Origin of the sequence: Novosphingobium sp. 63-713, assembly GCF_001898925.1 — a bacterium.
GTDB lineage: Bacteria > Pseudomonadota > Alphaproteobacteria > Sphingomonadales > Sphingomonadaceae > Novosphingobium.
In genome coordinates this window covers 343,574-457,222 of the sequence record NZ_MKVS01000008.1, presented here as the reverse complement: position 1 = coordinate 457,222, position 113,649 = coordinate 343,574, and the positions used below count along the sequence as shown (strand labels likewise).

Sequence of the window (113,649 nt, the reverse complement as noted above, 5' to 3'; positions counted from 1 at the left end):
GCCCGATGTGGTGGTCTGCGGCTCGGACTATCTGGCGCAGGGCCTGATTGTCGAGGCGCAGGCGGCGGGGCTGCGCGTGCCTGATCAATTGGCGGTGATGGGCTTTGGCAATTCGGCGCTGGCGGGGGCGATGCGGCCCACGATCACCACGGTGGACATTGACGGATCGCGCATTGCCCGCGAGGCGATTGCCGCCATCCGCCACCATGCCACCGGTGCGCCTCCGCTGGCGCGCAGCATCGATGTCGGCTTCCGCCTGATCGAGCGGGAAAGCGCCTAAATTTCCGCGAATTGCAGCTCGATCTTCACCCCATTGGGGTCGAGCAGATTGAGCTGCGTCACCTCGCGTCCCTGAAGGCGCGCCTCGCGAAATTCCACGCCCTGCGCGGTCAAATGCGCGCGCCATTGCGCCAGTCCGGTGCAGGAAAGCGCGAAATGATCGAGGCGGCTTTTGACGCCAATATCGGCCACCACCTCATCCCCGGTCGGCCCGTTCACATGGATCATAGGCACGCCATCGGCATAGAGCCACAGGTTTTGCGGCCGCCCATGGACCGAACCTGCCGGGCCGCGCTTCATGCCAAGGCAATCCTCGTAAAAACGCAGAGTTTCCTCGAACAGAGGCGTGCGGATGTTGATATGGTCGATTTTCAAAATCCGCATCGCCATCATGTCCTTATACTTTAATCGCCGTCTTAGTCGCGCGGCCGCGACAGGCGGGGAGGCTGGGCCGAGGCGGCAGGCTTATGCGCGGCCAGCCAGGTCTGTCCAGCCACATTGAGCTTCACCGTCTCCACCTTGTCGCCAAACCAGACCAGCGTGTCATTCTTCGCGCTCCACGGTTTCCACGGCATGGCGGGCGTATCGGGCGATCCGGTATTGGCCAGCGCCAGCAGCGCCTCCATCATCTGTTTCGACAGGGTGCGGTCCCATTCGGTCCACTGGCGGGTGGGGCGTTGCCAGTTATAGGCGTCCTGCGTGCCGAACCAATAGGGGATGTCGGCGGTGTGATAGGCGCCCACGGTTGCCGTGTCCTGATCGGCCAGTTTGACGCCCGGAATATAGGGATGGCGGCGGGCATATTCGTCGATAAAGACATTGACGCCCTGAGCCGCTGTATCGACCGCACAGCCACGGGCCGAGGCGGCCAGATTGGCATCCTGCGCGGCGCGGCGGGCGGCGCTGCGCACATCGGCGTCGGTCTTGGCCGGATAGAGTTTCAGGAAAGCCGGGGCATCGGCGCCAAACAGCTTTTGCGCGCCCGCCTGATAGTCGGCCACGGTTTTGGCGCCCGTGATCGCGTCAAAACCAAAGGCCATGTCATCCTCGTTGAAGGAGGCGATCATCGGCACCTTGGCGAAATTGCCGCCGGCCACAGCATCGGCGGCCTGTTGGGGCAGGACGCGGCCATCGACGATCGGCCCATTGATCCGCACGCCCGACACCGACAGGCCCAGTTGCGATTCCGATTGCGTGGCCAGAATGCGATCCGCCGCCATGGCGCGCATCTCGCTCAGGCTTTTCGCGCCCAGCTTTTCCTGAAACGCCAGACCGATCTTTTCCGCATCCGCCAACGTGGGTTTCGCCCCGCGCAGGTTGCAGCCAGACGACATGACCGCCGCCCGGAACAGCCCCCGCGCTGCGGGCGCCAGCACCTGCGCCGCCACCGATCCTGCGCCCGCCGACTGACCCATGATGACCACCTTGTCCGGGTCGCCGCCGAATTTGGCGATATTGTCGCGCACCCATTGCAGGGCAAGCGTCTGATCCATCAGGCCATAATTGCCCGATGCGCCGCCCTGTTCCTTGGTCAGTTCGGGGTGGGCCAGAAAGCCCAATGCGCCCACGCGATAGTTGAAATTGACGAAGACTGCGCCCGCCTTGGCCATGGCCTCGCCATCATAATTGGCCATGCCGGACGAGCCGATGGTAAAGCCGCCGCCATAGATGAAGACGACCACCGGGCGTTTTTCGCCCGCCTTGGCATTGGTCCACAGGTTGAGCGTCAGGCAGTCCTCGCCGGTCGCTTCCTCGCCGAAATAATGGTTGATGTCATGCGGGCGCAGCACCTGAATGCAAGCCGGACCCTTGCGGTCGGCGTTGAAAATGCCGGTCCAGTGCGATGGCTTGGGCGGCGCCCAGCGCAGATCGCCGGTGGGCGCCTGCGCAAAGGGCACGCCCAGATAAGCGTGCACGCCCGAGGCCAGCGCGGTGCCCGCCACGCGGCCGCTGCTGGTTTCCACCGGGTCCGAGGCGATGGGCTGCATCGACCTGTCGGCGGCCTGCAAGGCGGCGGCGCCTGATGCAATCGCTATCATGCTTGCAGCAAAAGCAATGCCCTTCATCACATTCTCTCCTCATTGGGGAAGGCCGCGCCCGCTTCAGACGAGCGGGTCGCGGTATTTGGCCTGTGCATTGAGGCGGATCGAGGCGTTGACAGCGCCGTAGCCGTCATAGCCCCGCCGCTCGACCACCTCGAAAAACACGCGCTTGGCCACGGCGCGGGTGTAGAACTGGAAATATTCGGCCTCTCCGTCGCGGTCATAGAGGATGTTCAACCGCTCCATCCGCGCGAGGAGTTCGGGATCGAGGGCGTATTTTGCCTCCAGATCCTCGTAATAGTTGGGGCCGATATCCAGCATCGGCAGGCCCGCATCGGCGGCGCTCTGGGCGGCGGCAAACACATCGTCGCAGGCAAAGGCAATATGCTGCACGCCCGCGCCGAAATAGGCCTGAATGAAGCGCGAGGAGAGGGATTGCACCGCCATCGAGCCGTTGAGCGTAAAGCGCAAAGCCCCATCGGCTGTTTCGACCGCTTGGCTATAGACCAGCCCCATCGGGTCGGCGATCTCAAGCTGGGGCGTCTTTTTCACATCCAGCAGCGCGTGATAGTAGAGCAGCCAGCTGAGCATTTCCTCATATTGCATCGTCTGGGCAATATGATCGACGCGGGTCAGCACAGGCTTGGCAGGGGCGGGTTCGACAGCGCGGGGGAATTCATCGGCCCACATTGCATCGCGCGTCTCGGCGTCCACCAGATAGAGCAGGCTGCCCCCCACGCCGCGCAGGGAGGGGATTTCCCATTCCTCCGGCCCCACAGGCTGGGCAAAGCGGGGAATGTCCAAAGCCTGCGCCCGGTCCAGCGCCGCTTGCTGATCCGGCACCGCCAGACCGATCGCGCAGACCGATCCGCCGTGAACCATATCGAAACTATGCGCCAGACCTTCCGGTTCGGAATTGACGACAAGGTTGATCTGCCCTTGCGCCCAGCGGGTCACGTCCTTGCTGCGATGCTGGCCCACCGGGGCAAAGCCCAGAGCGCGGAACACGCGGGCGAAATCTTCGGCTTCCTCATGGCTGGCGGCAAATTCGATGAATTCCACGCCCTTGGGCGCAATGCGCGGCGGCATGGGCGAGGGGCGTTTGAGCAGGCGCGCCGCCTGATCCTCCAGCAGGCGCAGCGAGCGATGCCCGTCGCGGGCCACCTGATGCGCGCTGCCTGCGCGGAAGCGGTCGTTGAAAATCTCAAGGCTCCACCAACCGTCATAGCCGGTGCGCGCAATCGCGGCGGCCCATTCGGCCAGCGGAAAGTCGCCTTGCCCCGGCATACAGCGGAAATGGCGCGACCAGTTGAGATAATCCATGTCCAGCATCGGCGCATCGGCCACCTGCACGATGAACAGCTTTTCGGGCCGGATGTCGCCGATGCTGGCCGAGGGAATGCGCCGGGCCAGCGAATGGAACCCGTCCAGCACAAGACCGATGGCCGGGTGATCGACATCGCGAACCAGCGCCCAACTGTCGCGGTGATCAGCCACATGGCGCCCCCACGCCAGCGCCTCATAACCCACGCGCTTGCCATGGGCGGCGGCCATCTCGCCCAGTTCGTGGAGATCGTCGAGCATCCGCTGGCGGTCATCCATCGCGTGGGGTGAACAATTGGAACAGAGCAGCACCAGATCGGTGCCCAATTGCTCCATCACTTCAAACTTGCGCTTCATCCGCTCAAACGCGCGGGCGCGCATATCGTCGGGCAGGCCCTCCAGATCGCGGAAGGGCTGGAACATCGTGCATTCCACCCCCAGTTCGCGCATCAACGCGCCGATTTCCCGCGCGCTTTCGGGAGCCGAGAGCAGATCGTTCTCGAAAATCTCCGCCCCGCCATAGCCCGCCTCGGCAATCGCGCGCAGCTTGTCGGAGAGAGCCCCGCTGATCGAGACAGTGGCGATAGAAGTCTTGAATGTCATCGCCTTGCCTCCCTCAATTCGCGTCTTGCTCAAATTTGGAGAAACTGTCCCACATCCTTTGCCGGTCGGGGGTCAGGCCGGTGAAGATGCGGAAGGCATCCACCGCCTGACCCACCGCCATGCCCCGCCCGGTCATGGTGCGACACCCGAGGGCCTTTGCCGTTTTCAGCAATTGTGTTTCGAGCGGGAAATAGATGATTTCGGAAACCCAGTGGTGGGGCTGAAGCGCCTCGGCCACGATGGGCATACCGGGGAATTTGGCCATGCCGATGGGGGTGGCGTTGACGATCCCATCCACGCCGGCGGCGGCCTGCGCCGCATCGGGAGCCACGCTGGCGCGCCCCTCGCCATAGGCGGCGGTCAATTGCGCGCGCAGGGCCTCGGCCCGCGCTGGATCGGTATCGGTCAGCACCAGATGCGCCACGCCATTGAGGGAGAGCAGCGCATGAGCTGTAGCCGACCCCGCCCCGCCGCAGCCCAGTTGCAGCACGCGGTCGAGTTTTTCACCGCCCATCCTGTCGCCAAAGGCATGGGCAAAGCCGGTGACATCGGTGTTATAGCCAATCCGCCGCCCATCGCGAAACGCCACCGTGTTGACCGCGCCGATCGCGGCGGCCTGGGGCGAGAGTTCATCGAGCAACGGCACCACGGCCTGTTTGAAGGGGAAGGTCACATTGACCCCGGCAAAGCCGACCCGCTGCACCGCATCGAGCGCGGCGCCCAGTTCGCCATCGGCCCATCCGCGGTCGGAAAAATCCAGCAGGGAATAGACCATATGCAGGCCCTGCGCCTGCGCTTCGCATTCCTGCATCCAGGGCGTGCGGCTTTCCAGAATGCCACGCCCCAGAAGCCCGGCCAGCACCCGTCCCTTGCCAATGCCCACGACCGGGGAAGAATGCAGGGAAGGGGCAGGCTGTGTCATTGTATTTCCTATCAAAAAGACCCGCCCCGGAAAGGATCCGGGGCGGGGCAGGGGAGGATCAGAATTTGGTCCGCAGACCGATATTGATAACGCGGCCCAGCGGGTTGGCGTTGAGGCCGTCATAGCCGACCGCGCCGTTGACGGTGTAGGTGTTCACAAAAGGCGGCGCCTGATCGAGCAGGTTGTTCACGTCCAGATAGAACTGCGCTTCCTTGACAACGCTCAGGTTCTTGAACGTATAGGCAAGGTGCAGATCGACCGTGGTGAAGGGCTTCACATAGTCGCCGCCGCCGGTGGGCACGCCATTGGTGCGCACAATCGGGTTGACCACCGAGGAGCCCCAATAGGTGTAGCTGCCCAGATAATTGACAAAGACATCGGCGCTGAGCGGACCCTTGTCATAGCCGATATTGGCGCGGCCTTCCATCTTCACGCTGGGGAAGGTGGTGTTGAAGCCCGAGGTGCCCAGCACGCTGAACTTGGTGCCGTTGGTGCCGAAATACTGCTCGAACTGCAGCTTGCGGGTAAAGGCGGCGCCGATGTTGAAGCGGCCGACCGGCGTGTCGAAGCGGTAATTGGCCGAAACGTCCAGACCCGCCACGTTCAGGTTGAGCGCGTTCTGCTGCTGGAAGTTATAGCTGTAATAAACCGGGTTGGTGATGACGCCGGTCTGGGGCAGGCCAGCGCCCAGCGCCACGATCTGGGCCGTGGTGGCGCCGGTGGGATAGAGTTGCAGCAGATAGGACAGATCCGCCGAACCCAGCGCCAGCGGGGCCTGAGGTGCGGTGATGCCGCCGCGAAGCTGGTTCTTCCAATAGGTCACGCTGATGCGCAGACCCGGCACCTGAACCGGGGTGAGGTCAACGCCAACGCTCCATGCCGTGCCCTTTTGCGGCTGGAGCTTGCCATTGCCGCCCGTCACCAGCACGCCATTGGTGCTGCTGCCGAGGGTGCAGGCCGTGGCCGAGCAGGTCACGCCCGGAACCGAGGTGATCGAGGGGAAGCTGGCGATGGAGATCGTGGGCGAACCGCCCGGAATGCCGCTGGGCACGATGCCCGAATAGCCCGATTCGCCGGTCAGGCCGGTTCCGTTCGACCCGATCGAGGTCAGCGCCGGGGCCACAAAGCTCTTGGCCCAGTTGGCGCGGAACTTGATGCCGCGAACCGGTTCGAAATTCATCGCCAGCTTGGGGTTGGTCGTGCTGCCGAAGTCGCTGTAATGGTCGTAACGGCCCGAGATGTTCAGATCGAGCAGCTTGATGAAGCTGTCCTTGATGATCGGCACATACAGTTCGCCATAGGCCGATTGGACATTGCGGTTGTAATGGGTGTTGAACGCCTGCGAAGCCTGGCTGGCAATGCCCAGATTGTTGGCGCGGATGTTGTACTGATCCATCTCATAGCCCATCAACTCGCCGCCGACGGCGATCTTGGCCGGGCCTGCGGGCAGATCGAACAGATCGCCGGAGACTTTTAGATAGGCATTGCGCATGAGCTGGCGCGCATATTGGAACTGGCGGTTGTCGATCAGCGCAGCCTTGGTGGCCGCCGACGTGCCATTGGCCCACAGGTCGATGGCATTGGCCGTTGTCAGCGCCTGCGACACCGATTGCGACACGCCGTTGATCGCGGCCGAAGTGAAGCCGTTGAGCGCGAGGTTGAAGACCGAGGCATTAAGCTGGCCAACGTTCACCTGCGTCGAGCTGTCCGAGCCATAGACGCCGCCCAGATTGATCTGCCACTTGGGGGAGAGGTCATAGATGGCATCGGCGCGGATCGAGATGTCCTCGGCCGTGCCGGTGATCGTGGCGCCGGGGCCGAACATGCCGTCCGCGTTCCAGTTCGCCGTCATGGTCGAGCCGCTGTAGAACGGATTGATCGAGCGACCTGCGGGCAGCGTGCCGGTGAAGGCGGTGCCATAGACGGTGCCGCTGGCGCTGCCGCGCGTCACGTTCTGGAGATTGCGGCGGTTCGAATAGATGAAGTCGGCATAAAGATGCAGTTTCTCGCCCACGTCCTTGGTGATCTGGGCATAGACGTTATGGCGCTTTTCCGAGGGCAGCAGATCCCACGATTTCACCGGATCGCAACCTGTGGCCGTGGTCACGTCATTGCAGCGGGTGGGCGTGAAATTGGTGCCGCCGCGGCTGCGCAGATCAGCGCTGCTGGCATAGCCGCGCGAGGAGGCGGCAAGATTCGAACGGTCGGAATAATTGTACGAAACTAGCACGCTGCCCGTGTCATAGGTCTGACCCCAGAGCAGACCGGCGGTCAGCGAATTGTAACCGCTGGCAAAGCCCTTCTGCACATTGGCTTCAAAACCATTGACCTTCTTGCGGGTGATGAAGTTGATGACACCCGCCACCGCGTCCGAACCGTAAACCGAGGATGCGCCGTCGGCCAGCACCTCGACCCGCTCCAGCGCCATCGGGGCCAGAATGTTGGGGTCGGCCAGCACGTGGTTGATGCCGCTGGTGGGCAGGCGGTGGCCGTTGATCAACACCAGCGTCGAGTTCGAGGCCGAAGCGCCAAGGCCGTGGATGGTGGGCGCATTGGTGCCCGAACCGTCAGCCGAACCGAAGGCGCCTTGCCCGGCGCTCTGCAGACCGACGACCGAGGGGACGGTTTTCAGCACCTGCTGCACGGTCTGGGCGCCCGTCGCCTCCAGATCGGTGCGGGTCACGGTGACAAGGTTCGAGCCGACCGGGGCCACGCCCTTGATGCTCGATCCGGTAACGATGATTTCGGCGTCGGGCTTGGCTTCCTGGGCATAGGCCGAATGGGCACAGGCCAGAGCCACGGCAAGCACCGAGCTTTGCGCGATGAAACGCATCTTGAATTGCATGATTGTCCCCTCCCAAGGGCGTTGTCACTTGTTTATGAACTAACTGGTACATACATGAAGGGCGGGCGTCAATAGGTCTGCGCACCCGCCCTTTCGACCTCAATCGATTTTTACCCGCTCCACCGGGCCAAGCACGATCAGATAGGCCAGCGTGCCGATGATCCCCAGCGCGCCGATATAGGCCAGCGCGGCATAAAAGCTGCCCGTGGCGCCCACGGCAAAGCCGACCACCAGCGGGGTGATGATGCCAGCCAGATTGGTGAAAAAGTTGAACAGGCCCGCCGTCAGCCCCATCATCTCCTTGGGCGCGACATCGGACAAAAGCGTCCAGCCAAGCCCGGCCAGGCCCTGACCGAAGAAGGCCAGACTCATGACGGCGATGACGGCATTGTTGCTGTCCATATAATTGGCCGAAACCATGCTGGCGCAAAGCAGCAGGCCCGCGATGATCGGCACCTTGCGGCCAATCGTGGGCGAGCCAGTGGCGCGAATCAGCCAGTCGGAAAACACCCCGCCCAGCATCACCCCCGCCGCCGCCGCGATATAGGGCAGCGAGACCAGCCAGCCCGACTTGATGAAGGTCATGCCGCGTTCCTCGGCCAGATAGGACGGGAACCATGTCAGGAAGAAAACGAGGGTGGAATTGGAGCAGAACTGGCCGATCGAGGCGCCCGCGATCTGGCGCGTGGTGACCAGGCGGCGGACATTGGCCCAACTGAAAGCGATGGGAGCGGTGCCGCCGGAAAAGCCGCCGCCAGCGGCGATCAGGTCGATTTCGGCCTGATTGGCATTGCTGTCCTGCGGCTCGCGATAGAGGCGGTGGAACAGGATGGCAAAGGCGATGCCCAGCGCGCCCACCACGAAAAACAGCGAGCGCCAGCCATAATGGGCCAACATCCAGCCCAGCACCGGGATCAGCAGGCCAAGCCCGATATATTCGCCCACGGTATAAACGCCCGTCGCCTTGGCGCGCTCATTCTGGGGAAACCATGTCGAGAGGACGCGGCTGTTGGCGGGGAAGCAGGGCGCCTCGGCCAGACCCAGTGCGAGGCGGGCGGAAACAAGGCCCGCCACGCCCGTCGCCAACCCGTGCAGCGCCGTCATCGCCGACCACAGGCCCAGCGAGAGCGCATAAGTCAGCCGCGTGCCGAGGCGGTCCAGCACATAGCCGCCCGGAATCTGCGCCAGCGCATAGGTCCATGAGAAAGCGGAGAAAATCAGGCCCATCACCTCGGGCGTGATATGCAGTTCCTTGACCAGTTCCGGCTTTGCCACGCCCATCACCGAACGGTCGAGATAGTTGATCAGGGTCGCCGTGGAGATCAGCGCAAGGACGGTAAGGCGCTTGGTCGTCGGCTTCATTGCGCGCGCTCCCGCGCCCACATCACATGGCGCACGCCAAGCGGGTATCCATTAACGCCAAGGCCCGAGATGATGCCGGTCACCACCTGCGTCATGATCGAGTGGCTGCGCCATTCGGCCTCGCGGCGGTGGATGTTGCTGATGTGGACTTCGACCACCGGGCAATCGACCATTTTGAGCGCATCAAGGATCGGATAGGCGGCATAGGTGAAGGCGGCGGGGTTGAAGACGATGCCCGCATGGCCCTTGCGCGCGGCCTGGATCCAATCAACCGCTTCATGTTCCGCATTGGTTTGTCGAAAGTCGATTCGATAGTCGGTTCCGGCCACTTCGGCCTCACACATCGCCTGCACATCGGCCAGCGTTTCATGGCCATAGATATGCGGCTCGCGCTCGCCCAGCAAATTGAGGTTGGGCCCGTTGAGGACCAGAATCGTGCCACCCATGGCATGTCTCTCCCTTGTTTGGCCCCGGCATAATCGAAAGCGCTTGCCTTGGGAAGAATTATGTACGAACCAGTTCATAAATCAAAAGTGGGAGAATGTGATGCGATGGGGATTCGCCGGAATCGCGACTGCGCTCTTGTCAGGTGTCGCCTTTGCCCAAGCGCCGGGCGACTGGGCCACCTATGGCCATGACAAGGGCGGGCAGCGCCACTCGCCGCTAAAGGAGATTACCCCGGCCAATGCGGGCAATCTGGCCCCGGCATGGACCTATCACATGCGCCCGGCCACGCCCGCGACCACCACGGACGCCAATGCGGATGCGCAGCGCCGCGCGGAGGGCCTGCCTGATATGACCGCAGGCGGCGCTCCCGCTGGCCCCCGCGCCCGCCGCAGCCGTTTTGCCGGGTCCGAGGTCACGCCGCTGGTGGTGAACGGGCGGATGTTCGTGTCCACACCCTATGGCCGCGTGGTGGCGCTCAATCCTGATACGGGCGCGGAAATCTGGGCCACGACTATTCCCGGCCCCGGCCAACCGAGCTTGCGCGGCGTTGAATATTGGGCGGGCGATGCGCAAACGCCCCCGCGCATCGTGTTCGGCACGCGCGATGGCCGCCTGATCGCGCTGGACGCGGCGACCGGAGCCTTTGCGGAAGGGTTTGGCGAGCATGGCGTGGTCGAAATGAAAACGCCCGAGATCCTGGGCGGCAATGACGCCCGCTTCTACGGCATGACCAGCCCGCCCATCGTCTATGGCAACCTGATTATCACTGGCAGCGCGGTGCAGGAATTCCCGGCCAAGGGCGCGGCGGGCGATGTTCGCGCTTGGGACGCGCGCGATGGCCATCTGGTCTGGACCTTCCATTCCGTGCCGCGCAAGGGCGAGAAGGGTTATGACACATGGGCGCCGGGCAGCGCGGAAGGGCGCAGCGGGGTCAATGCATGGGGTTTCCTCAGCCTCGATGAGAAGCGCGGCATTGTGTACATGCCCTTTGGCGCGCCCACGTTTGACCGCTATGGCGGGGATCGGGCAGGGGACAATCTGTTCGGCACCTCGCTGGTGGCTGCCGATGCCAGGACAGGCAAATATCTTTGGCATTTTCAGGTGGTTCATCATGACATCTGGGATGGCGACCTGGAAGCCGCGCCCCTGCTGTTCGACGCCACGGTCAAGGGCAAAACGGTCCCCGCCGTCGCGGTGATCTCGAAATCCGCCCTGCTTTTCGTGCTGAACCGCGAGACGGGCAAGCCGATCTTCCCCATCGCCGAGCGCAAGGTTCCGGGCAGCGATGTGCCGGGCGAAAAACCATCGCCCACTCAGCCGTTCCCGCTGGTTACCCCGGCGCTGGGGCGCACCAGCTTTTCGATCAAGAATGACATCACCGACCTGACGCCGGAATTGCACGATACATGTGCCAAATGGATTGCCGACAATCAGATGGTCGAGGGACCGATCTATACGCCCGTCCATCTGGACAAGGTGACGATCAGCTTCCCCGGCCTGCTGGGCGGGGGCAATTGGGGCGGGGCCACCTATGACCCGGCGCAACGCCTGCTGGTGGTCAACACGCATGATCTGGGGCAGGCGACCAAACTGGTGCCGTCCAAGGGGCCCCTGCCGTTTGAGCGGGGCCAGCCTTCGGGTCGGTTTCGTCCCGACAATTCCCGCCTGCTGTGTCAGAAGGGGCCGTGGGGACGGTTGTGGGGCGTCGATATGACGACTGGCAAGATCCGCTGGCAGGTGCCTTTGGGCATTTCCGACGAGGCGCCAGAGGGCAAAAAACTGACCGGGCGGCCCAATATGGGCGGGGCCATCACCACGGCGGGCGGGCTGACCTTTGTGGGGGCGACCGATGATAACCGCTTCCGCGCCTTTGCCACGGCGACGGGCAAGATGGTGTGGGAGGTGAAGCTGGACGCTGCCGCCCATGCCACGCCCATGACCTATGCGGGCAAGGATGGGCGGCAATATGTGGCCATCGCGGCCACGGGGGGCACCTTCCTCGACAGCCCGCTGACATCGGACACGATCACTGCCTTTGCCCTTCCCGGAAAAGATTCTGGGCCAAAGAAGGATGCCGGACAATGAAAATCGCGCTTCGTATTGCCGCCTGCGCCGGTCTGGCGCTGATGCTTTCCGGCCAAACTCCGCCGCCTGCCGCGCCCAATGGCCCGCCGCGCACCCCGCCGCCCGGCTATCAGGATGTCTATGCGGGCAAGAAGCGCCTGCTGGTGATCGCCGATCTTTCGACCGGCAACCAGAGTGCGCATATGGCCGTCAGCCATGCCGTCTCCGTGATCGAGCAAATTGGGCGCGAGAGCGGGGCCTATGTCACCTTCATCCGCACCGACATGGACTGGATCACCAAGGGCGAGACCTGGGGCAAGTTCGACTATGCCAAGGGGGGGCCGAAACAGGCGAGGGGCAAGAACCTCGACTATTTCGACGCCGTGCTGTTCTACACCAACGGCGACACCACCCTCTCGCCCCAGCAGAAGCAGGACCTGCTCGATTACGTGGCCAAGGACGGCAAGGGCTTCATCGGCATCCACACTGCCACGGCGACGGCCACCAACTGGCCTGAATATGGCGAGATGCTGGGCGGGGTTTTCGATAACCACCCATGGATGATTTCCGACGCGAAGATCATCGTTGAGCGGCCCGGATTCCCCGCGATGAAGGCGTTGAAAACCGGCATGGTGCTGAAGGACGAGCATTACCAGATGCTGCCCAATCCCTATTCGCGCGACAAGGTGGATGTGCTGGCCCGCATCGACACGTCCAGCGTCAACATGGCCGCGCCCATGGTTCACCGCAAGGATGGCGATTTTCCGGTGGCGTGGATCAAATCCTATGGGCAGGGCCGCGTGTTCTATTCCGGCCTTGGGCATACGGACGCCAGTTGGGACGATCCGCGCATCCGCACGATGGTTTTGGAGGCGGTGAAGTGGGCGGTGAATGGGGGGGAGAAGCCGGTGCCGCATGGGATGAAGTGAGCGGGGGGGATTTATGCCTCCGGCGGGCAAAGGGCGGGGGCCCTTTGCAATCCCGTTAATGGGGTGGCGCAGGGGGCGCGGCGTTACGTTTGTGTGCCATGAATGAAAGCCTGCGGCGCTATTTGACGGCGCCGCAGGCTTTGAAAATTCCGAGGCCGCGTCCGACACCCATCGGCCGAACTCGTGGCGCAACATAGGCAGTCATGGGAGCGCGAGGGACGAGTCCCTCGCATTTAACCCTTACTTCCCCACCCCATAATTCTTCGCCAGATAGGCCACGATTACATCATAATCGGCGTCCGACACCTTGGCCCCCTTGCCGATCATCTGATCGACCACCTCGGCCCATTTGTCGGCGTCATAGCGCTTGCCGGCGACGATGGCGGGCGGGTGGCATGCGGCGCAGGCGGTCTGCACGGCGGCCTGTCCTTCGCCAGCGGGAAAGGAGGGCGCGGTATCCTGCGCCCTCAGTCCGCCTGCCAGCAGCGCGGCCATAATCGGCAGCGCCATCCATACAGGCTTCATTTCGCCGGACTCTTCTTGTCGAGGCGGGCGTGGAGGAAGTCGAACGTGGCGTTCATCGCGCGCAGGGTTGCCTCGCGGGTCTGCTCGGGGGTCTTGCCGATGAAGCTGTGATCGACGCCATCGATATAGATGCTTTCCACCGGCACGCCCGCAGCCTTCAGCTTCTCCTCGGCCAGATGCGATTGGGCGACGGGGACGGTCTTGTCCTCGACGCCGTGGATCAGCAGGAAGGGCGGGTCTTTGGCGTCGATATAGGTGTTGGGGCTGGCGGCGGCGAATTTTTCCGCCGTGCAGGGGCCATCGCAGCCCAGCAGTTTGCCCGCCGCGCCATCCTGTCCGCCGGGGCGGCCAGCGGAAAGTGCGGCGAAATCGAACACGCCGTACCAGATCGCGGCGGCCTGCACGCATTCGCTGCCCGGCGCGGCTTTGGTGCCGGGGGCGTCAAGCGAGGCGTCACCGCAGCTCAGCGCCGTCAGCGCCGAGAGGTGGCCGCCCGCCGATCCGCCCCAGATGCCGGTGCGGGTGGGGTCGATGCCAAAACGGGTCGCATTGCCCTTCAGGAAGCGCAGCGCCGCGCGGGCGTCCTGAACCTGTGCGGGGAAGGGCGCTTCGGCGGCGAGGCGATATTCGAGGCTGGCCACCACAAAGCCTTCGCCCGCCAGACGTGCCAGCGCGGCGGGAAAATCGGCCAGCGCCCCCGAATGGCGCGTATGCCCTGCCACCCAGCCGCCGCCGTGAATATAGAGCACCAGCGGCTTGGGCCCGACACTCTTGGGCGGCATATAGATATCGACGATCATCGGGCGATAGCCGGGGATGGTGGAATAGGTGACATCGGCAAGGCTGGTCACGCCGCCCGGCCACCCGGTGACATGCACCGGATAGTGATCCTCCAGCACCGGCTGGGCCGCCACGGGGAACACGCGCGGGGCGGGCTTGGCAGCCCCGGCATGCGCCGCGCCGGGCAGCGCCATGGCCAGCGCCAGGGTAAGAAGATATTTGCTCATGAGGCCCTCTCAGACTGTGTTATGTGAACCAGATAGTACACATCAGTCGCAAGGGCGCAACGGGGCGCGTGGCGCAAATTGTATCAGGCGTGGAAAACCCTGCTTATCCGACCTTCACCCAGCGCAGGACGCAATCGATGATCTGCACCCGGCGCCGCGCTTTTTGCGCGGATTCAGCAAAATCGACGCCGAAGTTTTGGCGGAAAGTGTACCGGTTGGATACGTTGTAGAAGGAGAGGGCCGAAATCGTCATATGCAGATCGACCGGATCGATCCCATCGCGAAACACGCCCTGATCTACGCCCTTCTTCAAAATCGCGCCCAGCGCGGCGATCACCGTGCGGTTGCGTTCGCGCATGCCGGGGATCTGGGCGATATGTTCGCCCTTGTGGACGTTTTCGTTCATGACCAGACGCACGAAATCGGGATGTTCGAAGTGATAGTCGAAATTGTGCCCGATGATCGCGCGCAAAGCCTGTTCAGGCGAGAGATCCTCAAACCGCGCCGCCTGTTCCTGATTACGGATCGTTTCATAGGCGCGTTGCAGCACGGCCTGATACAGCCCGTCCTTGCTGCCGAAATGGTAATAGATCATCCGCTTGGAGGTCTGCGTCTTTTCCGCGATCTCGTCGATCCGCGCGCCCGCCAGCCCTTTTTCGGAAAATTCGTGGCCCGCAACTTCGAGAATGTCTTCGCGCGTGCGCAGCGCGGTCAACTGGCGCTTGGAAAGACCCGTATTTTCCGATTGAGCCGTGCTGTCTTGCGTCACCTTGCCTGCAACTCCCGCGGGTCAGAGCGATCCCATGCCTGAACCATGATCGGCCTAGCCCAAGCGTTACCGCTTGTCATCCCCGTCGGGGTGGCAGGCGCCGGGCGGATGTGCCACAAGGGGGCATACTCTAGTCAGAAAGCCCGGTTAATTCATGGAAAATAGCTCGTCCTTGCTGCACGATGGTTTTCTGCTGCTTGGTTTTGCCATGGTATTTGTGCTGGTGTTCCGGCGGCTGGGATTGGGGGCCACGCTGGGCTATCTGCTGGCCGGCGCGGTGGTCGGGCCGCATGTGCTGGGCCTTGTGGGCGAGGCAGAGCAGAAGATGGGCTTTGCCGAACTGGGCATCACGCTGCTGCTGTTTCTGGTCGGGCTGGAATTGAACCCGGCGCGTTTGTGGAAGATGCGGCGCGATATTCTGGGGCTGGGCGCGATACAGGTGGTGGCCTGCGGCGCGGCGCTGGCGGGCTTTATCTATGTGGCCACGATGCTTTCGCCCACGGCGGCGCTGGCGCTGGGGATGCCGTTGGCGCTGTCGTCCACCGCGCAGGTCCTGCCGATGCTTCAGGCGGCGGGCCGTCTGCGCACCCCCTTTGGCGAGCGCACCTTTGCCATCCTGCTGTTTCAGGACCTCTCGATTATCCCGATGATCACCATCATCGCCACGATGAGCCGCAATCCGGCCGATGCCAATGGGCCTCCGGGCTGGCAATTGGGGCTGTATACGGTGCTGGCGATTGCGGGGCTGATCCTTGCCGGGCGCTATCTCATCCGTCCGCTGTTCCGCCTGATCGGCAATCTGGGCGAGCGGGAAATGTTCATCGTGGCAGCGCTGTTCACGGTGATGGCCAGCGCGGCGGTGATGGAACTGCTGGGGCTTTCCACGGCGCTGGGGGCGTTTATCGCGGGCGTGATGCTGGCGGATTCGCCCTATCGGCATGAACTGGAGGCCGATGTCGAGCCTTTCCGCTCGATCCTGCTCGGCCTGTTCTTCCTGGCGGTGGGCATGATGCTCGACCTGCACACCATTGCCGAAAGGCCGTTTTTCGTCATCGGTATGGCGCTGGGTCTGGTGGCCATTAAAACGCTGGCGATCTTTGCCATCGGCAAGATGTTCGGCATGAAGTGGCGCGGCGCTCTGGCGCTGGGCCTGTTGCTCAGCCAGGGCGGCGAATTCGGCTTCGTGCTGTTTACGCAGGCCCAACATGCACTGTTGATCGCGCCAGAGGCAGCCAGCCTGTTCGGCGCGATTGTCACCGTCTCGATGGCCACCACGCCTTTCCTGATGAAGGCCACCAAGCGGATGCGCGAAGAGCCCGCCATGGCGCAGGGCGAGCGCGCCGGGCCGGAAAATGCGGACCGCGCCGCCGCCATCGTCGTGGGCTATGGCCGCTTTGGCCAAAGTGTGGCCCAGATGCTGAACGCCAGCGACATATCGGTGACCATGATCGACACCGATATCGAAATGATCGACATCGCCAGCAGCTTTGGCGCCAAGGTCTATTTCGGCGACGGCACACGGCTCGACCTCCTGCGTCTGGCCGGGGCCGAGGATGCCAGCATGATCCTGTTCTGCATGGATGGCGACCAGCTTTCGGCCGATGCGGTCGAGGCCGTCCATCACGCTTTCCCCGAGGCCAGTCTCTATGTGCGCGCCTATGACCGGCGCGCGGTGATCCGGCTGAAGAAATCGCCCGCCTCGCGGATCGTGCGCGAGGTGATGGAATCAGCGGTCAAGATGGCGCGCCTTGCGCTGGAGGACAGCGGGGTAAGCATCGAGGCGATTAACCGCGCCGAGGAAGTGTACCGCGCCAATGACCGCGAGCGGTTAAAGATCCAAATCGAGGCGGGCGACGTGCGCGCCGCGCGCGGCATGATGATCGTGCGGCCATCGGGCGAGGAGTAAGCCGAACCATCGATGCGTTTATGCAATCCTTTATGTAAGGGATAATGATAGCGCTTGCATAAATGGGCTGTGCGCCATATCGATGGACGCCATGAAACAGACTCGCGCCGATTTTGATCCTGCCGCCCCCGAAGATTTTGACAGCGCCCATGCCGAATACGCCCGCCTGCGCGCGCAATGCCCGGTGGCCCATGCCACGGAACTGGGCGGTTTTTGGGCGCTGACCAAATATGAGGATGTAAAGCGGGCGGCGTCTGATTATGCCGCCTTCACCACGACGGTGCAGAATGTGGTGCCCAAGGTGGCCTTTACCGGGCGGCGGCCTCCGCTCCATCTCGATCCGCCCGAACACACGCCCTATCGCAAGGCGCTTAACCCCTTGCTTTCGCGCGAGAGATCCGAGGCGCTTGAGCCGCGCGCACGCGAATTGACCCGCGCTGCGCTGGCCCCCCTGGTGGCGCGGGGCGGGGGCGATATCTGCATCGAGTTTTCCTCGCATTTGCCGGTGCAGATCTTTGGCGAATGGATGCGGATGCCAGGCGAATGGCTCGAAACGCTCCACCGGCAGGGGCGCGAATTCGTGCTGGCGGTGCATTTGAACGATCCCGACAAGATGAAGGAAACCAGCCTGCGCCTCTATGACATGGCGCGCGCATTGATCGCCATCCGCCGCGAACATCCCGAAGATCCGGCGCTCGATCCCACCACTGCCCTGCTGGAGGCGCGGCATGAGGGGCAGGGATTGCCCGATGAACTGATCGTGGGGTCGGTGCGGCAAATTCTGTTGGTGGGCATTGTCGCGCCGCTGGTGATGGTGGGCAATATGGCGGTGCATCTGTGCCGCGACCGCGCGTTGCAGGACCAGTTGCGCGCGAACCCCGACCAGATCCCGGCGGCGGTTGAGGAGTTCCTGCGCCTCTATACCCCTTATCGCGGCTTTGCCCGGACGGCGGTGCAGGACATTGAAATTCGAGGTGAAAAGATCTGCGCGGGCGAGGCGGTGGCCTTGCTCTACGGCTCGGCCAACCGCGATGAGGAGGTGTTTCCCGATGGCGACCGGTTCATCCTCAACCGCCCCAACATTGCCGAGCATCTCGCCTTTGGCCGCGGGCCGCACAATTGTCCGGGGCTGCATCTGGGACGGATGGAATTGAAGGTTGCGCTGGAGGAAATCCTTGCCGCCACTCCCAACGGTTTCGAACTGGCGGGCGAGATCGCGATGAGCCGCTGGCCCGAAATCGGCGCGCTGTCGGTGCCGCTGCGCTTCCTCTAAACGCGGCGCAGCAGGACCGAGAGATTGTTGGCGGGCATGGGCAGAACCGTCTCGACCCGCAGCCCGTGCCGGGCCGCGCAAGCGCTGACATCCTCCAGATCGCGCAGGCCCCATTCCGGATTGCGCGCCCGCAGATCCGCATCAAACGCCGCATTGCTGGGCTCCAGCGCCACCCCCGCGCGGCGATAGGGACCATAGAGATAGAGCAATCCGCCCGAAGGCAATATCGCCCCCGCGCCGCGCATCAACCCCTGCGTGGCGGCCCATGGGCTGATATGGATCATGTTGATGCACAGGATCGCATCGGCTTGCATTATCGGCCATTCCCCCGCCGCATCCAGCGCCAGCGGCGGCGCAACATTGTCCAGCCCCTCCGCCGCCGTCCATGCCGCAATCGAGGCGCAGGCATCGGGCGAGGGATCAGAGGGCTGCCAATGCAAATCGGGCAGGGCGCGGGCAAAATGCACGATATGCTCGCCCGACCCGCTGGCCAGTTCCAGCACCACGCCCGATCGCGGCAGCGCATCGCGCAGCACGTTGAGGATCGGATCGCGATTGCGCGCGGCGGCAGGCGCGATACGGCGCAGGTCTTGGCTGGTCATGCGCCCTGATTAGACGGCGCGCATTGCGCCTGCCAAGCCCTTATGCCCGCTGCATCAGCCATTCCCTGTCAATCGCATCGCATGGGCCTCGCGATACAGGTCATCGCGGAAATCGGGATGGGCGATGGCGATGAGAGCCTGCGCACGCTCGGCCAGCGTTTTGCCCTTCATATCGGCCACGCCATATTCCGTGATCACCAGATGCGTATCATTGCGCCCTGTTGTTACCGGTCCCGACAGGCGCGGGGTGATGCGCGAGATCGTGCCGCCCGCTGCTGTGGAATGGCATGCGATGATCGATTTGCCCCCCGCCGACATATAGGCGCCGCGCACGAAATCGACCTGGCCCCCGGTGCCGGAAAATTGCCGCCCGGCCACGAATTCGGAATTGCATGCGCCGTGGAAATCGACCTGCGTGGTGGCATTGACCGAGACGACGCGATCATTGCGGGCGATCACGGCGGGGTTGTTGACATATTCGACCGGGAAAGCCTGCGCGGCGGGATTGTCGTCGATGAAATCATAAAGCGCCCGGTCGCCCAGCGCGAAGGTGAAGATGGTGGCGCCGGTATGGGTCTGCTTGGCCGAATTGTCGGCCACGCCCCGGCGCACCAGTTCGGCAAGACCGGGGGTTATCAGCTCGGTATGGATGCCAAGGCGGCGATGGTGGTGCAGCCCCGCACAGACCGCATCGGGCAGCGCGCCGATCCCCATCTGCAAACACGCGCCATCGTCGACCAGCCCCGCAATGATCTCGCCAATGCGGATATCGACCGGAGACAGAGGCGCAGGCGGCACTTCGACCAGCGGCGCGTCATTTTCCAGCAGCGCGGCCACATCCGACAAAGGCACGCGGCAATCGCCCCGCACGCGCGGCATATGGCGGTTCACCTCAAAGACGATCCTCGCCCCCGGCTTGCGCGCCACGGCCAGCGCATAATCGGTGTTGGTGCCAAGGCTGAAGAACCCCTCGTCATCCATGGGCGAGACGGTGGCGATCAGCGTATCGACGCCGACATGTTCGACCATGGAGCGCGGGATCTGGCTGAAATGGGATGGGATGTAATCGACCAGGAACTCATCGCCCCCGCGCCCTTTATCCAGCATGCGTTCGACGCCGCTGTGGAAATAGCTCATCGGGATCAGGCGGTCGGTCAGTTGCGGGTCAAAGATGGTGCGCCCGGCAATCGCGGTGCAGAGCATATAGTAAAAGCGTATGTCGCGCGCCGTGCCCGCCCGCGCTCGATCGGCCAGAGCATGCAGCAATAGCGGCGGCGCCCCTGCGCCCAAGGACAGCGCAACCCGCGCCCCGTCGGGGATCATCGCGGCGGCCATGGCCGGGGTGGTCAGGCGGGCGCGATATTGCGCATTCAGATCCATCATCACCGTCTCATCCTCTTGCGCCCCGGTTCGGCGGGGTCTGCATCACAGACTAGAGACAGAGGCGCGCTCGGCCAAGGGCTGCGATGGGGCGATCATACCCGACCATCGGATTATTGGGATTTGCGTCGCCATAGAATAATCTTGCAATTGTTTGCCTGTGGCCCGAGAAGGCCCGATCCTTCGCCAGAAAGCGCCCATCAGGCATGAGCAGAATTCGCAATATCAAGGAACTGGCCGATCTGGCCGGAGTGTCGACAGGTACGGTTTCGCGCGCGCTGGCAGTCTCGACCCTGATCAGCCTCAAGACGCGCGAACGGATTCAGGCGCTGGCCAAGGAGCATGGATTTCGGCCCAATCTGCTGGCGCGCAATTTGCGGATTCAGCGTACGAACACCATCGGCGTGCTGATCCCGCTGGGCCATGAAACAGCCCAGCATCTGACCGATCCTTTCTTCATCACCATGCTGGGCCTGCTGGCCGACAAGCTGACCGAGCGCGGCTATGACCTGCTGCTCAGCCGCGTGATCCCCACCGACAGCGCGTGGCTGGACCGGATTGCCACCTCGGGGCGCGTCGATGGCTTGATCGTGATCGGGCAGTCGGATCAGGCCGCCACGATTGACGCGGTGGCCAAGGATTACCGGCCGCTGGTGGTCTGGGGCGGCTATGATGCCGATCAGGTGCATTGCAGCGTGGGCAGCGACAACCGCAAGGGCGGCGATCTGGCGGCCAGCCATCTGATCGCGCAGGGTTGCCGCAAGATCGCCTTTTTCGGCGATCCCAAAACGCGCGAGATCGAGCAGCGTCTGCAGGGCGTGCGCGATGCTCTGGCCCGCGCCGGTATGGGCGAGCCGCATATTGAGCCCGCGCATCTGACCGATGATGAATTCGGGCCGGAAATTGCCGGTTTTCTGGGGCAGGCCGCCGATGGACCAATCGGCATCGTGGCAGCCTCGGATGTGATCGCGCTCAAGACCTTGCGGGCGATGGCGGTGATGGGCCTGTCGGCGCCGAATGATGTGCGTGTGATGGGCTATGACGGGCTGACCATCGGCGAGCACACCGTGCCGCAGCTCTCCACGATCTGTCAGGATCTGGTGCGCGGCGCCGAGCATCTGGTGGATATGCTCGTGCGCCGCATCGCGGGCGAGGACACGCAAAGCGTGGTGATGGAACCGGAACTGGTCCTGCGCGCATCAGCCTGAGTTAAATACCCAGCGCCACCGCCAAAGCGCCCAAGAGGCCCGAATTGTCACCCAGCGCGGGGGCGACGATCACCTCGGCCGGATTGCCCACGAAATAGCCCGCGCCGCTTTGCGCGGCCATGGTGCGGACTTTGTCCAGCAGGCCGGGCGTGGCCGTGACCCCGCCGCCCATGACGATGCGGGCCGGATCCATGATCGCCTGAAACGTGACGGCGGCCTGCGCCAGATACCATGCGATGATGTCCGCGCCCGGATGGCCCTCGGGCAATTCGGAGAGCGAGACGCCCCAGCGCGCGATGATCGCCGGGCCGCAGGCCAGACCTTCGAGGCAATCGCCGTGGAACGGGCAATGCCCGGCAAAATCCACATCCTGAGGATGACGGGGCATACGGATATGCCCCATTTCCGGGTGCGACAGGCCATGCAGCAGCCGCCCATCGGAAACAAAACCGCCGCCAACGCCCGTGCCGATGGTCAGATAAAGCAGCGAACCGGCCGCCTTCCCCGCGCCCCAGCGCGCCTCGGCCAGAGCCGCGCCGTTCACATCCGTTTCCAGCCCCACGCGGCAGCCAAACGCGCGCGCAAACGGCCCGGTCAGGTCCGCACCGCTCCAATGCGGCTTGGGCGTGCGGGTGACATGGCCCCATGTGGGCGAGGCGCGGTTGAGGTCCAGCGGTCCAAAGCTGGCGATGCCGATGGCCTCGGGCTTGAGGCCTTGCTCGCGAAACCAGCCGATGGTGGCGCCCAGCGTTTCCTCGGGCGTGGTGGTGGGGATGCGGTGGCGGGCATAGATCGTGCCCTCTTCATCGGCGATGCCCGCTACGAATTTGGTGCCGCCCGCCTCGATCAGGCCATATTGCGCCATCTTATGCCCCCTTTACCCCAGCCTGATCTATCCATGCCCGATCGCCATCCAGCGCGATGCGGAATGTGGGTGCAGGCGTACCGCCAAAATGGGCGCGCCGCCATGCCGGATCGTCCACTTTCGTTTGCGCGGTGCAGGCGGGATAGTCGATAAAGCCCCAGACATCGAGATCGGCATCCACCCACCAGCTATAGGTCTGGAACGGCGCTTCATCGGGATTGGCCGCGACTAGGCCGGTGCCGTTGAGCGGACGCCAAGGCCCCAGCACATTCTCGGCCACCGCGCCATAGACGCCATTGGGGCCGGAGGGGCCATCGGGGGCAAAGACCTTACGCTGGGTGGACCAGAACAGGTAATAATGCCCGCCGCGGTGGATGAGGAGCGGGCGCTCCTGCTCATTGTTCAGCCCATCGGCGCTCAGGATCGGGGGCAGGATTTCCCAGTCGGTCAGCGCCTCATTGGTGGCCTGCGCAATGCCGATGCAGCCGTTGAAGGCATGGGTCGATAGTTGGAGCGAGCCGGTAAAGACGATATAGGTCGCCCCATCCTTGGGATCGCGGAAATGGGCCGGATCGCGGAAACCCTTGATGAAGCCCGGCGCGCCCTCGCGCTGGTTGACCAGCGTGTAATTCACGTTGTCGGCAATGATATTCTCATGCGGGGGGCTCCATCCGGTGATGGTGAAATCATCGGTGTTGAGCTTTCCTTTGGTCTGAAACAGGCGCTGGGCAAAAGAGCGGGTTTCCTCGCCCGGATAGCCCGCGACCGTGTAGAACAGAGTGACTTCTGCGCTTTCCGGATGCCACAGCGCGCTGCCTGCCCATTCGCGGCTGCCGGGGTTGAACCCGTCGGGCAGAGCATGGCCATGGTCGCGCCAAGTGCCATCGGCCGCATGGGTCATGAGGCGGATGCGCACGATGTCATGGCGCGCCTCCGGATCGGGCAGGGCGGGGGCGCACAGCACGAACCACAGGCTGGCCCCGTCAAACAGGGTCGTGCTGCCATCGGCATTCTGCAGCGGCCAGAGATCCCACAGGTCAATGCCGGGCAGGATGGGGTGAACATCGGCCGGATCGATCAGCGGAATGGTATTTTGCGCGGACGGAACAATCGCGCTGACATGCTGCGCGCGCCACGTGGAAATCGAGGGGGGAACGCTGGGCTGCGTCACGGTCATTCTCTCCCGGTATATCTGGCCATTTCGGGCTTGTAGGTGATGATTGCTGAATAGGCAATCGTTTGCATTCTTATGCACGAGGCTTGGATCAGCGCGCGGTCAATTCATAGACCAGCACTTCCTCGCCCTTCATCGGGGGCAGGGGCAGACCCATCCGGGCCAGCCACGCACCGTCCATGTCGACCGCCGCCGTGCCATCGCGCGTCAACCGATAGCGCCGTGCAGGATCGACCATGTCGAGGCGCAGATGCGGTTGATGGCGCATGGTGGTCGGCGCGGTGCGGGTGACGATCAGCAGCAGCTGGTCCTCATCGCCATGTGCCTGCCAGACCACGCTGTCGCCCGCTTCGCCCTGCCACAAGCGGCCATGGTGCAGGCGGTCGCGCAGGGCTTTGTAGCGGGCGATGGTGGCGGCCAGATCGTCCGTTTCGGCCTGGGTCAGTTTGCGCAGGTCAAGCTCGACCCCGAAATGGCCGGGCAGGGCGACGCCCGCGCGGAAGGGCATCGACTGCATCCGCCCCGTTGAATGGGCCGGGCAGGCGCCGACATGGCTGCCCATCACCTCGGGCGGCATGAATTGCAGAAAGCCGCGCTGGATCGAGACGCGGCTGATTGCGTCGATACAGTCGCTTGTCCAGAAACGATGCGTATGGGCGATCACGCCCGCATCGATCCGCCCGCCGCCGCCCGCGCAGCTTTCGATTTCCACATCGGGGAAGGCCGCGCGCAGGCGCGCCATCAGCTCATAGGTTCCAAGCACTTGGGCGCGGAACTTCGCGCTGTTTCCGGCATGGGTCAGGTCGCGGTTGTGATCCCATTTCAGATAGGAAATCGGCAATTTGCGCAAATGCTGCGCCACCGCATCAAACAGATAGTCGCGCACCTGCGGCAGGCTCATATCCAGCACGAGTTGGTTGCGCGCGCCCAGCAAGGGGCGGCCCGCGATATGCAGCGCCCAATCGGGATGGGCACGGTAAAGATCGCTGTCGGGGTTGATCATTTCGGGTTCGACCCAGAGGCCGAATTCCATGCCCAGATCGACCACATGGCGCGCCAGAGGCATCAGCCCATCGGGATATTTGTGTGCATCGACCACCCAGTCGCCCAGCGAAGAGGTGTCATCATCGCGCCCCTTAAACCAGCCGTCGTCCAGCACATAGCGCTCGATCCCCACGCGCGCGGCGGCATCCGCCAGTTCTTTCAGCGCATCGAGATCATGGTCGAAATAAAAGCCTTCCCACGTGTTGAGATGGACCGGACGGGGCTTCATCACACCATCGGGCCATGTCATCCGCGTTCGGATCGCGCGGTGAAAGGCCCATGACACGCCATTGGCCCCTTCGCCTGAAACGCTGGCGAGGATCTCGGGCGTGGTCACGCTCTGGCCGGGCGCGAGGCGCATTTCGCCCGGCGCCAGCGCCTCGCCCATGGTCCATTGATGGCGGCCGTCGTCCAGCCACTCGATGGATTGGATGTGGTTGCCGCTCCACGCCAGTTGTGCGCCATAGGCCGCGCCATCCGCGCAGGAAACGATCGCGCCGGGGAAGCAATCATGGCTGGTCAGGCCACGCCGGTTCTCGCGCCGCCACTGGCTGCGGGTCAGCGCATCGTCGATGGCGACAAATTCGCTGTTATGCCGCCCGCCATAGGATCGCACGCGGTCCGCATCGGCGGGCAGGGGCAGATTGCCCGAGGCCAGAAAGCCGACCTCCAGCACGTCATCGCCCGCATTGGTCAGCGTGGTGGAGAGCGTGAGCGTGTCCGTCGCCGGATCGAGGCGGGCGGTGATGGCCACGGCGATCCGCGCCACATTGTCCGCCATGTGGAAGATCACGCCATCGGCGATCTTTTCCACGCGCATTGCGGTGATCGCCTGCGCCCAATCCTGTCCGGCGCGGCTGGCCACCAGGGCGCTTGGCCCGAACCAGCCCATGCCCATGGTGGGAAAGATCGACAGCGGCTGGTCGAAATGCAGCGAGAAGCTGGGTTCGGGCCGCGTATCACGCAGGGGGGCGGGCGGCACCACGCCATCGGGCAGGCGCGGGCCCCAATAGCGCCAGAGCGCCGCCTCATCGGGCCGCACTTCCCAGATGGCCGTGCAGGCGGGCGAATGGAGCGTGACGAATTCAGGCGGCACGGCGATTGTCCTCGGGAACGTCACGGACGCGGATCATGGTCAGGCCCGCGCAGAACAGGAGAAGGGCGGCAAAGCTGATCGCATGGCGCGGATCGGCGTTCAGCACATGGCGATAGATCCAGCCGAAGGTCAGCCCGTTGATGAGCATGGGCAATACGATCATCATATTGAAAATGCCCATGTAAACCCCGGTCCTTTCGGCCGGGATGGCGCGGGCCAGAATGACATAGGGGTTGCCCATGATGCTGGCCCAGCCAAGGCCGAGGCCCAGCGCCGGGATCATCAGCGCAAGGTGGCTGCCCAATTCAGGCATGGCCAGCGTGGTGAAAATGGCCGGGGCATGGGCCGATCCCGGGCCGACGCCGGGCAGCATCAGCAAGGACAGCGCGCAAAGCATCAGCGCCACCATATGCATCCGCGATGCGCCAAACCGCCGCGCCAGAGGCACCATGGCAAAGGCCGCGCCAAAACCGATCAGATTATAGAAGGCCCCCAGTTGCTGGGTGGTCAGCACCGCATCGCGGAACAGGGCGCTGGTCTTGTCCGCCGTACCAAAGGCCGAGCGGCCGATGGAAAGCGCGGCATAGGACCAGTAAATCGAAAAACCATACCATTGAAACAGGCTCATCCACGCCATTTGCCGCATCGCGCGGGGCATTTCGACGATGGCCTGAACGATCTCGCGCAGGGCGGCCCCGGCGGTCTTTTCACTGGCCGCGATGCGTTCGCGTTCGTCGGGTGTGGTGGGCAATTCGGGCACGCGCAGCACCGACCACAGGATCGTGCAGATCGACAGGACCGCGCCGATCAGGAAGGAAATATGCGTGATCGTGGGGATATTATGCGCATCCACCGCATTGCGATCCACCCCGAACCAATAGACCAGGATCGAAGGGCTGAGAAAGGCCATGCATTGCGCAAGGCCGGTAAAGGCGCTCTGGCTGAGAAAGCCGATCTCATGCTGATCGGCGTTCAGCCGGTCGGAGACATAGGCGCGATATGGCTCCATTGTGGTGTTATTTCCTGCATCCAGCAGCCACAGCAGGCTGGCCGCCATCAGCAGGCTGGAGGAATGCGGCATCAGGAACAGGCCAAGGCTGCACAGGATCGCGCCGATCAGGAAATAGGGCGTGCGGCGGCCAAAGCGCGAGTCGGTCCGGTCGCTCATCGCGCCTACCAAAGGCTGGATCAGCAGCCCCGTCATCGGCCCTGCCAGCTGCAGGATCGGCAGGCTGGCCTCATCGGCGCCCAGCCACGAATAGATCGGCACCATATTGCCCTGCTGCAGGCCAAAGCTGAATTGCAGCCCGAGAAAACCCAGGTTCATTTCAACAATGCGCAGCAGCGACAGATGGGGCTTTCGGGCGTCTGTGCGGGCCGGGTGAGCAACCAGATCGGCGGGGGCGGCGTGGGCCATGGGCATCCTTTCCTGACGCCCTCTTCGTGGGGCTGACTCGTTCTTGCTCCATTGGCTTAGCCTGTGTCACGAGGAAGTGCAACAATCGTTTGCATAGATTTGTCGCACTTTCCGATTCGCGGGCTGTTTTATGTGTCGGTGGGGTGGAGCCAGAGCTCTGTCGGGCTGGGCGATCTGATCCTGTCCGGAGGGATTAGTGCCTAACCCGCAGCTTGCCTTGTCGTAACTTTAACGCGCGCGCGTGAGGGTGTAAAACCATGTTTCAAATCGATCCCGGATGATGAGGGCCGGGGTTGGTGTAGCCGATTTGCCACAGGAAAGGAAAAGTCAGAACCACAAATGCACTCGATTGCAAAACCTATTGCAACCGATTGTTTTGGGGTTTAGAGGGATTTTTTATGAGCTGCCCGGAAGAACCCGGGGGCGTTCCATACCTCTTGGGGGAGGATCAGATCATGAAATCAGTTTTCAAGTCGTGCGTATCGTTTGCCGCGTTGAGTCTGGCCAGCCTTTCGGCCCCTGCCATGGCGGCGGATGCCGCATCGGGCGACAAGCCGGATGACTCGCAGGCCATCGTCGTTACCGCTTCCAGCGCGGGCAAGACTGCGCAGAACAGTTCGATCTCGGTCTCGCAGCTCAGCCAGGAAGCGATCACCAATTTCACCCCGCGTTCGCAGGCCGAAGTGCTGCGCTCCATTCCCGGTCTGAATGTGCAGGATACTGCCGGTCCGGGCGGCAATGCCAACATCGGCGTGCGCGGCATTCCGGTTTCCACCGGCGGTTCGGAATATGTCGGCCTTCAGGAAGATGGCCTGCCGGTTGTGCTGTTTGGCGACATGCAGTTCGGCAACAATGACTATTGGGTCCGCTTTGACAACAATGTGGACCGCGTGGAAGCGGTGCGCGGCGGCAGCGCTTCGACCTTCTCCAGCCAGGCGCCGGGCGCGGTCATCAACTATGTGTCCAAGACCGGCACCAAGGAAGGCGGCGAAATCGGCCTTTCCACCGCGCTCAACTATCGCGAATTCCGTCTCGATTTCGATTATGGCGGCAAGATCAGCGACACCGTGCGCTATCACCTTGGTGGCTATGTGGTCGATGGCAACGGGCCGACCCATCTGCCCTACACCGCCAGCAAGGGCTATCAGATCAAGGGCAACATCACCAAGGACATCGCTGACGGCAAGGGCTATATCCGCCTGAACTTCAAGCGCCTTGATGATCAGGAGCCGACCTTCACCTCGATGCCCGCACTGGCCACGCTGTCGGGCAATACGATCACCGGCTTCTCGCCATTGCCCGGTGTGGACGCTCGCCAATATGCTTCCACCGGCATTTATAACCGCAATTTCAATGTCCTGGCGGCCAATGGCTCGCTCCAGAATGTCCAGATGCAGGGCATCCATCCCGTCTCCACGGCGGTGGGCGGAGAGTTTCACTATGAATTCTCGCCCCTCTTCACGCTGGATGAAAAGATCCGCTGGACCGATATGAGCGGCACGTTCAGCAACCAGTGGACCGGCGAAATGGCCACCAGCAGCCTGCTGGGTCAGACCATCGGCGGCGTGAACGGCACAGCGGATGCGCGCACGATCGGCGCGATCAAATATGCCGCCGGTCCGCTGGCCGGACAGGCTTACACCGGTGCTTTCCTGTCGAACAGCGCGCAGGCCTATGTCAACATGAAGGATGTAGGCAGCCTGGCCAGCGATCTGACGCTCAAGAGCAAGTTTGATGTGAAGGGCGCCAAGGTCAATATCCGCGCGGGCTGGTTCCATATGCGCCAGAACATCTCGATGGATTGGCGCATCAATAACGCGACCCAGACGCTGAACAGCAATGGCAATCCGGTGCCGCTCAACCTTTACACCGCCGCTGGCGCCCAGCTTACCGCCAATGGCGTGACGGGCTATAACAACCAGTGGGGCGGCTGCTGCGGCGGGCGCAGCTATGATGTGGCTTACACCGACGATGCGCTCTACCTCGAAGGCGAAACCGATATTGGCCGCCTGAACCTCTCGGCCTCCTATCGCCGCGATATGCTTCAGGCTGACGGCGTGTCCTATGGCACCACGCAGACCGGCACGATCACGGTTACCGATGCTTTGGGCAGCGCCACCCTGCCGACCTGGAACACCTCCTCGGTGGTGGCGGACCGGTTGAACTACACGAAGAGCTATTCCAGCTGGTCGCTGGGCGCGCTCTACAAGCTGACCGACAACACCAATGTCTTCGTCCGCGCCAGCAGCGGCGGCCGCTTCAATGCCGACCGCATGCTCTATGGCGGCAACAGCTTCACCGCCGATGGCAAGCTGACGGCGGGCGGCGACCACCTCGCGGTCAACACCGTGACGCAGCAGGAAGTGGGCGTGAAGCACAACGGCAGCATCGGCGGCGCGCGCTATCACGTGGAAGCGACCTATTACCGCGCGCAGGTGAAGGAATCGAACTACGATTTCACCGCCATCAGCCGTGGGCAGAACCCGTTCACCGACACGATCTATCACTCCAGCGGCGTCGAGCTTTCGGGCAATGTCCGCTACGGCGATTTCGCGATGAACGGCTATGTGGTCTATACCGACAGCAAGGACACCAAGACCAATCTGACCCCGATGGCCATGCCCAAGTGGACCTTCCTGGTCTCGCCCAGCTATGACATGGGCAAGGCGGCGATTGGTGTAAGCGTTTCGGGCCAGTCCGATTTTTCGATCGGCACGATCACGGCGCCCGGCTCGGTCTTTGCCAATGGCTATGTCAAGGTTCGCCCGATGGACAATGTGGAAGTTGGCTTCAACGTCAACAACCTGTTCAACACGCTGGGCTATCGCGCCAACAATGGCAGCCTTCAGGCACGCGGCGCCGGCGGGTTGACGGCCAATCAGGCGATCTTCGACAATTCGGCCATGCTGGGCCGCACGATGACCGCCTCGGTGAAGTACAAGTTCTGATCTGACCGGCCATAACAGGCCGCAGCAAGAGAAACGGGGAGGCGGGCACGGAAGGACACTTCCGGCCCGCCTTCTTTTTGGTCTAGAACAGAGAAACAAGGGAGAAGACGATGGGCGATTCCGATCGGAAAATCCGCAGGATTCTGGTGGTGGGCGGCGGCTCGGCGGGCTGGATGGCGGCCGCGATGCTGGCCAATGCGCTCAGGCAAAATTGCGCGATCACGCTGATCGAAAGCGAGGAGATCGGCACCATCGGCGTCGGCGAGGCGACCATCCCGCCCATCCGCATCTTCAACGAAACGCTGGGCATCGACGAGCGCGAGTTCATGGCCGCCACCAAGGGCAGCTTTAAACTGGGCATCGAATTTGTCGGCTGGGGGCGTGAGGACAGCCGCTATTTCCACCCCTTTGGCCCGCATGGCCGCAATTTCGACATGGTGCCGCTGCATCAATATTGGCTGAAAGCGCGGATGGCGGGGGATGACACGCCGCTCGATGATTATTCGATGGCCTGGCATATCGCGCGCGCCGGGCGCTTTTCCCACCCTTCGCCCGATCAGCGCAGCGTGCTCTCCACCTTTGAATATGCCTATCATTTCGATGCGGGCCTCTACGCCCGCTTCTTGCGCGCCTATGCCGAAAAGCGCGGTGTTACGCGGATCGAGGGCAAGATTGCCGATGTCGGGCTGAACGGCGAAACCGGCTATGTGCGCGATGTGACGATGGCGGATGGGCGCGTCATCGAGGCTGACCTCTTCATCGACTGCTCCGGCTTTCGCGGGCTGCTGATCGAGGGAGCGCTCAAGACCGGCTATGAGGACTGGTCGCACTGGCTGCCCTGTGATCGCGCGGTGGCGATGCCCTGCGCCCATCCCAAGGCCGATCCCAACCCCACGCCTTATACCCGCTCCACCGCGCGCGAGGCGGGCTGGCAATGGCGGATTCCGCTGCAACATCGTATCGGCAACGGCTATGTCTATTGCAGCGACTTTATGGAGGATGACCGCGCCGCCGAGTTGCTGAGCCAGCGCCTCGATGGCGAGGCTTTGGGCGATCCGCGCCATGTTCGTTTCACCGCAGGCCGCCGCCGCCAGCATTGGAACAAGAATGTCATCGCGGTGGGCCTCTCCTCGGGTTTCCTCGAACCGCTGGAATCGACCTCGATCCATCTGATACAGGCCAATATTTCCAAGATCCTCGCGCTGTTCCCCGACAAGGATTTCGATCCCGCCACCCGCGATGAATTCAACCGCATTGCCCATGGCGAGATGGAGCGCATCCGCGATTTCATCATCCTGCATTACAAGCTGACCCAGCGGCAGGACAGCGAGTTGTGGCGCTATGTTTCGGCCATGGATATTCCCGATACGCTGGCGCTGAAGATCGAGCATTTCCGCCGCCATGGCCGCTTGATCGCGCGCGAGCTTGATCTGTTTGCGCCGCCCTCGTGGCTGGCGGTGCATGTGGGGCAGGGGAATATCCCGGAGGGCCTCGACCCGCTGATCGACTATCGCGGCATCGATGCGCGCGACTGGCTGGGCAAATTGCGCGGCGCGATGGCGGCCGAGGCGGCGCGTATGCCGATGCATGGCGCGGTTCTGGCCCAGCATTGCGCGATGTCATGAGTTCGATCGCGATCCAGTGGCGGGATCGCGCCCGCGTGCTGCGCTCGATGCAGCGCATGATCGAGGCCGACGAGGCCATGGCGCAGGCCCATGCGCTGGCGCCCGATGATCGGTTGATCGCCTTTCTTCACGCGCAATCGCGCTATGAACTGGGCTACCCTGCTGCGGATCTGTTTGCGCAGGTCTGCCGCCTGTGGCCCGACAATCCCGACGCCCTGCGCAATCAGGCCATGGCGCTGGCCGGCGAGGGGGATGTTGGCGGGGCGGTCGATCTGCTCTCCGCTGCGCTGGGGCAAGATCCGCAATGGCTGGATGGGCATCGCGTGCTGGCATCGCTGCGCTGGGTGGCGGGTGATGCGCAGGATTTCGATGCTTCCTATGCTGCGGCCGCGCGCGCGCATCCCCGCGCGCAGGGTCTGTGGTTGGGCTGGTTTTCCGCCGTGGCGCAGCACCGTGACTGGCCCCGCGCCTGCGCCATTCTGGACGAGGCCGAGCGCCATCTGGGCCAGACCAAGCCCCTGACCGAGGCGCGCCTGTTCATCGCCAGTGAAAGCGGGAATGGGGCTGAAACCGCGCGCCTGCTGGCCGCCACATCGGCGTGGGACGATCCCTTTATCCAGATCGCCCGCATCCGCGCTGCCCTGCGGGCGGGTGATCCTGCGCGCGCGCTCTCCATCGCCCTGCCTTTGGCGCAGGCCGCTCCCGGATCGCCGCTGGCGGGGCAGGCGTGGCCCTATGTCTCGACCTGCTGGCGCCTGCTGGATGATCCGCGCAGGTGCTGGCTCGATGACGATTTTGTGCGCAGCATGGACGTGGGACTGGGCGAGGGCGACCTGAATGAGCTGGGCGAATGCCTGCGTGCGCTGCATGTCGCGCAATTGCCCTATCCCGAACAATCGGTGCGTGGCGGCACGCAGACCGACCGCTCTGTCCTGCTGCGCCATGAGCCGATCCTGCAACGCGTCCGCGAGGCATTGATGGCGGCGGTGAAGGATTATGTCGCGGCTTTGCCCGCGCCCGATCCCACGCATCCCTTGCTTTCGCGCCCGCGCCATGACCTGCGGATCAGCGGCAGTTGGTCGGTGCGCCTGACGGGCGGGGGATACAACATCCCCCATTCACATCCAATGGGCTGGATCAGCAGCGCCTTCTACGTCAGCCTGCCCGAGGACGACGCGCCCGCGCCCGCCGGTCATTTCCACTATGGCGCGCCGCCGCCCGAACTCGGCCTCGACCTGGCGCCTTATGCCACGATTGCCCCCCGGCGGGGCCATCTGGTGCTGTTCCCTTCCACCCTGTGGCATGGCACGGTGCCGACCACCTCAGGGGAGCGCCTCAATATCGCTTTTGATATTGTGCCTGTTCAAGCCTGAAAGGCAAAGTGATAGCGCTGGCTGCGGCGCTCTCCGGCGGGCAGGATATCCTGCGGCCCCCATTCGCCCCGGCCAAAGCTGTTGGGTGCGTGGCTGACCGGTTCGACGCAGAAGAAATCATGGTCGCCGGGGCAATAGAGGTGAAAGCCCGCGCCGGGGCCGGACAGGGTGACGGTCATTTCCGGCCCGGCAATCACGATCTGCGGATCGGGTGCGACAAAGAAATTGTCCAGCCCCTCCAGCGCCTCGATCCCGACCGGAGCGCCGGAAAACAAGCCCGATTCCTGCGGACAAACGGCAAGACCGGTGGGATCATTGAACCACATCACCTCGGCGCTGGCCGTCACAGTGCTTTCCAGTGAACGCGGGAAATAGGGGTGGAGGCCAAAGCCTGCGGCCATGGCTTCGCTCTCATGCCGGTTCTCGATGGTGAGTTCGACCCACAACCCATTTTCCTCCAGCGTAAAGGCCTGCCACGCGGCATAGGGCCAGGGCCAGTCGCCGGCGGCCTCATCCAGCCGCAACGTGGCATGGTCGGTCCCGGCCTGTTCCACGCGCCACGCCCGCTGCCAGCCATTGCCGTGGATCGCATGGGGGGCGCCCAGAGGATCCACCGCAATCGCATGATCCGCCCCGTTCAGCGCCATCCGCCCATGCGCGATCCGGTTGGCAAAGGGCACCAGCGGAAAACACGCCATATCGAGCAGATTGTCCCCCGCCGCGCGACGCAGCACCGGCACCCCGCCGCAATCGAGCGCCCGGATCGAGCCGCCCAGCGCGGGCGCGATCTGGCAAATGGCATCGCCCTTGGCGAGATGGATCAGCGTGTCATCGGTCATGGGCGGGTTCTAGCCGGATGCCGGGAAAAGAGAAGAGCTGTGCAAACGGATGGAATGGCAAATTATGCTCCGTTGCCGTTGAATGAATTTCATGATGAATGCTATAGGCCAAGCCGTTAATATCGCCCCATGCGATAATGGGCCAAGCACCCCCGCCAAGGCCCTTAACTTGCCGAGATTTCAGGAAAAATCATGATCGAATTGACCATCAACGGCCAAAAACGCCGAGTCGATGCCGAGAGCGACACGCCCTTGCTCTGGGTCCTGCGCGATGATCTGGGGATGACGGGCACCAAATATGGTTGCGGCGTGGCGCAATGCGGCGCCTGCTCGGTGCTGGTCGATGGTTCGGTGATGCGTTCCTGCGTCACGCCGGTCGAGGCCGTGGCGGGCCGCAAGGTGACCACGATCGAGGCGATGGAAAAGGACCCCGTGGGCGCGAAGGTCGTTGAGGCATGGGTCAAGCATCAGGTGCCCCAATGCGGCTATTGCCAGTCGGGACAGGTGATGGCGGCGACCTCTTTGCTCAAGCAGAACGCCAAGCCGAGCGATGCCGATGTCGAGGCCGCGATGGTCAACCTGTGCCGCTGCGGCACCTATAACGCCATCAAGGCGGCGGTGCGCGACGTGGCCGGATTGGAGAAGAAGGCATGAACCTGCCGTTTCAAACGCCGGTGAATGATCCGGTCAATGTCTCGCGGCGCGGCTTTATTGCGGGCGCCGGCGTGGGCGCGCTGGTGCTGGGCTTTGGTGTGCCGATGGGCGCGGCGCGGGCGCAAGGGGCCGCCAAGGTGGTGCCGGGCACGCGGGTCCCGGCCTTTCTGGCGATCCGGCCTGACAACACCATCCTGTTTCAAAGCCCGTTTGCCGAGGGCGGGCAGGGCGTGTGGACCGCGATGGCCCAGATCGTGGGCGAGGAACTGGACGCCGATCCGGCCAGTTTCACTGTCGAAAACGCGCCTCCCGGCCCCGATTATCAGGTCGTCTTTGGCCAGATGCGGATTACCGGCGGGTCTTTCTCGGTGCGCAGTTCCTATGCGACGATGCGCAAGCTGGGCGCGACGGCGCGGGCCATGCTGGTGCAGGCCGCCGCGCAGAAGATGGGCGTTCCGGCGGGCGAGCTGACTACCGAGCCGGGCCGCGTGATCCATAAGGCCAGCGGCAAGGCGATGACCTATGGCGAGTTGGCGCCCGCTGCGCTCGATATGCCCGCACCCGCCAATGTGGCGCTGAAGGATCCCAAGGACTTTCGCTGGATCGGCAAGCGTCAGGCGCGGATCGACGTCCGCGCCAAATCGACCGGCAAGGCGCAATTCTCCATCGACATGAAGGTCGACGGGATGCTGCACGCTGCGGTTCAGCATGCGCCGCGTCTGGGTCAAACGGTGGGCAAGATCCGCAATGAGGCCGAGGTGAAGGCGATGAAGGGCGTGCATTCGGTGCACGTCCTGCCCGGCGCGGTGGCCGTGGTGGCCGAGCGTTTCTGGCACGCGCGCCGCGCGGTGGAGGCGGCGCAGGTCGATTGGGCCGAGGCAAGCGGCGAGACCTATCGCCCGATGCCCGCCGATTTCTCGACCGAGGCTTTCGCGCAATACCTCGCCAATTATCAGGGCAAGGAAGAGGTTGCCGAAACCGCAGGCGACATGGCCGCCAGATTTGCCGGGGCGGCCAGCACGGTGACCGCCACCTATCACAGCCAGTTCGTCAACCATGCCCAGCTTGAGCCGCCCTCGGCGCTGGCGCGGTATAATGTCGATGGCACGCTGGACATGTGGTTCCCCAATCAGGCGCCCGAAATGTTCCTGGCCGAGGTGGTCAAGGCCTCGGGTCTGGCGGCGGACAAGATCAACATCCATTCGCCGCTGCTGGGCGGGTTCTTTGGCCGCCATTTCATCTATCCCCATGGCACGCCCTGGCCGCAGGCTCTGGAACTGGCCAAGCGGGTGGGGCGTCCGGTCAAGCTGATCTGGACGCGTGAGGAGGAATTCCTGCGTGATCCGCTGCGCCCGATGGCGGCGGTGCGGTTTCGCGGCGCGCTGGATGCCAAGGGCATGCCGGTGGCCATCGAGGCGATCAGCGTTACCGAAGGTCCGACCGAGGGCATTGCCGACAAGCGCGCGGCCAAGCTGGACGATGCCGCTCTGGAAGGGCTGACCGGCAAGAAATATGCCTTGCCCGCCAAGCGCATCGCGCAGGTTTTCGTGAAAAGCCCGACCACGCTGGCCTATTGGCGCTCGGTGGGCAATTCGATGAACGATTTCTTCTATGAGACGTTCCTTGACGAACTGGCCGACAAGGGCGGGCAGGACCCCTATGCGCTGCGTCTGAAACTGCTGGAGGGCAATGCGCGGCTGACCAATCTGATCAAGGCGGCGGTCGATCTGTCGGGCGGTTGGAAGGCTGGACCTTTCACCGCGCCCGATGGCAGCAAGCGCGCGCGCGGCATAGCCATGGCCTCGCCCTTTGGCACCGAAACCGCCGCGATTGCCGAGGTCTCCATCGCCGATGGCCAGATCAAGGTCCACGATGTCTGGCAGGCGATTGATCCGGGCAGCATCGTCAACCCCGCGATCATCGAGGCGCAGGTCAATTCCGCCGTGGCGCTGGGCCTGTCCGAAGTGCTGATCGAGGAGGCCGTGTATAAGGACGGCCTGCGCGCGGCGCGCAATTTCGACGGCTATCCTATTCTGACGCCCGACCGTATGCCGCGCGTGCATGTGCGGATCGTGGAAAGCGGCGCGCCGATGGGCGGGATTGGCGAACCGGGCCTGCCCGCGGTGCCGCCTGCGGTGGCCAATGCGGTGTCGCGGCTGGTGGGCAAGCGCCTGCGCAAGATGCCGCTGGCCGGGTTTGCGTGATGGAACGGGGCGGCGGGGTAAAACCCGCCGCTTCCTTTATGCGGCGCCCATTGGATCCATCGTGCCCGCCGCCGCAATGCACCAGATCACGCCCAGCGCGAGCAGCGTTTCGAGCGTAACACTGCGCCGCAGCGCGGCCAGAGCGCGATGCCGCGCGCGCGGATCTATGGCCCGCTCAAGAGCAGGCACCAGATGGAACCGGTTATGCCCGGCCAGCAGGAACATCGCGCCAAACAGGCCCAGCTTGGTCAGCAGCAACCGGCCATAGGGCGTTGCCGCCATCACGCCCCATTGCCCCGGCGGGGCCAGAAACAGCAGATTGTCAAAGCCGCTGAGCACCAGCACGCCCACCAGCACCGTGCCGATCAGCGCAAATCCGCCCAATTGCCGCCCCAGCCGGGCCAGCGCCGTGCGATCATCGGCCCCGCTGCTCCACACCAGCGCGGTAAACAGCAGCAGCGCGCCCAGCCATGTCAGGCCCGCCCACAAATGCGCCATATCGCCGCCCAGCCGGACCAATGAGGCAAAACCCATCGAGGCCGCCGCGTGGCCGCCCCAAGCCAGACAGGCCGTTGCCAGCCCGCCCAGCACCGCGACCGCCAGCAAAGGCGTATTGCGCCGCCGCCACAGGATCACCCCCAGAGCCAGCGTCAGAAACAGCCCGCGCGCGATCGCCGCCCAGCCCAAGGCCGTGTCGGTCAGCATTGTCGAGACCATCTCGGTATCGAGATCAGCAACCGTGCTGGCCGCCATGCGGGCCAGGATGAAGGCAAATTCGCCAGCCCCCAGCGCCAGCCCCAGAACGCAGCCCAGCCCCAGCACCCGCCGTCCCCAAGGCGAAGCGACACGCTGGCCCAGCAGGCGGGCCGTCAGAGCAGCACCAAACACCAGCCCCAGATCCATGAACTGAAGCCAGCGCAGCCAGACCAGCGTTTCGCCCATCACTTGACGGTAAAGTTCAGCTTGCCCGCGACGCGATGCGTGTCGGTCGAAACCACATGCCAGTTGGCCTCATAGGTGCCGGCGGGCAGCGCGCGGGGCAGCTTGGCCACCAGCGTCACCTTGTCGGCGGCAAGGGCGGTTTTAACGCCGGTCATCTTCATCGGTTCGTGATTGGCCATGCCCGGCATGCCCGTCATCACCACATCCATGCCCGACATCGCGGCCATCAGCGGCTCGCTGAACGTGATCGAAACCTGCGTCACCTTGGCGGCGGCGGTCGAACCTTCGGCCGGGTTGGCGGAAACGATCTTGGGATGGGCCAGCGCGGGTGCGGCAAAACCGGCAACCGCAACACAGGCGGCCAGAGTGGAGGCGAGAATATGGCGCATCGGATCGAACTCCCCGGATAGGAACTGGTAAAGGCTTTTGCCCGATCCTGTCATACGATCATCGGGCGCAGGAGTGAAAGGGCATTTCGGCCTTGCGGCGCGCAACACTATGCCGTTTCGCCGCGCCGCTTTGGCATCCATGGTCTGGCATCGTATTCACGCCGCCTCCATTTGACCCGGCCCGCCCACCACCCTATCCCCGCAACAGATCCGGCTAGGGTTTCCCGACCGGGCCACAGGGGAGAAGAACGCAGTCAGGCGGCCATGGCCGCCCGGCACGCATGCCCATGGCCTGCAATGGAGCCTGCACCGCGCAACAAAGGCTCGTTCATGGAAACCACTTTCCCTTCGCTGGTGAATGCCCACCGCCTGTCGGCCTTGCAGATCACGCTGTTTGCGGTCTGTTTTCTGGTGGCTGCGCTCGATGGTTTCGATGTCGCGCTGATGGGCTTTCTGGCGCCTGCGATTCGGCAAGGGCTGCATCAGGCGCCGCCTGAATTGGCCTCGGTGTTCGGCGCGGGACAGTTCGGCTCGGTGGCGGGCGCGCTGATTATCGGGCCGTTGGCCGACCGGTTCGGGCGCAAGCGGATGATGGTGGCCTCGACCCTGTGGTTTGCGGTGATGACGATCATTTCGTCCTATGCGCCTGATCTGGCCTCGCTGTCCTTGTGGCGGTTTCTGACCGGCTTTGGCCTCGGCGGGGCGCTGCCCTGCGCCACCGCGCTCACCTCGGAATATTGCCCGGATGGCAAGAAGGCCAGCCTGACCACCGCGATGTTCTGCGGCTTTACCTTTGGCTCGGCGGTGGGCGGTTTCATCACGGCATGGGCCGAGCCGTTGGTGGGATGGCGGATGGTTATCATGGGGGCGGGGGTGGCGCCCTTGCTGCTGGTGCCGGTGGCGTGGATGCTGGTGCCTGAATCGGTGGATTATCTGCAGCGCAGCGGCGGCAATGCCCGCGCGCTGGACCGCATCGCCCGACGCATCGCGGGGGTTGAGGGCTGGTCGGCCCATGCTATCGCACAGCCGCGCGCGCAAGGATCGATCCTGAGCGACCTGTTTCGCTCGCGCCCGGCCTGGGGCATTGTGCTGCTGTGGGTCACGTCCTTCATCACCCTGTCCATCGTCTATCTGCTGACCAGCTGGATGCCCTTGCTGCTGACCGCGCAGGGCTTTTCGATGAAGCAGGCTTCGCTGGCCACCGCGATGTTTCAGGTGGGCGGGACCATCGGGGCGGTGGTGCTGGGCCTGTTGATGGACCGTTTCCGGCCCAGCCGGGTGCTGGCGGTGGCCTTTGCGCTGGTGGGGGTGTTTGTCGTGCTGATCGGGCGGGTTCCGGCGCAGAACGCTGTGCTGCCCGTGCTGATCTTTATGGCGGGGGCCACGGTTTCGGGCGGACAGGTCGGGCTGATGGCCTATGCCGCCGGGTGGTATCCGGCCCGCGTGCGCGCCACCGGGGTCAGCTGGACCAATGCCTGCGGGCGGATCGGTTCAATTGCGGGCAGTCTGGCGGGCGGGGCCTTGCTGGGGCTGGGGCTGGGCTATTCCTCGATCCTGATGCTGCTGGCGATCCCGGCGCTGTTTGCGGCGCTTGCCATCGGGATGCAGGGGCGCGCGGCCTAACGCGCGCCCCTATCATTCAGGCTTCCTCGCGCCGCATCTGCATCAGGCGGCGGCGCGCCCGGATCGCGGCGGCGTCCGATGGCAGGATGACCGGGCGCAGCGCCCAGAAATCCTGATCGCCCATCGCTTCCTGCTGGGCGCGGATCATCGGCTCATCCTCCTCCAGAAAGACCCGGCGCGCCATTTGCGCGGCTTCCTCGCCATGGTCGCGGGTGAAGAAATAATGCGTCTCGCGCGCGCTCTTGGGGGTCAGGATATGCGGGTTGGCCATGGGCGGCACCACCGGCGCGCGGGTTTCCGAATGCACCACGCCGATCATCAGCGCCAGCGAGGCCGGAGCGTGCCAGCGCATATGCAGCCATTGATCGACCCGTGCGTCCCCCACCATAGGCACGGCCCATTCGGGCGGGCGCGAACCGTTCATGTCCCACTTGTTCCACACCGCGCCGGTGTCGTCGCTCTCAGCCGTCTGTTCGCCAAATTCGAACAGCGCGCCATTCACGCCGAAGGTCTCGGTGTGCAGAAATTCAGCATGGCTGAGGTCGAGCAGATTGTCCGCGATCAGCTCGTAATTCACATCCATTAGCAGATGGTCGCGCGCATCGCGGGCATCGTCGATGAAGGAGAAATCGGGGATCGTGGCGGGATCGGCCCGCTCCGCCTCGCCGGGCCAGAACCACAAGGCCCCGTGGCGCTCGACCAGCGGACGGGTGGCCACGCGCGCCTCGGGCGGGAGCGCCTTGCCAAAGGGGTTGAAGATGCAGGTGCCATCCATGCCATAGGTCAGCCCGTGATAGCCGCAGGCTACCCCATCGCCCACGCGCCGCCCCCGGCTGAGCGGGACGAAGCGGTGGGAGCAGCGGTCGGCCATCATCACCCAGGCGCCATCGCTCGATTGCAGGATCAGCCATGGTTCGTCCAGCAAGGTGCGGGCGAGGAAGCCGTCGGCAGGCACCTCGGCGGCCCATGCGGCCATATACCATGCGTTGCGGACATAAGACTGGGCGGCCATTGCAATTCTCCTCTCCAAACGAGGGAGCGGGCCATGCCTGTTGTCTTTGATCGCTGCATGCCCGCACCCACGCGCGGGACTTTCCCGCATTAAGCTGTGGGGCCTGCAGCATGACGCCATGGGCGCCTTCCCAGACCGGTTTGCACCGGCCACCAGGCTGTGCCCGCAGAACGGGCATGGACGGGATAAATTGGAACGGAGATTTGAGTCAAGAATCATTCGTGGATCGAAAGGCGCTCCAGCAATTTCTCGCCCTGCGGCCCCATCACATCGGCCAGCGTATAGCGCTCCAGCACGGCAAAGAAGGCGTCGAGCGCCAGATCGAGCGGGCCGGGCAACTGGCACGCGCCCGCCAGTTTGCAGGTGCCGCAGCCGACCAGATCGATCTCGCCCTCGGTATGGCGGATCAGGCGGCCGATGTTGATTTCCGCCGCCGGGCGGGCCAGCCGCAGCCCCCCGTTGCGCCCGCGCAGCGCCTGAACATAGCCATGCGCGGCCAGATCGCTGACCACCTTCATCAGGTGATTTTGCGAGATGTCATAGGCCTTTGCCACTTCGCCGATCGAGCACAGGCGATCGGGATGCGTGGCCAGATAGAGCATCACGCGCACAGCATAATCAGAGAAGCGGGTCAGGCGCATAAGGGTTCATCCTAAAGATGCATTTCACTTGCATGATATATTTCACCCCCATATATAGCATCCAAGATGCATGATTTGGAGTCGTTCCATGACCTCCCCCGCAAACCGCCCGGATCCGGTGCCAACGCCCGCGCTTGACGATGTCGCGCTGGCCGGTCTGGTCGATGCCTTTTACGCTCGCGTGCGCGCCGACCCGGAACTGGGCGCGATGTTCAACGGGGCGATCTCGCCCGAGGACTGGCCTGCGCACCTTGGCCGCATGGCGCAATTCTGGTCCTCGGTGATGCTGGGCAGCGGGGCCTATCACGGCAATCCCGTGGCCGCCCATATGCGCCATCGCGCGGAGATGAACCCCGCCATGTTCGCCCGCTGGCTGACCCTGTGGGAGGATACCGCGCGCCAGTGCCTCAGCCCCCAGGACGCGCTGGCCATACAGACCAAGGCCCGCCGCATTGCCGAGAGCCTGCAACTGGCGCTCTTCTTCCGTCTGCCCCGTTCTCAAAACGCTGCCTGAAACCCCCAAAAGGAGCCTGTAATGACCCCCGAACAGACCGCCATCATCAAGGCCACCGTTCCCATTCTTGAAACCGGCGGCGAGGCGCTGACCACCCATTTCTACCGCATCATGCTGTCCGAATATGACGAGGTGCGCCCGCTGTTCAATCAGGCGCATCAGGCCCATGGCACCCAGCCGCGCGCGCTGGCCAATGCGGTGCTGCAATATGCCCGCCATATCGACAATCTGGGGGCGCTGGGCGCGCTTCCGGCTCAGATCATCCAAAAGCATGTCGCGCTGCAGATCCTGCCCGAACATTACCCCATCGTCGGCACCTGCCTGCTGCGCGCGATCCGCGAAGTGCTGGGTGAGGAAATCGCCACGGATGCGGTGATTGACGCATGGGGCGCGGCCTATTGGCAATTGGCCAACATCCTGATCGGGGCTGAGGGCGCCGAATATGACCGCCTTGCGCAGGCTCCGGGCGGGTGGCGCGGGGCGCGGCCCTTCCGCGTGGCGCGCAAGCAGGTGGAGAGCGCCGAGATCGTCTCCTTCTATCTCGAACCCGTCGATGGCGGCCCGGTGGTTGATTATCAACCGGGCCAATATCTGGGCCTGCGGCTGACCATCGACGGGCAGGAATTGCGCCGTAACTATTCGCTCTCGCAAAAATCCGATGGCCGCACCCTGCGCATCAGTGTCAAGCGCGAACCGGGCGGCGTGGCCTCGAACCATCTGCACGATCATGTGGGGCAGGGCGATGTGCTGGACGTGTTCCCCCCGGCGGGCGAATTCGTGCTGGCATCGAGCGAGGTTCCGTTGGCGCTGATCTCGGGCGGCATCGGCGTGACGCCCACGCTGGCCATGGCGCAGGCCGCGCTGGAGGAAGGCAAGCGCGACGTGACTTTCATTCACTATGCCCGCAATGGCGATGTCCATGCCTTTGGCGATGTGATCGACGGCTGGGCGCGCAACTATCCGCGCTTTACCGCGCATATCGTCTATGAACAGGGCGGGCATGAGGATGGCCCCTCGGGCCGCCCTTCGGTCGAGCAATTGCAGGCATGGGTGCCGGTTGAGGCCGATGCCTATTTCCTCGGCCCCAAGCCTTTCATGGGCTTTGTAAACCGTACGCTGGCGCAGATCGGCCTGCCCGAAACCCGCCGCCATTTCGAATTCTTTGGCCCGGCCGAAGCGCTCGATTGATCCCTATAGGCTCCCGCCCGGCAGATAGCGGTTGGGCGGGACGCCAAGGCGGCGTTTGAACATGGTGGTAAAGGCCGCCGCGCTGTCATAGCCCAGATCGAAGGCGATGCCCGTCACGGCCTCACCTTGCGCCAGACGGGGCAGGGCGATCAGCACGCAGGCCTGTTGCCGCCATTCGCCAAAACTGAGGCCCGTTTCCCGACGAAAGGCGCGGGTGAAGGCGCGCCGCCCCATGCCCAGATCCGCACTCCACTGGTCTATGCTGTCACGCGGGGTGGGTTGTTCCAGAAAGGCCTGACACTTGGCCGCCAGCGCGGGCGTCTGGGGAAAGGGCACCGCCAGCGGCACCGTGGGCGCCAGCGCCAGTTCGGCCAGCAACAGCGCCATCAGCTTGCCGTCGCGCCCGTCGCGGTCATATTCGGGCGCAATCTCGCAGGCCGCCTCCAGCAGGCTGCGCAAGAGGGGCGAGACCTGAATGACCTTGGTTTCCCCGCCCAGCGAGCCTTGCACCCCCGGTTCGACCAGAACGCTGCGCGTGCTGACCGCGCCGACCATGCGCACGGCGTGGGGGCATCCCCCCGGCGTCCACACTGCGCGTTCGGGCGGGGCCACCCATGCGCCCTGCGGCGTGGAAAGCACCACCACGCCCCGCGCCGCATAGAGCAATTGCCCGCGCCGATGCTGATGCCAGTCCAGTTCAAAGGCGGGCGGATATTCATTGCCGACGCCGATGATGGGCCGGTCGATATGGTCCACCGCTTCGGGATTATTCCAAGGCATGCCTGTCCCAATCGCGAAAAGGAAAGACCCATACAGGAATGCGGGCCAAGGCGCGAGGCGCTATAGCGCTCGGGCAACACAATTGGATATGAACGATGCACGGGACCAAAAACACGGCCGCCCAAACCACCGCCTACGGCATCATCGCCGCGATCAGCGCCTGCCATCTTATCAACGATATGCTGCAATCGCTGCTGCCCGCGATCTATCCCAATCTGAAGGACGAGCTTGGCCTGTCCTTTGCCCAGATCGGCCTTATCACGCTGGCCTATCAGATTACCGCCTCGATTCTTCAGCCGCTGATCGGCCTTTATGCCGATAAACGCCCCACGCCGCTGGCGCTGCCGGGCGGCACGTTATTCACGCTGGCGGGGCTGCTGGTGCTGTCGGTGGCGCACAGTTACGGGCTGCTGCTGGTGGGCGCGTCTTTGCTGGGCATGGGATCATCGGTGTTTCACCCCGAAAGCTCGCGCGTGGCGCGTATGGCGGCGGGGCAACGGCATGGGCTGGCCCAGTCGATGTTTCAGGTGGGCGGCAATGCCGGTTCCGCGCTGGGGCCGCTGGCCGCCGCGATTGTCGTCGTGCGCTGGGGACAGACCAGTCTGGCGGCCTTTGCCTTGCTGGCGCTGCTGTCCTGCGCAATCCTTTGGAATGTCGGGCAATGGTATCGCCATCACGGTCTGGCCCGCCTTTCGGCCGGTAGTGGTGCGCGCAAATCGGCCGAACCCCTGCCGCGCGGGCGTGTGCTGGGCGGCATTGCGGTGCTGCTGGCGCTGATCTTCTCGAAATATGTCTATCTGGCCAGCCTGACGAGCTATTTCACCTTTTACCTGATCCACCGTTTCGGCGTCTCGGTCGAGGTGGCGCAGCTCCACCTGTTCGTCTTTCTGGGCGCGGTGGCCGTGGGCACGATTGCGGGCGGGCCGCTGGGTGATCGGTTTGGACGCAAATATGTGATCTGGTTCTCGATCCTTGGCGCGCTGCCTTTCACGCTGCTGCTGCCTCATGCCAGCCTGTTCTGGACCGGGCCGCTGACGGTGGCCATCGGCCTGATCCTGGCCTCGGCCTTTCCCGCCATTGTCGTGTTTGCCCAGGATCTGGTGCCTGGCAAGATCGGCATGATCTCGGGTCTGTTCTTCGGCTTTTCCTTTGGCATGGGCGGGCTGGGCGCGGCTGTCCTTGGCGAGGTGGCCGACCGTGCGGGGATCGAGACGGTCTATGCGATCTGTGCTTTCCTGCCCGCAATCGGCCTGTTGGCGGTGTTCCTGCCCAATCCGAAAAGGGGCTGATCAGGCCGCCTGGCATCCGCCATGCCAACGGGCCGCCCTCAGGCCATCATCGGCTCGATGATTGTTTCGGACAAGGCGGCGCCCTTGTGCCGCAGAAACAGGCGGAATTCCGGCTGGGTGATCGCGGCGGGGCGCATGTCCAGCGTCACGCGCCACCGCCGCGCCATCCCCACCACCGGATAAGCGGCCTGCGCCACCACGGCGGCTGGGGGCAGATTGGTCACTGCCTCCACCCCGCTCGACCGGTCCAGCCCGGCCAGATTGTCACCTTCGAAATCAAACACCAGTTTGCGCGTGTCCTGCCGCGCCTCAGAGCCCGGTATGCCGCCCGCGCCGTTCCATTGATCGACCAGATGGGCCCCCGCGCCCGCCGAGGGATCATGCGATATCCAGTGCAGCCGATAGCGCCATTCATGATAGCCGCCCGCCCGCATCGGCGCATCGCTGACCCAAAAGGCGGCGATATTGTCGGTGGTTTCGGAATCGGTGGGAAATTCATAGAGCATCACCGCGCCCGGCCCCCAATCGCCCAAGGGCTCCACCCAGAGATTGGGGCGGCGATCATAAAAGGCGCCATCGTCCTGATAATCGGCGAAACGGCGGTCGCGCTGCATCAGGCCAAAGCCGCGCGGATCGGTGGTGGCAAAGGCGTTGGTGCGCGCATGGCGCGGGTTGCGCAGGGGGCGCCAGAGATGCTCGCCATTGGCCGCGACAATCGCCAGACCGTCTGAATCATGGATTTCGGGCCGCCAGTCCGTCGCGCGCGTGGCGCCATTCTGGTCATACCAGAACATGCTGGAGGCTGGCGCAATGCCCAGCCGCCTTATGTCGCGGCGCATGGCAAAGGCGGCGGTCACATCCTGTATCACCCCGTCCGGCCCGTTGGTGCTGTCGATCCGCATCGCGCCCGACAGGCTGGGACCGTCGATCAGAGCATGGATGCGGACATGGGCATCGCCTGCGGTCTCGATCCAGAACTCGGTGAAGCGTGGAAATTCCTCGCCGCCCTCCAGCGCCGTATCGACCGCGACGCCTCTTGCGGAGATGCCATACTGGTTCTGCGCCCCGGCGCTGCGGAAATAGGAGGCGCCCACAAAGGACAGCCAATCGCCATCGGCGCGGGCGTTGAGCACGCGGAAACCAGCCGGGGCCGCATCGCGCCCTCCGGCAAACAACCCTTGGCCGGAGAGCAGGCGGCGCGCCTGGCCGCCCTGAATGAAGTTGAGCCGGACCGGCACAGGCGCATAGCGGCTGACCGGCAGCAGGCGCACCGTTCCGCCCAGCGCCGTGGCGGGCCCGTAAGTGAGCCTGCCCGCGGCATCATAGTCGATCCCATGCGCGCCGGGCGCGTCACGCTCCGCCTCATAGGGCTTGGCCGCCAGCATCCTTGCGCGCTCGATCAGCGCCTCCCACGAAAAGCTCTGGGGCGGGCCAAAGCGTGGGCTGCCTTGGCCGCCGGCGGCCGCCCCCTGCATCAGCGCAAGGAACGGGAGCCCGAGAATACCGCCGCAAACGCCTCGGCGTGAACAGACGGTGGATGCGTTTTGTAGGATCATGGGGGCAAACTCGCGCTGTTCCGCTGTACGGCGGATTTACGCGAATAGAATGTGACGGGCGCCCAAGATGTTCCGGGGCGAACGGACCGGGTGAGGCGATGAACCGTGCCTTGCAGGGGGAAAGGGGCAGGGTTTTACGATTTCGGCCCGGCCCATCCTTTGGCGATTTCGCGGTTTTCATCCTCGGTTGACAGGGGCTCGCCCGCGATCATGCCATCGACCTGCGCCATGAGCGAGGGCGGAACAGGCGACCCCGCCAGACGATATTCGCTCTGCCGATGGGCCATCTCCTGCTGCACGGTGCTTTGCACGCGCCATTGGCCCGATTGGCGGCAGGCCAGCCCGGCGGTGCCTCCGGCCATCGAGAAGATGCGGCAAATGCCATCCTGCGTGCGAAAGCTCAGGCGGATCGTCACCGGCGAATTGTCGGCCTGCGCGCTCACTTGCCGCGACAAGGCCGAATCCAGCCCGCCCGACGCCATCAATTGCCCCTTCTCGACCCGCAGAATTGTCCCGGAAGGCGAGCCGTTCCACCCGCCGATCATTACCCCCAGCGCGAGCGAGGCCGCCATGGCCGCCACCGGCCAGAAACGATAAGGCGCCTGAAACTTTCGCGCAGGCGGCAAGGGCTGGGCGGCATCCGTCGGCGCCTCCAGCAACCGGTGAATGCGCGCCAGATCATCCTCGCCCGGCGCCGGACCCCACGCCTCGATCAGGCCGGCGCGCAGGGCCGTGTGTTCGGCCACCAGCGCCTGCAATTCGGGGCGTGCCTCCAGCATGGCCTCGAAGGCCCGATTTTCCTCTTCTCCCATTTCCCGGTCGACATAGCGCACAACCAGTTCGTTCACATCGCCCAGCATCATGATGCCTCCTGCGCCTTGAGGGTCTGGAGCAGGCCCGAGCGCGCACGCGCCAGACGGCTGGTAAAAGCGCTCACCGAAATGTCGAGAAACTCGGCCGCCTCGCAATAGGACAGATCGCCCATCACCACGAGCTGGATCGGAAGCCGATGATCCTCGGGCATGGTTTCCAGCACCTGACGCACCCGCGCCAGTTCGACGCGGCGCTCGCTGGCGGTCACGGCGTCTCCTTCATCGGAAGGGTCATTGTCATCGGGCAGGGGCGTCACGATCCTTTGCCAACGCCGCCGTTTGCGCATTTCATCGATCCAGAGGTTTTTCATGATCCGCAACATCCAATAACCCAGCCGGTCGGAACCAGGGGCCCCGGCCTCGTGGCTCAATGCTTTTTCCACCGCCGCCTGAAGCAGATCGAGCGAGTCGGCCTCATGCTGGGTCAAGGCCCAGGCCACCCGTCGCAATTTCGGCAATAGAGCGGCAATTCCTCGGCGTAACTCGTCCAATTTTCATCCCCTTGTGAAAGAGACGCTTGGGGTCGGACGTTTCTTTCCGGTAGACGCGCGCCAGGCGCAAAAATTTTCGCGATGCGCAGGAAGATGGAAAATGGACCCTATCCGATGATGGCTAGTATTGTCGACAAGGCGGCTTGCGGCAGGCGCGGCGCGGTGCGGCTGTTGGCGGCCGCGCTGGTCTGCTCTGTCGCCCTGACTCCGGCGGCGATGGCGCAAGGGCATGGCGGCATGGGTATGGGTATGGGTATGGGGATGCATCCCTTTCCCAACCTGCCCGATGTGGCGCATGGGCCTCCGGCGGATCTGGGCCTGCTGCGCGGGGGCGAGGCGGCGGCGCAGGCTATCGCCAATGAGGCGCGCAGCCAGCGCCTGTCCAGCGGCCGGGTTGAAGAGGCTCGCAAAATCGCCAAGGCACGCCCGGATGTGTTTGAAACCGACCGCAACGGCGCGCTGGCCGTTCGGGCCGAGATCCTGGCCTACAACATCCCCGCCTCGCGCCTTGAGGCGATCCGCAAGGCCGGTTTCACCATCCTGCGCGAGAACCGGCTGGACGGGCTGGATCTGGCCATGCTGGTCCTGACCAAGCCGGATGAGAACACACCGCGCGCCATCAGGCGATTGCGCCAGATCGCGCCGGAGGGAACATTCGACCAAAACCATGTCTTCTTCCCATCGGGCCGCCGCCCCGGACCGGCCCTGTCGCCCCAGCCTTTTCAATCCGCCGGAGAGCAGGCGGCCGGTATGATCGACACCGGTGTGGCGCGCAGCGTGACCGGCCTGCGGCAGGTGGAGGTTCTGGAAAAACCCTTCGCCGGACCATCGCCCACACCGGCCGATCATGGCACCTCGGTCGCCGCCCTCATGCTTCAGGCATCGCGTGATGCGCAGGGGCGGATGCCGCTCAAAAAGCTCTATGTGGCCGATGTCTATGGCACATCGCCCACTGGCGGTTCGGCCGAATTGCTGGTGCGCGGTTTGAACTGGATGGCGCGCGAACAGGTGCCGGTGGTCAATGTCAGCATGGTCGGGCCGCCCAATGCGATGGTGGAGGCCGCCATTCGCGTCATGGTGGGGCGCGGCTATCTGATCGTGGCCCCGGTGGGCAATGACGGACCGCAGGCCCGCCCGCTCTTTCCGGCTTCCTATCCGGGCGTCGTGGCCGTTTCGGCGGTCGATATGCAGGACCGGCTGCTGCCCGAGGCCAGCCATGTGCCGCGCGTCGATTTCGTGGCCAAAGGGATCGCTTCGGCGCCCGATGCCGCCGGGCGGATCGATATGGTGCGCGGCACATCCTTTGCCGCGCCCATCATCAGCGGGCGACTGTCGGCCGCTCTGCCCCGCCCGGATCCGGCGCTGGCCCATCGCGCCTTGGCCGCTTTGGCCGCCTCTGCCCGTCATCCCCATGGCCGCGCGGCCGGTTACGGCAAGGGGATCATCGACACGCCCTGAGCCGCCTCGTTTTGAAAAAAATTTTCCGCCCGCTGAAAGAAGCCACACCCTCCGCGCGTCTTCCCCTTCGACACGGTTAAACCATCACAGTCGAAATAGGTGGGACATGAGGACATTGAAACTGGCGGCCGCACTGGGCTGCATCGGCATGGCGGCATCGGTGCATACAGGGGCCCATGCCGGGGCCGCCGATCCGCAAACGGGTGTGAAATCATCGGCGGCCTTGCCTGCGCAGGACAGCGAGGCCTTGCCTGCGCCGCATTTTGAACTGGCCACCGGGGTTGACTATTCGGCGGGCCATTACGGCGCGGCCGCCGACACGACGGTTTGGAGCATTCCGATAGACGCCAAGGCGCAACTGGGCCGCCTGCGGCTTCAGGCCAGCCTGCCCTATGAATTCATCAACGGGCCGGGCCAGATGGTGGGCGGCGTGATCGTCTCCTCGCCCTCCGCCACGGCCACCACCGGCCGCTCTGGGCTGGGCGATCTGGCGCTGACGGGGGCCTATATGGTGGTGCGGGAAAGAGGGATCTTGCCCTCGCTCGAGCTGGGCGGGAGCGTCAAACTGCCCACCGCGCCCACCTATATCGGCACCGGCAAGACCGATTACACCCTGACCGCGAACCTTTACAAAACGCTGGTTCCGGGGGTGATGCTGTTTGGTTCGGTGGGCTATTCCTGGCTGGGCAGCCCGGCCCTCTATCAGCTTCAGAATGGGATCATGGCCTCGGCGGGGTTGAATTTCCGCCCCTCGGCCAGAGCGAATTACGGGCTCAGCCTTGCCTATCGCGATCCGGTCGTCGCGGGCCTGCCGGGACAGGCCATCGCTTCACCTTACATGACCTATCGGATCGGGCGCGGGCTGGGGATCACCGCCTATGCCATGGGCGGGCTCAACCGGGCCAGTCCGCGCGTGGGCGCGGGGCTGCGGTTGAGCCTGATGCGCTGACAGGGGGAAGCAAGGGGGCAGTCACGAAACCATCGTTCAAGGAGTTCGACATGCGATACAATCCTGTTGCCATGAGCACCGCCATGCTGGCCCTGTTGGCCGCGCCATCGGCCTTTGCCGCGCCGCCCGCCAATGTGCCGCACGGCCCGCCCGCCTTTGTCACCATGGGGCCGCCCAGCGTGGCCACGGCCCATATTCCGCAAGGCGTTCCGGCGGCGGCCGGTTTGCCTGCGGCGGCGTCTGCGGGTGTTCATGCCGGTGTCGCCGCCAATGCCAATGGTGCCGCCTCGATGGACAGGGCCGCCGCCATGCTGGGCAAGCTGAATGCGGCCCATGCATCGGATACGGCGCTGGCGCATGCCTCGTCCAAATCGGTCGTGGGGGCGCTGGCGCTCTATAAATCCTCGACCATCAGCGCGCGCGCTTCCATCACCAGCTATTCCAGCGCGATTGCGGCGGACAAGGCCAATATCTCGGCGGATCAGCTCGCGCTGACCAATGCTCAGGCAGCGTTGAGCGCTGTGCAAAGCGCCTCGCCGCAAAATGCCGCCGCCATCGCCACCGCGCAGGCCAATCTGACCGCCGCCCAGAACCAACTGGCCGCCGATCAGACAAGGCTGGCCTCCGATCAGGCGGGCCTTGCCGCCGCGCGGCAATCATTGCTGGCGGCTCAAACGCAACTGGCGACCTCGACCCATACCACATTGAATGCGTCGGTGATCGGTCGGTTGAACAAGCTGCTGGGCCTGTAAGGCATCGGCCCTTTTGATCCTGCCCCGGCCGGGTTTGCCCTGGCCGGGGCAGGCCGTTTCACGGTTCCTTGGGAAACCGGGCGGCCAGATGGTCGATCAGCGCCCGCACCGCCGGGGGCAGCCCCCGCCGCGTGGTGAACACCAGATGGACGATGCCGCGATGCGCGCGCCATGGCGGCAACAGGCGCACCAGCCGACCATCGCCCAATGCTTCGGCGCAGACGTGATCGGGCAGCAGCGCCACCCCCAGATCCGCAATGGCGGCGGCGCGCACGGCGGCAAAATCGCTGCATGTCATGCGCGGTTCGTGGCGCAGATGGTGGGTGGCGCCATCGCCGCGCTCCAGATGCCAGTCCACCTCGCCGATCTCGTCGCCGGTGCCCAGCGTCGGTTGCCCGGCCAGCGCGGCAATATCGCCGCCGATGCGACCGGCCATTTGCGGGCTGCCCACCAGAATGCGCGAGGAATGGCCCAGCGAGCGCATCGTCAGGGCCGCATCGCTGGTCAGCGCCACACGCACGCGCAGCGCCAGATCGATGCGCTCCTCGATCAGATCGACCGCGCGGTCGGTCGCCAGCAACTGCAGCCGCACCTTGGGATAGCGCGCCAGAAAGGTGGTGATCAGCGGATGGACCACCTCGACCAGGCCGGTGGGGCAACTGAAGCGCACCCGGCCATGCGGCTCGGCCTGCGCCTCGGCCACGGCCGCTTCGGCCCGCTCGGCCTCCTCCAGCATGGCGCGGCAGCGTTCATAGAAACTCTGCCCCACCTCGGTCACGCGAAAGCGGCGGCTGGACCGTTCGATCAGCCGCACGCCCAGCCGCGTTTCCAGCCCGGCGATGCGGCGGCTCAGTTTCGACTTGGGCTCGCGCAGGGCGCGCCCGGCCGGGGCAAAGCCGCCATGGGCCACCACGGCGGCAAAATAGGCATAGTCATTGAGGTCGGCGCGCATCATCGTTCCTTTGATGGAACGACAAGTATCATTTTTGCCGACTACAGCCAAGATCGTTCCGGGTGCATCTCCTCTTTCACCGGTACGAAGGGTGCCGCACCAAGCAACAGGAGAATGAACCATGGCACAGGATTTCAACAACAAGGTGGTGGTGGTCACCGGCGGCACCTCGGGCATCGGTCTGGCCACGGCCAAGGCGTTTGCCGATGCGGGGGCCTCGGTCTTCATCACCGGCCGCCGTCAGGAAGCGCTGGACGCGGCGGTCAAGGCGATCGGTGGCCGGGTGACGGGCGTGCGCGGCGACATGGCCGACCTGAACGACATCGACCGCCTGTATGATGCCGTCCAGCAGCAGCATGGCCAGATCGACGCCCTGTTCGCCAATGCGGGCGGCGGCGAATTTGCCCCGCTGGGCGCGATCAGCGAGGAGCATTACGCCAGCACGTTCGACACCAACGTCAAAGGCGTGCTCTTCACCGTGCAAAAGGCGCTGCCGCTGCTGCGCGATGGGGCCTCGGTGGTGCTGACCGCCTCGACCGTCAGCATTTCGGGCAATCCGGCTTTCAGCGTCTATGCAGCCAGCAAGGCGGCGGTGCGCAGCTTTGCCCGCAACTGGATCCTTGATCTGAAAGACCGCCGCATCCGCGTCAACGCCATCAGCCCCGGCGTGACCGACACGCCCGGCGTCACCCATCTGTTTGGCGAGAATGCTGAGGGAACCAAGGACTATCTGGCCAGTTTGGTTCCGGCCGGGCGCGTTGCCCAACCCGAGGAGATCGCCAAAGCCGTCTTGTTCCTTGCCTCGGACGATGCAAGCTATATCAATGGCATCGAACTCTTCGTCGATGGCGGACAGGTACAGATCTGAACCCGTGACCAAAGGCCCGCATCCCGATGAACGGGCAAGGGGATGCGGGCAGCCCGATTTCGCCCCCCAACAAGGAGCATTCCATGACGATCACCCCCCGTTACACGACCAGCGCCACAGCCACCGGCGGCCGCGACGGCAAGGCCGCAACCGATGACGGCAGCTTTTCCGTGACGCTGGCCGTGCCCAAGGAAATGGGCGGCAATGGACAGGGCAACAATCCCGAACAGCTTTTCGCTTCGGGCTATGCGGCCTGTTTTCTGGGCGCGATGAAATTTGCCGCCTCGCAGGACAAGGCCCTGCCGCGCGTTCCCGCCGATGCCAGCGTCCGGGCCACGGTGGGGATCGGCCCGCGCGATGACAAAGGCTTTGGCCTGACGGTCGAACTGGCGGTGTCCTTGCCCGGGGTCGATCGCGCGGCGGGTGAGGCGCTGATTGCCGAGGCGGACACGATCTGTCCCTACAGCCATGCCACGCGCGGCAATATCAGCGTCAGTCTGAAACTGGCCTGACACGTTTCGAGCATTTTTCAGGGGCGCGAAGGGTATCCTTTGCGCCCCTGATGCGTTGTGGTTCCTGAAAACCGGCGATGCTTTTGCGCAATCAGTTAAATGTTGAACGTCCAGCCTGAACCAAAGCCGCCATGGTTGCGATCAGATGGTCAGCCGCGCGCGCTCTCTCCCTTTGCCCGGCCAAGGCGGTAAAGGCGGAAAACTGGCTGCCGACGAAAAGGTGGGGGCCGGAATAGGCCATGCTCCATCCCGGAAATACCCTAACTTCCTGCACGCTTTCCCTAACAATATCGAGGCGCTCATGCCGCGGATCGCGGCGGATTCTCTTGAACAGAGCGTCAATTTCATCGCCCGGCCCTTCAAGAAATTGGGCAAAATACAGCTCTGTGAACATTAACGCGCCGGTTATATTGACCTTTGCATTGAAGTGTCGGGATAGTTTAACGATTTCTTCAACTCGCCACCCTTGCTCGGGAAGCGATAAGGTGCTCTTGCTTACATAAAGAAGAGATCTCAGCATGGAGCTTTTATAGCTGTGGATCGTTTTTGGGGGTAGTCCGACATTCGGTATGAGTATCGTAGGGAACAAGGCCGGTGCTTGCCCCGCTGCTGAATAAACTGAATCAGCTGGAACCGCTTGGACAGGAAGATCAGGATGCTTTTCTGGCTCTTCCTTTCAGAGTGAAAGAGGTGGAAGCTGGCCAGATCATCCTTGATGAAGGAAAGCATTCGACGGGCTGCATAGGCCTGCTCGCGGGCTTTACCTATCGCCACCGCACGCTTCGCAACGGCGCGCGCCAGATCATTTCCGTCCATGTCCCCGGTGACTTCCCCGATTTGCAAAGCGGGCTGCTGGGCACGGCGATCCATACGTTGCAGATGCTGACGCCCGGCAGGCTGGCGCTGTTTCGCGCCGATGATCTCCAGCGCCTTGTTTCCGAACGACCGGCGATACGCGATGCGCTCTGGCGAGAAACCCTGATCGATACGTCGATCTGCGGAGAATGGGTTGCCAATGTCGGGCGCCGGGATGCGCGCGGTCGCATTGCCCATCTGCTTTGCGAATTTGCCATGCGGCTGCGCTCGGCAGGATTGCTGGAGGGCGATTCCTATGAATTGCCCATGACGCAGGATCAGATCGCCGATGCGACCGGATTGACCGCTGTCCATGTCAACCGCACCCTGCAGGAAATGCGGCGAACCGGCCTGATCCATACCGAACGGCGCATGGTCAAGGTCAATGACTGGGACCGGTTGGCCGCGCTTGGCGATTTCAACCCGCAATATCTTCATCTTGAGGCCGTCCGGAACTGAACCGGCCTGTCTGGCCGACGGGGGTAATTTCCCTGCGCCGGTCATGGAACTTCGCCGGTTTGCCGCGCTTTCATGAACACAGGCGCATGGATCCCCAGGGCGCTGATCGGGTGTCCCATGATCGCGACTGGAAATACGGGCGGTGAAGCGTTGGTGCAGGCTGCGCCGCTGCCGCTGGCCATTCTTGAACACAATATCTATCGCGGCCCCAGTCTCCACGCCGACCGGCCGATGATCCGCATCAAGCTCGATCTGGGCGCCTTGCAGGAATGGCCCACCGACCGTCTGCCCGGCTTTGCCGACCGCCTTTTGGCGCTGTTGCCGGGGCTGGCGCGGCATGGTTGCTGTTATGGTCGCCCGCTGGGGTTTGTCGAAAGGCTGCGCGCCGGAACATGGCTGGGCCATGTGATCGAACATGTCGCGCTCGAACTTCAGGTCATGGCCGGATACCGGACCAGCAGGGGCAAGACCCGGTCGGTTTTGCGGCACCCGGGCTGTTACAATGTCCTTTATGCCTATGAGGATGAAGGATGCGGTCTGGCGGCCGGTTCCTATGCGATCCAGATCGCCGCCGCGCTGCTTCCTCCGGATCTGCGCTCTGTGATCGGGCTTGACCGGCTGGGTGTGGCGGTCGAGGAGGATCCGCTCGATATTGCGCGGATCAGGGCGCAATTGCGCAGGCATTGCAAAAGGGTGCCGCTTGGCCCCACCACCCGCGCGCTGGTCGATGCGGCAAAGCGGCGACGCATCCCGGTCCAACGCCTCGACAATCAAAGTCTGATCCAGTTTGGCCATGGCCGCCGCCAGAAGCGTATCCGGGCCAGCATCACCGGCGAGACATCGCTGCTGGGCGCCGAGATCGCGGGCAACAAGCAACTGACGCGCGAATTGCTGGCGCTGGCCGGACTGCCGGTGCCGCGCGGCGGCGTCGCGGGCAACAGCGCCGAGGCCCGTTTGCTGGCCCGGCGCCTGGGCTGGCCGGTGGTGGTCAAGCCGCTGGACGGCAATCACGGGCGGGGCGTGACAACCTGCGTCACCACCCCGGAGATGCTAGAGGATGCCTTTGCGCTGGCCGCGAGGCGAGGCCGCCGGGTTGTTGTCGAACAGCATCTGCCCGGATCGGACCACCGCATTCTGGTGGTCGCCGGAAAAATCGTCGCCGTGGCGCAGCGGCAGCCGCCTCATGTCACGGGCGATGGATGCCATTCGATCCGCGATCTTGTGGCGATCGTGAATGCCGATCCGGCGCGGGGCCAGGGCCATGAAAACATGCTGACCCGCATCACCTGTGATGACACGGTGGCGATGGTTCTGGCGCGCGCGTGCATGGATCTCGACAGCGTGCCCCCGGCGGGGCAGAGCGTTATGCTGCGCGATACGGCCAATCTGTCCTCGGGCGGCACGGCGACGGACCGCACGGGCGAGATCCATCCCTTCAACGCCTCGATCGCGCTTCAGGCCGCTGCCATGGTGGGGCTGGACGTCTGCGGCATAGACTTTCTGTGCCCCGACATCGCCCGGCCGATCCATGAAACCGGGGGCGGCATTGTCGAGGTCAATGCCGCGCCGGGCTTGCGCATGCATCTGGCGCCCACACAGGGCGAAAGCCGCGATGTGGCCGGGCCGATCATCGACGCGCTCTTTCCCGGCGGCGCCATGGCGCGCATCCCCATTGTGGCCATCACCGGCACGAACGGCAAATCGACCACCGTGCGCATGGTGGGCCGGATCCTGCGGCGCGCCGGACATAATGTGGGCATGACCACCACCAGCGGCCTGTATCATAACGAGCATCTGATGAAGCCCTATGACGCCACCGGACCGAAAAGCGCGCGCGCGGTTCTGGCCAATCCGCTGGTGGATGTGGCGGTGCTGGAAACGGCGCGGGGCGGCATTCTGCGCGAAGGGCTGGGGTTTGACCGCTGCGATGTGGGCGCGGTGCTGAATGTGGCCGAGGATCATCTGGGGCTGAAAGGCATCGATACGCTCGAACAGATGGCCGATCTCAAGGCCGTGGTGCCGCGCGCGGTCCATCGCCATGGCCATGTGGTGCTCAATGCCGATGATCCGATGTGCCGCCGCATGGCCGCCCGCGCCGGGGGTGAGGTCGTCTGGTTCTCGATGTGCGAGGGGGGCGCCATGCCGGGTCCGGTGAAGGACCATGTGGCCGATGGCGGCATGGCGGCGCTGCGCGATGGCGAGGATCTGGTGCTTTACCGCGACGGGCGGCGCACTGTGCTGATCCGCGCGGCCGACATACCCGCGACCCACGGCGGAACGGTGCATTTCAACATCGCCAATGCGCTGGCCGCCGCCGCCATATGCAGCGCGCGCGGGGTGCCGCCCGCGCTGATCCGCGATGGTCTGGCCTCCTTCGCCAGTTCGTTTGAGGACAATCCGGGCAGGCTCAATATCCATGACGCCCATGGCATCCGCTTTCTGGTCGATTACGCGCATAATCCGGCGGGCCTGCGCGCGCTGGGTGATGTGATTGCCCATATGCGGGGCGGTCATACGCGGGTGCTGGGCATGGTGAGCATTCCGGGCGACCGGCGCGACAGCGATATTGCCGAGATGGGCCGGTTGGCCGCCGGTCTGTTCGACGAGGTGGTTTTTCGCGAGACACCCGACGGGCGCGGCCGGGCGCGGGGCGAGATCAACGCCATCATGACGGCGGGCGCGCTGGAGGCGGGCATGGACCCTTGCCGGGTGCGGCGGGTGCTGGATGAAGACATTGCCGCGCAAAGGCTGATCGCCATGGTGCGGCCGGGCGATCTGGTGGTTCTGCTGCCCACCTCGATCACGGCGGTGTGGGAACAGGTGCTGGCCTATCGCCCGAACATGGCCGCCGCGCTGGCGCCGTCATGAACTGGGCGGTGATTGTTCATGGCGGGGCGCGAACCATTGCCCCGGCGATGCAGGCGCGCAACCGGGCCGGATGCGCCGCGGCCGCGGGCTTGGGCGCGGCGTGTCTGGCCGCGGGCGCATCGGCGGTCGAGGCGGCGGCCGCCGCGATTGCCGCGCTGGAGGACAATCCGGCGTTCAATGCGGGCTATGGCTCGGTTTTGACCAGCGCGGGCACGGTGGAAATGGATGCCGCGCTGATGGATGGGCAGACGCTGGATGTGGGGGCGGTGGCCTGCGTGAGCCGGTTGCGCCATCCCATTCGCGCGGCCGGAGCGCTGTTGCGCGCGGGCCCCGTGTTTCTGTGCGGACAGGGCGCGGAGGATTTCGCGGTCGAGGCCGGTATGGCCCTTTGTCCGCCCGAGGCGATGATCGCGCCGGAGCGGGCGGCGGGGCAAGGGCATGATACGGTGGGCGCGGTGGCCATCGATGCCCGAGGCCATATTGCGGGGGGCACATCGACCGGCGGCCTGTCGGGCAAGCGGCCCGGCAGGATCGGGGATTCGCCGCTGCCGGGATGCGGATTGCTGGCCGACGATGCGCTGGGCGGGGTGGCGCTCTCGGGCGAGGGCGAGGCGATGATCCGGGTCACGCTGGCCGCGCATATCCTGCAGGGATTGGCCGACATGGGGGCGATGGAGGCAGCGTGCCTGCTGCCCGCGCGGATGGCGCGGGTGGGCGGCGAGGCGGGGGCGATTGTCATCGACAGTTTCGGGGCGCTTGGTCTGGCGCATAACAGCCGCCATTTCGCCGTTGGGCTGCAGACCGCAGACATGGCTGGCCCCATCGGCCTGATCGACGCCGGAGAATGGGAGGCGCAAGGCCATGGCCGATGAACCCGGCCCCTTGATCATCATCGGCGGGCATGAGGACAAGGAGGGCGACAAGCTCATCCTGCGCGAGGTGGCCGAGCGGGTCGGGTCGCGCCGACTGGTTCTGGCCACGGTGGCCAGCCGCGAGCCGGAGGGCTATTTCGAGACCTATTCCCGAGCCTTTGCCGATCTTGGCCTGCATGATCTGGTCGAACTCTATCTGCACGAAAGGGCCGAGACACTGGACGCCCATGTTGCGGACATCTTTGCCGGAGCGGGCGGCGTGTTTTTCACCGGCGGCGATCAGTTGCGCATATCCTCACAGATCGGCGACACGCCCGTCGAGCATCTGGTGCGCGACATGCACCGGCGCGGCGGCGTGGTGGCGGGCACGTCGGCGGGCGCCTCGGTAATGAGCGAGACGATGCTGGTGCGCGGGGCGAACCGGGAATCGCACAGGATCGGCGATCTGCATATGGCGCCGGGGCTGGGGCTGGTGCGCGATATCATCATCGACCAGCATTTTGCCGAGCGCGGGCGCATCGGGCGGCTGCTGGGCGCGGTGGCGCAAAATCCGCGCGTGCTGGGGCTGGGCATTGACGAGGATACGGCGATGGTGCTGACTGGCAACCGGTTTCGGGTGATCGGATCGGGGGCGATCTATGCGATTGACGGCGCGGGCGTCACCCATTCCAATATTGCCGAGGCCAGCCCGGAAAAGACACTGTCCATGCATGAGGTGCGCCTGCATGTGCTGAGCGGGGGCGATTGTTTCGATCTGGAAACGCGCCAGCCCGCTCTGCCTCCCTGTTAGGCGGCCCTGCCGGGCGTCGGCATCAGGCGTTTTGCCGCCACAGGTGATCGCGATAACGCTCGAAACAGCGCGCGCCGCACAGCAGCCGCATCAGCGCACCTTCGGCCATGGCGGTGGCGCGGCGCGGATCTTCCTCGACCAAGGGGCGCATCGCCTCGCGGTTCCAGTCCTCGCTGTGCTTGACGTCCAGCACGGCGTGGAGGTCGAAATAATGGCGCTCCTTGCCGCTCAGGCCCAGACGCCGCAGCCCCTGCGCCACCAGCGCCGAGCGCCCCGGCGCGGTCAGTTCGATCACCCCCAGCGCGCCCACCGAATGCCACGCGAAATGGCGGTTGGTGGCCATGCCGGTCATCGCATTGGCCAGTGCCAGACTTTCCCAGACCGTGTTTTCGATGGAGGGATCGACGCGCAAGGTGCGCACCAGTTCATCCAGCATCGGCCCATGCATCCCCTTGGCATTGCCGCGTCCCATTTCGTCCCAGTAATTGCGCGCCAATTCGAGTTTGGCGGCCACCGGCAGCTTGACCTGGGTAAAGGCGACCAGATCGTCGAAACCGGCTTCCCCGGCCGCTTCCTGTTCAAAGAACCACCGCATCTGCTCAAAGGTCGCGTGCTGAGCCAGCCATGGGAAAAGCGGGTCGCCTTGCCCCGGCCCGGTCAGGCAAAGATCCTCGAACCATGCGACAAAGCCATCGGCGGTGCGGGGCGCATGGGATGCCCGTTCGGCAACCGCGCCGCGCAATTCTTCGAGGAAACCCGTTTCCATGAGCCGGAAATGGCGCTCCTGCTCGAAATGGTCGTCCCAGTCGCCGATGGGGAACTGGGGGCTGAGCCGGCGGCGGTTCCAGCGGGCAAGATCCTGCTGAAACGGCGCCGTATAGCATGGCTGGGCCTTGGGCGGGGGCAAGATGGTCATGGTCTGCATGATGATGAAACGGCGCCGTTATGGCGATGTTCCGCGCGCGGAGAGGGCCTTGCCCTCAACCCATGTTAGGACTTTTGGGCAAGGCCAGCACCGCGCCGATGGCGGCAATGCGTTCGACATGACGGTAAAGGGGGCGGTCCAGTTCTTCGCCAAACACATCGGGGTCGATTTCGCGGTAATGCATGGTGCAGCCATGCTCGCGCGCCAGCCTTTCCAGCGCCGCGCGCATCCGGTCCTCGCCCGCGACAATCGCGCTGCCGCTGTAGAGATACAATTGCCCGCCCGGCCGCAATCGGGGCAGCGCGCGGCGGGTGATTTCCACGCTGATCTGTGCGCCATGCCATTGGCCCCCGTCGCGATAGGCGCGTTTTTCATCGTCGGCCATATAGGGCGGATTGGCGATGATGCGGTCCACCATGCCCGCGATGGGATCCAGATAGGCCCCCAGCGCCATGTCGCAGGACAGACCCGCCGCATGGGCATTGACCTGCGCCAGCATCAGCGCCTGCGGATTGATGTCGGTCATCGTGATCCGCAGTTCGGGGAAGGCCCGCGCCGCCGCAATGGCCCCTGCGCCCGCCCCGGTGCCGATATCGACCAGACTTTCGCCCGGCCGGGGCGGATGGCGCGTCATCTCGCCCAGCACGAAATCGACAAAGCGATAGCTGTCCGGACCAAAGAACACCGCGTCGGCCGAGGATGTGGGATAGGCCGAATGCAGCAGCAGATCCTTGCCAAGGCTGGAAACGCGATAGCGCGACCGAAAACGGCCATCGGGCAGGCTGTCGAGAGCCTGCGCGGTCTGGAGAAGGGCCAGAACAGGTGAAGGCAGCACTTCCGGCTCGAAAGGCAGGCTCCAGCCCAGCACATCGCGCAGGTTCAGCGCCTGTTGCCCGGACCTGTTGGCCAGCACGCGGCTGTGGGTCGCCGGGGTCGGGGTGATGAAGCGATAGTGCTGCGCCTTGAGGCAGGCAAGCAGCTCCACGAGTGCTTCGTCCCGAACCCCGTCGGCGGCGGAAAATGCGCTGGCTGGTGAAAAGATCGACATAAAAGCCCAACGTTCGGCCGGGCAAATAGTGCCATCAGGAGGAGAGTGTTTCCCCGTCGAAAGACATGTCGATCACCAGACGGTCGGGCTGCCAGTCGCGATGGATGGCGGCATTGAGCACACGCGTCGCCATGGTTTCAAGACGGGTGCCGAAACCTTTGGTCAGGGGCGCCGAGAGCGGGGCGGGCAGCCCTGTTTCGGCCCAGATCAGCCGGACCCTGGGCCCGATGATCGCCATTTCGATCCGCAACAGGCCCTCAACGGACCGCAGCGCTCCGTATTTGGCCGAATTGGTGGCCAGTTCATGCAGCAGCAGCGCGATGGAGGGCAGGCTGCGTGGACCGATCATGGCATGGGTGCCGCGGATTTCTATGCGTTGGTTTGACCGACTCTCAAAAGGCTTGAGGATGGTCTCGAGCAGATCGCGCAGCGAGATGGTGCCGGTGCGATGATCTTCCTGAGGCAGACGGGCGCTGGCCTCATGGGCCTGCGCCAGGGCGACAAGGCGCGATTGCAGATCGGCGGCAAAACCATCGATCGTCTCGGCCTCGCGCCTGCACAGCGCCACCAGTCCGTTGGCCAGCATGAAGAGGTTCTTGATGCGATGGTTCATTTCATGAAGGATCAGTTGCCGCTGTTCGGCCATCCGGCGCGACTGGGTGATGTCGCGCGCCACTTTTGACGCCCCTATCAACCGGCCCGTCGCATCGCGGACCGGCGAAATGGTCAGGGAAACGTCGATCAGGCTGCCATCCTTGCGCTTGCGCACTGTTTCGAAATGGCGGGTCATGATGCCCGCCTTTATGTTGGCGATGATGGCGTCTTCTTCGTGCCGGCGATCCTCGGGAATGATCAGCGTGATCGGCTGGCCGATCGCCTCTTGCGGACTATAGCCGAAGAGCTTTTGCGCGCCGCCGTTCCAACTGAGAATTTTGCCCTCGAGGCTCTTGCTGACAATGGCGTCCTCGGATCCCTCGATGATTGCGGCAAGCCATGCACTTGGTTCAAGACTGGTGTGGGGAAGGGTATTCATGTGGTGGTATGACGCCCCTTGCAACATCTGCGCTGGATCCGGGCCATCTTCCTGCGAATTTGGCTGATCGCGGGGCGAATATGAAAAGGGCGGCGCACCATTTCAAGACAGATGAAACACTGCGCTTGCGGGCGTCCTGAATGGATTTTGACGGGTGGCGAGATTTTTTGGATTTTTAGGATATTGAAATAAATAGATTAAATTTAAGGATTTCGCGCAGGCCGCAAGATTTCATCCCGCTTCCGCATGGAAGTTTCTAACATGGGTTAGGACGATTTCAGCAACAATGCGCAACATATCGCCTTGCCGCAAAGATCTGCGCGATCCGCCGCAAGGGCGGCCGTCAATGATCGGCCGGTTTGGCGACCCTGTGCGCTGAGAGATAGCGCTGCACGACCGCAGGCAGCGTCTTTTCCAGAAACTCGACCATCGCCAGTTCCTCCTGCAGCGTTTCCTGCAGCAGCGGTATCGCATCGGGAAAACCGCCTTCCCGCGCCATTTCGATCAGCGCACGATAACTGGCCACCTCGAAATTCTCGAAGGCGAAATTGGCCAGACTGTTCTTGAGAACCTTGTCCGGCGCCAGCATCGTGGCCAAGGCTGCCAGATTGCCGCTCAACGACATGGCCATATCCTTGAAGGTGCTGGCGCTCTCATCCAGACTGGCCAGAATGATGTCGAGCCGCTCGATCTGGCGCTCGGTCTCGCCGCGATGGCTGCGCAACCGCGCCTGAACATCGAGATATTCGGCAAGGTGCTGGATCTGACGGTCCATCAGTGCCAGCGCCTCGTGCTCCATGGCATGGGCATCGCGCAGGCCTGCGAGAAAGATTTCGCGGATGCTGGGGGTTTTGGTCAAAGCCTGTCTCCTGATCGTCGGGTTCGACAAGGAAAGCAGGCGAGGGGACCGCTGTTCCCCCCAAAGGCCCCGCGGCCTAATGCAGGTTAGCATCATCGCGGCATGACAGCCGGCTCCGGCCGGAACTTCCCCCCGGTTTGTCGTTTCCCGGCCGAACCTTACGGGCCGCAAACCATTATGTCTGTGAACAGGGGAGCGGTCTTTCCCCGGCAGCATAAGAGCGTAGGGATGTTGAAAATTTCCAGTGTCTTATCCAGTCGCGCCCGCAGGCTGGCCGGTTTTGCGCTGATGGGCCTTGCCGGGGCTCCCCTGTCTGCCGCCACCATCAGCGGGGCGGGGGATAATCTGCCGGTCCTTCTGGACGCCCAGCGCGATCTTGAGAGAATATGGGCCCTTTTCGAACGCCAGATCACCCAGCCGTTCAGAACCGCCTTTGGCCTGCCCACTTTGCTGGTGGCGGTGGGGATGGCGCTGCTGCTGGCCTGGCCCCTGCGGATACGCATGCTGCATCGCCTTGCCTTCTGGCTGCGGAGCCTGTCGCTGGATCTGAGAGTGGCCATTGGCCTCAAGGCCGTGGCGACGGTCTTTGTCACCACCATGCTGTTCTATCTGGCCGAGGAGATCGGTTTCGGCGGGCTCGATCTGGCTCTGCCGCTCTTGCCGGAAAGCGAGGTGATGGTGACCGCGCTTTCCATGGGGATCGGGGTGGCCGGTCTGGGCCTTGGGGTCGGGCGCGCGCTGGAATCGCCGGAGGACCCGGCGTGGCGCCCTGTGGATTGTGGCGTGTCTTTGGGCGAATATCCGCTGGCGGCGGGCATCATGCTGGGCGCCACCAATGTCATCGACCAGACCGCCCGCCTGATCCATGCCAACAACAGCAGTTGGACGATCGCGCAGGGGGTGATCGCCATCATCGAAACCATGATCATCGGCCATTTTCTTCTGTCGATTGCCCATGCCCGCGAACCGCGCGAAGAGGAGAAGGCAGGTCCCGGCAAAAACCCTGCAGGCCCTGCGGTCTTTGGGGCAACGGCGCTGTTGTGGGTCATTCTGGCTGTGGGCGCGGGGGCGTTTCTGGCCGGGCATATCCGGCTTTCCATGCTGATTCTTCAGGAATTGCTCTGGGCCGGTCTGGTGCTGACCATGGCCTGGCTGGTGACGGGGTTTATCGACGCCGCGCTGGCGCAATGGTCTGACAGTATGCGCTCGGGCAAAGCGGTGGTGACGGCGCGCAGTATGCGCGCCAAACAGCTTGCCTTGCTGGCCAGCGCCGCCTTCACCGTCCTTGTCTGGCTGTTTGCGATCGGGCTGGTTGCCGCGCCGCTGCATGGCGACAATGCCGTGGTGGTCGAGCAGATCAGGCCGCTGCCCTTGCTCAATTCGCTGCGCTCGCTCGATCTTTCGCCGCGCAGTCTGAGCATGGCGCTGTTTGTCCTGATTGCGGGCATAGCCTTGACGCGGGTGTTTCGGCGATGGCTGGAAACCCGGTTCCTGCCCTCCACCTCGCTTGATATCGGGGTGCGCACATCGCTGGTGACCGGGCTGACCTATGTCGGCACGCTGATCGCCTTGCTCGGCGCCACCAATATGCTGGGGCTGCAACTGGAAAAGGTCACGCTGATTGCCAGCGCCCTGTCGGTCGGGGTAGGTTTCGGCCTTCAGTCGATCATCCAGAATTTCGTGTCGGGCGTGATCCTGTTGATCGAGAGGCCGGTCAAGCCGGGCGACTGGGTTTCGGTATCGGGCGCGGAAGGCACCATCCGCAGGATCCGTGTGCGCGCCACCGAATTGGCCACCGCCGACGGAGGTATCGCGATTGTGCCCAATTCCTCCTTCATCTCCTCCAATGTCGCCAATCGCGCCGACACGCTGATGTCCAGCCGTCTCGACCTGACGCTGACGGTTTCGGGAGGCCAGAGCGTGGCTGCGGCGCGCGATGTGGTGCTTGAACTGGTCAGGGGCTTCATGTCCCTGCGCGATCAGCCCGCGCCGCAGATCTATCTCAAGACTTTGGGCGAGGCGGAATGGGTTTTTGATCTGGTCGCCTATGCGAAGCCGGGCATGAGCGTGGCGCAAACCCGCAGCGATCTCCTCTTCTGGCTGGCAGGGCAGCAGCAGGGCAGGGATATCAGGATAAGGTCGAGCTAGAGCGCAATCGCGCCATTGCGGCTCGCCTGCGCGCCATGGCGTGCAGAATGCGCGGCCGCTGACAGGCAAGGATACCGTAATGCTACGGTATCGTGTAGGGTAAGCGGGATTTAACCTTGCAGCTAAGTGCAAATCAGTATGCCCGAGCGATCCGGGCGTGAAACGAGCAGCATCGTGTTCAAAAACCGCGTGGCTTATATCGTAGATGGTGATGCGTCCTATCGGCGAAGGTTCGCTCTGGCTTTGCGGCATCAGGGATTGGAAACGCGCGCCTTTTCCGGCGGCGGGGATCTGATCGAGGAGGCATCCTATCTTCCGGCCGGCTGCGTCCTGCTGGCCGTGCGCGCGGGTGAGGGCGACGGGCTGGAGACGATCCGCGCCCTTCTGGCGCAAAGGTCCGACATGCCGGTCATTGTGATGCGCGTCGATCCCACCATCCGCGAGGCTGTGCAGGCCTTGCGGGCGGGAGCGGTCGATTGCCTCGCCATTCCCTGTCCCATGGCCAAGGTCCGCCTGGCTCTGGATTATGCCTATGAAATCCTTCCGGCCAAGGTTGCCCATCAGCAGTTCATCGGCGAAGCGGCCGCCCTGCGCGCCCATCTGACTCCCAGAGAGGAGGATGTGCTCAAAAGGATCGTGGCGGGCATGACCAATCGGCAAATCGCCCATGATCTGGAGATCGGCGTGCGGACCGTGGAAATGCATCGCGGCAATATCATGCAGAAATTGCGCATGGATAATCTTGTCGCCCTGATCCGCTTTGCCACGCTGGCGGGGATTGCCGGTTCCGATGAAGATGCTGCATGAAGAGAGGATTGTTCATCCCATGACACAACTGCCTCTGCAAGGCACCGGGCTGGCCGGGTGGCTTTATGCCAGTCGTTGCGCTTTGCCCTCGGCATGGGCGCAACGGGCCGTGGATGACATTGTGGCCAAATCGGTCCCGCGCAATGCGGCGCTGGACGTGACGGGGGCTTTGCTTTTCACCGGCGCCCGCTTCGTCCAGTTTCTGGAGGGGCCCGCCGAGAGCATAGTGGCCATCCGCCAGAATATTCTGGCCGACAGGCGGCATCATGACATTGTCACATTCCTGAGCGGCGGCCGGGCCGAAAGGGTTTTCAGCAACTGGTCGCTGGCCTATGCCGGGCCTTCGCTGTTCGTGGCCGACAAGGTGGAAAACCTCTTCCATACCGGCATCCGGCACACGGCGGAGATCATCGACCTGCTGGAACAGTTTGTCATTATTTCCGAGGCCAACAAGCCCTGATCGGGGGCCCCGTGTGCTCGCTCATGCCTGTCAGGGCTAGTCGTGCTCCCAATGGTTCTCCCTGCGGAGCTGGCGCGTGTAGAGGTCGCGATAATATTGCGCCCGCGTTGCGCGCAGCCCGCTCAGGCCATTGCGATGAACAGCGCGTTGCCAACCGGCAAATTCTTCCAGCGAGAGGGAATAGCGGCGGCACGCCTCCTCAACCGTCAACAGACCGCCATTGACCGCCGCCACAACCTCGGCCTTGCGGCGGGGCACCCAGCGGCGAGTATCGGGCGAGGGCAGGGTTTCGAGAGTGAGCGGTTCGCCCAGCGGACCCAGCACCGTGCCCGGACGGATTTTCTGATTTTCGACCATGCGGCACCTCCGGGGATATTCTGCAGTCGCAATGCTTCATTCATGCCTAAGCCGGGCATTCGGCATATACGGTATACCACCTAGTCGCCGTTTAGTGCCTGAACGGCGGCGCAGCGTGCCACCAAGCGTTGCGATTTTGCGCCGGACAGTTGCCGCATCGGTGGGGGCCGGAGTCGATTGTTCGCTGGCGATGGCTTTATGTTTTGGGATTTGCTGATTGAGATGGCGGCCGACATTGGGGCGTCTTTCATGATATTTATTGTATTTCAACGTATTATATAAAAATCTCTATCTGCAGATCTTTGATAAAAAGTACCTTGCTACTAAAAAATAAAATTAGTAGCCTGCGTTCAACGAATCCAGAAAAACATAAAGGAAGAGGTATGAGGAAGGCGAAAGGCGGCCTGCCCTGCGGCAGGATCGTGTCGGCCTTGGCTTTGGCCTGGGCGTCGAATGCGGCACATGCACAACAGGCGGCCCCCAATCCGCCCGAGGCGACGGAACCGGCCCAACCCATCGTCGTCACCGGCTCGCGCATCGCCACCGGATTTGATGCGCCAACGCCGGTTTCGGTGCTGAATACGCAGCGCATGGCCGAGCGCGGCGCGGCCAATATCGGCGACGCGCTCAACGAATTGCCCGCCTTCCGTTCTACCCAGACGCCTGCCTCGACCGGCCTGTCGGCGGCGGCGGGCTATATTGGCGGGCGCATTCTCGATCTGCGCGGCCTTGGCTCGGTGCGCACGCTCACGCTGGTCGATGGCAAGCGCTTTGTGCCCTCCACCACGCAGGCGACGGTCGATACCAACATGATCCCTTCGATCCTGCTGCAAAGGGCCGAAGTGGTCACCGGCGGGGCATCGGCGGTCTATGGTTCGGATGCGGTGTCGGGCGTGGTCAATCTGCTGATCGACAAGAAGCTGACCGGTTATCGCATGAATATGCAGGCTGGGATTTCCAAATATGGCGACAATCGCACCACCCAGATCGGCGGTGCGGGCGGATGGAATCTGGGCAGCAACGCGCATCTGGTCATCGGCGGCGAATATGAAAAGAACACCGGCGTCGAGGCCTGCCGGGTGCGCGACTGGTGCTCCAACGGCCTGATCAACTGGGGCCGCAATCCGGGCATTTCGAACATGCCCGCCAACAATATCCTCTCCAACGTCCACCCCTGGACGGCCTCGTACAATGGCGTCACCACGCCGCCGTCCTCGGCCTATACCGGCAATCTGCTGCCCACCTTGCGCGCCATCGACGGCATCACCTTCAACCGCGACGGCACGCCGCGTCGCTTTCAGTTCGGCTCGATGGCCAATTCGCTCTATCAGGTGGGCGGCGAAAGCGACGGGCCGGGACAGAATGTCTATTTCGACTTTCCCATCGTTTCGCCCACCACGCGCTATAATGCGATGGCGCATCTGAGCTGGGATGTGACCCCGGCGCTGACGGTGGAATGGACCGCCAATTACGGCCATGGCGAGGGCTATCACCGGGCAGTCGCCTATCGCAATACAGCGCTCACGATCCGTTCGGACAATCCCTTCCTGCCGCGATCAAGCGATCCGACGCTGGATATTCCCACCATCCTTGCCAACAGCGGACTGACCAGCTTTACGCTGGGCAAGGGGTTTGACGATATCGGACCGGGACAATTGCGCGTGCGCAACGATGTCATCCGCTCGGTGCTTCAGGCATCCTATCAACTGGGCGGCGGATGGAAGGCGGATGCCTATTACCAGTTCGGCCGCAACAGTTTCCGCAGCGATCTGACCGGGGGTACCGTCACCTCGCGCCTGCTCAAGGCGATTGATGCGGTTTCGGTGAACGGCACGCCCACCTGCCGCGTGAATGCCGATGCTGGCACCGCCAATGACGATCCGGCCTGCGTGGCGCTCAACCCCTTTGGCTATGCCAACGGGCCCAATTTTGCCGCCGCCCGCGCCTATGTCACGGCCAACGGCTATCAGACCAACGTCACCACCGAGCATGTCGTGGCGGCCAATATCACCGGCTCGCCCTTTCAATTGCCGGGCGGGCCGCTTGGCGTGGCCTTTGGCGCGGAATATCGCCATGACAGCGTGAAGGGCAGCACCGATGCGCTCTCGCAGGCCAATCAGTTTTTCTCCGGAGGCGGCTCGCTCATTTCGGGCCGGATCGGGGTGCTCGAAGGCTATGGCGAACTGGAGGCGCCGGTTCTGCGCGATCTGCCCTTCATCCATGAGCTGAGCTTTAACGGGGCGGTGCGCCGCACTCAGTACAACCGGTCGAGCGATTTCTTCGCCTCCAGTTCACTGGGCGTGACAACATGGAAAGTGGGGGGCGTCTGGGCGCCGCTCGATTTCCTCCGTTTCCGCATCACCAAATCGCGCGACATCCGCGCGCCCAATGTCTCCGAACTCTTCGGCCCGACCACGCAAAGTCAGGGTATTTTGACCGACCCGGCGCGCGGCGGCGTACAGACCGTGGCGCCGATCACCTCCGGATCAAACCCCAGATTACAGCCTGAAAAGGCCGATACGTTTACCGTAGGCATGGTGGTCCAGCCCAAGACTGGTTTTGCGCGCCGGTTCCGCGCCTCGGTCGATTATTACAATATCCAGATCAAGGATGCGATCAGCACGCTGGGCCAACAGAACATCGTTACCCGCTGCTATCAGGGCGATCCGCTCAGTTGCTCGCTGGTAACGCGCGACGCCTCGGGCATCATCACCAATATCACCGACACGCAGCAGAATGTGAACCGGCTGATCGTGCGCGGCATCGATATCGAGGCATCCTATCGCCAGCCATTGGGCCGCGACAATGCATTGAGCGCGCGCCTGCTGGCCAGCAATGTGATGAACCTGATCACCGTCGATGCCATCGGCCCGACCGAACGCGCGGGCCAGACGGGCCTGCGCGCGGGCACGCCGCCGGGCATTCCCGACTGGACGCTTGATGGTATGCTCACCCTCGATCTGGGTGAGCGGATGAGCTTTTCCACCCATGTGCGCTGGATCAACGCAGGCTTTTACAACTCCGCCTTCGTCGGCCCGGATCAAAGCGGCTATTCGATCGCCTCGGCCATCAGTTCGAACACCAACAGCGTGCCCTCGCGCACCTATGTCGATCTGATGGCGACCTTCAAGGTGAAGGCTGGGGAAGGGCGCAAGTTCGACTTCTATGTCGGCGTCGACAATGTTTTCGACGTCGATCCGCCCAATTTCCCCGGCGCCAACGGTTCGGGCAACAACATCCTGTTCAACCCGGTCGGCCAGTATTTCAAGGCCGGCGTGCGGGCCAGTTTCTGATCCTTTTCCCCCTTCCATCAACGGATATTGCTCATGCTTGATCGCCCCTTCGACCCGGAAACCCGTATCGTATCGCGCCGCGACGCGCCTCCCGTCATCGAGCAGGAATGCGACATCTGCGTCGTGGGATCCGGCGCCTCAGGCATTTCGGCCGCCATTGAGGCGGCCCGCGCGGGCAACCGGGTCATTCTGGTCGATGGCCTGCCCACGCTGGGCGGTCAGGCGGTCAATTCGATCATCGGCATGTTCTGCGGCCTATATGCGCCGGGGCTGAACGGGCGCCAACTCACCCATGGCATCGCCGATGAGATCATCGCCGAACTGACCGCGCAGGGCGATGCCCATATCATCCAGGGCGGGGTGATGAAGGTGGTCATGTATAATGAGGTCGCGCTGGGCCGCTGGGTGGAAAAGGCGGTGCTCAAAGCCGATGTGCGCCCCTTGACCGGGGCGATCATCCGCAAGGTCAATCTGGACGGGCGGCGGGTGCGTTCGATCGATGTGGCCACGCGCCACGGCGATGTGCGCATCACCGCCAACGGCTTCATCGACGCTTCTGGCGATGCGGCGCTGACATGGCAGGCCGGGTTCGATTGCCGCGTGCATGGCAATGGACAGATCTATGGCTCGCAGATGCTGATCGTCGAGGGTATCAATGATGCCCACAAACCCGATTGGGACACGATGGCCAAGCGCATTGCCGAGCGCGGCGAGCATTACGGCATGATGCGGCGCGACGGCTTTGCCGCGACTTTTCCGGGCACCGACATCGCCATGGTCAACATGACCCATATCGAAACCCCGCTCGACCCGTTCGAGGCCGCCGAAAAACAGATCGACGGCAAGGAGCAGGCCGACCGCACGCTGGTCTTCCTGCGCCACGAATTCCCCGAGGCTTTCGGCAAGGCGAAGGTGCGCGCCTATGGCCTGCCCGGCGTGCGCCAGACCCGATGGATCGTGGGCACGCATCATCTGACCACGCAGGAGGTGCGCGATGCGGTGCAGTTCGACGATGCCATCGCGCGCTGTTCGTGGCCGCTTGAACAGCATCACAACCGCGAGGGCTATGTCTGGGAGGTCTTCCCCGAGGATCATGTTCACACGATCCCGCTGGGTTCGCTGACGGTGGCGGGGGCGGATAATCTGCTGGCGGTGGGGCGGTGCATAGATGCCGATTCCGCCGCGCTTTCCTCGGTTCGGGTGATGGGGCCGTGCATGGCGATGGGGGCCGCGGCCGCCCATGCGCTGACCCTGGCCGGATCGGGCAGCGTGCATCAGATTGACATCGGGCAATTGCGCCGGAAAATCGCCGCAAACCTAGAGGGATAAGCGCCGCAAAGGCCAACCCAGCCGCGAGAGGAAACCCCTGTGAGTCAGGCACCCAGAACCATCGATGTTGCCCGGATAATCGACCAGCGCGGCCTTGGCCCGTTCCATTATCGGCTGATCGTCCTGTCATGGCTGATCACCGTTTTCGACGGGTTCGACATGATGATGATCAGCTTTACCGCGCCCTATATGCGTGATGAGCTGGGCCTGTCCAAGCCGATGCTGGGCAATGTGTTTTCCTCGGGCCTGTTCGGCATGATGGTGGGCGGTTTCGTGCTGGCCTATATCGGCGACCGCTATGGCCGCCGGTTGACGATCACGCTGGCGGCCATGGCGTTTGGCCTGCTGACGGCGGCAACGGCGATGGCGCACAGCTATGAGGCGTTGCTGCTGCTGCGCTTTCTCGATGGCTGCGCGATCGGCGGGATGCTGCCGCTCGCCTGGGCGCTCAATATTGAATATGTGCCCGTGCGCCTGCGCGCGACTGTCGTGACGGTCATCATGATGGGCTACAGTCTGGGCACGGCCATGGCGGGGCCGGTCACGGTCTGGCTGGCGCCCGGTTTCGGCTGGCGGGCGGTGTTCCTGTGCGGAGGGCTGGCCACGCTGGTGATTGCTGCGGGGTTGTTGGCATGGCTGCCTGAATCGGTGCGCTTTCTGGTGGCGCGCGGGGGCAATGCGCCGCTTCTGGCCGCCACGCTCAATCGCCTCGATCCGGCGCTGGAGGCGCGCGCCCAGGACCGTTTCGTGCTGGGCGACGAGGCGCAGGCGCCGCGCCATTTCACCCTGCCGCAATTGTTCGAAGGCGATCTGCGCTGGATCACCCCGCTGCTCTGGCTGGGCTATATCGCCAGCACGCTGGCGGTCTATTTCAAGGCCAACTGGGGCCCCATCGTCTATGAGGATCTGCATTTTCCGCGCGCCACGGCGGCCTATGTCTCCTCCTTTTCGGGGCTGCTGGGGGCGGTGCTGGGGCTGGCGCTGATGCGCTATACCGACCGCAAGGGCGCGCTGGCGGTGGCCTTCTTTCCGGCTCTTGCTGCGCCCGCTTTGCTGCTGATCGGTCTGGCGCCGGTGGGGCGTGACACGTTCCTGATCCTCTCGGTGCTTTCGACCAGTCTGGTGGGCGGCGCGCATTTCGGCATCCTGTCCATCGCGGGCATCTATTACGCCACCGCGATCCGCGCCAATGGGGCGGGCTGGGCCACATCCATCGCCAAGATCGGCGGGATCGCGGGGCCGCTGATCGGCGGCTGGGTGCTCAGCTCTGGCCTGCCCATCGTCAAGAGTTTTGCCATTCTGGCTATCTGCCCCATCGTGCTGGCGCTCTGCGCGCTGGGCATTGCCGCCACGGTCCGGCGGCGCGGCGATGGCGCTCGTGCTCCCCTTCCTGTTCCCGCTTCGTGAAAGGTCATCCCATGTCCCATCCTGCCCCTCTGCGCAGTCTTGCCGCTAATTCCCCCGTCCGCCGTGCGCATTGGCTCGCGCTGGGGCTGAGCGAGGAGGACATGCTCAAGCCCAAGATTGCTGTGGTCAATTCCTCGTCCGAACTGGCGGTCTGCTTTGCCCATCTCGACGGCGTTGCGCGCGTGGTGAAGGACGCGATCCGCGCGGCGGGCGGCGTGCCTTTCGAGGTGCGTACGACCGCGCCCTCCGATTTCATCACCGGCGCCGGGCGACAGGGCAGCTATATTCTGGCCGCGCGCGATCTGGTGACCAATGATATCGAGGCGCAGGTCGAGGCCGCGATGCTCGACGGCATGGTGTGCCTGACCAGTTGCGACAAGACGCCGCCGGGCCATCTGATGGCTGCGATGCGGCTGGATATTCCCACCCTGCTGGTCATCGGCGGCTATCAGGCCTCGGGCGAGATCGACGGCGATCCGGTCGATATCGAGGACCTGTTCTCTGGCGGGGTCAGCGAGAAGCTGGGCAAGCCGGGCAGACATCCGGTTGAGGAAGTGGCCAAACAAGCCATTCGCGGCCCCGGCGTCTGCGCGGGAATGGCCACGGCCAACACGATGCATTGCGTGGTCGAGGCGCTGGGCATGTGCATCGCCGGATCGGCCCCGGTGCGCGCCAACAGCGGCAAGATGTTTGAAGCGGCCCGCGCGGCGGGCGGGCGCATCGTCGATATGGTGAATGAAGGGTTGACCCCGCGCCGGATCATGACGGCGGGCGCCTTTCGCAATGCGGCGGCGATGGTGCTGGCGGTGTCGGGCTCGATCAATGCGATCAAGCATCTTCAGGCCACCGCCGTCGAGGGCGAACTCGACATCGATCTTTTCGCGAACTGGGAGGAGATGGGCCGCAAGGTGCCCGTCCTGTCGGCTGTGCGCCCCAATGGGCCGGTGCGGATCGAAGGGTTTGAGGATGCGGGCGGCGCGCGTGCGATGCTCAAACAGCTTGAAAGCCTGCTCGACCGCGATGTGCTGGTCGCCTCGGGCCGGACAATGGGCGATGATCTGGCCGATGCCGGGGTGGAGGATGCGGAGATCATCCGTCCGCTTGACCGGCCGATTTCGGACGGGCCTTCCATCGCCATTCTCAAGGGATCGCTGGCGCCCGAAAGCGCGGTGGTGAAACTGGGCATCCGCGATGGTTCGCGGCCCGAAGCCTTCACCGGCAAGGCCCGCGTGTTCGAGGATACGGCCAGCGCGATGCAGGCCATTGCCGAGGGGCAATTGCGCAAGGGCGACGTGCTGGTCCTGCGCGGACAGGGCCTTAAGGGCGGCCCGGCGATGGGCGGCGGGGCCTCGCTAGTGCTGTTTGCGATTGATGCGGCGGGGCTGGCCAAGGACGTCGCTTTTGTCACCGACGGGCAATTGTCGGGCCTGTGCCTGAAAGGGCTGACCATTGCGGAGGTGGCGCCCGAGGCGGCGGTGGGCGGCCCCATCGGGCGGTTGCGCGATGGCGATCCCATCGAGATCGATGTGGCCGCGCGGCGGATGGATGTGATGATCCCGGCCGAGGAACTGGCCCGGCGTCCGGGGCCGGGCAATGCCTTTGCCGTGCCCGCCTCGGGTTGGCTTGGGGTCTATCGCCGCGATGTTCAGCCGATGTCGACCGGCGCCGTGCTGATCGATCTGGATTGAAGCGGCGATGGTGAAGCCTTCTCCCGCAAGGCCTGCCGGCTATACTTCCGATCCGGCCTCGGGCATGGATCGGGACATGACAGACGAGCAGAACGGCGACGGGAACCACGCGGATCAGCATAAGGGCGAGGAGGTGCAGAGCGGGCGCAGCGCGCGCAAACGCGGCCCCAAGGCGGCTCCGCCCAAGGTTGCCCCGCCCAAGCCGGTGCGCCTCACCAGCTTTTCGCCCGATGATGCGGACCGGCACCTGATGAACTATCGCCGGTCGAGCGGGGATCAGTCGAGCGACCGGCATTTCCGCATCACCCGCTCGCTGGTGGTGGCCGCCCGGCTGTGGCGCAAGGTGGCCAATGAGCGGATCAAGCCGCTCAACCAGACGATGGCGCGGTGGGAGACACTGTTTCATGTCGCCTATTCCGGCGCCGACCTGACGCAGAGCGAGCTGGCCCGCATGATCAATGTCGAGGGGCCGACGATGGTGCGGATGCTCGATTCCCTGGCGCGCGACGGCCTGATCGACCGTGAACAGAGCGCGCAGGACCGCCGCGTGACGGTCAACCGGATCACGCCTGCGGGCGAGAAAGCCATCCAGGAGATCATGGCGATCACCAATGATCTGCGCGGCGAGATACTGGAAGACATCGAACCCGAGAGGCTGGCCGTGACCTATGAGGTGCTGAGCCAGATCCTCAAGCGGCTGGGCCAGATGCGCTAGGGGCGGGCGATCCGGCCCCCGGCGCGACACTATGGAAATTACAGGAGGATGCGCTGTGGTGAAATTGACAGGCCGGGAAGAAGCCATGCTCGCGGGCGAAGAAGGCGCGGCGGTGCAGAAGGCGATGGAATTGCTGATCCGTTACGCCGACGCGCTGGGCGCGGAGGATTTTGTCGAGACCAATAATGTTGCCGGTGTGCCCGGTTCCGCGCCGCCGTGGATCAAGCAATATTACGCGGCCGATGGCGGCGATTACCGGGCGGTCTTTTCGCGCTTTGACCTTGATGCCGATGAGGTGGTCGATATTCCGCGCATGAACGCCTTCAGTTGCCATCTGCAAGGGGGCATGGACCCGATGCTGTGGCGCGAACAGGGGATGAGCGAGGCCGCCTTCGACAATTTCCGCTCCGACGAGCAGCAGGTGGCCGAGCATGGCATCCAGTTGCTCAAGACCTGCACGCCCTATCTGGCGGGCAATGTGCCGGTGATGGGTGAACATTGCGCATGGATGGAATCGAGCGCGGTGATCTTCTGCAATTCGGTGATCGGCGGGCGCACCAATTGCGAGGGCCGCGAATCCACCAGCGCGGCCATGTTGGCGCGGCGCATTCCCAACTGGGGCTTTCACCGCGACGAATATCGCAAGGGACAGCACAGCGTGGATGTCGCCGTACCGGTCGATGATGTGTTTGAATGGGGTATGCTGGGCTATTTCGTGGGCGGGGAGGTGCAGGACACGATACCCGTGATCGAGGGCGCCATCGCCGCGCCATCGCTGATCCGGCACAAGCATTTCGGTGCGGCGGCGGCATCGTCGGGCGGGGTGGAAATGTATCACATGGTCGGGATCACCCCCGAGGCGCCCGGCGTGGAGGCGGCCTTTGGCGGCGCGCGGCGGGGCGAGACATTCTGCTATGACGCGGCTGCGCGCAGGCGCACCTATGAAACGCTCAACAGCGTGGGCCAATGCGAGGATGTCGATTATGTCATGCTGGGCTGTCCGCATTATTCCATCGAACAGATCGCCCACGCTGCCGGCCTGATCGAGGGGCGCAAGGTTCACAGCAACAGCGCCTTGTGGATATTCACCAGCCGTTCGGTCAAGGCGCTGGCCGATGCCAATGGCCATACCGAAACCCTGCGCAAGGCCGGGGCTTTGCTGATGACCGACACCTGTTCGGCGATCTCTCAGGCCGTTCCCGAAGGCACCCGCGTTGCCGCGCTCGACAGCGCCAAGCAGGTGCATTACCTGCCCGCGATGATGGGGATAGAGGGCTGGTACGGCACGACCGCCGATTGTATCGACGCGGCCTGCAGCGGCAAATGGCGCGGGAGGCTGGCATGAGCGGGGCGGCCATGGCGCAGGCGAGGGGCCAGACCCCCGATTACATCATCCGCGGCCGCTGCGTCGTCCCCGGCTGCATCGAGGGCGAGGCGCTGGTGACGCGCGATACGATCTCGGGCTGGGGCGGGGTCAGCCCGATGACCGGCAAGATCATCGAGAGCAGGCACGAATTGAACGGCGTCAGCTTCGCGGGCAAGGTGCTGGTGTTTCCCGGCGCCAAGGGTTCCTCGGGCTGGTCCAGCATATTCCACATGACGCGCCTTGCCGGAACCGCGCCGCTGGCGCTGCTGTTCAATGTGATGACCACCAAGGCGGCGCTGGGCGCGGTTGTGCTGCGGGTTCCCACGCTCACCGATTTCGACCGCGATCCGCTCGAGATCATCCGCAGCGGCGATCTGCTGCGCGTTGATGCGACGCAGGGGCAGATCAGCGGGTGGCGCCCAATGGCTTGACCTTGCGTTTTCGCGCCAGAAAGAAGCGGAGCATTTCGCGCGACGCATCCGGCCCGGCGGGGTCCGTATAGGAACCCGCCGCATGGCCGCCCGACCATCCATGGCCGCTGCCGTGAATGGTCCAGACTTCGAGCAGGACATCTCCGGCGGCGGATTTGTAAACCTTGCGGGTGAAATCGCGCCCTTTGGCCGATTGGCCGGAAAAGCTTTGGGAGACGAGCGGACCGGGGCGAGAATTTTCCAGATTGGCAAGGAATTCAGCCGCATTCGAAGGATGGACCATGCGGTCGCGGTCGCCCTGAAAAACGATCATGGGCAAGGGGCGGCGCATTTTGGCCGCCGGTCTTGGTGTGGCCTGACCGCGCATGGCCGACATGGCCGAGCCCAGCGAATGGGCCTGACCCAGCGCCACGCCCGAATGAATGCCCACCGCCACGAAAATATCCGGATAGGCCGAGCCCATGATGGCCGCCGCCCCGGCCCCCGCCGAAAGCCCCGCGACATAGATGCGCGACGGGTTGGCGCGGGCCAGCGCGACGGCATGGCGGGTCAATCCCGCGATCAGCGCCGGTTCGCCGCGCCCGCGCAACTGATGCTGCGGATCGTGCCAGTTCCAGCATCGCGCAAGGTTCGCGCCCTGGTTCTGTTGCGGATAGAGCACGAGGAAACCCAGTTCATCGGCCAGACGGTTCATATGGGTACCCAATGCGAAGTCGGCGGCGGTCTGGCCGCATCCGTGCAGCATCACCACCAGCGGCATGCGGCGGCGCGGCGAGCCCACCGACGTGTAAAGCCGATAGGCGAGCGCGCCATGCCGGTTTTGAAACTCGCCGCTGATGAAACTGCCCGGGGCGGGGCGGGGCAAATTCGATCGGGTACGCCGCGCAGGTTTTTTGGCCCTGGCTGGCGCGAGGCTGGCTGGCGCAAGGCTTAAAAGCGCTTGCTGGACCTTTGCGGCGGCGGCCAGGGGGCGGGCCTTGCGCGCCAGACGCGAGGCCTTGCCAAGGGTCTTGAGGAAATTCGTCATGATCTTTGCGCAGCGCCGGGCGAATGTGTGTCCACTAGGACAGCTGCGGATCGTCCTCCGGCTGGGCATGATGGTCGCCGCCCGCCAGCGCCTTGGTAAAACATTCCTGCCACCAGCGGACGTCCTCGTGGCGGATGCTGTCCATCATCGAATGCCAGCGGTCCTTGCGCTCCTGCAGATCCATTTGCAGCGCCCGGTCGATGGCCTCGGCCAATTCGTCGGGGCTGTGGGGATTGACGATCAGCGCATCGGTCAATTGGCGCGCAGCCCCCGCGAATTGCGACAGGATGAGGACGCCGGGATCTTCCGGATCCTGCGCCGCCACATATTCCTTGGCCACCAGATTCATTCCGTCGCAAAGGGGCGTCACCAACCCGATGCGCGAGGCCCGGTAAATGCCTGCCAGCGCATCGCGCGGATAGCCTTTGTTGATATAACGCAGCGGCACCCATTCGGCATCGGCGAATTCGCCGTTGATACGCCCCGAGAGGCTGTCGAGCGTGGCGCGTATCTGCTGATATGTGCGCACCTGTTCGCGCGAGGGCGGGGCGATCTGGAGCAGGAAGAGCTGTCCATGCAGATCCGGGCGCGAGGCGAGCAGGCGCTCATAGCCCAGAAAGCGTTCGGGCAGGCCCTTGGAATAATCGAGCCGGTCGACGCCCACGATCATCGTGCGCCCATTCGCGCTGCGCCCCATGCGTTCGCAGAATTCGCGCGCGGTCTGACCATTGGCGGCCTCGTGAAATTCGGCAAAATCAATGCCGATCGGGCATACCACAATCCGCGAGCGGCGCTCGCCAAGGGTGATGGTGCCGTCCTGGTCGATCGTGGCGTCGGTATGGGTCTGAACATATCGGACGAAGGATTCGCGCCAATGTTCCGATTGGAAACCGATGACGTCATAATCCAGCATCGCATCGAACAATTCGCCATGCCCGGGCAGCGATTCCAGCAGCCGCGCGGGGGGCCAGGGGATATGCAGGAAAAATCCGATGCGGTTTTTCACGCCCCGCGTCCGCAGGTTTCGCCCCAGCAGCATGAGGTGATAATCATGCACCCAGATCAGATCGCTGTCCTCGATCAGCGGCGCCACGGTTTCGGCCAGACGGTCATTGACCCTTTCATAGCCCCCCGCAAAGCCACGCTCGAATTCGGCCAAGTCGAGCCGGTTGTGAAACAGCGGCCAAAGCGTGCAGTTGGCATAGCCGTTGTAATATTCCTCAACGTCCTGCGCCTCCAGATCGACGGTGGCGGTGGTCACGCCATAGCTGCGCTGGAAATTGATGTGGCCGGTAAAGGCCTCGGTTTCCTCGCCCGACCAGCCGAACCAGATACCGCTGCTTTCCCGCAGCGCCGCCGACAGAGCGACGGCCAGACCGCCCTGATTGCCGGGGCCATCGCCGGTGGGCGGCGACACTCGGTTTGAGATGACGATCAGGCGGTTCACCTGACCGCGCTCCATGGTTTGCTGAGCAGCGTCGCGCAGTTGATCAGGCCGACGAGTGAGTAGGTTTGCGGATAATTGCCCCATAGTTCCCCCGTGTGTGGATTGGTGTCTTCCGACAGCAGACCCGCCGGGGTCCGGCGGGCCAGCATTTCCTCGAAAAGGTTTCGCGCATCGCCATGGCGGCCGGTGGCGTGCAGCGCCTCGATCAGCCAGAAGGTGCAGATGTTGAAAGCGCTGTGCGGCAGGCCGAAATCGTCCTCATCGGCATAGCGCAGCATGTGCGATCCCCGGCGCAGCCCGTGTTCGACCGCGCGCAGCGTGCCCAGAAAGCGCGGATCGTCGGGCGCCAGAAAGCGCAGGTCGAGCAATTGAATCAGGCTGGCGTCGAGCAGATCGGCGTCGAAGGTGGCCGACATGCGCTGTGTATCGTCGCGCCATGCCGCATCGATGATGACCCGGCCCATGCGATCCGCTCGCTCCTGCCATAAGGTCTGGCGGTCATGCAGGCCCAGATGATGCGCCGCCTTGGCCAAGCGGTCGCAGGCCGCCCAGCACATGGCCGCCGAATAGGTGTGGACATGAAACCGGCCGCGCAATTCCCAGAGGCCGGAATCGGCCTGATCGTAGGAAAGCCAAGCCCTTTCGCCCACCCGTTCAAGCGCGCGAAAATCTTCCTCGCCCGCCATGCGATACAGCCTCTGGTCGAAGAATGCCTGAACGTTGGACAGGACGATCTGGCCATAGGCGTCATGCTGCATCTGGGCATAGGCCTGATTGCCCACGCGCACCGGCCCCATGCCGCGATAGCCCGCCAGCCCGGCCTCGATCCTTTCCTCCAGCCGCGCCTCGCCGCCCACGCCATAGAGTGGCTGGATATGGCCGGAGCGGGCATTGTCGACAATGTTGCGCAGATATTCGAGATAGGATTCCAGCACATCGAGCGCGCCCAGCCGGTTGAGCGCCTGTGTGGTGTAATAGGCGTCGCGGATCCAGCAGAAGCGATAGTCCCAATTGCGCCCCGACCCGGCATGTTCGGGGATCGAGGTGGTGAGCGCGGCCACAATCGCGCCCGTTTCCTCATGCTGACACAGTTTGAGCGTGATGGCCGAGCGGATAACGGCCTCCTGCCATTCAAGCGGAATGGCCAGGCCGCGCACCCAATGCCGCCATTCGCGGACGGTCAGATCGAGCATTTCCTCGACTGTGGTGGCGATATTGCCCTCAAAACCTTCATCGGGGCCAAGGAAGAAATGCAGCGGACGTTCGAGCCGGAACACCTGCTCGTCCTCGATCCACCCGATCGGCGCCGAGGTGGAAAGGCGCAGCGTCATATGGCCGAGCATATAGCGGATATGGTTCGAGCCGCGCGTGCGCTCCACCTCTCGCCGGGCCCAATCGCGCGTCGGACGCAGGCGTATGCGGATGCGCGGGCTGCCCGCCACGGGGCGTACGATCCGGGCATAGGCCACCGGCCGGTAAATTCGCCCATGCCGATGAAAACGGGGGCAGAAATCGGTCACCACGATGGCATTGCCCGCATCATCCTCATAGCTGGTTTCCAGCACGGGGGTGTTGCGCAGATAGCGCTGCGTGATCTTGGTGCGGCCATCCAGATCAATGGCCCAAAAGCCATGCCCATCCGCCGCATGGTTGACGCCATCGTCGAGCAGCGCGCTGAAGGCGGGAGGGCCATCGACGCGGGGCAGGCACCCCCACAGGAAAGTGCCGTCGCGATCGATCAGCGCCGAGATCTGGCAATTACCGATGGGCCAGAGGTCAAGCGTCGCACTCATGCGGCCGGCCTTGCCAGCCAGGCCAGCACGGCGGCCGGACCGGCCAGCTTGTATTGCGCGTTGGTCGCCCGCGCCGGGCCGACCAGAACCGAAAGGCCGCCAAGCGCGTTGACTGCTGAAAAGGCGGATTCATCGGTCAGGTCATCGCCCAGATAGACCGGCGTTCCCCCCACCATCGGCGCGCATCCCATCAGGTTGCGCACCGCCGTGCCCTTGTCACCGCCGCCAAAGCGCAGCTCGACCACCATCTTGCCATTTTCCACCACAAGTCCGCTTTCCGTGGCCAGATGCTCGGCCAGTCGCTGTGCATAGGGCGCGCAGGTGGGATCGCCGCGATAGTGAAGCGCGACGCCATAAGTCTTGATCTCGACCAGCGTGCCAGGATGACCAAAGGCGAAATCGTCGAACTTGCGCGCGGCATGTTCCAGTTCCTCGACCGGGCGGGGTGGATGGACCAGCTGGTCCTCCCAGCGGTATTCACAACCATGGCTGCCCGAGATGGCCAGCCCATGCATCGAGCGGCCGAGCAGCGTGTCGATCTGGGCAATGGAGCGCCCGCTGACCAGAGCGAGGCGGCCGTGAAGGCGGGCCGCCATGGCGAAAAGCAGATCCGCCAGTCCACGCGGAACAGCCACTTCGTCGGGCCTGTCGGCAATTTCCACCAGCGTCCCGTCGAAATCAAGAAATAGGCTGGCACCGCCGGGCAAAGGCGGGGGCGGAGCCAGCAGATCGGCAATCGGGGCTGTCGGCATCACTGTCTCCAGAGCGGCTTTCTCCGATGCGCGGCGCGCAGATGGCGCCTTGCGATGGAGGGAAGGGGCGGTTGCAAAGCCATGGGCAGGACATCCATCTGGGGGCGGTCCCGCCCGCAGGCCCAGCATTATCCGTGGACCATCCTGTGGTCCGCCGCCGTCAGGCACCTGGATGGGCAGACTGGATCGCGGCGTCCACTTCTTCCTTGGTCATGTTGATGGCCAGACCCTTGGTGCCCGCAAACAGTGAGGCCAGCGGAATCGTGACCTTGCCCTTGGTGGTGGTCACCACGACCTGCTGGCCGTTGGTGCTGGCCACGGTGCCGATCTGTTCGGCGTTCTTGTCATAGACAATATCGCCTACCAATGGCTTTACCGCCTGGGGGGCGGGCGCCTCGGCCGGCGCGGTTTCCTGCGACGGTTGCGCAGTCTGCGGCACGGTCTGGGCCAGCGCGCCATGGGGCATTACGGCAACAAAGGCCGCAGCGATCGTGTATTGGAAGATTTTCATCGTCGTTTCTCCGGTTATTGTCCCCCTGGATGGAAAGAACCTGTTGCCGGTATCCCCGGGGGGCGGTGCCAAATGGCTCTGGCCTTGCCTTGGCGCCACGGGTGGATGACGAGGCGCGGGCCGGAGCGGCGGGGACATAATCTGAATTTCTTCAGATGGTTCATGGATGTAATGGTCGGCGGCGGTGAAAGGTTCCTTCGCAAATGCGGAAATTTGCGAGGCGGAACGATGACCTTTGCCGCCCATGCCCAATCATGCGTGCCGGGCGGCCCGTTCGCGCGCGCGGCGCGTGTCCCAGCCTTTGCGGGCCGCCGCGCTGCGCTGTTCGGGCGAACCCGATTTATGCGCCCGACCCCCGCGTGAGGAGGAAACATGCGTATCGGGCTTGTCCCGGCCGGAGCCCGACAGATTGCCTCCGCCGGTCTCCTTGTTCACCGTGGCCCAGCCGCGCGCTTCGGCCTCGTCATGGGGCACGCCGCGCTCTTCATAGCCTTCGGCAATATGGCGGGCCTGACGCTTCTGCTTGGCCGTATAGGCGCTTTTGTCTCCACGCGGCATATCCTGTCTCCTTTATGGCAGCAGGCTGACCTTGGGTTCACGGTCCCAGTGGCGCGCCGGGGCAAGCTCGGGGAATTCTTCGAGACTTGCGATGCCGTCATCGCGGGCGATGCCCCATTCCTCCAGCAGGCGGTTCGTGGCGGGACAGGCGCCAATGGTTTTGCAATGGGCATAGGCATCGGCAAACCAAGCATGAACCGTATGGTCCGACCGCAGATGATCGAGCGCATCGGGATGGATAATGGAGGCGACCGCATCGAACAGCGCCGACGGATTGCCCATCAACTGTCCATCGGCCTTGAGCATGCCGTCATCGACCGGAATCCCGCCCACCTTTTGCGCGACCAGCACGGCCTTGCCGCCCTTGCTCTCGATGGCGGCTTTCATTGCTTCGATGCCCTTCAGGCTAGACCCTTCGGCAAACAGGATGCCGATCTTGCGTCCCTCCATCGGCGGCTGGCCATGGTTCAGGATGGAAAGCGCAGGTGAGGGCTCCATCTCGACAATCGGGGCCGCCACATCGGCGGGCGGCGGCAATTCCATCGCCAGCCCGCCCGCCACGCGCCGCGCCAGATCCTCGTCCACCGCGCCCAGCAGGGTCAGCATACGGTGGCGGACATGCTCCAGCCCCACCTTGGACAATTCGAACACAAAGGCATTGGCCAGATGGGCCTGTTCGACCGGCGTTTGCGAGCGATAGAACAGGCGGGCCTGCGAATAATGGTCAGCAAACAGGGCGGGGCGCACCCGCAGATGCTGTTCGCCATTGTTGGGCAACATGCCGCGCGCAAAGGTCGTAAAGCCGGTGGCCGGGCATTCGCGCGGGCCGGTGGGCTCGCCCGCTTCGTTCAGGCTGTTGGGCTCGTAATTGGCGCGGCCCTTGGGAACGTCCATCTGCATCATGCCGTCGCGTTGGAAATTGCGCATCGGGCATTTGGGCGCGTTGATCGGCAATTGGTGGAAATTGGCCGTGCCCAGCCGCGATTTCTGGGTGTCGAGATAAGAGAACAGCCGCCCCTGCAGCAGGGGGTCGGGGGTGAAATCGATGCCGGGCACGATATTGGCGGGGCAGAATGCCGATTGTTCGGTTTCGGCAAAGAAATTGTCCGGATTGCGGTTGAGCGTCATGCGCCCGATGATCCGCACCGGCACCAGTTCTTCCGGGATCAGCTTGGTGGCGTCCAGCACATCGAAGGGCTGTTCATGGGCCCAGCTTTCCTCAAAAACCTGAATCCCCAGATCCCATGCCGGAAAGGCGCCCGTGTCGATAGCTTCATACAGGTCGCGGCGGTGATAGTCCGGGTCGGCCCCGGCGATCTTGACCGCCTCGTCCCATGTCGTCGATTGCAGACCCAGCACCGGTTTCCAATGAAACTTGACCAGCTTGGACGCGCCCTCGGCGTTGACGAAACGGAAGGTATGGATGCCGAAACCTTCCATGAAACGGGGAGAGCGCGGGATGGTCCGGTCGCTCATCTGCCAAAGCACCATATGGATGCTTTCGGGCATCAGGCTGATGAAATCCCAGAAGGTATCATGGGCGCTGGCGGCCTGGGGATAGCCCTTGTCGGCCTCCATTTTCACGGCATGGACAAGGTCGGGGAACTTCATCGCGTCCTGAATGAAGAAGACCGGGATGTTGTTGCCCACCAGATCCCAATTGCCTTCCTCGGTGTAGAATTTGACCGCAAAGCCGCGCACATCGCGCGGAGTGTCGACGCTGCCCGCGCCGCCCGCGACGGTTGAAAAGCGCACAAATACCGGCGTTTGCTTGCCCACGGCGGCAAACAGGCCCGCGCTGGTCAGTTCGGGGATGGCCTGTGTGCATTCGAACACGCCATGGGCCGCCGATCCGCGCGCATGGACGATCCTTTCGGGGATGCGCTCATGGTCGAAATGAAAGATCTTTTCCCGCAGGACGAAATCTTCAAGCAGCGTGGGGCCGCGCGCGCCTGCCTGCAGGCTGTTTTGATTGTCGCTGATGCGCAGGCCCTGATTGGTGGTCAGATGGTTTTGCGCCGCCTCGTGTCGGGTTCCGTGCGGGCCGTTGACCGGCACCTGCTGATGGGTTTCGCCCGCATCGCCGGTGGTGCTTTCAAATGAGGGATCTGCGTTGGCCAACATTGCCTCCTGTTTTGTGCGACCTGACAGGAGGCTGGGCGCCCCCCATTCTCACCCTCTGCGGAAAGGTAATCGGGGTGCATTGTTCCGCGCCTTTTCCCGACATGTGCTTTTTGCGCGATGAAGTGCGCGGAATCATGAACAGGTGTTTTGGGAGCGGCGCGCAGATATCCGGCATTTTTGCTCAGAAAATCAGGCAGAACAGGGCGTTATGGGTAAGTACGCATTCTTTGGATTCCAAGAGATAAAAACTGCATAAATATTAAAAAAACCTAATGTTTGTTTCTGAAATATTACGATGAATCGGTGCTGAGCGCCGGTGGACCGAAGGGCGCCGGGTGGTGCATCAATTCGCGTTGTTTTATTATTTCTCCTTTGGATCGCGATGCAATCCGAGCGGTGGGCCTGCAGCAATTCCGTGCATGGCCGTTTCCGTCATCAAGGAACAGTTTATGAGCGATCCCCGGCCCGTAACGATCATCATGATCGAGGATGATTTCGGCCATGCCCTGTTGATCGAAAAGAGCATCCGGCGGGCAGGGATCGCCAACAACATCGCCCATTTCGACAATGGCGGCGCGGCGCTCGAATATCTGGGCGATGGTTCGGCCTTGCGCGATCAGGGCGGGGCGGCGCTCATCCTGCTCGACCTCAATCTGTCCGATATGAATGGCGCGGAGATTTTGAAGCGGATCAGGGAAACGCCCTTGTTGAGCCCGGTGCCGGTGATCATTCTGACCACCACGGATGACGCGCAGGAGGTCGAGCGGTGCTATGATCTGGGCTGCAACGTCTATATCACCAAGCCGATGAATTACGACAGTTTTTCCGAGGCCATCCGCCAGTTGGGGCTGTTCATCTCGGTTATGCAGATACCTGAGATACAGGGCTGAACGACACACGCGTGATCAGGGGCCTTCGGCGGCGCGGGTGAAAGCGCCGCCGAAGGAACTGTGCCCTGGTGGCTCCGGTGGGGGAAAGGTCAAGCCATCAGTCACAGTTTCTCTGAAACATTCAAAACTGGGATCGCCCCAGGGCCCTCGTTCAGGCGGCCCATGCCAGATGGCGGGAAAGCCGCGCCAGATTGGGGCGCACGATGGTCTTGAATCTGGCGAAGAAGGCGTCGACCACTTCGCCTTCCACCACGAAATTGCGCCGCGAACCGGGCAGCAGCCCCTTTTCCAGCGCGGCCGAAAGGGCCGCACGGGCGCGTGAGATCCGACTCTTTACCGTGCCGATGGTCACGCCGCAGCCTTGCGCGATTTCCTCATAGCTGACCGAACCGATGGCCATCAGGATGAGCATTTCGCGCTGGGCAAGGGGCAGCGTTTCGATGGCGCGCAGCACGTCGATGGTTTCAAGGCGGGTTTCCTGATCGCCCTCCCGGCCCAGAATCTGCTCGGCCGCCGCCTCGTCATAATCGCCGACAATGCGCTGACGGCGCAGTTGTCCGAAATAATGGTGGCGCAGGATGGTGAAGGTCCATGCCCGAAAACTGGTTCCCGCAATGTAATGGTCCCGCGCGGCCCAGGCTTTCATCACCGTTTCCTGCGCCAGATCATCGACATTGTCCCGGTTGCTGCACAAACTTCGGGCAAAGGCGCGCAAAGAGGGCATGGCCGCAACAAGCTCCTTGCGGAATTCGGCTTCGGGAAGCGCTGAACCACATATGTCAGCCTTCTCGAATTTGTTTCGCTTGGCCATGTTTTTCCCCGACAAAGGTATTTTTCCGGAAAATCTATGGGAGAAAGATCCGGGCTTTGTCTAAGTTCCTGCTTAAATATACTTTCAGCGTTGAGTAGGGTTAGATTTGGGGTAATCTGAAAATTTAATTTTAAAATTTCAATTTAAAAACAGGAAGTATTATAGAATGAATTGGTAATATTGGAAATTATCCCGATTTTATCAGGAATTTTACTGGGCCAAACGAACGGCTTGCCTGCTCCCACCATGGTTGTCAGTGATCGCGTTTTTGCAACGGGTCGCCTTGGTCCCGGCCATGGGCGGGGGAACATCTTTGCTTGCTCGGTCTTTGTCCGGCGTCTTTGCCGCTGTCAGGAGGATGTCATGGCCCAAACCGATCCGCGCTCGCCCCCCGATTTCAAACCGCGCAAGCGGCCCAAAAACCGCGAGGTGGAAAATGAGATGATGGGCTGGGTCAAGTCTTCGGGCGAACCGCCGCACAGCGCAACCGAACCGCCCGCCGAAGAACAGGACACAGATGAGGCCGAGGACCTGAGGGAGCCGAAAGGCACCGGCGCCCACAACTCCGAATGATCCGCGCCATTTGCATCGGGCGTGTTGCCCCCCGCCGGCCGCCTGTTGGCCCGCGCATCATTCGCATCAGCAGGGCAAATACGATATGCTCCCCCACAATGATCGGTCGCGAAGGTTTGACGAGATGTCTTTCGACAAGGATCGGTTCTTTATGATGGCCCATGGCCGCACAACCTCTGCCGTTGCGGAGGCTCTGTCATGAGCGCCGCCGACCCATCGGTCCCCACAAGAATGGAAAGCGACAGCATGGGGTCCGTTGCCGTCCCCCGCGATGCCTATTGGGGCGCGCAGACGCAGCGCAGCCTGACCAACTTTGCCTTTCCGCCCACCGAGCGGATGCCGCTGCCCATTATCCATGCGCTGGGGATCGTCAAACTGGCGGCCTGCCGCGTCAATCGGCGCTATGGGCTGGACCCGGCCCTGGCCGATGCCATCGAGGCGGCCGCGCGCGAGGTGATCGAGGGTGCGCATGACGATCAGTTCCCTCTGGCTATCTGGCAAACCGGGTCGGGCACGCAGACCAACATGAACGTCAACGAGGTGATCGCCGGGCGCGCCAACGAGATCCTGACCGGCGTGCGGGGCGGCAAGGCGCCCGTTCATCCCAACGATCACGTCAACCGTGCCCAATCCTCCAATGACAGCTTTCCCACCGCGCTGCATATCGCGATCCAGCGGGCGATGGTGCGCGAGTTCAGCCCCGCGCTGGGGCGGCTCTATGAAGACCTGATGACCAAGCGGGCGGCATGGGCCGATGTGGTCAAGATCGGGCGCACCCATCTTCAGGACGCCGTGCCGCTGACGTTGGGGCAGGAGTTTTCCGGCTATGCCGCCCAGATCGCCCGCGCGCGCCAGGCCATCGCCCATGCCATGGACGGGGTTTGGGAACTGGCGCTGGGCGGCACGGCGGTTGGAACCGGGCTGAATGCTCCGGCAGGCTTTGGCCGGGCGGTGATCGAGGAAATCCGCCAATCGGTTGGTATGCCCTTTCGCCCGGCCCGCAACAGTTTCGAGGCGCTGGCCAGCCGCGATGTGCTGGTGGGCCTGCAGGGGGCGCTGGTGCAACTGGCGGTGGCTTTGACCAAGATGGCCAATGACATCCGCCTGATGGCATCGGGGCCGCGCGCGGGGCTGGGCGAATTGCTGCTGCCCGAAAACGAACCGGGCAGTTCGATCATGCCGGGCAAGGTCAATCCCACCCAATGCGAAATGATGGCCATGGTCTGCGCCCAGGTGGTCGGCAATGGCACGGCCACCACGGTGGGCGGAATGCAGGGGCATCTGGAGCTCAACACATTCATGCCGCAGATCGGGGCCAATGTGCTGCGTTCGGTCACGCTGCTGGGCTGCGCGATGGATGGGTTTGTCCAGCACGCTCTGGTCGGAATGCAGCCCGATCACGCGCGGCTGGGCAGTCTGGTCGAACGTTCGCTGATGCTGGTAACGGCGCTGGTGCCCCATCTGGGCTATGAAAAGGCGGCCGCGATTGCCAGAGACGCCCATAAGCGCGGCATCGGCCTGCGAGAGGCGGCGCTGGAGAGCGGCCATGTCGATGCGGCAACCTTCGACCGGATCGTCCGCCCGCAGGATATGGTGGGCAACCAGCCCGAAGGCTGATTGCCCGCCCGTTCAGCCATTGATCACCGTCCCGCCATTGGGATGCAGCACCTGCCCCGACATATCACTGGAATCCTCGCAGGCCAGAAACAGGAAGGCGGGTGCGACCTCATTGGGCTGTCCGGCGCGGCCCATCGGCGTGGACTCGCCGAAATGCTTGATCTTCTCCTTGTCCGCGCCGCCAAAGGGGTTGAGCGGGGTCCAGATCGGCCCCGGCGCCACGGCATTGACGCGAATGCCCTCCTTCACCAGATTTTCCGAAAGCGAGCGGGTGAAAGCGGTGATCGCTCCCTTGGTCGCGCTGTAATCCAGCAGGTTCTTGCTGCCGTGATAGCCGGTGATCGAGGTGGTGTTGATGATGGCGGCGCCTTGGCCCAGATGCGGGCGGGCGGCCTGAACCATATAGAACATGGCGAAAATATTGGTCTGAAAGGTGCGCAGCAACTGGCTTTCGGTGATATTGGTGATGTCGGTATCGGGGTGCTGTTCGCCCGCATTGTTGACCAGAATGTCGATGCGGCCCAGACCGGCGATGATCTGGCGAACCAGCCCTTCGCAGACGGATTTGTCGCCGATATCGGCCCGGATGGTCAGTGCGCGACGCCCTTCGGCCTCGACGATGCGCCGGGTTTCTGCCGCATCCTCGTCCTCCATCAGATGGATGATGGCGATATCGGCCCCTTCGCGCGCAAAGAGCGCCGCCACGGCCCGGCCGATGCCGCTGTCGCCGCCGGTGATGACGGCCACCTTGCCCTGCAACCGGCCCGAGCCGGGATAGCGCGGCTGCCACTCCGGCTTGGGATTTAGCGCGTGCTCATTGCCGGGCAGGGCGTCTTCGTGGATCATGCTCTGGGTCTCAACCATGGTAATTCTCCTTTTGAGGGGAAATGGGGGGCAGAGAAGGATGTTCGGCGGCCCGAAGGTGGGCTGTCGTGCCTGCGCCTCAACCGGGCGAAATCAGCATCGCCAGCACCGCCGCCGCCATCGCGCCCGTGGTTATCCATCCGGCAATCCGCAGCGGGCGGGGGGCTACAAATGATCCCATGATGGCGGACCGCGACACGATATGCATCAGCCCGGCCAGCACAGGCACGGCCACGACCCCATTGATCACCGCGCTCCAGAACAGCGCCTTCATCGCATTCAGCCCCAGCCAGTCCATGGCCATGCCCAGCATCATGCCCAGCGTGATGATCAGATAGAAGGCGCGGGCGTGCTGCGGCATATCCTGAAGACTGGCCTTGCGCCCCGTGGCCTCGCAAATGGCATAGGCCGATGCGCCCGCCAGCACCGGGATCGCCAGCAGTCCCGTGCCGACGATGCCAAGGGCAAAGATCGCAAAGGCCAGATCCCCCGCCACCGGCTGTAGCGCGCGGGCGGCATCGGCGGCCGAATTGATGTCGGTCTTGCCCGCATTGTGCAGCGGGACCGCTGTGCCCAGCATGATGGCCAGTGCGATGATGTTCGACACCGCCATGCCGCTCCATGTGTCGATGCGGATCCGGGCAAAGGCGTCGGCGGCCTGACCGCGCGCGCGGCGCAGGGGCTGGCGCTCCTCGACCTGACGGATTTCCTCCACCTCCTGCGATGCCTGCCAGAAGAAGAGGTAGGGGCTGATCGTGGTGCCCAGGATGGCGACAATGGCGGTGATGGCCGCAGGGCCGCTGATCCGGGGAACGACCAGATCATGCAGCGCCGCGCCCCAATCCACCCGCACGATAAACACCAGCGCGACATAGGCCAGCAAGGTCAGCGTCAGCCATTTCAGCAGCCGGGCATAGCGGTCATACGGCACGAACAATTGCAGCAGCAGCGAGAGCACCGCAAAACCTATGGTGAAGCCATGGCGCCCCCAACCTGCAATCAGCGCGGCCGCTTCGCCCATGGCCGAGAGATCGGCGCCGATGTTGATCGTATTGGCGCAAAACAGCAGCACGAGGATCGCGGCCATGATCCAGCGGGGCAAAACCGCGCCCAGACTGTGCGCAAGGCCATGGCCCGTGACCCGGCCCACCCGCGCGCAGACCAGTTGAACCGACACCATCAGCGGATAGGTGAACAGCATGGTCCACAGCAGCGAGGTGCCGAATTGCGCGCCCGCGATGGCATAGGTGGCAATGCCGCTGGGATCATCATCGGCGGCGCCGGTAATCAATCCGGGGCCAAGCCGGTCGACCAGCCTGGATTTAGCCATGGTCGGCCATTGGCGATGGTTGCGCGTGATGCATCGGCATTCCCTTGAAAAGGGGGGAGAGCGGGCCATGCAAAGAAGGAAGCGGCTTTGGCAGCGCGCTTCCTTCCCTCGACGGCTCCTGCCCGTCAGGTTGTCACGCCGGGGGCGTCAGCCCCTTTGGCGTTTGGTGGCAGGCCGTTGGCCGCCATCAGGCATAGGTCAGGCCGTAATGCGAATAGACCCGCCAGTTGTAGTCATTGTCATAGGTGGGCGTGTCGTTCTCGCTGTAATGGGGCGCGTTTTCCAACTGCTCCCTGTCGATATTCACGACATAGCCGCCCTGCGCCGGATCATAGGTCAGGATCTGCCAGGGCAGGGGGTAATAGTCGCTGCCCAGACCAAAAAGGCCGCCAAATTGGAGCACGGCATATTGGGCCTTGCCGGTGCGCTTGTTGACCATGAACCGGCTGATCGTGCCCAATCGCTCGCCTTCCAGATTGTAGACGATGGTGCCTTCGACCCGATCAGAGGAAATCAGATCGTGCGTTTCATAGCTGTCCGTGGTTTCGGGCATGGTGAATCTCCTGCGTGGTGTGAAACAAGCCAAGGCACCGCGGCGGTTGCCTGACATAATCGGAACAGGGGCGGACGCGGCTTGTTCCGCGCGCAGGCAGGCTTGATCCTAATCCAGGTTAGGATCTCGGCATGGATCATCTTGTCCTGCCGCACGTTAGTCAGACCATGTTTCTCTGCCGCAGCGGGGGGCCGCAACGGGGCCGCCAAAGGGCCTGCGGCATCCATTCCGGCTTTCGCGATGTTTCCCCTTCGCGACATGCCCGTGACGGCGCGACATGCCGGGGCGGGCCGACAGGAGGACCGATCATGCGTGCGCTGACCTGGCATGGCAAACGCGATGTCCGCGTCGAGACGGTGGAGGATCCCGGGATCGTCAATCCGCGCGATGCGATCATCCGGGTCACTTCCTCGGCCATTTGCGGATCGGATCTGCATATCTACGACGGCCTGTTTCCCGCCATGGGCGCCGGAGACATCCTTGGTCACGAATTTATGGGCGAGGTGGTCGAAGTGGGCGCGGCCTCCACGCTGCGGCGCGGACAGCGGGTGGTTGTGCCCTCAACTATTGCCTGCGGGGGCTGCTATCACTGCGCGAAGCAGCAATATTCGGCCTGCGACAATGGCAATCCCCCCGAAAACCAGGATTTTGCCAGCCTGATCTATGGCATGCCCACCTCGGCCCGGTTCGGGCATGGGCAGATGGGCGGCGGCTATTCGGGCGGACAGGCCGAATATGTGCGCGTGCCCTTTTCCGACTTCGGCCCGATCGGGGTGCCCGAGGATGTGGCGGATGAAAGCCTGCTTTTGCTGGCCGACACTTTGCCCGCCGGATGGCAGGCCGCGCGCAATGCCGCCATCGAACCGGGCGACACGATTGCGGTCTGGGGCTGCGGCCCGGTCGGGCTTTGTACGGTGCGGGCGGCGTTTCTGCTGGGGGCGGAACGGGTGATCGCGGTCGATCATCATGCGCACCGGCTGGAACTGGCGCGCGGCCTTGGCGCCGAGGCGGTCAATTTCAGCCATACCGATGTTCATGGAGCGCTGACCGACATGACCGGCGGCATCGGTCCTGATGCCTGCATTGATGCGGTGGGCATGAATGCGCATGGCACTTTTTTCGAGGTGATTGCCGATCCGGTCAACAGCTCGGTTTTTCCCGCGCTGGATCAATCGCATGTCATTCATCAGGCGATCATGGCCTGCCGCAAGGGCGGGCGGATCTCGATGCCGGGATGCTATGGCGGAATGGTCGACAAATTCCCGCTGGGGGCCGTGATGCGCAAGGGGCTGACCCTGCGCAGCGGCCAGAGCGATGTTCAGCGCTATCTGCCCGAATTGCTCCGGCTGGTCCTCGACCGGAGGATCGACTGCACTTTCCTTGTCAGTCACCGGTTTGGCCTGGAGCAGGCCGCCGATGCCTATCTCCAGTATCACTATGCCCGCAATGAAGTGACCAAGGTGGTGCTGAGCATGGAGGGCAATTCTGCGTCCTGATCGAGAGGCGCGGCGGGGCTGCGCCTTTGGGTCAATGTGGAAACCGATGGTTTTCCACCGGACGGAAATGGGCCGAACGCATTCTGTCGGAAAGGAGAAAATCCATGAAATACCGTCTCTTGATGATCGCCTCTGTTCTGGCGCTGGGTGCCTGCAACAACAAGGCGGACAATGGCAATCCGGCCGTCGACAATGAGGCCACCACCGCCGCCGCGCCCGATATCACGCTGCCGCATCTGACGCTTCAGCCTTCGGATGCGCGCGGCTATCTCGACAAGGCGGCGGCAGGCGACAGTTTCGAGATCGAATCCTCGCAGGCTTTGCTCAAGACCAGCAAGAACCCGGCGGTCCGCTCTTTTGCCAAGATGATGGTATCGGCGCATCAGGAATCGAGCCGCAAATTGCAGGCCGCCGCCGACAAGCTCAAGATCGCCGCCGGATCGACCACGCTTTCGCCCGATCAGCAACAGAAGCTGGACGGGATCAAGGCGGCCGATGCGGCCCATGTGGATGAACTCTATCTGGCCAGCCAGCGCAGCATTCACACCGACGCGCTTGACCTGCACAAGCATTACGCCTCCGATGGCGATACAGCCGCGCTCAAGACGGTCGCCGCCGGTATCGCGCCAGTGGTGCAAAAGCATCTGGACGAGCTGGACAAGCTGGGCAAGCAGGGGGATGGCGCGTGACGCCCGCCTTTGAAAAGGATGACGCCCCCGTCACGTCCTCGCGCGATATAGAGCCGGACCGCGAGCTTTTCGCCGAAACGGTGACGATTGCCCGCTCCGCCGGGGAACTTTACGCTTTCTGGCGCGATCCGAACAATGTGGCTTTGCTGGTGGGGCCGATGGCCTCGATCGTTCCGTTGGAGGATGACCGGGTGCGCTGGACCATCATCGGGCCGACAGGCGCCGCCGCCACCTGGGTGTCCGCCATCAGCGAGGACCGGACGGGAAGCACTCTTTTCTGGCAGTCCGAGCAGGGCGGGGATGTCGAGAGCGGCGGCCGGATCGATTTTCTGGACGGCGGCCTGCGCGGGGCGGTGGTGCGCGTGACATTGGCCTTTACCTTGTCCGCGCGCAGTCTCGGCAGGATCATGACATCGCATCTGAACCGTCAGGTCCGCGCGCATGTCAGACGAATTTTGCGCAGTTTCAAGCAGATGATGGAGGCCCATGAAATTGCCACGGCCGCTCGTCATCGCCGTCTGCTGAACAATCCCTCGCAATAGGCCGAGGGCAAACAGTGAAGGAGAAGGACATGACCGATCTCAGCACAATCAGGGAACATATGGAAATCGTGGGCGCCGATGGGGTTCATCTTGGCACGGTCGACCGGGTTGAAGGCAAGCGGATCAAGCTGACGCTGGCGGACAGCGGATCCCATGCGGGGCAGGAGGGGGCGGCCCCCTCGCAGGGTTCGGGCGGCCATCATCACTATATCTCGGTCGGGCTGGTCGCGGCGGTGGAGGGGCAGCGCGTCCGGCTCTCGGCCAATGCGGCCAATGCCGCCTTGCTGGAGGAAGAGGAAGGCGGAGAGTCTCTGGCCGACCGGCACGGATCGGCCGATCAGGGGCAGCAAAAGGGTGGCCCGGATGTCATCGCATTGGGCGGCGACGCCTGATTCCACGCCTGGGTATCGGGGCCGAGATTTTCGGGGCCGGAGTGTCGGGGCCGGGATTTTCGGGGCCGGAGTGCCGGGGCCGGCAACCCGGCGCCCGGTCTTTGCCAGTTAGGGTGATGCGATGCGTTCGATGATGGGCCGCAAACTTGGGCATTTTGTCGATCTTACCGACCGTGATGAACAATTGCTCGCCTATATGCTCAGATCGCAGACGTTGTTTGTCGGGGCGGGGCAGGATATGATCCGCGAAGGCACCCGTCCGACCTTTGTCAAGATCGTCATGGAAGGCTGGGCTGCGCGGTACAAAATTTTGGAGAATGGCCGACGTCAGATCGTCGGCTTTCTTTTGCCCGGTGATCTGTGCATCCCACAGGCGATCATGACAATGCGGCTGGACCATTCGATCGCGGCGATTGATGATCTGCATTGCGCGATGGTCCACCCCGAACAGCTCGATGCCATCGAACAGGAATCGATCAATATTCGGCGGGCTCTGGCGATGGACGCCCAGATCTCGCTGGCCATACAGCGCGAATGGACCGTCAATCTGGGGGCGCGCGCCGCGCCGGAGCGGATCGGCTGTCTGATCTGCGAATTATACCTGCGGCTCAAGGCCGTGGGCATGACCGAGGGCAGCGGATATTTCTGTCCGCTGACCCAGATCGACCTGGCCGAGGCGGCGGGGGTCAGCACGGTGCATGTCAACCGCGTGATCAAACAGATGCGCCGCGCCGACCTGATCCAGTGGCGCGAGCAATTCATCGAGATTCCCGATCCGCTCCGTCTGGCCCAGGCCTGCGGGTTTCGCCCCAGCTATCTGCAGATGCCCTTTTGATCCGTCAAACATGAGCCGGGCCCCCCAGCCTGCGCAATTCCACCGGATTGAGCAGGGCCAGGCGCCCGGCCTCCAGCGAAATCACCCCTTCGCCGCGCAGCATCTGGAGCACGCGGTTGACGTGAACCGAAGAGATGCCGACGATATCGGCCAGATCATATTGCGTCAGCGGCATCGGGCAATGGTTGGAAACCACCTTGCCGCTGGGCCGCAGACGCTCGACCAGATCATGCAGCAGCGCGCAGATCCGCTCGGTGGCGCTCATCCGGCCCAGATTGACGATCCATTTCTCATGGCTCTTCAATGTGTGCATGATCGATCCGAGCAGGCTCTTCATGCCATCGGGTTCCTGGGAATTATGGGCGGCATGACGGGCGCGGATGTCGTGAAACGGGATTTCCGTCACGAACATGTCGGTCAGGGCCACAATCGGCCAGTTGGCCTGACCCGTGAGCACCCATTGCGCCTCGCAATAATCGCCGGGCAGGAACAGGGCGATGATCTGCCGTCGCCCGTCGGGCAGCAGGCGATATTGGCACGCCCAGCCGTCCTCTATGCGAAAGAGCCGGTCGGTGTGTTCGTGGCGACGCGCCAGATGCTTGTGGCGGCGGATTTCATAGCGCGCGCGCGTCATTTCCGCAGTTGTCGAGATCATGATCAGCACCCCCGTGCCTGAAGATGTTTCCTGATGAAAAGATGTCAGCCTCAGAACCGGGGCAAAGATCATCCTGCGACAAGTCGAAGAAATATTTCAGAAGGGAGATGATCGGACTGGCTTAGACTTTGGATCGTCTCAGTTGTCGGATTGTCTGCCTCCTGAAACATCTGTCCCGGCAAGGCACATCGTTCGGATTGCTGTGTGGACGCGAAATATCACGCGCGGATTCACATATGTTAAGAAGGGGCAAAACAGGCGTTCAGCCGTGCCTAATTGCCGGTGCATTGACTTTCGGGCGGGCGCGAAAGGATCATGCTAACCTGTGCAAGCATCGCGGATCGAACCCGATCCCGCGCTGTTCTCCCCCACAACGGCAGAGCAAAAAACCTCTGCCGGTTCCGGATCCGCCAGATCCAAAAGGAGGAGAGCCTGATGGCTACCAGCACGCCCGAACAATCGGAAGCCGGCAAGACCGCCGAGGCGACCAAGGCGCAGAACGCCGGTCGCAAGCAGCCCAATGCCAATACGGCGCAGGACCCGGCAGAAGGCCCACGTCCCGACAAGGAAGAGAATGCGCAGGCCGCCGCCAAGGCTTCCTCCGCATCCGGTCAGGCCCGAGGCGGCGACGAGGAAGCGAAGAAGAAAGCGCAGCCCCAATCCGCAGGAGCCGTCAGCGCGCTGCTGATGGCCGACCATCGCGCCGTTGAAAAGCTATTCGCGCAATATGACGATGTCGACGAAAATCGCCGGCGTGACATCATCGAACGGGCGTCGCAGGCGCTGATCATTCACACGATCCTTGAAGAAGAAATCTTCTATCCCGCCTGCCGCGAGCACTTCTCCGAAGAAGATCCGCTCGATGAGGCCCAGGTTGAGCATGACAGCGTCAAGATCCTGATCGGCGACCTGCTGCATGGCCGGACCGACGACCCCTATCGCGATGCGAAATTCCGCGTGCTGGCTGAACAGGTGCGCCACCATGTCTGCGAAGAAGAGCAATCGGGCGGCATTTTCCAAAAGGCGCAGGCCTGCGGGATCGACACGCCCGATCTGGCCCGGCGGATAAAGGAAAGACGCAGGCAGCTTGAGGATGCCGGACCGTTTTCGGCCCCACCCCCCATATCCCTCGGTCGCTTTGCCCAGCAAGGCTCCCGCCGGGATGAACCGCGCCAGAGCCGGCGCGACGAAGAAGAACGGGGTCAATCCCGTTACACGAAGGAGAAGGAAATGGCTAGTTATCAGCAATATCGCGACCGAGATCGCGACGACCGCGGCCGCTTTGTCAGCCATGACGAGGATGACCATCGCTCATCGCGCCGCGGCAATGAACGGCCGCGCGACGAGGAAGGGCGTTTCGTCAGCCGCGGTCGCGGATCGGGCCGGGATGACAATGGCGATGGCGATTATGGCCGTCGCGGCGAACAGCGCTATCGGCGCGATGAGGATGACGACCGCGATTCGGGCCGTCAGGGCCGCAGCCACGGCGGGTGGTTCGGCGATTCCGAAGGCCATTCGGAAGCTTCGCGCCGGGGCTGGGATGAGCGGGGATCCTCGCGCCGTCAGGATTATGATGATCGCGACTACGGGCGTTCCCGTTCGCGCGATCACGATGATCGCAGCTATTCCTCACGCGGCGTGCGCGATGATCGCGATGATGATCACCGGGGCCGTCATGGCGGATGGTCGGGCGATCCGCGCGGGCATTCCGAGGCGGCAAGGCGCGGCTGGGAAAATCGTCGCTGATATGGCGGCGCTCACCAATCGGGCCGGTTCCTTTGGGAGCCGGCCCTCTTTGCTGTTGGTCGGGCTGCTGGTCGGATCTGGCAAAAGCGAATGGGCGGGGATGGCCGGCCATGCGGCCGGTGCAACACAACGCCGCCCGCGCGGGCGGACGGCGCCGGTTTATTCATGCGCGTCAATATTTCGCGCTGGCATCGCTGGCCGGAAAACTTTCGTCGGAGGCCTGATCGACCTTGTCCCAATCGTCATGGGGCGAACGCATCGCGTCGGGCCCGGCATTGCGGACCTGCACGAAATTCTCGGGCGCTTCCTCGCCCGGGGCAAAGGCGGCGGGGGCCTTCTGCGCGTTGGGCCGGAGCCAGTGATAGAGGGCGTAAAGGCCAACGATACTCAGAGCCGTGTTAATCCATCGCATGACAGCATCTCCGTAGCGGGTTGTTGGGTTCGTTCTGAAAAGAAAGACCTGGCCCAAAGGGATGTTCGGCAGAATTCGGGGCGCATGTCCCGAATATTGCACAGCTGGCCTCAGCCAGGAGGCCGGGGATGGGAACAGGCCGGATGCTGCGGCGTAAGCCCGCCATACGAGCCTCTCATGCGCCAAAGGGCGAATGCCGATTGCGACGGACAATCCGCCCTGATCGCCGCTCTGGCGGAGCATCAGGAGAATGATCATGAAAGAGGATGGCGAACCGGTAATCATCGAAACGAACAAGGTGCGCGCCGGATCAACCCCCCATATCGTGCGCTACATATTGATGGTCAGTATGGCGCTGGCGATCATCGGCATGGGGCTGATCTGGTGGATCGGCCGCGGGTGAGGGGACCACAGGTGACGGGTGCGCCCGACTTCTGCCTCTCCAATTGTTGTTTGCGCTGTGATGGAACATTTCCGTTGCCGGCCCATTTGAACTCCTGACAGGGAAGAGGTATCTGCGATGGGCGAGGAAAATTCCGGCACACCATCTTTGGGCGAACAGGGCGCCAACCACGAAGTTGTCCCTTTCATGCTGCGTCATGCGCTGGGGGCCAGACGCCTTCGCGTGGCGCTTGTGGGCACCTATGCGCCGCGCAGCTGCGGCATAGCCACCTTTTCCGCCGATGTGCGCGAACAGTTGATGCGCCACGCAGGCGGGGTCGACATTGACGTCTATGCCCTGGACGGGCCGGATTCCGGGCTGGTCTATGCTGCGGATGTCCATGTCATTGGCGCGCAAAGGCGCGAAGATTATCTGCGTGCGGCCCGCGCCATCAATGACAGCAAGGTCGATGTGGTGTGGATTCAGCATGAATTCGGCATTTTCGGCGGGACCGACGGGGCGCTGATTGCCGAACTGGTCGACAGGCTGGCCGCGCCGGTGCTGATCACATTCCATACCGTGCTGGCCAAACCCTCGCCGGGACAGCGCGCGGTGATGGAGCATTTGCTCAGCCGTTGCTCGCGCATCATGGTGATGTCGCAGCAGGGGCGGCAATTGCTGATGTCCACCTATCGCGCGCCGGGCGGCATCATCGAAGTGATCGAGCATGGCGCGCCCGATCGCCCTTTCCGCACCGCCCAAAAGGCCAAGCAGCGCATGGGGCTGGCGGGCAGGAAAGTGCTGACCACCTTTGGCCTGCTGGGGCCGGGCAAGGGGCTGGAAACCGCCATCGCGGCCATGCCCGCCATTTTGCGCAAACATCCCGAAACGGTCTATCGCATCGTGGGCGCCACACATCCGGTGCTGGTCGCGCGCGACGGCGAGAGCTATCGTCAGGGGCTGATGGCGCAGGCCGAGGCTTTGGGCGTTTCCCACGCGATCTTATGGGAAAACCGCTTTCTGGCCATCGAGGATCTGCTCGAACAGCTCGAATGCTGCGACATCTATCTCAGTCCCTATCCCGGTCTGGACCAATCGACATCCGGCACGCTCAGCTATGCCGTGGCCTTGGGCAAGGCGGTGGTTTCGACCCCCTATGTCCATGCGCGCGAATTGCTGGCCGATGGGGTGGGGTGCCTGATCGAGCCCAACGCGCCCGATGCGATTGCCGAGGCGGTCAATGATCTGCTTTCCAGCCCGCAGCGCCTGCTGGAATTGCAGCGCCGGGCCTATGAACGCGGGCGGCGCACCACATGGCCCCATTTCGCAAGGGCCAGCGCGCATCTCGTCCGCAACACTCTGGCCGCGCGCCCGCAGCGGGTGGAGCCCACCGTGGTGCCCGAACTGGCGGCCGTATGGAACATGAGCGATGCCACCGGCATGTTGCAGCATGCCGTCGGCCCGGTGCCCGACCGTCGCCATGGCTATTGCACCGATGACAACGCCCGCGCACTGATGCTGATGAATGTGGCCCGGGGCCTGCCCGAGGCCGAGCGGATGCGGTGGAGCGGCATCTACGGCGGTTTCCTCTTTCATGCGTGGAACCCGGATGCCGGGCGCTTTCGCAACTTCATGCGCTTTGACCGGGAATGGTGCGAAACCATCGGGTCGCAGGATTCCAACGGGCGCGCCCTATGGGCTCTGGGCCACACCTGCGAACAGAGCCCCATTGGGGAATTGCGGATGTGGGCCGGGCGCCTGCTGGACGAGATGATCCCGCGCATGACGGATCTGGATTCCCCGCGCGCGCTTGCCTTCAGCACGCTGGGCTGCTGCGCCCTGCTGCGCAGCGGATGGTCGAATGCGCTGGCGGGTGAACTGGTTGTGGAGACGTGCGAATCCCTGACCCGTCTTGTCTCGATGTTTCGTCGGCCCGGATGGCTCTGGTTCGAGCCGGGGCTGGCCTATGACAATCCGCGCCTGTGTCAGGCCCTGATCGAAGGGGGGCTGATGATGGGGCGGCAGGACTGGATCGACACCGGGCTGGAAACGCTGGCATGGATCATGGATTGCCAGACGTCGGCCCAAGGTTTCTTTCGCCCGGTGGGATCGGAAAGTTTCGATCAGCATGGGGGTTGGAAGCCGTTCGACCAGCAACCGCTGGAGGCGCAGGCGGCCATCGAGGCGGCGCGCGCGGCCTGGATGGCCTCGGGCGACGAGATGTGGGTCCGTCAGGCCCATCAGGCCTATCAGTGGTTTTTTGGCGCGAATGACCGCGGCGTGGTGATGGCAGATATTGCCAGCGGACGCTGCTGCGATGGTGTGACGCCGCGTGGCCGCAATGAAAACAGCGGCGCGGAATCCATCCTCGCGTTTCAACTGAGCCATTACGCACTTGCCGCAATGAACCGGGAAGCAAGGCCTTATGCTAAAGCTGGAACCGATCTTGGAAACTCCATCGGATAGTCTCGCCCGCAGTCCGCTGCGCATACTTGAACAAAGACTTCACGCCGACCCGTCCCGGGTGGTGCTGAGGCCGTTTCACTTAGGCTGGCAGGCGACCAACGCGCCCGAGGGGCGTGCGCTGCGCCTTGTGTGCGATGTCATGGGCCTGAGCGAGGAGCAGGTGGCCCATGAATATGATGTGGTGATCCGCGACTTTGGCAATCGCCATTGGCAGACCGAGCATCTGTTCGAGGCGCGCTATCGCGAAGTGGCCGAAAGCCTGCATCTGGACGGTCATGGATTGTCGGAAGCACGGTGCCGTCTGATCGGCGCCTTCTTCTGCCATGAATATACCTATGCGGCGGCGGCGCTGATGAACCCGTCCATCGTGCCCAGCCCCAACCAGTCGGGCATGGAGGACGGGGCCATGCGCTTCATCCTGTCGCTGCGCGCGGTGGGCGAGGGGCATATCAGCTCGATCGCCTTTCGCGAGGGGATCATCGAGCCGGACGGGCGTTTCCTGCTCTGGCCGGAATCCGCCTTTGCCACGAGCGTCCAGCGCACCGATGCATGCGCCCGCAACGATGCCAATTGCACCGTCACGGTCCAGTGCCACCCGGAAAGCACGCTGTCGAACACGGTGATCTTTCCCATCACCGAGCAGCAGGCCAATGGTCTGGAGGACCTGCGGCTGGTGCGGATGGACCATGGCGACGGCGATTTCGAATGGTTGGGCACCTATACCGCCTATTCGGGCCGCTCGATCCGGTCGGAATTGTTGCGCACACGCGATTTCCGCCAGTTTCAGCTGACCCCTATTCAGGGGCGCGCCGGGCGCAACAAGGGCATGGCGCTGTTTCCGGAAAAGATCGGCGGGCAATATTGCATGATCGGCCGACAGGACGGCAAGAACCTCTATCTCCTGCGTTCCAACTGGGTGGATACATGGGATGATGAAGGCATCCTGCTGATGGAGCCCCGCTTTCCGTGGGAGTTCATCCAGATCGGCAATTGCGGCAGCCCGATCCTGACGCCCGAAGGCTGGCTGGTGATCACGCATGGGGTGGGGGCGATGCGCAAATACGCGCTGGGCTGCTGCCTGCTGGACCGGGATGATCCCAGCAAGGTGATCGCCCGTTCCGCCGAACCCATCCTGACGGCGGAAAATGCCGACCGCGCGGGCTATGTGCCCAATGTGGTTTACAGTTGCGGCGGGATGTTGACGGGGGGCAACCAATTGCTGCTGCCCTATGGCATTTCCGATATCGCCGTGGGCTTTGCGCTGGGATCGTTGAGCGACATTATGGCGGTGATGAGCTGATGCATCCGGCGGGCGCGGCTGCGCCCGCCGGGCTCTGCGCCTTCATGGCCTTGTGCTGTCCCCTTGTGAATGCAGGCCGCTCGACCGGGTGATCTCGCGCAGCGCGGCCCCCGAACGTGCGATCTCGCCGCCGGCGGCCAGATCGGTGATCGAGATCACGCCCACCAGCCGCTTGTCACGGTCAACCACGGGCAGGCGCCGGATCTGCTGCTCGCCCATATTGTAGAGGATCTGCTCGACCTCTTCGTCCTCATAGCAATAGCGCACGTCCTTGCTCATGACATCGCGGATTCTGGTGTCGGGGGCCATTCCCTTGCCCACGCCCCGGATGGCGATGTCGCGATCGGTGATGATCCCGACGATCCGGTCATTCTCGCCGACGGGAAGAAAACCCGCATCGATATCCATCATCATGCGGGCGGCGTCCTGAAGCGTCTCGGCCGGGTCCATGATCCGCACCTCGCGCGTCATGCATTCACAGGTTTTCATGATCGGTCCTTTCCGGATTGGGGCTGTTTGGCATTTGCCTCGGGCCGGTTGGCCGGGGCGGGGCTGGGGTCGATGGCGATCTTGCGTTCGCCTTTTTCCTGGTCGGCCCCGTGCAGGATGATGCCCATGTGTGAAATGGGCGCGGATCCGGTCGGGCTCGACCGCTTCGGGCAGGCGGAAGGTCCGCTCGAATTTGCCGAAGGCGCGTTCCTTGACCTGACGGTTTTCACCCGCGCCATCCTGTTCGACCCGTTTTTCGGCGCGGATCGTCAGCAGGTCGTTTTTGATGGACACATCAATGTCTTCTTCGCGGATACCGGGCAATTCGGCCGTGATGCGGATCTGGTGATCGTCCTGGGTGACGTCCACATTGGGGGTAAAGGTTCCTCCCAAGGCTTCGCGCGCCTCGTCAAATTCGCGAAAGATGTCCTCGAACATCCGGTTCGCCTGCCGGTAAAACGAAAGGAAGGGGTTGGGCGGACGCAGCGGTTCGACCGAGCGGGGATGATAATAGGCCAGGGGGTGGGAGGTCATGTCATCTCTCCGGGCTTGCTGGTTGGCTAAGTGACCGCGTGGCCCGTGGCTCGTGGGCGAGCCCAAAAGTCGAAGGTGTCAGCCGGAGGGAATTGTACCAACATGGGTCCAACAGGTCCTTTGGGCGGGCTTTGTCGGCCCGGTCCACGCGATCCCCAGCGTAATAGGCGGGGCCGGGGGATGTTCCGTGCGAATATGATGAAACGGGGCATTTTGCCGTTCAGCCGTTTCGGGCCGGGAGTGTCCGGTTCGTCCCTGTCATCCTGCTATCATTGCCCGGATGTTAATCGACCATTTAAATCATTGGTTCACATCGATCATGGTCAAAGCGGATCTATCCTGAGGCTCTGTCTGTTCAGACAACGTCTGTCGAGACATCCGCAGGGGAAGCGCGCCGGTCCTAGCGATGAGGCTGCCATGACCGGCGCGCTTTTTATGGCGGGATGGCCGCCCAACAAAAATCGGGACCGGACCCAAAGGTCCGATCCCGACAGTTTCGGTTCCCGCCGCCATCGCTCTATCGATTGCGCGACGGACAACCGGCCCGGTGTTCTTCAGGGCTTCAGCTTGCTTTCGAGGCGGGCCTTGGCCTTTTCGGCGTCGCCCTTGGCTTCCTGAATGTCGCCTTCGGCCTCGATATCGGGGCGGTCGACCGCCTCGCCGATCGCGCGCTTGGTCTTGCCGATGGTTTCGTCCATAAAGCCCTTGGCCCGGTCCTTGATCTCACCCATGGTACAGCTCCTTTTTTCCGTCTCGGTATGGATGAAAGCGGGGGCGGGCGGGCATGTTCCGTGTTGGCTTGCCGCTTTCCGGGCCGATTGCGGGGAAGCGCCCATCCCGCACGGCGAGCGGAACGCCCTATGACCGCAGCGAAGCCATCTGCGCCACAAACCCGGCATAGGCCTGCATATAGCGGCGCAGGAATTCCTTGCACCGCACATCGTTGACCTCGCCGTCGTCGGAAATCAGCCCCGGCGTGAAATGGATATAGGCCTCGGGCGCGTTCATTTGCGGACAATCGCAGGAGGCCAGAATGGCGCGCAGGTGCTGCTGGGCGATGGCGCTGCGGATTTCGCCCGGCGAGGTGCCGATGATGGCGCCGGGCTTGTGGGTAAAGGAATTCCGGCCAAAGGGACGACTGGCCCAGTCGATGGCATTTTTCAGCCCGCCGGGAACCGAACGGTTATACTCGGGCGTGACAAACAGCACCGCATCAACCTGTTCAAGCGCCTCTTTGAACGCCCGCGCCGCCGGGGGAAAATCGGCGTCATGGTCATAGCTGTAAAGCGGCAGATCGCGGATGGGAATTTCGGTGCAGACCAGTTCGGGCGGCGCCAGCCTTACCAGCGCCTTGGCCAGTTTGCGGTTGATCGAGGCCGTGGCCAGACTGCCTATCAGATAGCCGATCCTGTATTGGGTCATGACATGTCCTTTCCTCATTGCCGGGATGGCGGATGAAGCGGACGGGCGCGGGAGAGATCCGGCATTGGCGCCCGCCCGCTTCCTGCGCAAGACAGTATGATGGAGACGGCCAGCGCGCGGCCCGGTTCCCCGCATGCCGCAAAATCGGACCAACTGTTTGCGTCGCGCGCGCATCGGAACGCGGCCGGATGGAACATTGGCCCTTGGCTGCTCTTTCTCCTGAACAAAGCAGGAGATCGAGACATGACCCACAGGATAATGACTTCGTTCGCGCTGATCATGAGTATGGCCTTGGGCACGCATGCCCTTGCACAGAGCGGCCAGAAGCCCGCCGCCAGCGACCATGCTCCCGCCAATCCGGCCGTCAAATCGCCCGATGCGATCACATGGGGCCAACTGAGCAAGGGGCGCAATTCCTTCACCGAGGGCGAGGCCCGGACACGGCTGGAAAAGGCGGGCTATAATCGTGTCGACCAGTTGAAGCTGGACAAGGACGGCCTGTGGCAGGCCCGCGCCCAGCTCGACGGACAGCCCGTCCATGTGGCCCTCGATTACAAGGGCAATGTTGCGCACCGATAACCCCCAACCTTTGACGCGATGAGAGAGGATTGACCATGAGCACGATCGTCACCCGACTTTACGACAGTTTCGAGCAGGCCGAGAACGCCGTGCGCGACCTTGAACTTGCCGGTATTCCCGAGAGCGATATCAGCCTGGTTTCGCACCGGTTTGCCGCCCATGGCGTCAAGGGCGCCCCGGCCGACCTGCGCGAACCCGAGGATATGACCGCCGCGCAGGCCGCAGGCCGTGATGCGGCGGCGGCCGGTTCATTCGGCGGCATTCTGGGGGCGACCGGGGGCGTGCTGGCCGGGCTGGGCCTGCTGGCGATTCCGGGCATCGGACCGGTCGTGGCGGCCGGTTGGCTGGCCAGCGCGGCGGCGGGCGCGGTGGCGGGCGGCGTGATCGGCGCGGGCGCCGGGGGCATTGTCGGGGCGCTTTCCAACGCGGGCGTCAGCCGCGAGGAGGCCGAATTCTACGCCGAAAGTGTCCGGCGCGGCGGCACGCTGGTCAGCGCCAAGGTGCCCGATGATATGGCGCAGACCGCACAGCGGGTGCTGGCCGATTCCGGCTCTGTCGATGCGGTCGAGCGCCGCCGTCTGTATGAAGGCTCCGGCTGGACGCGGTTTGACGAAAGCGCGCCGTCCTATTCGGCCGAGGACATCACCGCCGAACGCGACCGGTGGATGCTGCGTCACTGATCGCGGGTGCGGCATTGGTGAAGGAGAGCGCGGGGAGGCAAGCAGGCATGTTTGCCCCCGGCGCTCTTCGCGCGCTATTTCTGTTCAAAAACCAGCAGGGTGGACGTTGCGGTGGCGCATAATTGCCCGTCGGCATTGTGCAGGCTTGCCTCGGCGAAACCGGCCCGCCGCCCCATCGAGAGCAGGCGCCCGGTGGCCCTTACCGTCCCGCTGTCGGCATGAAGCGGGCGCAGATAGGACACTTTCAGCTCCAGCGTGGTATAGCCGTAACCGGGCCGCAGCCCTGTGTGGGCGGCAATGCCGCAGGCACTGTCCAGCATGGTGGCGATAAAGCCGCCATGCACAGTGCCCATCGGATTATAGGCGCTGCCGTCGGGCGTCGCCTCAAAGACGCAATGGCCATGATCGGCCTCAACCAGCGCGATGCCCAGCTTCTCGCCCAGCGGCGGCTGTTTTCCCTTGGCCAGCAGGGCCTGCACCTGTTCAAGGCCAGTTGGTGATTTGGTCATGCTCGTGTCTTCGGTGTGGCGCGTCATTGTGCGGTGGCGGGCGGGTTCCATCCGCCGCCCAGCGCGCGGAAGGAGGCGATGGCGCCGCGCGTGGCCGCCGCCCGCGCCTGTATCGCGCCATCGCTGGTTTCCAGCAGGCGCCGGTCGGCATCGAGCACCTCGATCAGGCTGACCATCCCGCCCTTATAGGCCGCCATCGAGGCATCGCGTGCCTTCGTCAGCGAGGCTTCGCCATCGTGGAGAGATGTTGCGCGCGCCTCCTGCTGCACAAGCGTCGAGAGAGCATCCTCGACATCCTGAGACGCCCGCAGGACGGCAAGGCGATAGGCGGCCAACGCCTCAGTGTTGCGCCCCTTGGCCGCGCGGATCTCGGCATCCACCCGGCCAAAATCGAACAGCCGCCAGCGCAGGCCCATCACACCATTGGCCTGTGTCGCACCGCCGGTGAACAGGCCGCCTGTGGTGGTGGTGGCGCTGCCTACCAGCCCGCTGAGCGAAAATTTCGGGTAATATTCGGCCACTGCCACCCCGATCCGCGCGTTGGAGGCAGCCAGTGTCCTTTCCGCCGCGATAATGTCGGGGCGGCGGCGCAGCAAGGCGGCAGGGCCGCCCGCCGTGGCCACCGCAGGCGGGGCGGGGATGGGGGCCTGCGCCGTCAATTCGGTGCGGGTCGATCCGGGCTGGGCGCCGATCAGCACGTCGAGCGCGTTCATCGCCATGTCCAGTTGATTGCCAAGCGCGGGGATCGAACCGCGCACCTGTGCCAGTGCGCCTTCGGCCTGCCGCAACTGTAATTCGGCCGCGACGCCCTTGCGATATTGCAGGGCGACCAGATCGACAAGGCGCTGCTGTGTATCAAGCTGGGCGCGGGCGACATCGAGCCGCGCCTGAAGCATCCGGATCGTGACATAGGTATCGGCAATCTGCGCCGCGACCGACAGGCGCACCGCCACCGCGCCCGCTTCACTGGCCTGCCAATCCGCCCGCGCGGCATCGCGCGCGGCATCGCGGCCCCCGAACAGGTCGATTTCCCAGCTTGCGCCCAGATCAACCTCATAGGTTTCGCTGGAGCGCTGGAACCCCGGAAAGGCGCTGCCGATCCGGCCGATGGGCGTTTGCAGCGATTGATAGGTTTCCCCCGCCTGTCCGCTGACCTGCGCGGAAGGGAGCAGAGCGGCATTGGCATTTTTAAGCGCGGCGCGGGCTTGAAACACACGGGCTGCGGCCTGCTGCAGGTCGAGATTTTGCGCCAGCCCCCGTTCGACAAGCCTGGTCAACAGCGGATCGTTGAACGAGCGCCACCAGTCGGCCAGATCGGCGGTTGGGGCCGAACCATCTTGGGCTGAACCATGGCGCGCGGCCACGGCGGCCTCGCCGTGAAAGGCGGGGGGCAGGGCGGAGACAGGCCGGTCATAGCGGGGGCCGACGGAGCAACCGGCCAGCAGCAGAGGGGCGCCAAGGGCAGGCAGGATCAAGGTCAAAGGCCGCATATTTTCCTCGCAGCGCCAATGGATAATGTGTGACCAATATATTGTTTGGTTACACGTTGTCAATGCGCGGGGCGAGGACTATGGTTGCGCCATGACCAATGCACCCACCGATACCGCCCCGCGCGGCCCGGCCGAACACACCGTGCGCGACCAGATCATCGCGGCGGCCCATGAATGTTTCGCCCGCTATGGCTATGGCAAGACAACGGTTTCCGACCTTGCCAAGGAGATCGGCTTTTCCAAGGCCTATATCTATCGGTTCTTTGAATCGAAGCAGGCTATTGGCGAGGCGATCTGCACCGACCGGCTGGATCAACTGGTGTCCGAGGCGCGCGCCGCGATTGATGAAGGGGGCAGTGCGACGGAAAAATTCAGGCGTATGTTCAAAAGCTTGACGACGCTTAGTCTGCAGCTCTTCTTTCATGACCGCAAGATTTACGAAATCGCGGCGCTTTCGGCGGCCGAGCAGTGGAACTCGGCCAAAACCTATAAGGCGACGCTCAAGGCGATGCTGATCGAGATCGTCAGGGAAGGGCGCGAAAGCGGCGAGTTCGAGCGCAAAACCCCGCTGGATGAGACCTGCCGCGCGATTTTCTACGCGATGATGCCCTTTATCGATCCGCTGCATCTGGAGCGCAATCTGGACCTGTTGCCTGATGCGCAGGTCGAGGTATGCGGTCTGATCCTGCGCAGCTTGGCTCCGTGATGCAAAATGTGACTACTTGACATTATAGTCACATGAACACACATGATCCCTCTCTCGTTGGAGGAATCGTGCGTGACGAATCGGTATCGCAAATCTGCTCTCGCCCTGCTGGCTCTGCCCGCGTTTGCACTTTCGGCCTGCCACGGCGCCGACCCTGATCCGCGCGCCCAGCCGCCGCTGGTGCGGGTGCTCTCGCCGGTGGCTGCGGGCGATGCCGCGCATGAATTCACCGGCATCATCGCCGCCCGCGTGCAGAGCGATCTGGGCTTTCGCGTCGGGGGCAAGATCACCGAGCGGCTGGTGCAGGCCGGGCAGACCGTGCGACGGGGACAACCCCTGATGCGGATTGATCCCACCGATCTGGCGCTGGCCACAAACGCCTCGCAGGAAAATGTGCAGGCCGCCCGCGCTCGCGCTTTGCAAACCTCGGCGGACGAGCGGCGCCTTCGCGATCTGATTGCGGCGGGGGCGGTGTCCGCCTCGGCCTATGATCAGGCCAAGGCCGCCGCCGATGCCGCCCGCGCCCAACTGGCCGCTGCCGAGGCGCAGGCAAAGGTCGCGCATAATACGGCGGGCTACAGCCTGCTGGTCGCCGATGCCGATGGCACGGTGGTCGAAACGCTGGCCGAGCCGGGGCAGGTGGTGGGCGCGGGCCAGATCGTCCTGCGCCTTGCCCGTTCCGGCCCGCGTGAGGCGCTGGTGCAATTGCCCGAAACCGTGCGCCCTGCGATCGGATCGGAGGCCAAGGCGCGCACCTATGGCGGCGCGAATGGCATGGCCACGCTGCGCCAGCTTTCCGATGCGGCCAATCCGGCCTCGCGCACGTATGAGGCGCGCTATGTCCTGCATGGCGCGTCCGCACAGGCTCCTTTGGGGGCCACCGTCACCATCGCATTGGCGCAGCAGGGCCATGCCGGGGCAACGCAGGTGCCGCTTGGCGCGATCCGCGATGTGGGCAAGGGGGCGGGGGTCTGGGTTCTGCGCAATGGCGCGCAACCTGCAGTCACATGGCGCCCGGTCCATATTGCCGCTCTGGCCGAGGAAACCGCGACCATTGATGCCGGGCTGAGGCCGGGCGAGCGCATTGTCGCCATGGGCGCGCATATGCTGCATGAAGGCCAGCCTGTCCGGGTGGCGGCACAATGAGCGGCGGGTCGGAAACGTCCGGACGGTTCAACCTGTCCGCGCTGGCCGTGCGCGAAAAATCGGTGACGCTGTTCTTTCTGATCGCCATCATTCTGGCCGGGGTCTTTGCTTTTCTGAAACTGGGCCGGGCCGAAGATCCCGGCTTTACGATCAAGGTGATGACCGTGGTCACCGCATGGCCGGGGGCGACCGCGCAGGAGATGCAGGACCAGGTGGCCGAGCCGCTGGAAAAGCGCCTTCAGGAATTGCGCTGGTATGACCGCAGCGAGACTTTCACCCGGCCCGGCCTCGCCTTCACCACGCTGACCCTGCGCGATCAGACGCCGCCCAAGGACGTGCCCGAGCAGTTCTATCAGGCGCGCAAGAAGATCTCGGACGAGGCGCGCAAATTGCCGCAAGGCGTCGTCGGCCCCTTCGTCGATGATGAATTTGGCGATGTCAGCTTCGGTCTCTATGCGCTGAAGGCCAAAGGCGTGCCCCAGCGCGATCTGGCGCGCGAGGCTGAGAAACTGCGCCAGCAATTGCTGCATGTCCCCGGCGTCGACAAGGTCAAGATTCTGGGCGAGCGGCCTGAGCGCATCTATGTCGAATTCGCGCAGGAACGGCTCGCCACGCTGGGTGTTTCCCCCCGCGCGATCTTTGACGCGCTGGCCAAGCAGAACCTGATGACCCCCGCCGGTTCGATTGAAAGCAAGGCGCAGCAGGTGGTGGTCCGTCTGGATGGCGCGTTTGATGACCTGTCCAAAATCCGCGACCTGCCCATCGTCGCCAATGACCGCACCTTGCGCCTGTCCGACATTGCCAAGGTCGAGCGCGGCTATGAAGACCCCGCCACCTTCCTGATCCGCAGCGAGGGCGAACCTGCGCTGATGCTGAGCGTGGTGATGCGCGAGGGCTGGAACGGGCTTGATCTGGGCAAGGCGCTGGCCGCCGAGACCGACACGATCCGGCAGCAATTGCCGCTGGGCATGAGTTTGAGCAACGTGACCGACCAATCGGTCAACATCCATGATGCCGTCGACCAGTTCATGCATACCTTCATGGAGGCGCTGATCATCGTGATGATCGTCAGCCTTATCAGCCTTGGCTGGCGCGTGGGGATCGTGGTGGCCGCCGCCGTGCCTTTGACGCTGGCGGTGGTGCTGATGGTCATGTGGGCGACGGACCGCGCCTTTGATCGCATCACGCTGGGCGCGCTGATCCTGGCGCTCGGCCTGCTGGTCGATGACGCGATCATCGCCATCGAGATGATGGTGGTCAAAATGGAGGAGGGCTATGATCGCATCCGCGCCTCGGCCTATGCGTGGAGCCATACGGCCGCGCCCATGCTGGCGGGCACGCTGGTCACGGTGATCGGCCTGATGCCGGTGGGCTTTGCCAAGTCCACGGCGGGCGAATATGCGGGCAATATTTTCTGGGTGGTGGGCTTCGCGCTGATCGCCTCGTGGTTCGTGGCGGTGATCTTCACGCCCTATATGGGGGTGAAACTGCTGCCCGCGATTAAACCGGTGGAGGGCGGCCATGCCGCCATCTATCAGACGCCGCGCTACAGCCAAGTGCGCGGCATCATTGCATGGGCGGTGCGGCGCAAGAAGCTGGTGGCGGGAGCGACCTTTGGGGCGTTTCTGGTGGCGGGCGTGGGCATGGGGCCGGTGAAGAAGCAGTTCTTTCCCACCTCCGATCGGCCTGAACTGCTGGTCGAGGTGCAGATGCCCAAGGGCACCGCGATCGGCCAGACGAGCGAGGCCGCGCGGCAGGTGGAAACCTGGCTGCGCAAGCAACCGGAATCGCGCATCGTCACCACCTATGTGGGTCAGGGCGCACCGCGCTTCTATGTCCCGCTTTCGCCCGAATTGCCTGATCCTTCCTTCGCCAAGATCATCGTGCGCACGGCCAAGGAAGCTGACCGCGACGCGCTGAAACTGCGCCTGCGTCAGGCGGCAGCCGATGGTCTGGCCCCGGCTGCGCGGGTGCGGGCGACGCAATTGGTGTTTGGTCCGCCATCGCCTTTCCCCGTGGCGTTTCGCGTCAACGGACCCGATCTGGCCACGGTGCGCAGCATTGCCGCGCAGGTGCAGGCGGTGATGCAGGCCGATCCGATGATGCGCACGGTCAATGCCGATTGGGGCGACCGCGTCCCGGCGCTGCATTTCGTGCTGGATCAGGATCGGTTGCAGGCGCTGGGCCTGACCTCGGGCGATGTGGCGAACCAGTTGCAATTCCTCCTCAATGGCGTGACGGTCAGTCAGGCGCGTGAGGATATCCGCACCGTCGATGTCGTGGCGCGCTCGGCGGGCGGCGACCGGCTCGATCCGGCCCGCATCAGTGATTACACGCTGACCGGCGCCCATGGCGAGCGCATCCCTGTCAGCCAGATCGGCAAGATCGAGGTCCGCATGGAGGACCCGATCCTGCAACGCCGCGACCGCGTGCCCACCATCACCGTGCGCGGCGACATTGCCGACGGGCTTCAGCCCCCCGATGTCTCCACCGCCATGCTGGCCAAGCTGCAGCCGATCATCAAGAATCTGCCCGCCGGGTATCGCATCGACATGGCCGGTTCGATTGAGGAGGCGGCCAAGGCCAATGCCGCGTTGGCGCCGATCTTCCCGATCATGATCGCGGCGATGATGATCGTCATCATCCTTCAGGTGCGCAGCCTCTCGGCCATGTGGATCGTGCTGCTCACCGCGCCGCTCGGCGTCATCGGGGTGGTGCCCACTTTGCTCATCACCGGCACGCCTTTTGGCTTCAACGCGATCCTTGGCCTTATCGCTCTGGCGGGCATTTTGATGCGCAACACGCTGATCCTGATCGGCCAGATCCGCGATAACCAGAACGCGGGCATGAGCCCCTATGACTCGGTGGTCGAGGCCACCGTCCAGCGTTCGCGCCCGGTGATCCTGACCGCGTTGGCCGCTGTGCTGGCCTTTGTGCCGCTCATCAGTTCGGTGTTCTGGGGCTCGATGGCGATCACGCTGATCGGCGGCACGCTGGGCGGAACGGTGCTTACGCTGGTGTTTCTGCCCGCGCTCTACGCACTGTGGTTCCGTATCCTGCCGCCTGCCTCAGAGCACTAGCGGAAGCTGAGCGACAGCGCGTGATA

General features: G+C 63.7%; 103 protein-coding genes and 1 pseudogene (2 of these 104 only partly in view). 51 read left to right on the top strand and 53 right to left on the bottom strand.

What is annotated here, in order from left to right; translation table 11 throughout:
- On the top strand, nt 1-280 hold the 3' end of the coding sequence (locus BGP00_RS07250) for a LacI family DNA-binding transcriptional regulator (RefSeq protein ID WP_168604886.1). Its footprint begins 722 nt before the window's first position; only the last 280 of its 1,002 coding nucleotides appear in the window; its start codon lies off the left edge, out of view; it ends in the stop codon at nt 278-280.
- Here BGP00_RS07250 and BGP00_RS07245 read toward each other — a convergent pair.
- The 7 genes from BGP00_RS07245 to BGP00_RS07215 all read right to left on the bottom strand — a co-directional run bounded on the left by BGP00_RS07245 (nt 277) and on the right by BGP00_RS07215 (nt 9,822).
- A complete protein-coding gene (locus BGP00_RS07245; RefSeq protein WP_292689731.1) occupies nt 277-663 on the bottom strand; it encodes a VOC family protein in 387 nt (128 codons plus the stop codon). The two genes, BGP00_RS07250 and BGP00_RS07245, sit on opposite strands and share 4 nt — an antisense overlap.
- Nucleotides 664-695: 32 nt before the next feature.
- Entirely contained in the window at nt 696-2,318 is a 1,623-nt protein-coding gene (locus tag BGP00_RS07240) for a carboxylesterase family protein (RefSeq protein ID WP_292925728.1), read from the bottom strand.
- A gap of 63 nt (nt 2,319-2,381) precedes the next feature.
- Nucleotides 2,382-4,247: a sugar phosphate isomerase/epimerase and 4-hydroxyphenylpyruvate domain-containing protein gene (locus BGP00_RS07235; protein WP_292689735.1), complete on the bottom strand. Its 1,866-nt coding sequence runs from the start codon at nt 4,245-4,247 to the stop codon at nt 2,382-2,384.
- A 13-nt stretch (nt 4,248-4,260) separates the two neighbouring features.
- On the bottom strand, nt 4,261-5,169 hold the full coding sequence (locus tag BGP00_RS07230; protein ID WP_292689738.1) for a shikimate dehydrogenase: 909 nt from the start codon (nt 5,167-5,169) through the stop codon (nt 4,261-4,263).
- 58 nt (nt 5,170-5,227) lie between these two features.
- Complete coding sequence (locus BGP00_RS07225) at nt 5,228-8,014, bottom strand: TonB-dependent receptor (RefSeq protein ID WP_292689740.1); 2,787 nt, start codon at nt 8,012-8,014, stop codon at nt 5,228-5,230.
- Between the two features lie 99 nt (nt 8,015-8,113).
- Nucleotides 8,114-9,376 carry an MFS transporter gene (locus BGP00_RS07220; RefSeq protein ID WP_292689742.1) on the bottom strand — a complete coding sequence of 421 codons (1,263 nt, stop codon included), beginning with the start codon at nt 9,374-9,376 and terminating at the stop codon, nt 8,114-8,116.
- Nucleotides 9,373-9,822 carry a type II 3-dehydroquinate dehydratase gene (locus tag BGP00_RS07215; protein WP_292689743.1) on the bottom strand — a complete coding sequence of 150 codons (450 nt, stop codon included), beginning with the start codon at nt 9,820-9,822 and terminating at the stop codon, nt 9,373-9,375. The genes BGP00_RS07220 and BGP00_RS07215 overlap by 4 nt, the downstream gene beginning before the upstream one ends.
- Nucleotides 9,823-9,922: 100 nt before the next feature.
- On the opposite strand from BGP00_RS07215, the gene BGP00_RS07210 reads away from it, so the two are divergent.
- Both BGP00_RS07210 and BGP00_RS07205 read left to right on the top strand, forming a co-directional pair.
- On the top strand, nt 9,923-11,908 hold the full coding sequence (locus tag BGP00_RS07210; RefSeq protein ID WP_292689744.1) for a pyrroloquinoline quinone-dependent dehydrogenase: 1,986 nt from the start codon (nt 9,923-9,925) through the stop codon (nt 11,906-11,908).
- A complete protein-coding gene (locus BGP00_RS07205) occupies nt 11,905-12,816 on the top strand; it encodes a ThuA domain-containing protein (RefSeq protein WP_292689745.1) in 912 nt (303 codons plus the stop codon). The genes BGP00_RS07210 and BGP00_RS07205 overlap by 4 nt, the downstream gene beginning before the upstream one ends.
- 240 nt (nt 12,817-13,056) lie before the next feature.
- Here the strand turns inward: BGP00_RS07205 and BGP00_RS07200 are convergent, their stop codons facing one another.
- The 3 genes from BGP00_RS07200 to BGP00_RS07190 all read right to left on the bottom strand — a co-directional run bounded on the left by BGP00_RS07200 (nt 13,057) and on the right by BGP00_RS07190 (nt 15,117).
- Complete coding sequence (locus BGP00_RS07200) at nt 13,057-13,341, bottom strand: cytochrome c (RefSeq protein WP_292689747.1); 285 nt, start codon at nt 13,339-13,341, stop codon at nt 13,057-13,059.
- The gene (locus BGP00_RS07195) at nt 13,338-14,348 is read right to left on the bottom strand and encodes an alpha/beta hydrolase (RefSeq protein ID WP_292689749.1); all 1,011 of its coding nucleotides are present in this window, start codon (nt 14,346-14,348) and stop codon (nt 13,338-13,340) included. The genes BGP00_RS07200 and BGP00_RS07195 overlap by 4 nt, the downstream gene beginning before the upstream one ends.
- Before the next feature lie 103 nt (nt 14,349-14,451).
- Nucleotides 14,452-15,117, bottom strand: a complete 666-nt coding sequence (locus BGP00_RS07190) for a TetR/AcrR family transcriptional regulator (RefSeq protein ID WP_292689751.1) — start codon at nt 15,115-15,117, stop codon at nt 14,452-14,454.
- Nucleotides 15,118-15,271: 154 nt separating this feature from the next.
- Here BGP00_RS07190 and BGP00_RS07185 point away from each other — a divergent pair, with 154 nt between their 5' ends.
- On the top strand, nt 15,272-17,023 hold the full coding sequence (locus BGP00_RS07185) for a cation:proton antiporter (protein ID WP_292689753.1): 1,752 nt from the start codon (nt 15,272-15,274) through the stop codon (nt 17,021-17,023).
- A 91-nt stretch (nt 17,024-17,114) separates the two neighbouring features.
- Nucleotides 17,115-18,296, top strand: a complete 1,182-nt coding sequence (locus BGP00_RS07180; protein WP_292689755.1) for a cytochrome P450 — start codon at nt 17,115-17,117, stop codon at nt 18,294-18,296.
- Here BGP00_RS07180 and BGP00_RS07175 read toward each other — a convergent pair.
- Both BGP00_RS07175 and BGP00_RS07170 read right to left on the bottom strand, forming a co-directional pair.
- Nucleotides 18,293-18,898, bottom strand: coding sequence for a DUF938 domain-containing protein (locus tag BGP00_RS07175; protein WP_292689756.1), 606 nt, complete (start codon nt 18,896-18,898; stop codon nt 18,293-18,295). The genes BGP00_RS07180 and BGP00_RS07175 overlap by 4 nt on opposite strands.
- Before the next feature lie 54 nt (nt 18,899-18,952).
- Entirely contained in the window at nt 18,953-20,281 is a 1,329-nt protein-coding gene (locus BGP00_RS07170; RefSeq protein WP_292689757.1) for an acetyl-CoA hydrolase/transferase C-terminal domain-containing protein, read from the bottom strand.
- 203 nt (nt 20,282-20,484) lie between these two features.
- Here BGP00_RS07170 and BGP00_RS07165 point away from each other — a divergent pair, with 203 nt between their 5' ends.
- Nucleotides 20,485-21,486, top strand: coding sequence for a LacI family DNA-binding transcriptional regulator (locus tag BGP00_RS07165; protein WP_292689759.1), 1,002 nt, complete (start codon nt 20,485-20,487; stop codon nt 21,484-21,486).
- A 1-nt stretch (nt 21,487) separates the two neighbouring features.
- Here the strand turns inward: BGP00_RS07165 and BGP00_RS07160 are convergent, their stop codons facing one another.
- The 4 genes from BGP00_RS07160 to BGP00_RS07145 all read right to left on the bottom strand — a co-directional run bounded on the left by BGP00_RS07160 (nt 21,488) and on the right by BGP00_RS07145 (nt 27,082).
- Nucleotides 21,488-22,351: an ROK family protein gene (locus BGP00_RS07160; RefSeq protein ID WP_168604870.1), complete on the bottom strand. Its 864-nt coding sequence runs from the start codon at nt 22,349-22,351 to the stop codon at nt 21,488-21,490.
- Nucleotide 22,352: 1 nt separating this feature from the next.
- A complete protein-coding gene (locus BGP00_RS07155; protein WP_292925727.1) occupies nt 22,353-23,522 on the bottom strand; it encodes a glycoside hydrolase family 68 protein in 1,170 nt (389 codons plus the stop codon).
- A gap of 94 nt (nt 23,523-23,616) precedes the next feature.
- Nucleotides 23,617-25,665 carry an alpha-galactosidase gene (locus tag BGP00_RS07150; protein WP_292689763.1) on the bottom strand — a complete coding sequence of 683 codons (2,049 nt, stop codon included), beginning with the start codon at nt 25,663-25,665 and terminating at the stop codon, nt 23,617-23,619.
- The gene (locus BGP00_RS07145) at nt 25,655-27,082 is read right to left on the bottom strand and encodes an MFS transporter (RefSeq protein ID WP_292689764.1); all 1,428 of its coding nucleotides are present in this window, start codon (nt 27,080-27,082) and stop codon (nt 25,655-25,657) included. The genes BGP00_RS07150 and BGP00_RS07145 overlap by 11 nt, the downstream gene beginning before the upstream one ends.
- 455 nt (nt 27,083-27,537) lie before the next feature.
- On the opposite strand from BGP00_RS07145, the gene BGP00_RS07140 reads away from it, so the two are divergent.
- From BGP00_RS07140 to BGP00_RS07130, 3 genes are all read left to right on the top strand, one after another.
- Nucleotides 27,538-30,030 carry a TonB-dependent receptor gene (locus BGP00_RS07140; protein WP_292689765.1) on the top strand — a complete coding sequence of 831 codons (2,493 nt, stop codon included), beginning with the start codon at nt 27,538-27,540 and terminating at the stop codon, nt 30,028-30,030.
- Between the two features lie 110 nt (nt 30,031-30,140).
- Nucleotides 30,141-31,655, top strand: coding sequence for a tryptophan halogenase family protein (locus BGP00_RS07135; protein WP_292689766.1), 1,515 nt, complete (start codon nt 30,141-30,143; stop codon nt 31,653-31,655).
- A complete protein-coding gene (locus BGP00_RS07130; RefSeq protein ID WP_292689767.1) occupies nt 31,652-33,028 on the top strand; it encodes a putative 2OG-Fe(II) oxygenase in 1,377 nt (458 codons plus the stop codon). The genes BGP00_RS07135 and BGP00_RS07130 overlap by 4 nt, the downstream gene beginning before the upstream one ends.
- Here BGP00_RS07130 and BGP00_RS07125 read toward each other — a convergent pair.
- A complete protein-coding gene (locus tag BGP00_RS07125) occupies nt 33,019-33,867 on the bottom strand; it encodes an aldose 1-epimerase (protein ID WP_168604866.1) in 849 nt (282 codons plus the stop codon). The genes BGP00_RS07130 and BGP00_RS07125 overlap by 10 nt on opposite strands.
- A 192-nt stretch (nt 33,868-34,059) precedes the next feature.
- On the opposite strand from BGP00_RS07125, the gene BGP00_RS07120 reads away from it, so the two are divergent.
- The gene (locus tag BGP00_RS07120; protein WP_273616646.1) at nt 34,060-34,521 is read left to right on the top strand and encodes a (2Fe-2S)-binding protein; all 462 of its coding nucleotides are present in this window, start codon (nt 34,060-34,062) and stop codon (nt 34,519-34,521) included.
- Entirely contained in the window at nt 34,518-36,725 is a 2,208-nt protein-coding gene (locus BGP00_RS07115) for a xanthine dehydrogenase family protein molybdopterin-binding subunit (RefSeq protein ID WP_292689772.1), read from the top strand. The genes BGP00_RS07120 and BGP00_RS07115 overlap by 4 nt, the downstream gene beginning before the upstream one ends.
- A 36-nt stretch (nt 36,726-36,761) precedes the next feature.
- Here BGP00_RS07115 and copD read toward each other — a convergent pair whose 3' ends face one another.
- Both copD and copC read right to left on the bottom strand, forming a co-directional pair.
- A complete protein-coding gene (copD, locus tag BGP00_RS07110) occupies nt 36,762-37,667 on the bottom strand; it encodes a copper homeostasis membrane protein CopD (RefSeq protein WP_292689775.1) in 906 nt (301 codons plus the stop codon).
- Nucleotides 37,667-38,056: a copper homeostasis periplasmic binding protein CopC gene (copC, locus tag BGP00_RS07105; protein WP_168604862.1), complete on the bottom strand. Its 390-nt coding sequence runs from the start codon at nt 38,054-38,056 to the stop codon at nt 37,667-37,669. The genes copD and copC overlap by 1 nt, the downstream gene beginning before the upstream one ends.
- Before the next feature lie 330 nt (nt 38,057-38,386).
- On the opposite strand from copC, the gene BGP00_RS07100 reads away from it, so the two are divergent.
- Nucleotides 38,387-39,679: an MFS transporter gene (locus BGP00_RS07100; protein WP_292689777.1), complete on the top strand. Its 1,293-nt coding sequence runs from the start codon at nt 38,387-38,389 to the stop codon at nt 39,677-39,679.
- 16 nt (nt 39,680-39,695) lie between these two features.
- Here the strand turns inward: BGP00_RS07100 and BGP00_RS07095 are convergent, their stop codons facing one another.
- Entirely contained in the window at nt 39,696-40,691 is a 996-nt protein-coding gene (locus tag BGP00_RS07095; protein WP_292689778.1) for an aromatic ring-hydroxylating dioxygenase subunit alpha, read from the bottom strand.
- Nucleotides 40,692-40,906: 215 nt separating this feature from the next.
- Nucleotides 40,907-41,332 (bottom strand): Rrf2 family transcriptional regulator, encoded by a 426-nt coding sequence (locus tag BGP00_RS07090; protein ID WP_168604859.1) that lies wholly within the window; start codon nt 41,330-41,332, stop codon nt 40,907-40,909.
- Nucleotides 41,333-41,420: 88 nt separating this feature from the next.
- Here BGP00_RS07090 and BGP00_RS07085 point away from each other — a divergent pair, with 88 nt between their 5' ends.
- Together BGP00_RS07085 and hmpA are read left to right on the top strand one after the other, a co-directional pair.
- Nucleotides 41,421-41,846 carry a group III truncated hemoglobin gene (locus BGP00_RS07085; protein WP_292689779.1) on the top strand — a complete coding sequence of 142 codons (426 nt, stop codon included), beginning with the start codon at nt 41,421-41,423 and terminating at the stop codon, nt 41,844-41,846.
- Between the two features lie 21 nt (nt 41,847-41,867).
- The gene (gene hmpA / locus BGP00_RS07080) at nt 41,868-43,034 is read left to right on the top strand and encodes an NO-inducible flavohemoprotein (RefSeq protein WP_292689781.1); all 1,167 of its coding nucleotides are present in this window, start codon (nt 41,868-41,870) and stop codon (nt 43,032-43,034) included.
- Between the two features lie 3 nt (nt 43,035-43,037).
- Here hmpA and BGP00_RS07075 read toward each other — a convergent pair whose 3' ends face one another.
- A complete protein-coding gene (locus BGP00_RS07075) occupies nt 43,038-43,814 on the bottom strand; it encodes a helix-turn-helix transcriptional regulator (protein WP_292689782.1) in 777 nt (258 codons plus the stop codon).
- Nucleotides 43,815-43,909: 95 nt separating this feature from the next.
- On the opposite strand from BGP00_RS07075, the gene BGP00_RS07070 reads away from it, so the two are divergent.
- The gene (locus BGP00_RS07070; protein ID WP_292689783.1) at nt 43,910-45,103 is read left to right on the top strand and encodes an MFS transporter; all 1,194 of its coding nucleotides are present in this window, start codon (nt 43,910-43,912) and stop codon (nt 45,101-45,103) included.
- A gap of 38 nt (nt 45,104-45,141) precedes the next feature.
- Here BGP00_RS07070 and BGP00_RS07065 read toward each other — a convergent pair whose 3' ends face one another.
- The 3 genes from BGP00_RS07065 to BGP00_RS07055 form a co-directional block, all read right to left on the bottom strand.
- Complete coding sequence (locus BGP00_RS07065) at nt 45,142-46,578, bottom strand: glucan biosynthesis protein D (RefSeq protein WP_292689785.1); 1,437 nt, start codon at nt 46,576-46,578, stop codon at nt 45,142-45,144.
- Nucleotides 46,579-46,793: 215 nt separating this feature from the next.
- On the bottom strand, nt 46,794-47,522 hold the full coding sequence (locus BGP00_RS07060; RefSeq protein ID WP_292689787.1) for a hypothetical protein: 729 nt from the start codon (nt 47,520-47,522) through the stop codon (nt 46,794-46,796).
- Nucleotides 47,519-48,022, bottom strand: a complete 504-nt coding sequence (locus BGP00_RS07055; protein ID WP_292689789.1) for an RNA polymerase sigma factor — start codon at nt 48,020-48,022, stop codon at nt 47,519-47,521. Before BGP00_RS07055 ends, BGP00_RS07060 begins: the two co-directional genes overlap by 4 nt.
- 114 nt (nt 48,023-48,136) lie before the next feature.
- On the opposite strand from BGP00_RS07055, the gene BGP00_RS07050 reads away from it, so the two are divergent.
- From BGP00_RS07050 to BGP00_RS07040, 3 genes are all read left to right on the top strand, one after another.
- A complete protein-coding gene (locus tag BGP00_RS07050; protein ID WP_292689791.1) occupies nt 48,137-49,480 on the top strand; it encodes a S8 family serine peptidase in 1,344 nt (447 codons plus the stop codon).
- Nucleotides 49,481-49,586: 106 nt separating this feature from the next.
- On the top strand, nt 49,587-50,429 hold the full coding sequence (locus BGP00_RS07045) for a transporter (RefSeq protein ID WP_292689793.1): 843 nt from the start codon (nt 49,587-49,589) through the stop codon (nt 50,427-50,429).
- Nucleotides 50,430-50,479: 50 nt separating this feature from the next.
- Complete coding sequence (locus BGP00_RS07040; RefSeq protein WP_292689795.1) at nt 50,480-51,181, top strand: hypothetical protein; 702 nt, start codon at nt 50,480-50,482, stop codon at nt 51,179-51,181.
- Nucleotides 51,182-51,239: 58 nt separating this feature from the next.
- On the opposite strand, the gene BGP00_RS07035 is transcribed toward BGP00_RS07040, so the two are convergent.
- Entirely contained in the window at nt 51,240-52,136 is an 897-nt protein-coding gene (locus tag BGP00_RS07035) for a LysR substrate-binding domain-containing protein (protein ID WP_292689797.1), read from the bottom strand.
- Between the two features lie 118 nt (nt 52,137-52,254).
- Between BGP00_RS07035 and BGP00_RS07030 the strand changes: the two genes are divergently transcribed.
- Both BGP00_RS07030 and BGP00_RS07025 read left to right on the top strand, forming a co-directional pair.
- Complete coding sequence (locus BGP00_RS07030; RefSeq protein ID WP_168604848.1) at nt 52,255-53,001, top strand: glucose 1-dehydrogenase; 747 nt, start codon at nt 52,255-52,257, stop codon at nt 52,999-53,001.
- Nucleotides 53,002-53,084: 83 nt separating this feature from the next.
- Nucleotides 53,085-53,513: an organic hydroperoxide resistance protein gene (locus BGP00_RS07025; protein WP_168604847.1), complete on the top strand. Its 429-nt coding sequence runs from the start codon at nt 53,085-53,087 to the stop codon at nt 53,511-53,513.
- Between the two features lie 91 nt (nt 53,514-53,604).
- On the opposite strand, the gene BGP00_RS07020 is transcribed toward BGP00_RS07025, so the two are convergent.
- Entirely contained in the window at nt 53,605-54,033 is a 429-nt protein-coding gene (locus BGP00_RS07020; protein WP_292689798.1) for a BLUF domain-containing protein, read from the bottom strand.
- Between the two features lie 161 nt (nt 54,034-54,194).
- Here BGP00_RS07020 and BGP00_RS07015 point away from each other — a divergent pair, with 161 nt between their 5' ends.
- The 4 genes from BGP00_RS07015 (at nt 54,195) to BGP00_RS07000 (ending at nt 59,357) form a co-directional block, all read left to right on the top strand.
- Nucleotides 54,195-54,827: a Crp/Fnr family transcriptional regulator gene (locus tag BGP00_RS07015; RefSeq protein WP_168604845.1), complete on the top strand. Its 633-nt coding sequence runs from the start codon at nt 54,195-54,197 to the stop codon at nt 54,825-54,827.
- Nucleotides 54,828-54,944: 117 nt separating this feature from the next.
- Nucleotides 54,945-57,695, top strand: coding sequence for a cyanophycin synthetase (gene cphA / locus BGP00_RS07010; protein ID WP_292689799.1), 2,751 nt, complete (start codon nt 54,945-54,947; stop codon nt 57,693-57,695).
- The gene (locus BGP00_RS07005; RefSeq protein WP_292689800.1) at nt 57,692-58,567 is read left to right on the top strand and encodes an isoaspartyl peptidase/L-asparaginase; all 876 of its coding nucleotides are present in this window, start codon (nt 57,692-57,694) and stop codon (nt 58,565-58,567) included. The genes cphA and BGP00_RS07005 overlap by 4 nt, the downstream gene beginning before the upstream one ends.
- Complete coding sequence (locus BGP00_RS07000) at nt 58,557-59,357, top strand: cyanophycinase (protein WP_292689801.1); 801 nt, start codon at nt 58,557-58,559, stop codon at nt 59,355-59,357. The genes BGP00_RS07005 and BGP00_RS07000 overlap by 11 nt, the downstream gene beginning before the upstream one ends.
- Before the next feature lie 22 nt (nt 59,358-59,379).
- Here BGP00_RS07000 and BGP00_RS06995 read toward each other — a convergent pair whose 3' ends face one another.
- The 4 genes from BGP00_RS06995 to BGP00_RS06980 form a co-directional block, all read right to left on the bottom strand.
- Nucleotides 59,380-60,282: an iron-containing redox enzyme family protein gene (locus BGP00_RS06995; protein ID WP_292689802.1), complete on the bottom strand. Its 903-nt coding sequence runs from the start codon at nt 60,280-60,282 to the stop codon at nt 59,380-59,382.
- 55 nt (nt 60,283-60,337) lie between these two features.
- Nucleotides 60,338-61,330: a methyltransferase gene (locus BGP00_RS06990; protein ID WP_292922355.1), complete on the bottom strand. Its 993-nt coding sequence runs from the start codon at nt 61,328-61,330 to the stop codon at nt 60,338-60,340.
- A 34-nt stretch (nt 61,331-61,364) separates the two neighbouring features.
- Nucleotides 61,365-62,363 (bottom strand): PAS domain S-box protein, encoded by a 999-nt coding sequence (locus tag BGP00_RS06985; protein ID WP_292689804.1) that lies wholly within the window; start codon nt 62,361-62,363, stop codon nt 61,365-61,367.
- A 343-nt stretch (nt 62,364-62,706) separates the two neighbouring features.
- Nucleotides 62,707-63,222 carry a ferritin-like domain-containing protein gene (locus BGP00_RS06980; protein WP_246870277.1) on the bottom strand — a complete coding sequence of 172 codons (516 nt, stop codon included), beginning with the start codon at nt 63,220-63,222 and terminating at the stop codon, nt 62,707-62,709.
- A gap of 228 nt (nt 63,223-63,450) precedes the next feature.
- Between BGP00_RS06980 and BGP00_RS06975 the strand changes: the two genes are divergently transcribed.
- The 3 genes from BGP00_RS06975 (at nt 63,451) to BGP00_RS06965 (ending at nt 66,637) form a co-directional block, all read left to right on the top strand.
- Nucleotides 63,451-65,370 (top strand): mechanosensitive ion channel domain-containing protein, encoded by a 1,920-nt coding sequence (locus tag BGP00_RS06975; protein ID WP_292689805.1) that lies wholly within the window; start codon nt 63,451-63,453, stop codon nt 65,368-65,370.
- Nucleotides 65,371-65,508: 138 nt separating this feature from the next.
- A complete protein-coding gene (locus BGP00_RS06970) occupies nt 65,509-66,177 on the top strand; it encodes a LuxR C-terminal-related transcriptional regulator (protein ID WP_292689806.1) in 669 nt (222 codons plus the stop codon).
- A 19-nt stretch (nt 66,178-66,196) separates the two neighbouring features.
- Complete coding sequence (locus tag BGP00_RS06965) at nt 66,197-66,637, top strand: BLUF domain-containing protein (protein ID WP_292689807.1); 441 nt, start codon at nt 66,197-66,199, stop codon at nt 66,635-66,637.
- A 36-nt stretch (nt 66,638-66,673) separates the two neighbouring features.
- Here the strand turns inward: BGP00_RS06965 and BGP00_RS06960 are convergent, their stop codons facing one another.
- Nucleotides 66,674-66,994 (bottom strand): DUF1153 domain-containing protein, encoded by a 321-nt coding sequence (locus BGP00_RS06960; protein WP_292689808.1) that lies wholly within the window; start codon nt 66,992-66,994, stop codon nt 66,674-66,676.
- Nucleotides 66,995-67,377: 383 nt separating this feature from the next.
- Here BGP00_RS06960 and BGP00_RS06955 point away from each other — a divergent pair, with 383 nt between their 5' ends.
- From BGP00_RS06955 to BGP00_RS06925, 7 genes are read left to right on the top strand one after another with little or no spacing between them, the layout of a single operon-like run.
- Nucleotides 67,378-70,287 carry a TonB-dependent receptor gene (locus BGP00_RS06955; protein ID WP_292689810.1) on the top strand — a complete coding sequence of 970 codons (2,910 nt, stop codon included), beginning with the start codon at nt 67,378-67,380 and terminating at the stop codon, nt 70,285-70,287.
- Between the two features lie 33 nt (nt 70,288-70,320).
- Entirely contained in the window at nt 70,321-71,616 is a 1,296-nt protein-coding gene (locus tag BGP00_RS06950) for an FAD-dependent oxidoreductase (RefSeq protein WP_292689811.1), read from the top strand.
- Between the two features lie 39 nt (nt 71,617-71,655).
- Nucleotides 71,656-73,023: an MFS transporter gene (locus BGP00_RS06945; protein WP_292689813.1), complete on the top strand. Its 1,368-nt coding sequence runs from the start codon at nt 71,656-71,658 to the stop codon at nt 73,021-73,023.
- An 11-nt stretch (nt 73,024-73,034) separates the two neighbouring features.
- Complete coding sequence (gene ilvD / locus BGP00_RS06940) at nt 73,035-74,711, top strand: dihydroxy-acid dehydratase (RefSeq protein ID WP_292689815.1); 1,677 nt, start codon at nt 73,035-73,037, stop codon at nt 74,709-74,711.
- Nucleotides 74,712-74,718: 7 nt separating this feature from the next.
- On the top strand, nt 74,719-75,426 hold the full coding sequence (locus BGP00_RS06935; protein ID WP_168604829.1) for a MarR family transcriptional regulator: 708 nt from the start codon (nt 74,719-74,721) through the stop codon (nt 75,424-75,426).
- A gap of 58 nt (nt 75,427-75,484) precedes the next feature.
- Nucleotides 75,485-76,771: an aconitase X catalytic domain-containing protein gene (locus tag BGP00_RS06930; protein ID WP_292689817.1), complete on the top strand. Its 1,287-nt coding sequence runs from the start codon at nt 75,485-75,487 to the stop codon at nt 76,769-76,771.
- On the top strand, nt 76,768-77,223 hold the full coding sequence (locus BGP00_RS06925) for a DUF126 domain-containing protein (RefSeq protein ID WP_292689819.1): 456 nt from the start codon (nt 76,768-76,770) through the stop codon (nt 77,221-77,223). Before BGP00_RS06930 ends, BGP00_RS06925 begins: the two co-directional genes overlap by 4 nt.
- Here the strand turns inward: BGP00_RS06925 and BGP00_RS06920 are convergent.
- From BGP00_RS06920 to BGP00_RS06890, 7 genes are all read right to left on the bottom strand, one after another.
- Nucleotides 77,198-78,088: a PHB depolymerase family esterase gene (locus BGP00_RS06920; protein WP_292689822.1), complete on the bottom strand. Its 891-nt coding sequence runs from the start codon at nt 78,086-78,088 to the stop codon at nt 77,198-77,200. The two genes, BGP00_RS06925 and BGP00_RS06920, sit on opposite strands and share 26 nt — an antisense overlap.
- A 196-nt stretch (nt 78,089-78,284) precedes the next feature.
- Nucleotides 78,285-79,697 carry a trehalose-6-phosphate synthase gene (locus tag BGP00_RS06915; RefSeq protein ID WP_292689824.1) on the bottom strand — a complete coding sequence of 471 codons (1,413 nt, stop codon included), beginning with the start codon at nt 79,695-79,697 and terminating at the stop codon, nt 78,285-78,287.
- Nucleotides 79,694-81,490: a glycoside hydrolase family 15 protein gene (locus BGP00_RS06910; protein ID WP_292689826.1), complete on the bottom strand. Its 1,797-nt coding sequence runs from the start codon at nt 81,488-81,490 to the stop codon at nt 79,694-79,696. The genes BGP00_RS06915 and BGP00_RS06910 overlap by 4 nt, the downstream gene beginning before the upstream one ends.
- The gene (gene otsB, locus BGP00_RS06905) at nt 81,487-82,242 is read right to left on the bottom strand and encodes a trehalose-phosphatase (RefSeq protein ID WP_292689828.1); all 756 of its coding nucleotides are present in this window, start codon (nt 82,240-82,242) and stop codon (nt 81,487-81,489) included. Before otsB ends, BGP00_RS06910 begins: the two co-directional genes overlap by 4 nt.
- Nucleotides 82,243-82,402: 160 nt before the next feature.
- The gene (locus BGP00_RS06900) at nt 82,403-82,753 is read right to left on the bottom strand and encodes a hypothetical protein (protein WP_292689830.1); all 351 of its coding nucleotides are present in this window, start codon (nt 82,751-82,753) and stop codon (nt 82,403-82,405) included.
- A gap of 252 nt (nt 82,754-83,005) precedes the next feature.
- The gene (locus tag BGP00_RS06895; RefSeq protein WP_292689832.1) at nt 83,006-83,311 is read right to left on the bottom strand and encodes a plasmid stabilization protein; all 306 of its coding nucleotides are present in this window, start codon (nt 83,309-83,311) and stop codon (nt 83,006-83,008) included.
- Between the two features lie 12 nt (nt 83,312-83,323).
- Complete coding sequence (locus BGP00_RS06890; protein WP_292689834.1) at nt 83,324-85,435, bottom strand: catalase; 2,112 nt, start codon at nt 85,433-85,435, stop codon at nt 83,324-83,326.
- 449 nt (nt 85,436-85,884) lie between these two features.
- Between BGP00_RS06890 and BGP00_RS06885 the strand changes: the two genes are divergently transcribed.
- Nucleotides 85,885-86,325 (top strand): response regulator, encoded by a 441-nt coding sequence (locus tag BGP00_RS06885; protein WP_292689835.1) that lies wholly within the window; start codon nt 85,885-85,887, stop codon nt 86,323-86,325.
- Nucleotides 86,326-86,476: 151 nt separating this feature from the next.
- On the opposite strand, the gene BGP00_RS06880 is transcribed toward BGP00_RS06885, so the two are convergent.
- Nucleotides 86,477-87,136: a sigma-70 family RNA polymerase sigma factor gene (locus BGP00_RS06880; RefSeq protein WP_168604819.1), complete on the bottom strand. Its 660-nt coding sequence runs from the start codon at nt 87,134-87,136 to the stop codon at nt 86,477-86,479.
- Between the two features lie 363 nt (nt 87,137-87,499).
- Here BGP00_RS06880 and BGP00_RS06875 point away from each other — a divergent pair, with 363 nt between their 5' ends.
- Entirely contained in the window at nt 87,500-87,709 is a 210-nt protein-coding gene (locus BGP00_RS06875; RefSeq protein WP_168604818.1) for a hypothetical protein, read from the top strand.
- Between the two features lie 198 nt (nt 87,710-87,907).
- Complete coding sequence (locus BGP00_RS06870; protein ID WP_292689838.1) at nt 87,908-89,326, top strand: class II fumarate hydratase; 1,419 nt, start codon at nt 87,908-87,910, stop codon at nt 89,324-89,326.
- A 12-nt stretch (nt 89,327-89,338) separates the two neighbouring features.
- Here BGP00_RS06870 and BGP00_RS06865 read toward each other — a convergent pair whose 3' ends face one another.
- The 3 genes from BGP00_RS06865 to BGP00_RS06855 form a co-directional block, all read right to left on the bottom strand.
- A complete protein-coding gene (locus BGP00_RS06865; RefSeq protein ID WP_292689839.1) occupies nt 89,339-90,190 on the bottom strand; it encodes an SDR family oxidoreductase in 852 nt (283 codons plus the stop codon).
- Between the two features lie 79 nt (nt 90,191-90,269).
- A complete protein-coding gene (locus tag BGP00_RS06860; RefSeq protein WP_292689840.1) occupies nt 90,270-91,520 on the bottom strand; it encodes an NRAMP family divalent metal transporter in 1,251 nt (416 codons plus the stop codon).
- Nucleotides 91,521-91,707: 187 nt separating this feature from the next.
- Nucleotides 91,708-92,073 (bottom strand): PRC-barrel domain-containing protein, encoded by a 366-nt coding sequence (locus tag BGP00_RS06855; RefSeq protein WP_168604814.1) that lies wholly within the window; start codon nt 92,071-92,073, stop codon nt 91,708-91,710.
- 308 nt (nt 92,074-92,381) lie between these two features.
- Here BGP00_RS06855 and BGP00_RS06850 point away from each other — a divergent pair, with 308 nt between their 5' ends.
- The 5 genes from BGP00_RS06850 to BGP00_RS06830 all read left to right on the top strand — a co-directional run bounded on the left by BGP00_RS06850 (nt 92,382) and on the right by BGP00_RS06830 (nt 96,027).
- Complete coding sequence (locus tag BGP00_RS06850; protein WP_168604813.1) at nt 92,382-93,569, top strand: zinc-dependent alcohol dehydrogenase; 1,188 nt, start codon at nt 92,382-92,384, stop codon at nt 93,567-93,569.
- A gap of 104 nt (nt 93,570-93,673) precedes the next feature.
- Complete coding sequence (locus BGP00_RS06845; protein ID WP_292689843.1) at nt 93,674-94,258, top strand: DUF4142 domain-containing protein; 585 nt, start codon at nt 93,674-93,676, stop codon at nt 94,256-94,258.
- Complete coding sequence (locus BGP00_RS06840; RefSeq protein ID WP_292689844.1) at nt 94,255-94,800, top strand: cyclase; 546 nt, start codon at nt 94,255-94,257, stop codon at nt 94,798-94,800. Before BGP00_RS06845 ends, BGP00_RS06840 begins: the two co-directional genes overlap by 4 nt.
- Before the next feature lie 29 nt (nt 94,801-94,829).
- On the top strand, nt 94,830-95,192 hold the full coding sequence (locus tag BGP00_RS06835; RefSeq protein ID WP_292689845.1) for a DUF2171 domain-containing protein: 363 nt from the start codon (nt 94,830-94,832) through the stop codon (nt 95,190-95,192).
- Nucleotides 95,193-95,313: 121 nt separating this feature from the next.
- Nucleotides 95,314-96,027, top strand: a complete 714-nt coding sequence (locus tag BGP00_RS06830; protein WP_168604809.1) for a Crp/Fnr family transcriptional regulator — start codon at nt 95,314-95,316, stop codon at nt 96,025-96,027.
- 4 nt (nt 96,028-96,031) lie between these two features.
- On the opposite strand, the gene BGP00_RS06825 is transcribed toward BGP00_RS06830, so the two are convergent.
- Nucleotides 96,032-96,682, bottom strand: coding sequence for a Crp/Fnr family transcriptional regulator (locus BGP00_RS06825; protein ID WP_168604808.1), 651 nt, complete (start codon nt 96,680-96,682; stop codon nt 96,032-96,034).
- A gap of 435 nt (nt 96,683-97,117) precedes the next feature.
- Here BGP00_RS06825 and BGP00_RS06820 point away from each other — a divergent pair, with 435 nt between their 5' ends.
- Nucleotides 97,118-98,428 (top strand): hemerythrin domain-containing protein, encoded by a 1,311-nt coding sequence (locus tag BGP00_RS06820; protein WP_292689848.1) that lies wholly within the window; start codon nt 97,118-97,120, stop codon nt 98,426-98,428.
- A gap of 172 nt (nt 98,429-98,600) precedes the next feature.
- Here the strand turns inward: BGP00_RS06820 and BGP00_RS06815 are convergent, their stop codons facing one another.
- The gene (locus BGP00_RS06815) at nt 98,601-98,840 is read right to left on the bottom strand and encodes a hypothetical protein (protein ID WP_168604806.1); all 240 of its coding nucleotides are present in this window, start codon (nt 98,838-98,840) and stop codon (nt 98,601-98,603) included.
- A 256-nt stretch (nt 98,841-99,096) separates the two neighbouring features.
- Between BGP00_RS06815 and BGP00_RS06810 the strand changes: the two genes are divergently transcribed.
- The 3 genes from BGP00_RS06810 to BGP00_RS06800 all read left to right on the top strand — a co-directional run bounded on the left by BGP00_RS06810 (nt 99,097) and on the right by BGP00_RS06800 (nt 102,988).
- The gene (locus BGP00_RS06810; protein ID WP_168604805.1) at nt 99,097-99,243 is read left to right on the top strand and encodes a hypothetical protein; all 147 of its coding nucleotides are present in this window, start codon (nt 99,097-99,099) and stop codon (nt 99,241-99,243) included.
- A gap of 117 nt (nt 99,244-99,360) precedes the next feature.
- Nucleotides 99,361-101,688, top strand: a complete 2,328-nt coding sequence (locus BGP00_RS06805) for a glycosyltransferase family 4 protein (protein WP_292689851.1) — start codon at nt 99,361-99,363, stop codon at nt 101,686-101,688.
- Nucleotides 101,669-102,988 (top strand): glycoside hydrolase family 130 protein, encoded by a 1,320-nt coding sequence (locus BGP00_RS06800; protein WP_292689853.1) that lies wholly within the window; start codon nt 101,669-101,671, stop codon nt 102,986-102,988. Before BGP00_RS06805 ends, BGP00_RS06800 begins: the two co-directional genes overlap by 20 nt.
- A 42-nt stretch (nt 102,989-103,030) precedes the next feature.
- Here BGP00_RS06800 and BGP00_RS06795 read toward each other — a convergent pair whose 3' ends face one another.
- From BGP00_RS06795 to BGP00_RS06775, 5 genes and pseudogenes are all read right to left on the bottom strand, one after another.
- Nucleotides 103,031-103,477 (bottom strand): CBS domain-containing protein, encoded by a 447-nt coding sequence (locus BGP00_RS06795; protein WP_168604802.1) that lies wholly within the window; start codon nt 103,475-103,477, stop codon nt 103,031-103,033.
- Entirely contained in the window at nt 103,474-103,605 is a 132-nt protein-coding gene (locus tag BGP00_RS06790) for a hypothetical protein (protein WP_292689856.1), read from the bottom strand. Before BGP00_RS06790 ends, BGP00_RS06795 begins: the two co-directional genes overlap by 4 nt.
- Before the next feature lie 55 nt (nt 103,606-103,660).
- Nucleotides 103,661-103,915: pseudogene (locus BGP00_RS25375) on the bottom strand (Hsp20/alpha crystallin family protein); the annotation flags it as partial.
- A gap of 650 nt (nt 103,916-104,565) precedes the next feature.
- Nucleotides 104,566-104,742, bottom strand: a complete 177-nt coding sequence (locus BGP00_RS06780; RefSeq protein ID WP_168604800.1) for a CsbD family protein — start codon at nt 104,740-104,742, stop codon at nt 104,566-104,568.
- A 127-nt stretch (nt 104,743-104,869) separates the two neighbouring features.
- Entirely contained in the window at nt 104,870-105,433 is a 564-nt protein-coding gene (locus BGP00_RS06775) for an NADPH-dependent FMN reductase (RefSeq protein ID WP_292689860.1), read from the bottom strand.
- A gap of 243 nt (nt 105,434-105,676) precedes the next feature.
- On the opposite strand from BGP00_RS06775, the gene BGP00_RS06770 reads away from it, so the two are divergent.
- Entirely contained in the window at nt 105,677-106,012 is a 336-nt protein-coding gene (locus BGP00_RS06770) for a PepSY domain-containing protein (protein WP_168604798.1), read from the top strand.
- A gap of 35 nt (nt 106,013-106,047) precedes the next feature.
- Nucleotides 106,048-106,692, top strand: coding sequence for a hypothetical protein (locus BGP00_RS06765; RefSeq protein WP_168604797.1), 645 nt, complete (start codon nt 106,048-106,050; stop codon nt 106,690-106,692).
- A 74-nt stretch (nt 106,693-106,766) separates the two neighbouring features.
- On the opposite strand, the gene BGP00_RS06760 is transcribed toward BGP00_RS06765, so the two are convergent.
- Together BGP00_RS06760 and BGP00_RS06755 are read right to left on the bottom strand one after the other, a co-directional pair.
- The gene (locus BGP00_RS06760; protein ID WP_292689862.1) at nt 106,767-107,201 is read right to left on the bottom strand and encodes a PaaI family thioesterase; all 435 of its coding nucleotides are present in this window, start codon (nt 107,199-107,201) and stop codon (nt 106,767-106,769) included.
- 23 nt (nt 107,202-107,224) lie between these two features.
- Nucleotides 107,225-108,691 (bottom strand): efflux transporter outer membrane subunit, encoded by a 1,467-nt coding sequence (locus tag BGP00_RS06755; RefSeq protein ID WP_292689863.1) that lies wholly within the window; start codon nt 108,689-108,691, stop codon nt 107,225-107,227.
- A gap of 91 nt (nt 108,692-108,782) precedes the next feature.
- Here BGP00_RS06755 and BGP00_RS06750 point away from each other — a divergent pair, with 91 nt between their 5' ends.
- The 3 genes from BGP00_RS06750 to BGP00_RS06740 all read left to right on the top strand — a co-directional run bounded on the left by BGP00_RS06750 (nt 108,783) and on the right by BGP00_RS06740 (nt 113,623).
- Nucleotides 108,783-109,397 (top strand): TetR/AcrR family transcriptional regulator, encoded by a 615-nt coding sequence (locus tag BGP00_RS06750; RefSeq protein ID WP_292689865.1) that lies wholly within the window; start codon nt 108,783-108,785, stop codon nt 109,395-109,397.
- Nucleotides 109,398-109,469: 72 nt separating this feature from the next.
- Nucleotides 109,470-110,543, top strand: a complete 1,074-nt coding sequence (locus BGP00_RS06745) for an efflux RND transporter periplasmic adaptor subunit (RefSeq protein ID WP_292689867.1) — start codon at nt 109,470-109,472, stop codon at nt 110,541-110,543.
- Complete coding sequence (locus BGP00_RS06740) at nt 110,540-113,623, top strand: efflux RND transporter permease subunit (RefSeq protein ID WP_292689868.1); 3,084 nt, start codon at nt 110,540-110,542, stop codon at nt 113,621-113,623. Before BGP00_RS06745 ends, BGP00_RS06740 begins: the two co-directional genes overlap by 4 nt.
- Here the strand turns inward: BGP00_RS06740 and BGP00_RS06735 are convergent.
- Nucleotides 113,620-113,649, bottom strand: partial view of a chloride channel protein gene (locus BGP00_RS06735; protein WP_366522353.1) — the 3' end only. The gene runs 1,158 nt beyond the window's last position; the window shows 30 of its 1,188 coding nt (coding positions 1,159-1,188); its start codon lies beyond the right edge, outside the window — the gene reads right to left on this strand; it ends in the stop codon at nt 113,620-113,622. The genes BGP00_RS06740 and BGP00_RS06735 overlap by 4 nt on opposite strands.

Bases quoted from the DNA above. Each gene is read 5' to 3' on its own strand.
- BGP00_RS07245 (WP_292689731.1), bottom strand. From the start codon at position 663: ATGCGGATTTTGAAAATCGACCATATCAACATCCGCACGCCTCTGTTC.
- BGP00_RS07240 (WP_292925728.1), bottom strand. From the start codon at position 2,318: ATGATAGCGATTGCATCAGGCGCCGCCGCCTTGCAGGCCGCCGACAGG.
- BGP00_RS07235 (WP_292689735.1), bottom strand. From the start codon at position 4,247: ATGACATTCAAGACTTCTATCGCCACTGTCTCGATCAGCGGGGCTCTC.
- BGP00_RS07230 (WP_292689738.1), bottom strand. From the start codon at position 5,169: ATGACACAGCCTGCCCCTTCCCTGCATTCTTCCCCGGTCGTGGGCATT.
- BGP00_RS07225 (WP_292689740.1), bottom strand. From the start codon at position 8,014: ATGCAATTCAAGATGCGTTTCATCGCGCAAAGCTCGGTGCTTGCCGTG.
- BGP00_RS07220 (WP_292689742.1), bottom strand. From the start codon at position 9,376: ATGAAGCCGACGACCAAGCGCCTTACCGTCCTTGCGCTGATCTCCACG.
- BGP00_RS07215 (WP_292689743.1), bottom strand. From the start codon at position 9,822: ATGGGTGGCACGATTCTGGTCCTCAACGGGCCCAACCTCAATTTGCTG.
- BGP00_RS07210 (WP_292689744.1), top strand. From the start codon at position 9,923: ATGCGATGGGGATTCGCCGGAATCGCGACTGCGCTCTTGTCAGGTGTC.
- BGP00_RS07205 (WP_292689745.1), top strand. From the start codon at position 11,905: ATGAAAATCGCGCTTCGTATTGCCGCCTGCGCCGGTCTGGCGCTGATG.
- BGP00_RS07200 (WP_292689747.1), bottom strand. From the start codon at position 13,341: ATGAAGCCTGTATGGATGGCGCTGCCGATTATGGCCGCGCTGCTGGCA.
- BGP00_RS07195 (WP_292689749.1), bottom strand. From the start codon at position 14,348: ATGAGCAAATATCTTCTTACCCTGGCGCTGGCCATGGCGCTGCCCGGC.
- BGP00_RS07185 (WP_292689753.1), top strand. From the start codon at position 15,272: ATGGAAAATAGCTCGTCCTTGCTGCACGATGGTTTTCTGCTGCTTGGT.
- BGP00_RS07180 (WP_292689755.1), top strand. From the start codon at position 17,115: ATGAAACAGACTCGCGCCGATTTTGATCCTGCCGCCCCCGAAGATTTT.
- BGP00_RS07175 (WP_292689756.1), bottom strand. From the start codon at position 18,898: ATGACCAGCCAAGACCTGCGCCGTATCGCGCCTGCCGCCGCGCGCAAT.
- BGP00_RS07170 (WP_292689757.1), bottom strand. From the start codon at position 20,281: ATGATGGATCTGAATGCGCAATATCGCGCCCGCCTGACCACCCCGGCC.
- BGP00_RS07165 (WP_292689759.1), top strand. From the start codon at position 20,485: ATGAGCAGAATTCGCAATATCAAGGAACTGGCCGATCTGGCCGGAGTG.
- BGP00_RS07160 (WP_168604870.1), bottom strand. From the start codon at position 22,351: ATGGCGCAATATGGCCTGATCGAGGCGGGCGGCACCAAATTCGTAGCG.
- BGP00_RS07145 (WP_292689764.1), bottom strand. From the start codon at position 27,082: ATGGCCCACGCCGCCCCCGCCGATCTGGTTGCTCACCCGGCCCGCACA.
- BGP00_RS07140 (WP_292689765.1), top strand. From the start codon at position 27,538: ATGAAATCAGTTTTCAAGTCGTGCGTATCGTTTGCCGCGTTGAGTCTG.
- BGP00_RS07135 (WP_292689766.1), top strand. From the start codon at position 30,141: ATGGGCGATTCCGATCGGAAAATCCGCAGGATTCTGGTGGTGGGCGGC.
- BGP00_RS07130 (WP_292689767.1), top strand. From the start codon at position 31,652: ATGAGTTCGATCGCGATCCAGTGGCGGGATCGCGCCCGCGTGCTGCGC.
- BGP00_RS07125 (WP_168604866.1), bottom strand. From the start codon at position 33,867: ATGACCGATGACACGCTGATCCATCTCGCCAAGGGCGATGCCATTTGC.
- BGP00_RS07120 (WP_273616646.1), top strand. From the start codon at position 34,060: ATGATCGAATTGACCATCAACGGCCAAAAACGCCGAGTCGATGCCGAG.
- BGP00_RS07115 (WP_292689772.1), top strand. From the start codon at position 34,518: ATGAACCTGCCGTTTCAAACGCCGGTGAATGATCCGGTCAATGTCTCG.
- copD (WP_292689775.1), bottom strand. From the start codon at position 37,667: ATGGGCGAAACGCTGGTCTGGCTGCGCTGGCTTCAGTTCATGGATCTG.
- copC (WP_168604862.1), bottom strand. From the start codon at position 38,056: ATGCGCCATATTCTCGCCTCCACTCTGGCCGCCTGTGTTGCGGTTGCC.
- BGP00_RS07100 (WP_292689777.1), top strand. From the start codon at position 38,387: ATGGAAACCACTTTCCCTTCGCTGGTGAATGCCCACCGCCTGTCGGCC.
- BGP00_RS07095 (WP_292689778.1), bottom strand. From the start codon at position 40,691: ATGGCCGCCCAGTCTTATGTCCGCAACGCATGGTATATGGCCGCATGG.
- BGP00_RS07090 (WP_168604859.1), bottom strand. From the start codon at position 41,332: ATGCGCCTGACCCGCTTCTCTGATTATGCTGTGCGCGTGATGCTCTAT.
- BGP00_RS07085 (WP_292689779.1), top strand. From the start codon at position 41,421: ATGACCTCCCCCGCAAACCGCCCGGATCCGGTGCCAACGCCCGCGCTT.
- hmpA (WP_292689781.1), top strand. From the start codon at position 41,868: ATGACCCCCGAACAGACCGCCATCATCAAGGCCACCGTTCCCATTCTT.
- BGP00_RS07075 (WP_292689782.1), bottom strand. From the start codon at position 43,814: ATGCCTTGGAATAATCCCGAAGCGGTGGACCATATCGACCGGCCCATC.
- BGP00_RS07070 (WP_292689783.1), top strand. From the start codon at position 43,910: ATGCACGGGACCAAAAACACGGCCGCCCAAACCACCGCCTACGGCATC.
- BGP00_RS07065 (WP_292689785.1), bottom strand. From the start codon at position 46,578: ATGCAGGGGGCGGCCGCCGGCGGCCAAGGCAGCCCACGCTTTGGCCCG.
- BGP00_RS07060 (WP_292689787.1), bottom strand. From the start codon at position 47,522: ATGATGCTGGGCGATGTGAACGAACTGGTTGTGCGCTATGTCGACCGG.
- BGP00_RS07050 (WP_292689791.1), top strand. From the start codon at position 48,137: ATGATGGCTAGTATTGTCGACAAGGCGGCTTGCGGCAGGCGCGGCGCG.
- BGP00_RS07045 (WP_292689793.1), top strand. From the start codon at position 49,587: ATGAGGACATTGAAACTGGCGGCCGCACTGGGCTGCATCGGCATGGCG.
- BGP00_RS07040 (WP_292689795.1), top strand. From the start codon at position 50,480: ATGCGATACAATCCTGTTGCCATGAGCACCGCCATGCTGGCCCTGTTG.
- BGP00_RS07035 (WP_292689797.1), bottom strand. From the start codon at position 52,136: ATGATGCGCGCCGACCTCAATGACTATGCCTATTTTGCCGCCGTGGTG.
- BGP00_RS07030 (WP_168604848.1), top strand. From the start codon at position 52,255: ATGGCACAGGATTTCAACAACAAGGTGGTGGTGGTCACCGGCGGCACC.
- BGP00_RS07025 (WP_168604847.1), top strand. From the start codon at position 53,085: ATGACGATCACCCCCCGTTACACGACCAGCGCCACAGCCACCGGCGGC.
- BGP00_RS07020 (WP_292689798.1), bottom strand. From the start codon at position 54,033: ATGCTGAGATCTCTTCTTTATGTAAGCAAGAGCACCTTATCGCTTCCC.
- cphA (WP_292689799.1), top strand. From the start codon at position 54,945: ATGATCGCGACTGGAAATACGGGCGGTGAAGCGTTGGTGCAGGCTGCG.
- BGP00_RS07005 (WP_292689800.1), top strand. From the start codon at position 57,692: ATGAACTGGGCGGTGATTGTTCATGGCGGGGCGCGAACCATTGCCCCG.
- BGP00_RS07000 (WP_292689801.1), top strand. From the start codon at position 58,557: ATGGCCGATGAACCCGGCCCCTTGATCATCATCGGCGGGCATGAGGAC.
- BGP00_RS06995 (WP_292689802.1), bottom strand. From the start codon at position 60,282: ATGCAGACCATGACCATCTTGCCCCCGCCCAAGGCCCAGCCATGCTAT.
- BGP00_RS06990 (WP_292922355.1), bottom strand. From the start codon at position 61,330: ATGTCGATCTTTTCACCAGCCAGCGCATTTTCCGCCGCCGACGGGGTT.
- BGP00_RS06985 (WP_292689804.1), bottom strand. From the start codon at position 62,363: ATGAATACCCTTCCCCACACCAGTCTTGAACCAAGTGCATGGCTTGCC.
- BGP00_RS06975 (WP_292689805.1), top strand. From the start codon at position 63,451: ATGTTGAAAATTTCCAGTGTCTTATCCAGTCGCGCCCGCAGGCTGGCC.
- BGP00_RS06970 (WP_292689806.1), top strand. From the start codon at position 65,509: ATGCCCGAGCGATCCGGGCGTGAAACGAGCAGCATCGTGTTCAAAAAC.
- BGP00_RS06965 (WP_292689807.1), top strand. From the start codon at position 66,197: ATGACACAACTGCCTCTGCAAGGCACCGGGCTGGCCGGGTGGCTTTAT.
- BGP00_RS06960 (WP_292689808.1), bottom strand. From the start codon at position 66,994: ATGGTCGAAAATCAGAAAATCCGTCCGGGCACGGTGCTGGGTCCGCTG.
- BGP00_RS06955 (WP_292689810.1), top strand. From the start codon at position 67,378: ATGAGGAAGGCGAAAGGCGGCCTGCCCTGCGGCAGGATCGTGTCGGCC.
- BGP00_RS06950 (WP_292689811.1), top strand. From the start codon at position 70,321: ATGCTTGATCGCCCCTTCGACCCGGAAACCCGTATCGTATCGCGCCGC.
- ilvD (WP_292689815.1), top strand. From the start codon at position 73,035: ATGTCCCATCCTGCCCCTCTGCGCAGTCTTGCCGCTAATTCCCCCGTC.
- BGP00_RS06935 (WP_168604829.1), top strand. From the start codon at position 74,719: ATGGTGAAGCCTTCTCCCGCAAGGCCTGCCGGCTATACTTCCGATCCG.
- BGP00_RS06925 (WP_292689819.1), top strand. From the start codon at position 76,768: ATGAGCGGGGCGGCCATGGCGCAGGCGAGGGGCCAGACCCCCGATTAC.
- BGP00_RS06910 (WP_292689826.1), bottom strand. From the start codon at position 81,490: ATGAGTGCGACGCTTGACCTCTGGCCCATCGGTAATTGCCAGATCTCG.
- otsB (WP_292689828.1), bottom strand. From the start codon at position 82,242: ATGCCGACAGCCCCGATTGCCGATCTGCTGGCTCCGCCCCCGCCTTTG.
- BGP00_RS06900 (WP_292689830.1), bottom strand. From the start codon at position 82,753: ATGAAAATCTTCCAATACACGATCGCTGCGGCCTTTGTTGCCGTAATG.
- BGP00_RS06895 (WP_292689832.1), bottom strand. From the start codon at position 83,311: ATGCCGCGTGGAGACAAAAGCGCCTATACGGCCAAGCAGAAGCGTCAG.
- BGP00_RS06890 (WP_292689834.1), bottom strand. From the start codon at position 85,435: ATGTTGGCCAACGCAGATCCCTCATTTGAAAGCACCACCGGCGATGCG.
- BGP00_RS06885 (WP_292689835.1), top strand. From the start codon at position 85,885: ATGAGCGATCCCCGGCCCGTAACGATCATCATGATCGAGGATGATTTC.
- BGP00_RS06880 (WP_168604819.1), bottom strand. From the start codon at position 87,136: ATGGCCAAGCGAAACAAATTCGAGAAGGCTGACATATGTGGTTCAGCG.
- BGP00_RS06875 (WP_168604818.1), top strand. From the start codon at position 87,500: ATGGCCCAAACCGATCCGCGCTCGCCCCCCGATTTCAAACCGCGCAAG.
- BGP00_RS06870 (WP_292689838.1), top strand. From the start codon at position 87,908: ATGAGCGCCGCCGACCCATCGGTCCCCACAAGAATGGAAAGCGACAGC.
- BGP00_RS06865 (WP_292689839.1), bottom strand. From the start codon at position 90,190: ATGGTTGAGACCCAGAGCATGATCCACGAAGACGCCCTGCCCGGCAAT.
- BGP00_RS06860 (WP_292689840.1), bottom strand. From the start codon at position 91,520: ATGGCTAAATCCAGGCTGGTCGACCGGCTTGGCCCCGGATTGATTACC.
- BGP00_RS06855 (WP_168604814.1), bottom strand. From the start codon at position 92,073: ATGCCCGAAACCACGGACAGCTATGAAACGCACGATCTGATTTCCTCT.
- BGP00_RS06850 (WP_168604813.1), top strand. From the start codon at position 92,382: ATGCGTGCGCTGACCTGGCATGGCAAACGCGATGTCCGCGTCGAGACG.
- BGP00_RS06845 (WP_292689843.1), top strand. From the start codon at position 93,674: ATGAAATACCGTCTCTTGATGATCGCCTCTGTTCTGGCGCTGGGTGCC.
- BGP00_RS06835 (WP_292689845.1), top strand. From the start codon at position 94,830: ATGACCGATCTCAGCACAATCAGGGAACATATGGAAATCGTGGGCGCC.
- BGP00_RS06830 (WP_168604809.1), top strand. From the start codon at position 95,314: ATGCGTTCGATGATGGGCCGCAAACTTGGGCATTTTGTCGATCTTACC.
- BGP00_RS06825 (WP_168604808.1), bottom strand. From the start codon at position 96,682: ATGATCTCGACAACTGCGGAAATGACGCGCGCGCGCTATGAAATCCGC.
- BGP00_RS06820 (WP_292689848.1), top strand. From the start codon at position 97,118: ATGGCTACCAGCACGCCCGAACAATCGGAAGCCGGCAAGACCGCCGAG.
- BGP00_RS06815 (WP_168604806.1), bottom strand. From the start codon at position 98,840: ATGCGATGGATTAACACGGCTCTGAGTATCGTTGGCCTTTACGCCCTC.
- BGP00_RS06810 (WP_168604805.1), top strand. From the start codon at position 99,097: ATGAAAGAGGATGGCGAACCGGTAATCATCGAAACGAACAAGGTGCGC.
- BGP00_RS06805 (WP_292689851.1), top strand. From the start codon at position 99,361: ATGGGCGAGGAAAATTCCGGCACACCATCTTTGGGCGAACAGGGCGCC.
- BGP00_RS06795 (WP_168604802.1), bottom strand. From the start codon at position 103,477: ATGAAAACCTGTGAATGCATGACGCGCGAGGTGCGGATCATGGACCCG.
- BGP00_RS06790 (WP_292689856.1), bottom strand. From the start codon at position 103,605: ATGGGCATCATCCTGCACGGGGCCGACCAGGAAAAAGGCGAACGCAAG.
- BGP00_RS06780 (WP_168604800.1), bottom strand. From the start codon at position 104,742: ATGGGTGAGATCAAGGACCGGGCCAAGGGCTTTATGGACGAAACCATC.
- BGP00_RS06775 (WP_292689860.1), bottom strand. From the start codon at position 105,433: ATGACCCAATACAGGATCGGCTATCTGATAGGCAGTCTGGCCACGGCC.
- BGP00_RS06770 (WP_168604798.1), top strand. From the start codon at position 105,677: ATGACCCACAGGATAATGACTTCGTTCGCGCTGATCATGAGTATGGCC.
- BGP00_RS06765 (WP_168604797.1), top strand. From the start codon at position 106,048: ATGAGCACGATCGTCACCCGACTTTACGACAGTTTCGAGCAGGCCGAG.
- BGP00_RS06760 (WP_292689862.1), bottom strand. From the start codon at position 107,201: ATGACCAAATCACCAACTGGCCTTGAACAGGTGCAGGCCCTGCTGGCC.
- BGP00_RS06755 (WP_292689863.1), bottom strand. From the start codon at position 108,691: ATGCGGCCTTTGACCTTGATCCTGCCTGCCCTTGGCGCCCCTCTGCTG.
- BGP00_RS06750 (WP_292689865.1), top strand. From the start codon at position 108,783: ATGACCAATGCACCCACCGATACCGCCCCGCGCGGCCCGGCCGAACAC.
- BGP00_RS06740 (WP_292689868.1), top strand. From the start codon at position 110,540: ATGAGCGGCGGGTCGGAAACGTCCGGACGGTTCAACCTGTCCGCGCTG.